Genomic DNA, 115,343 nt, shown 5'->3' on the forward strand with positions numbered 1-115,343 from the left:
CATCGTCAGTGAGTTCAGTACGCGCCATACCAGATTCCTACCCGCCGCGAACGATCAACGGAAGAGGCATCTCACGCCTTGATCACGACTCAGGACAGGCCCTAACGCTTCCTCATCGGAGAACGCACAGATCCAGTCCAGGCCCCCGAACTCGGCAGTCCACAGCCCATCTCGCTCCTCCAGCGGCACCAGCACCACGCGGCTACGGGAGTCCGCGAGCCGCTCCCGTACCGCCTCCCGAGCCTGTTCCACGGGATCGACCTCTGCTGGAAGCACACGCGCAACCGGCGGCACCGTCGGCGTTGAAGCCGCTCGTTTGACAGCCTCGGCCTTCAGATGAGCCCACTCCTCGTCAAACCCCACCCAGAACCTCCGTCGGCTCGCTGGTCAGCTCCAGAATGCCAGCTCGTCACCCCCGGCTGTTCGAGCCGAAGCACCTCGGACTCATCAGGATCCGGCCACAACGAGGCGTCGGCTGTCCGCTGAACGGACGTAGGCTCGGGGGTATGAGCCTGCGCCTGAGCACCGTGATCCTGCCCGTCGACCGCTGGCACGAGGCCGGCCGTGCCACGTGGCAGCGCGCCGAGGAACTCGGCTTCCACGCGGCGTACACCTATGACCACCTGTCCTGGCGGTCCTTCCGGGACGGCCCGTGGTTCGGTGCGGTGCCCACCCTCACCGCCGCCGCGGCGGCCACCGAGCGGCTTCGCCTCGGCACGCTCGTCACCTCGCCCAACTTCAGGCATCCGGTGACCCTGGCCAAGGAGCTGATCTCGCTCGACGACATCTCCGGCGGCCGGATCACGCTCGGCATCGGGGCGGGAGGCAGCGGCTTCGACGCCACCGCACTCGGGCAGGAGGCATGGACGCCGAAGGAGCGCGCGGACCGGTTCGGCGAGTTCCTCCCTCTGCTCGACCGGCTGCTCACCGAGGACGCGGTCACCCACCAGGGCACGCACTACTCCGCGCACGAGGCCCGCACCATCCCCGGCTGCGTCCAGCGCCCCCGGCTCCCGTTCGCGGTCGCCGCGACCGGGCCGCGCGGGCTGAGGCTCGCGGCGCGGTACGGCCAGGCGTGGGTGACGACCGGCGATCCGAAGCTGTACGAGGAGGGCACCCCGGAGCAGTCGGTGGACGCCCTGCGCATGCAGGCCGAGAAGCTGGGCAAGGCGTGCGCGGAGGTCGGCCGGGACGTGGCCGAGCTCGACCAAGTCCTGCTGACCGGCTTCACCCCGGACCGGGGCCGCCCGCTGGAGTCCGTGGACGCCTTCGTGGACTTCGCGGGACGCCACCGCGACCTCGGCTTCACCGAGATCGTGATCCACTGGCCGATTCCCGACTCCGACTTCGCCGCGGACGAGAAGGTCTTCGAGCGCATCGCCACCGAGGGCGTGGCGCAGCTCGGCTGATCTGCGCTTCGTCGCCGGCCCTTACGTCGCCGAACGGCGGGGACGAACGGCAGTGCGCGCACTCGTCCGCCCCGCTCCGGGGACGGTTTCCCGACGTCTCCGGGGCCCGTGTTCCTCGTCGTCCGGCCCCGCACGACCCGGGCGACGCCCCGCGGGTTCAGCCACGCAGGCGCAGGAACGAGGGCGGCACGGCGGCGGTGAGCCAGACGCCGTTGGCGCTGACGTAGAAGGTGTGGCCCGCACGGTGCATCGCGCCGGCGTCCACCGACAGGACGACCGGACGGCCGCGACGTGCTCCGACCCTGGTCGCCGTCTCGCGGTCGGGCGAGAGATGGACGTGTGTGCGGTCCATGGGGCGCAGGCCCTCGCTGCGGATCGCGTCCAGCACACGGCCCACGGTGCCGTGGTAGAGGTACGCGGGCGGATCGCACGGCGGCAGGCCGAGGTCCACGGGGACGGTGTGGCCCTGGCTGGCGCGGATGCGACCGTTCTCGACGGCGAAGCGCTGCTTGTCGTTGACGGCCACGACATGGTCGAGCTCGGCACGGGTGAGGGAGAAGCCGTGGCGCGCCGTGGCGCGCAGCAGCTCGTCGATCGGCACCCATCCATGGGCGTCGAGCGCGATTCCGATTCGCTCCGGTCGATGTCGCAGGTGTTTCGAGAGGTATTTGGACACCTTCACGGTGCGTTTTTCGTCCATGTCCTCAGCCTGCCGGGGCTGTTTCCGGTGCGCATCCGCATTTCATAGTGATTCACTGAAGCAATTTTATTTGCTTCGATAATTTTTTCCATCCAGGTTTGGTCCACAGCCAACTCGACTTATCCACAGGCACGTTGATCATTCTGTGGACAAGCCGCCTGTAGGGTCAGGTGATTTGGTCAACAGGTGCTGTTTTGGAATCGGATGAGGCAAGTGCATCCAATGTTCTTGCCTGCACCTCTCGTTCGGCAGCTGCCGTCACGAATGCGGAGACGTTGTCCGTACCAACAAGCCGCCGAACACGGCCAATTGTCTCCCTGGGGACGGATACCGGCGTCGTTTCGGGGGCCGAGGAGCCGGGGGCGGGAGCCGTGTGCGTGCTCAGGTGATGACGCAGGTGGAGCGTGGCGAACGTCCTCATGGCCCGGGCGAGTTCCGCGTCCACCGTCTGTTGGGCGAGCGGGCGCAGTCTGCGCACCATGGCGGCGGCATCTACCGCATCCGCGTCCGTGGGCGGATGCTGGCCCAGGTAGCGCGCGAAGACGTGTTCGTCGGTGAACTCCAGGAAACGAGCCGCTATTTCCTCCACCTGTCCTCGAAGTTCTCTCAGGTGTGCGGAGATCGCGCGCAGTGGAACACCGGCGGCGTGCAATTCCACCGCCACGGCGAGCTCCTGTGGACTGGGGACCAGGAATTCGTCGTCCCGTCCCGGGACGCGTTCCAGCACGCCGAGGTCCACCGCCTCGGCGACCGCCTCGTCGTCCGGGCTGCCGCCGAGCCGGGCGTTCAGCTCGGCCCGCGTGATCCGGCCGGCCCGCTCGTCCGTCCAGGGGCCGTGCACCTCGGCGACGAGACCTAGCACCCCGCCCAGACCGCGGCCGGCGTCCCAGGCGTCCAGCAGCTCCTTGATGCTGGCCAGGGTGTAACCGCGATCCAGCAGGTCCGCGATCTGCCGGAGCCGGGCCAGGTGGCTGTCCCGGTACACATTGGCCCGGCCGCGCCGCTCCGGCGTCGGCAGCAGTCCGCGGTCCTGGTAGGCGCGGATCGTGCGGACCGTGGTTCCGCTGGCATGGGCCAGGTCCTCGATCCGGTACTCGGCGGCGGACCGCTCCGCCGCCGCGGACGGCGACTGCCCGGCGCCGGTCACAGCGGCGGCTTCAGACGGGCGATCCCGCGCAGCGCGCCGGGACTGAAGCGGGCCAGGAGCCGGGCGCCGCGGGCCTCCGGCGTCACCGGCACGACGGCCTGGTTGCGCACCACGGCCTTGAGGACGGCGTCGGCGACCCGCTCCGGGGGATAGTTGCGCAGCCCGTACAGCCGGACGGCCCGCTTGCGCAGCCGTGCCTCCTCCGTGGTGTCGGCACCGGCGAAGCGCGCGGTGGCGGTGATGCCGGTGTTGACGATGCCGGGGCAGATAGCGCTGACCCCGATCGACCGGTCGGCGAACTCGGCCCGCAGGCATTCGCTGAGCATCAGCACGGCTGCCTTGGAGGTGCTGTACGCGGGCAGGGCGCGGGAGGGCTGATAGGCGGCGGCAGAGGCGGTGTTGACGATGTGGCCGCCCTGGCCGCGCTCGGCCATCTGCCTGCCGAAGATCCGACAGCCGTGGATGACGCCCCACAGATTGACGTCGAGGACGTTCCTCCAGTCCTCGCTCGTGGTCTCCAGGAAGGATCCGGACAGGCCGATCCCGGCGTTGTTGACCAGGACGTCGACGATGCCGTACTCGGCGGCGACCTTGTCGGCGAGCTTCTCCATCGCCTGCTCGTCGCTGACGTCGACCACTTCGCCCCAGGCGGCGGGGGACCCGATCAGCCGGGCCATCTCGGCCGTCCTGGCAGCGCCCTCCGCGTTCCGGTCCACAGCCACCACTCGGGCACCCGCCTCGGCGAAGGCGAACGCGGTGGCCCGGCCGATGCCACCGGCCGCGCCCGTCACCAGGACCAGCTGCCCGGCGAACCGGTCCGCGTACGCCCCGGTCGGCCCGGTGTCCCGCACCGGCCGGCCGCTCTCCTGCGACGCCTCGTTGGCGGCGACGAACTCGCTGATCCAGGAGGCGAGACGGTCCGGCCGGGTGCGCGGCACCCAGTGCTTGGCCGGCAGCGTGCGGCGCAGCGACTGCGGTGCCCACAGCTCCAGTCGGTCGTACAGCTTCTCCGAGAGGAAGACGTCACCGGTCGGCGTGATCAACTGGACCGGCGCGTGCGCGTAGGCGTCGGTGCGGGGCCGGCGCAGCCGGGCCCGCACGTTGTCGCGGTAGAGCCAGGCGCCGTGCGCCGCGTCATTGGGCAGGGAGGGCGTCGGGTAGTCGTCCGTGGGCACCTTCTCCAGCCGTCGCAGGACTTCCGGCCACCGTTTGCCGAGCGGACCGCGCCAGGCGAGCTCGGGCAGGACCGGGGTGTGCAGCAGGTAGACGTACCAGGACTTGGCTCCCTGGCCGAGCAGCTGTCCCACCCGGCGCGGGGTGGGCCGCGTCATCCGCTGTTTGATCCAGTGCCCGAAGTGGTCCAGCGAGGGCCCGGACATCGAGGTGAACGAGGCGATCCGGCCCTCGGTGCGCTCGACCGTGACGAACTCCCAGGACTGGACCGAACCCCAGTCGTGCCCGACCAGATGGACCGGACGGTCCGGGCTCACCGCGTCGACGACGGCCAGGAAGTCGTCGGTCAGCTTCTCCAGGGTGAAGCCGCCGCGCAGCGGCCTGGGCGCGGTGGACCGGCCGTGACCGCGCACGTCGTACAGCACCACGTGCCACTGTTCGGCCAGCTGCCGTGCCACATCCGCCCAGACCTCCTTGCTGTCCGGATAGCCGTGGACGAGGACGATCGTCGGCCGCTTCTCGTCGCCCAACTCGGCCACGCACAGCTCGATTTCACCCGTGCGGACCCGGCGCTCCCGCGCCCCCGTCAGACCCTGCGGACTCATGCCGCCACCCTCTCCTCGGCCCAGCGCCGCACATGCGGCAGATCGTCGTCCAGCCAGAAGGCGCTCTGTTCGGGATCCTTGGAGTCGGTGACCACCAGGATCTCCTCGAACTTGGCGCCCGTACCCCGGAATCCGAGGTGGGGCTCGACCGCCCACAGCCCCGGCCGCGGCGGGTGGTCGGAGAAGCGGTACGGGCTCCACAGCGGCGACCAGCCCTCCCGGTGGCCGTGCAGCGCGTCGCTCAGCAGCCCCTTGAGGGACTGGGCGCCGAAGCCGAACACATGCGGGGACCAACGGCGTTCGGGAACGCGGTCGATCTTGTGGGCGATGACGCCGAAGGGATACGCGCGATGCCGGTTGGCGTACCCCTGCTCGACCATCAGCCGGTCGACGTCCTCGTAGATCTCGCGCAGCGGGCGTCGCTCCCGCACCTCGCGCAGGATCAGCTCGCGGTGCGCCTCCAGATCGGCGAGGAGCTTGTCGTGCAGGGGGTTGGGCCCGAGACAGCCGGAATACCCGATGTCCGCCGTGAACCCCTTGTACACCGGGGCCATGTCGAGAATGAACGGCATCCCCGGCTCCAGCCGCCGGTCGGTCGGGAAGAATTGCAGGGGCACCTTGAAACCGGCGAACGCCGTCCGGTCCCCGAACCAGGCGAACGGGAGGTGGAACCAGTCCCGGACCCCGCGCTCGCGCAGCCAGTCGCGCTGCATCCTGGCCGCCTCGCGCTCGGTCACCCCCGGCACGAGCCGTCCGGCGACCGCCTCGGCGCAGGCGTACGCGAGACGCTGCACCTCCGCGAACCCCCGCAGCTCCGGGGCTCGTTCGTCCTTCACTGCCGAAGCCATGCCACCGTCCGTTCCCTGCTGTGTGCGGTACGTGTCCGTAACGTGACACTGATGAATGTGACAATGTCCCGCGGCTACGTCAAGGGGTGTGTGGAGACCTGTGGAAAACCGCGGATGCCCGTCACGGCCCCGGATCCCCCTCCGGGTGGTGGTCCCCCTACGGGCCCGTACACCTGGAGGCTGAGGTGCTGTCCAACCCCAGGGCTGATGTGCTGTGTGGCCCGCGCCACTACCGTCGGAGCCGTGACTGTCATCGCGACCGAAAGCCTGAGCAAGCGGTTCCCACGGGTGACCGCGCTCGACCGGCTCTCCCTGGACATCGGACCCGGCGTGACCGGCCTGGTGGGTTCCAACGGAGCCGGTAAATCCACATTGATCAAGATCCTGCTGGGTCTGTCCCCCGCCACCGAGGGCCGGGCCACGGTGCTCGGTCTCGATGTCGCCACCGACGGCGCCGCCATCCGGGAGCGGGTCGGGTACATGCCCGAGCACGACTGCCTGCCGCCGGACGTCTCGGCCACCGAGTTCGTCGTCCACATGGCGCGGATGTCCGGTCTGCCGCCCACCGCCGCGCGTGAGCGCACGGCGGACACCCTGCGCCACGTCGGCCTGTACGAGGAGCGCTACCGCCCCATCGGCGGCTACTCGACGGGCATGAAGCAGCGAGTGAAGCTGGCCCAGGCACTCGTGCACGACCCGCGGCTGGTTCTGCTCGACGAGCCCACCAACGGTCTGGACCCGGTCGGCCGTGACGAGATGCTCGGGCTGATCCGCCGCGTCCACACCGATTTCGGCATCTCGGTCCTGGTCACCTCGCACCTCCTGGGCGAGCTGGAACGCACCTGTGACCACGTCGTCGTCATCGACGGCGGCTCCCTGCTGCGGTCCAGCTCCACCAGCGACTTCACCCAGACCACCACGACCCTCGCGGTCGAGGTCACCGACAGCGACACCCATCCGGACGGCACGGCCGCGCTGCGCCGGGCCCTCGTCCGGGCCGGCGTCGGTCTCGTGGGCCAGGACGGTCTGGACGGACAGGGGCTGCCCGGCGCGGGCCACATCCTGCTGGTCGAGGCCACTGGCGAGGAGACGTACGACATCGTGCGCGACAGCGTCGCCGCGCTCGGGCTCGGCCTCGTACGGATGGAACAGCGGCGCCACCACATCGCCGAGGTCTTCCGCACCGAGGAGGAGCCCAGGGCCGGCGCCGCGGGAGGTACCGCGGCCGTGCCGGCGCCCGCCGAGCCCGCGTCCGGGCCCGCCGAGGCCGCCGACCGGAAGGGCCTTGCAGCAGAGGGGGATCGGCCGTGACGAGCACACAGACCGGAGCCGTGAGCGGGAGCGACACCTCCCGTATCCACAACATCGGGTACCGCTCCTACGACGGTCCCCGGCTCGGCCGCGGCTATGCGCGCCGTTCGCTGTACTCGCAGTCCCTGCGGGGCGCCTTCGGACTGGGACGTTCCGCCAAGTCCAAGGTGCTGCCGATGCTTCTCCTCGGCGTGATGTGCATGGTCGCGGCGATCATCGTCGCCGTCTCCATCTCCATTCCGGGCAGCACGGCCCTGCAGATCAAGTACACGTCCTTCGCGATCTACATGCAGGCCGTCATCGGCCTGTTCGTCGCCGCCCAGGCGCCGCAGTCGGTTTCCAGAGATCTGCGTTTCAGAAGCGTTCCGCTGTACTTCTCCCGACCGATCGAGCGCGTCGACTACGTCGTGGCCAAACTGGCTGCCATGGCGTCCGCGCTGCTCATCCTCACCGGGGCGCCACTCGTGATCCTTTATGCGGGCGCGCTGCTGGGGAAGTTCGACTTCGTCGAGCAGACCAAGGGATTCGGACAAGGGATGCTGTCGGTGACGCTGCTCTCTGTACTCTTCGCCGGACTGGGGCTGGTGATGGCGGCACTGACGCCGCGCCGCGGCTTCGGTGTCGCCGCGGTGATCGCCGTGCTGACCATCTCCTACGGCGCGGTCTCCACGGTGCAGGCCATCGCCTGGCAGACGGGTTCCGAGGGCGCCGTCGAGTGGCTGGGGCTGTTCTCCCCGATCACGCTGATCGGGGGCGTGCAGGCCGCGTTCCTCGGCGCCAGTTCGCCCTTCCCCGGCGGGGCGGTCCCCGGGGTCGGGGTCGGTGCGGTCTATCTGTTCGCTGTTCTCGCGCTCGTCGCCGGCTCGTACGCCGTACTGATGCGCCGCTACCGGAGGGTCGGACTGTGACCACCATCGAGATCGACCACACCTCGCGCTGGTTCGGCAACGTGGTCGCCGTCAACGACGTGAGCATGACGGTGGGGCCGGGCGTCACCGGGCTGCTCGGGCCCAATGGCGCGGGCAAGTCCACGCTGATCAACATGATGGCCGGCTTCCTCGCCCCGTCCACGGGCACCGTCACGCTCGACGGACGGGCGATCTGGCGGAACGAGGCGGTGTACAAGGAGATCGGCATCGTCCCGGAGCGGGAGGCGATGTACGACTTCCTGACCGGCCGCGAGTTCGTCGTCGCCAACGCGGAGCTCCAGGGTCTCGGCGACGCGGAGGCGCGTCGGGCGCTGGCCACGGTCGAGATGGAGTACGCGCAGGATCGGAAGATCTCCACGTACAGCAAAGGCATGCGCCAACGCGTGAAGATGGCGTCCGCCCTGGTCCACGAGCCGTCGGTGCTGCTCCTCGACGAACCGTTCAACGGGATGGACCCGCGTCAGCGGATGCAGCTCATGGAGCTGCTGCGGTTGATGGGGGCGGAGGGACGTACCGTGCTCTTCTCGTCCCACATCCTCGAAGAGGTCGAGCAACTCGCCTCGCACATCGAGGTGATCGTGGCAGGACGGCACGCGGCATCCGGTGACTTCCGGAAGATCCGCAGGCTGATGACGGACCGCCCCCACCGCTACCTCGTCCGCTCCAGCGACGACCGCGCCCTCGCCGCCGCGCTCATCGCCGACCCGTCGACGGCCGGTATCGAGGTGGACCTGGGCGAGCGGGCCCTGCGCATCCAGGCGGTCGACTTCGGGCGCTTCACCGAACTGCTGCCGAAGGTGGCACGCGAGCACGGAATCCGTCTGCTGACCGTCTCGCCGTCCGACGAGTCCCTCGAATCGGTCTTCTCCTATCTCGTAGCGGCCTGAGTAGTGGCCTGAAAGGAGCTGTGAATCGTCATGTACGACCCCACAGTCGCCCGGCTCACCTACCGGGCCCTGCTCGGCCGACGCCGGGCCGCCATCCTCTTCGTCCTGCCGGTGCTGCTGGTGGCCATCGCCGTGGCGGTACGGATGTTCGCCGGAGCCGACGACCAGATCGCGTCGGACGTGCTGGGAGGCTTCGCCATCGCCACGATGGTGCCGCTGATCGGCGTGATCGCCGGAACCGGGGCCATCGGTCCCGAGATCGACGACGGATCGATCGTCTACCTGCTGGCCAAGCCGGTGAAGCGGCCGACGATCATCTCCACCAAGCTGATCGTGTCCATTGCCGTCACCATGGTCTTCTCCGCGCTGCCCACACTGATCGCCGGCCTGATCCTCAATGGCAACGGCCAGCAGATCGCGGTGGCGTACACCATCGCGGCACTGGTCGCCTCGATCGCGTACAGCTCGCTGTTCCTGCTGCTGGGCACGGTCAGCCGGCACGCGGTGGTCTTCGGCCTCGTCTACGCGCTGGTGTGGGAGGCATTGTTCGGCTCGCTGGTGCCGGGGGCGCGCACGCTCAGCGTGCAGCAGTGGTCCCTCGCGGTGGCCGAGAAGGTCGGCGGCGACGGTGCGATCACTTCCGACGTCGGGCTGCCGGTCGCGACCGTCCTGCTGGTCGCGGTCACGGTGGCGGCGACCTGGTACGCCGGTCAGAAGCTGCGCACGCTGAAGCTGGCCGGGGAGGAGTGAGCTCGGTCGGGGAGAAGCGGGCGTGGGCCCCACGAAGGGCCGAGGCTGCCCGGTGAGCGGGGGCCGCGGCGGTTGGGGTCGCCCGGTCGGTGAGGGCGGTGGTGCGTGGAGTCGACCCGGTGCATGTGGGTCGGGCCACGGCACGCAGGCTGCGCCGTGAGGCCGTGAGGCCGTGAGGAGAGGGCGTTCGGTGCGTCCGGGCTCTGTGAGTGCCGGGAGCCCGTGAACGCGGCCTGAGCCGGGCGCCTTTCCGCCTTCCTTCTCGTGGTGCCCCGCCCCTCTGCCGTCCTTGTCAACCCTCGCCCGGTGGGCGGGGGTTGATGCGTTGTGCGAGGTGCGTGAAGGCAACTGGGATCCGTGGCGTCGCAGCGTTCGTGAATCGGGTATGGCCGATGCCGGTGGGGGAGTGCTCGCCGGGTCGGTCGTCGAGTGAGTGGCAACCGTGAGCGTCCTCCGCCTTTAGGCCCGGGGCAGGGCTGTCCATCACCGGCTCGACAGCCTCGACCGGAGACTGGACCTCACCCATCGGGCCGTCGGCGCCATGAGCGTGCGGCTGGGGCGTCTGTCCCAGGACGTCGTGCGGATCGACGGCAGGATGGACGATCTCGCCCGCCGTCCGAAGGGGTTGAACCGCAGGGGCAGGCAGCGCCGACCTGCGGGCCGTTCACGGCCCTTCGGCGTTGCCCGAAATCGAGTGGCGCTCAAGGACCTCCCCCGGCACAGTGGTTGGTGCAACACGTGCCGGACCGGGCCCTGCGGGCCCGAGCCCAGCGACAGCCGTACGCCCGCGTGTACGCCACAGACCGGGAGAGGAGCGCGACGATGACCGACAGTCCGAGTCCGTCGAGTTCCCATCAGGGCGGCCCCGAGACGGCGCCGGAGTAGTCACCGACGACTCCGCCGTGCCGATCGGGGCAGGATGCCTGGGGCGGCTTCTTCGCGCCTTCGCGCGCGGCCGCCCTCCCGGAGGATTGGCCGAGTGGTAAGGCAGCGGCTTGCTAAGCCGTCGTCGGGGCCGTGAAACCCCGCGCGCGTTCGATCCGCGCATCCTCCGCCGAGCTTGTCCGCGGTGTGGACACCCGTGCGACTTGCGGCAGATGTTGCCCGCTGCTCGCGGCCGTGCCGGTTCGTGTCCGGCTTCTGTACGCGTACCGTCCTCGCACGGGAGCGGCGGTGTACGACCGGACGCGGGAGCGATACACGTACGACCGGCTCACCCGTGCCCGGCCCCGTACGACGAGCGGCCCCGTGCTGACGCCCGGGGCCGAACACCGCCTGTTCGAGAACCCGGCCTAGAGCAGGCGCTCCAGGACCACGGCGATGCCGTCGTCCTCGTTGGACGCCGTGATCTCCTGGGCCACGGCCTTCAGGTCCTCGTGCGCGTTGGCCATGGCCACACCGTGCCGTGCCCAGGCGAACATCGGGATGTCGTTCGGCATGTCGCCGAAGGCCAGCGTGTCCGTGGCCTTCACGCCCAGGCGGCGTGCGGCGAGCGAGAGCCCGGTCGCCTTGCTCAGCCCCAGCGGGAGGATCTCCACCGTGCCCGGACCGGCCATGACCACGTCCACCAGATTGCCGACGGCCGCTCGCGCGGCCTTCGTCAGCGCGTCGTCGTCCAGCTCCGGGTGCTGGATGTAGACCTTGTTCAGCGGGGCGGCCCACAGCTCGGCCGGGTCCTGCGCCACGACGGACGGCAGCGGCCCGTCCTGGACGCGGTAGCCGGGGCCGATCACCACCTCGCCGTCGAGTCCGTCGCGGCTCGCCGCCAGCGCCAGCGGGCCGACCTCGGCCTCGACCTTGGACAGCGCGAGCCCGGCGAGCTGCCGGTCCAGCGTCAACGAGGTCAGCAGCCTGTGCTCGCCCGCGTGGTAGACCTGCGCTCCCTGGCCGCAGACCGCGAGGCCCTCGTAGCCGAGGGCGTCCAGGATGTGCCGGGTCCACGGCACACCGCGGCCGGTGACGATGATGTGTGCGGCACCTGCCGCGGCGGCCCCGGTCAGTGCCGCACGGGTGCGTTCGGAGACCGTCTCGTCGTTGCGCAGCAGTGTGCCGTCGAGGTCGGTCGCGACCAGTTTGTACGGAAAGGTCACTTGGCGACCGGTTCCAGCACCTCGCGCCCGCCCAGGTACGGCCGGAGGACCTCGGGGACCCGTACCGAACCGTCGGCCAGCTGGTGGTTCTCCAGGAGCGCCACGATCGTGCGTGGCACGGCGCAGAGCGTGCCGTTCAGCGTGGCCAGCGGCTGGAGGACCTTCTTGCCGTCGCGGGTGTCGCGCATCCGGACGGACAGACGGCGCGCCTGGAAGCTGTTGCAGTTCGACGCGGACGTCAGCTCGCGGTACTTGCCCTGGGTCGGGATCCACGCCTCGCAGTCGAACTTGCGGGTGGCCGAGGCGCCCAGATCGCCGGAGGCGACGTCGATCACCTGGAACGGCAGCTCAAGGGCGGTGAGCCACTGCTTCTCCCAGTCGAGAAGCCTGCGGTGCTCGGCCTCGGCGTCCGCGGGGTCGACGTACGAGAACATCTCCACCTTGTCGAACTGGTGGACGCGGAAGATGCCGCGGGTGTCCTTGCCGTACGTGCCGGCCTCGCGGCGGTAGCACGGCGAGAAGCCCGCGTACCGCAGCGGCAGCTTGTCGGCCTCGATGATCTCGTCCATGTGGTACGCGGCGAGCGGGACCTCGGAGGTGCCGACCAGGTAGAAGTCGTCCTTCTCCAGGTGGTACACGTTCTCCGCGGCCTGGCCGAGGAAGCCGGTGCCCTCCATGGCGCGCGGGCGGACCAGCGCGGGTGTCAGCATCGGGACGAAGCCGGCCTCGGTGGCCCGCGCGATCGCCGCGTTGACGAGGGCGAGCTCCAGCAGCGCGCCGATGCCCGTCAGGTAGTAGAAGCGCGATCCCGAGACCTTGGCGCCGCGCTCCATGTCGATGGCGCCCAGCATCTCGCCGAGCTCCAGGTGGTCCCTGGCCTCGAAGCCCTCGGCCCCGAAGTCACGGATCGTGCCGTGGGTCTCCAGGACGACGAAGTCCTCCTCGCCGCCGACCGGCACGTCCTCGTGAACGATGTTGCCGAGCTTGAGCATCAGGCTCCTGGCCTCGGCGTCCGCCTCGTCCTGTGCCGCGTCGGCCGCCTTGACGTCGGCCTTCAGCTGCTCGGCACGCTTGAGCAGCTCGGCGCGCTCCTCGGGCTTCGCCTTGGGGATGAGCTTGCCGAGCGACTTCTGCTCGGAACGGAGTTCGTCGAAGCGGACGCCGGACGACCTGCGCCGCTCGTCGGCGGAGAGAAGGGCGTCGACGAGGTCGACGTCCTCTCCACGGGCGCGCTGGGAGGCGCGAACACGGTCGGGGTCCTCACGGAGCAGGCGAAGGTCAATCACCCCTCCAGGCTACCGGTGCGCGCTTCCGCAGCTCGAACCGATATCACCGCGCGTGTCATTTTGCCCGAATTGTTAGAATTGATAAATAGCGGGGGTATTGTGCATTCGGCGTCGGGCCCGATTGTGTTCGCTGTCGGATCCGGCCGGTCAACGAAATGAGTTTACTCCCCCAAAGGGGGCGGATGGTGCTGGCTTCCTTGACACACCTGCCCCGTGAAGGGCGGGAGTTGAGGTCTCCTTGTCCACAGGTGTCGCCCCCTGCGCGAGTTATCCACAGGCTGTGAGGAAGGTCTGTGGATGGTGGAGGGGCGCGCTCCGAAAGTGATGCCGTGTCGCACAAAATCTCCTCCCAAACCTGCCGAGGGCGCCCGTTCGGGTGGGGATTCCTTGTTCTGCAGGGCTGATCGCCGGAATCGGGGCGGTGGTGGGCGACCCGGCCGGGCCGGGTGGCTGTGGATGCATCCGAGTCGATCGGGGCGATATGTCGACCATGCCGCATTTCGATATCGACTTGTCCCCAGGTCGAGAACTGCCCCTGTGGATAACTCCTGGATGGTGCGGGGGTGCCGAAGATCGGCTGGTGATATCGGCCTGGCCCGGCTCATGACCTGGCCCTGTCTTCCGGTCCCGCCCCCGCTTCCCGGCCTGGCCCGGCTCCCGGCTTCGCTCTCGGCCCCGGCCCCACTCTTGTGGTCCGGGTCCCGCTCCGTCCGGAGGCTGTCGTGGAGCGGTGTCAGACCCGGCCGTCCAGATTCCGGGCCAGCCAGTCGGCGGCCTCGGTGAACTCCGCGTCCGACGTGCCGGGCCGCAGCGGCCGTACGTCCTTCGGCTCCACCCCGGCCCGCGGATACGACCCGAGGAACCGCACGTTCGGACAGATCCGCTTCAGGCCCATCAAGGCCTCGCCGACCCGCCGGTCCGCGATGTGACCCTCGGCGTCCACCGCGAAGCAGTAGTTGCCGATGCCCGCGCCCGTCGGCCGCGACTGGATCAGCATCAGGTTCACCCCGCGTACCGCGAACTCCTGGAGCAGTTCGAGCAACGCACCGGGCTGGTCCTCGCCCAGCCAGATGACCACCGACGTCTTGTCCGCACCCGTCGGCGCGGCGGGCCGTGCCGGGCGGCCCACCAGGACGAAGCGGGTCTGCGCGTTCTCCGCGTCGTGGATCTCGGTGACCAGCGGCTCCAAGCCGTACGTCGCCGCCGCGAACTCGCCGGCGAAGGCGGCGTCGTACCGCCCCTCCTGCACCAGCCGGGCGCCGTCCGCGTTGGACGCCGCGGATTCCCACATGGCGTCCGGGAGATGGGCGGCCATCCAGTTGCGCACCTGCGGCTGCGCGGCCGGATGCGCGGTGACCGACTTGATGTCGGACAGCTGGGTCCCAGGCCGCACCAGCAGCGCGAAGCTGATGGAGAGCAGCACCTCGCGGTAGATCATCAGCGGCTCGCCGGTGGCCAGCTCGTCGAGCGTCGTGGTGATGCCGCCCTCGACCGAGTTCTCGATCGGCACGAGCGCCGCGGCGGCGGATCCGCTGCGCACCGCGTCCAGGGCCGCCGGGACGGAGACCATCGGTACGAGTTCGCGGGTGGCGGCTTCCGGGAGCGTACGGAGGGCGACCTCGGTGAAGGTGCCTTCGGGGCCGAGATAGGCGTAGCGCGTGGCGGACATACCGTCACCCTAGTGCCCCTCCCGGCGACGTCCGTCCCCGTCGTACCGCCCGGACCCGCAGGCTCGACGGCGTCGGCCACGAGCTCCCGCGGGGGCGGCGACAAGCCCTCGTGGAGTCGGCCCGAGGGCTTCCGGCGGCCTCGTGCCGAGGTTTCAGGAATCCAGAAGCCGCTGCCCCACGTACTCGCCGTCCGCCGCCCCGCCCGGTACCGCGAACAGACCGCTGGCCTCGTGCCGGATGAAGGGCGACAGGGCGTCTCCCCGGTCCAGCTTGCGCTGCACCGGCACGAACCCGCGCAGTGGATCCGCCTGCCAGCAGATGAACAGCAGTCCGGCGTCCGGAGTCCCGTCCGCCGCGATGCCGTCGTGGTAGGAGAACGGGCGCCTCAGCATGGCCGCGCCACTGTTCTTCTGCGGGGAGGAGATCCGGGAGTGCGCGTTGTCCGGAATCAAGAGCCTGCCGTCCGGACCGGCCTTGTCGAGGTTCATGGGCGTGGTCTCGGAGCCGCCGCTGAGCGGGGAGCCGTCCGTCTTGCGCCGCCCTATGACCCGTTCCTGCCGTTCCACCGAGAGTTTCTCCCAGTCGTCGAGCAGCATCCTGATCCGGCGCACGACCGCGTACGAACCGCCTGCCAGCCAGTCGTGCCGGGCGTCCGTCCCCGTCGCCGGGAGGAAGACGCGCTGGTCGAAGTCGTCGTCGGCGGGCTTGGGATTGCCGGTGCCGTCGATCTGGCCCATCAGGTTGCGGGCGGTCATCGGCCGTGCGGTGGCACCCGGAGTGCGGTTGAAGCCGTTCATCTGCCAGCGGAGCCGGGTGGATCCGGCGGCCTCCTTCTGCACGGCGCGCAGTGCGTGGAAGGCGACGAGCGCGTCGTCGGCCCCGATCTGCACCCAGAGGTCGCCCTCGGACTGCTTGGGGTCGATGCGGTCGTTGGAGAACGGCGGCAGCGGGTCGAGCCCCGGCGGGCGACGGTCGACCAGGCCGGTGCGGTCGAAGAAGGTGCGCCCGAAGCCGAAGGTGATGGTCAGCGACGACGGCCCGGCGTCCAGGGAGATTCCGGTGTCGTGGGCCGTGCCGTCCGCCGCACCGCCGTCCGCCGGTTCACCGGCCATGAGGCGTCGAGCCACACCCGACCAGCGGCGCATCAGGGCGGCGGCTTCCTTGCGGCCCGTACCGGGTGCCAGGTCGAAGGCGAGGAGATGGCCGCATGCCTGAAGCGGAGTGGTGATCCCCGGTTGGTGTTTCCCGTGAAACATCACCTGTGTGGATCCGACCGCGGTCAGGGCTGTCGGCGCGTCGGGCCGGGTGGCGGCATAGCCAGTCGCACCACCGGCCGCCCCCAGCACCAGGCCGGCGGCACCGGTCGCGCCCACGCCGCCCAGCAGTTGCCGCCGGGAGAGGCCGCCGTGGCCACCGCTCTCGCCGTTCCCGCCGGTAGTGATGCTCCCGTCGTTGCTGTTGTTCCTGCTCTTGCCGTTGATTCCGCCGTTGTCTCTGTCGTTCTTGCCGGTCTTGCCGCCGTTGTCGCTCTTGTTGTTCACGCTCACGATTCCGCTCAGCCGATCTTCATGTTCTTGTCGACGGTCGTCTGGTCGATGTCCGAGGTACGCACGGTCACCGCGACCTTCCAGTCGCCCGCTATCGGGACCTGGACACCGCTCGCGGTCCAGTGGCCCTCGGCGAACCGGGTGGGGACGGCGGGAAGCGGGCCGATGCCCTTGGACTCCAAGGTGAAGGCGACCTTCAGCTCGGGGACGTCCATGGCCTTGCCCCCGGGGTCCTCGACCCAGATGTGGAGTTCGTTGGTGCCGGTACGACCGGGGTCGATGTCCATGCGCACCGTTCCCTTGCCGTTCTCGCCGCCCGTGTCGAACGGCAGCTTCACGGTGAGCGGGCCCTCGGCCGCCGAGACGGCCGCCGTCGTGGAGCCGCGGGCCTCCTCCTCGGTTCGCCCCGGCTCGGTCGAGGTCAGCACGGTCGTCACGGCCAGGAGCGCGACGGCGACACCGACCTCCGTCAGGACCGAACGGCGCAGTCCCGAACGGTCGGGGTCGGCGTCGCGGAGCCGCTTCTTGGCGGCGGTGGCCATGGCGGCCCTCTGCCGGGCGAGCTGTGCGGTCCGCGCAGGGTCCTCGGCCGCCGGTACCGACGTCGACGTGGACGCCGAGGAGTCCACGTCGGTGGTGCCGGTGCCTGCAGCGGTATCGGGTCCCGCACCGCTGTCCGTCACGGCGGCCCTGGTGTCTGTGACGGCGGCTCCGGTGCCGTCGTCGTCCCGCTGCCCCTCCGTACCGGCCTCGGCGCTCTCGCCGTCGCGTCGTTCCGCACCGGCATGAGCACCGGCACCGCCCAGGACCAGCCGCGCGGTCCAGCGGCGCGAGCCCCAGGCGATCGCGACCATGACGGCGACGAGCCCGACCTTCACGAGCAGCAGCTGTCCGTAGTCCGTGCCGGTGAGCGCGGACCAGCTGCCGACCTGGCGCCAGGACTGGTAGATCCCGGTGGCGGTGAGCACCAGCACGCTGCCGAACGCGATACGGGAGAAGCGCGCCACCGCCGCCGCATCGATGTCCGGAGTCCGGTAGAGCGCGACGAGCAGTGCCGCCAGCCCGCCCAGCCAGGCGGCGACGGCCAGCAGATGGAGCAGGTCGACCGGCATGGCGATGCCGGGCTGGAGGCCCGCCGAGGCGTGCTCGGCGAGCGACCAGGTACCGGCGATCCCCGCGGCGATCACCACCCCGCCCGCGGCCAGTCCGAACGTGAGGTCCTTCCGCTCGTGCTCGTCCGCGCGCCTCGCCTGTGTCCGTGCGTACGCCCCGAACAGTACGGCGATGAAGAGGGCGGACGCGCCGAGCAGCAGCAGCCGGGAGACGAGCGCCGCCCCGGGCTTCGTGTCGAGCACGGCCTTCAGACCGTCGAGGTCGAAGACGTCCGCGAGCTTCCCCGAGCCGGTGTAGGGGCTGCGCAGCATCAGCATGACCAGGGTGGCGACGGTGAGTGTCATCCAGCCCCGTACGACCAGGCGCTGCAGGGGTCGCGCGCCCGCACCGCGCGGCCAGCAGGCCAGCACGAAGGCGGAGCCGCCGACCAGCAGGATGAAACCGGCGTACGCGACATAGCGCGCGATGTCGTAGAGGGCGCCTACGAGGCCGCCGCCCGCCTCCTTCGAGGGGAGGGCGACGGTGGTCTTCGAGGGGGCTCCGACGGAGAACGTGAAGGCGCCCGAGATGGGGTGGCTGTCCGCCGACACGGCCTGCCAGGCGACGGTGTACGTACCGTTGGGCAACCCGGAGCGCAGCGGGACGCTGTACTCCATGGTGGAGCCGCACATCAGATCACGTGGTGCGGTGCCGGTGTCGGCGCGTTTGCCGCTGGGGTCCAGGACCCTGATGGAGTCGTCGCCGAGTGCGACGGACTCGGAGAAGCTGAGCTTGATGTCCTGGGGAGCGGTGTCGACCACCGCCCCGTCCTGCGGATCGCTCCCGGTGAGCGCGGCGTGCGCGGACGCGGTGCCCGCGCCGCCCAGCAGCAGGCCGAACACCATGCTGACAAGGGCGGCGAGGAGCGCGGCCGCGGCCAGGGGGCGGCGCATCGCGGAAAGGGACGGGGACGGTCCGAAGTGCGGGGCGGTGGCTGTCATGACGTGTCAGTCCCTCACTGTTTCTTCGGGTTGTAGGTGCTCTCCTTCACGGGAAGGTCGACCTTGATCGTGTCGGCCTTCTCGAAGTGCAGCTCGACGGACACCTTGTCACCCTGTTTGGGCTGTTCCTTGAGCTTCATGAACATGAGGTGGTTTCCGCCGCGTTCCAGATCCAGCCGGCCGCCCGCGGGCACCTCGAAGGACTTCACCATGCGCATCGCCCCGTTCTTCGTCTCGTGCATCGAGACGTCGTCCGAGAGGGGGCTGGTGACCGAGGTGAGCCGGTCGGACGTGCCGCCGCTGTTCTTCACGACGAGGAAGCCCGCCGCCATGTCGTCGACCGGCTGCGGCATGAACGCGCCGGTCACCTTCAGTTCGGGCTCGTCGTTCCCGGACGAGCATCCCGTCAGTGTCAGTGCCAGCCCGGTGGCGAGGGCGGCGGCTCCGGCGAGGGCGGTACGGCGGTTCACGGGTTCTCTCCCTTGACTATCTTCGGCAGGTCTTTGGTGTAGTCCTCGGGCGAGGTGTCCTCGCTGTAGAGCAGGTAGCCCTTGTCGGTCTTCGGGGAGAACGCCATGACCTGGGAGCCGTGCATCGAGACGACCGTGCCGTCCTTCTCCTTCTTCGGCGCGGCGATGCCGATGCCGATCTGACGTGCACCCGCCTGGATGGCCGGGAAGTCGCCGGTGAGGCCGATGAAGGAGGGGTCCTGGGACTTGAGCCAGACGCCCAGCGAGGAGGGGGTGTCCCGCTCCGGGTCGGTGGTCACGAAGACGACCCGGAGGTTGTCCTGGTCCCCCTTGGGGAGGGACTTCTTGGCGATGGAGATGTTGCTCATGATGAGCGGGCAGACGTCGGGGCAGTTGGTGTAGCCGAAGTAGATCAGCGTCGGCTTGCCCTTCGTCTGCTCCCGGAGGTCGTACTTCTTGCCGTGGGTGTCGGTGAGGACGAGGTCGGGCTTGGTGAACGGCTGGTCGAGCACCGTCGCGGCCTTGGTCTTGGCCGGGGCGGAGACATCGGCCACGGGCTGCTTGGCGGCGGTGCCGTCGTCGCCGCAGGCGGACAGGGTGAGCGCCGCCGCGGCGGCGAACGCCGCGGCCAGCACTGGTTTCTTACGCATGGAGCACTGAATCCTGGTGGGTCGATGGGGTTGGTGGGTCGAGGGGACTGGTGGATCGGGGGGACTGGTGGACGGAGGAGGCGCCACGGAGCCTTGGCCCGGACACCGCGTCAGCGCGGGACCCGGGCGGGCGTCGCGGCACCGTGGACCGGGGGCCCCGGGCGCAGCGGCACCCGGGAACCGTGGGAACCGGCACCGGACGGTCTGCCCGGTCAGGCGTTGCGGCGACGGCCCGCGAGGACACCGAAGGCCACCCCCGCGGCACCGACGACGATCCCGACGATGCCGAGGACGCGGGCCGTGGTGTCGCTGTTCGACGCGTCGGACGCCTCGGCGGAGGCCGTCGTGTGCTCGTCCGACTCGTGCGCGGACCCGGCACTGTTCTTGTCGTCGGCGCCCGCGCCGTGGCCGTCGCCGGTCGACGCCGTCAGCTTGAGGACCGGTGCCGGACTCTCCGGCTCGGCGGCGCCGTCCTTCTGCTCCTCGATCCAGCGGACGACTTCCTTGTTGTCGTACGTCTGGACGGCCTTGAACACGAGCTGATCGGCGTCCTCGGGGAGCTGGCCGATGGACAGCGGGAACTGCTGGAAGTAGCCCGGGCGGATACCGGCCTCGTCCTTGTCGCCCTTGGCGGTCCAGGTGACCTTGGAGACGGCCTCGTCGATCTTCTTGCCGTGCATGTCGAGCGGCTTGGCCAGCTTGCTCTTGGTGACCTCGATGTCCCAGCCCGGCACGGCCTGCGGCGTGACCGAGGCCAGCGGGTGGTCGGTCGGGAAGCTGACTTCGAGCTTGACCGTCGAGGCGTTGTCGCGCTCGTTGGGGACCTTGATGTTGACCGACGCGTAGCCGCCTTTGGCGGCCTCGCCCAGCGGCTGCACGGACACGTGCGCGGAGGCGGTGCCTGCGAGAAGCAGGACGGTGGACGCGGCGATGCCGCCTGTCAGGGCGATGCGGGAAACATTCATGACGGGAATCACTCCACGGAAGCACAGAGGAAGGGTGGCGCGGTACGCGGTCGCGCACCGGTGTCGCGACACCTCTTCCCATTCGCGGCGCGCATACGTCGGCGATACGGAACCGGGGGTCCGTATGCCGGGTGTGCGTGCGCCGAGTGACCGGGGCGGCCCGGTGACCCAGGGGGCGGGCGGGGCCGCATGGCTGGGTGGCCGGCCGGGGTGTCGCGTCAGGCTGCGAGTGCGTACGCGGGTGGCGGCCCACGCCTGATCACCGTGTGCTGCAACGCGTCCCCGAGAGCGGGGAGCGGAGTGTCGTCCTCGGTACGGGGGGTGCGAGGCCCGGACGTCGGGGAGCCCGGCAGTCCGGCGCGCAGGGCGGCCACGAGCGCGAGCGCCGCGCGCAGGGCGCGCAGCCGGGCCCCGGCCGCGACCTGCTGCGCGCCGTGTGCGGAGAGCCGGGCCAGCCCGGACAGCGCGATCTCGCCGCGCCGCAGCAGCCAGCCGGTCGCCACGGCGGCCAGCAGGTGGCCGAGCAGCATGGGCAGACCGGGCAGCAGCCCGACGAGCCCGTCCTGGTGCGAGCCGAGCGCGGGGGTCAGGTGCTGGTGCCCGACGGTCACCGACGCCGGGTCGAGGCCCGCGGTGGTGACGATGCGGCGGGCCTCGGCGGCGTTCAGCCGGGCCGGACCCGCGCCGCACACGATGTTCGCCGCGAACCGGATCAGCGAGTCGTCCCCGGCCGAGGCGACCGGATGCGCGGCGGGTGCGCCCACGCTGAAGAGGGAGTGCAGGGCGATCTGTCCGCCGGCCAGCGCGGCGGCGATGGTCGGCAGCGAGCGCTCGCGCCCGGCGAGCGGCGCGACCACCGCGAAGATCCCCAGGAAACCGGCGAGCAGCGTCCACCAGGGGACGGTGGCGCAGGATGCCAGGGCATGTCCTGCCGCGGACAGCGCGACGCAGACCGCGGTGAACACCGTGGCCCTCAGGAGCCGTACACCGGCCCCGGCGCGTGCGACAGGAATGGACATGGCGGGGCCCATCATCGCACCGCGCCCCGCGTCCGGGAACGGCAGGTCCGGAACAGTACCGGCCATCCGACACGTGTGACGGACCCCGCCGTGCCCGGCTTCGAGCGACCGGCCGGAAGCGGGCCGGGCCATGGAGCGGCCCGCCGTCCCGGGGCCCGGTGGCGGACACGGGACGGGGAACGCGCGGCCACGGCCTCGGCCGCGCGGCGGCGGGACCAACGGCCGGTCCTCCGGGGCCGGTTCGGCATACACGGATGGGTGGGGTGCTGGTATCCGCCGAATGAGCGGTCTCACATCCGGGATGCGCTTACGAACGGTTCGGCAGGGCAATACGTACCGGTGGTATGTCGAGCCGCAGCCAGGAGGCTGGAGCATGAGCATCTGGTGGTCCCTCCATCTGCGGCGCGAGGCTGCGAGCGTTCCGCTCGCCCGCCGCTTCCTGCTGGGCACGATGGAGACGGCGGGCGTGGACCCGGAGATCTCGTTCGACCTGTCGGTCGCGCTCACCGAGGCGTGTGCGAACGCCGTCGAGCACGGTGGCGACCACCGCCCCCGGGAGGACCGGCCCCCATACGAGCGGTGGGCACGGGAACAGCACGCTCCGGGGGGAGAAGAGGACGAACGCGAAGAGCGCGGAGAACGGCGGGAGGAACGGCGCGGGGAGCGGGACGCGCGCCGGGGCCCGCGGGACCCGAGGGACGAGCGGCCCGGGGAGGCTCCCGGTCAGTACCGGGTCACCGCGTATCTGGACGGTGAGAAGTGCCGTATCGAGGTCACCGACTCGGGACCCGGCTTCCCCTCCCGCCGCGCGCCGCGGTCGTCGGGGCAGCAGTACGGGGGCCGGTCGTACCCCTCGCTCAGCGCCGAGGACGGCCGGGGGCTCTGTCTGATCGAGCAGCTCGCCGACCACGTCCACTTCGGCAACCGCCCCGGCCGCGGCGCCGTGGTGAGCTTCGACAAGGTCCTCAAATGGCGGGAGGGCGCCCTGCTCATGGTGTCCTGAGCCGGGCGGCCCTCCAGCACGCGTACGTCAGTCCTCGAAGCGGGACGTCAGCCCTCGCCCCTTGGGGCGGGACATCAGCCCTTGAGGCGGGCCATCCACGCCTCGACCTCGTCGGACCGGCGCGGCAGCTTGTCGGAGAGGTTCCGGTTGCCGTCCTCGGTGACGAGGATGTCGTCCTCGATGCGGACGCCGATGCCCCGGTACTCCTCGGGGACGGTCAGGTCGTCGGCCTGGAAGTACAGGCCGGGCTCGACCGTGAGGCACATGCCCGGCTCCAGCGTCCCGTTCACGTACGTCTCGGTGCGCGCGGCGGCGCAGTCGTGGACGTCCATGCCGAGCATGTGGCCGGTGCCGTGCAGGGTCCAGCGGCGCTGGAGGCCCAGCTCCAGCACCTGGTCCGCGGTCAGATCGCCCAGCAGGCCCCACTCGACGAGCTTCTCGGTGAGCACGCGCTGCGCGGCGTCGTGGAAGTCGCGGTACGCGGCCCCCGGCTTGACGGCCGCGATGCCGGCCTCCTGGGCCTCGTACACCGCGTCGTAGATCTTCCGCTGGAGCGGTGTGAACGTGCCGTTGATCGGGAGGGTGCGCGTCACATCGGCGGTGTAGAGGTCGTTGGTCTCCACCCCGGCGTCGAGGAGCAGCAGCTCACCGGAGCGCACCGGACCGTCGTTGCGCACCCAGTGCAGGGTGGTCGCGTGGGCACCGGCCGCGCAGATCGAGCCGTAGCCGATGTCGTTGCCCTCGACGCGGGCGCGCAGGAAGAACGTTCCCTCGATGTAGCGCTCGCTGGTCGCCTCGGCCTTGTCGAGGACCTTCACGACGTCCTCGAAGCCGCGCGCGGTGGCGTCGCAGGCCCTCTGCAGCTCGGCGATCTCGAAGGCGTCCTTGACCAGCCGGGCCTCGGAGAGGAAGACGCGCAGTTCCTCGTCGCGCTCCGCGGTGACCTTGTCGGTCAGGGCGGCCTCGATGCCGGCGTCGTGGCCGCGTACGGCGCGGACCGGTCCGGCGGCCTCGGCGAGCGCGGCCGTGAGTTCGCGGACGTCCTTCGCCGGGATGCCCAGCAGCTGTTCGGCCTCGGCGAGGGAGTGGCGGCGGCCGACCCACAGCTCGCCCTGGCCGTCGAGCCAGAACTCGCCGTTCTCGCGGTTGGAGCGCGGCAGCAGGTGGACGGTCGCCTCGTGGCCGTCCTCGGTCGGCTCCAGGACGAGGACACCGTCCTGCGTCTGGTCACCGGTGAGGTACGCGTACTCGGTGGAGGCGCGGAAGGAGTACTCGGTGTCGTTGGAACGGGTCTTCAGGTTGCCCGCGGGGATGACCAGCCGCTCACCCGGGAAGCGCGCGGAGAGCGCGGCGCGGCGGGCGGCGGTGTGCGCGGCCTGGGGGATCGGTTCGAGGCCGTGCAGCTCGGTGTCGGCCCAGCCGGACTTCATGTTCGCGGCGAGCTCGTCGGAGACGCCCGGGTACAGACCGTTCTTCCGCTGCTCGATCGTTTCCTCTGCTTCGGTCTCCGGGGTCTCCGGGTTCTCCTGGGTGAGCTCCTCAGCCACGACTTGTCTCTCCTTGATACGACATTGGACCCCGTCCATCGTACGGGCGTACGGATACGGGGTGCAGGGCCGGAGGGCCTGTTACACGGCCTGACCGGACCGTATAGGTCCCGCGCGCGTTCGCCCGGCCGCATGCGTGTCCCGAGCCGTGTACGTCCTGTACGCCACCATCGTGGCGTATGCGTTTTGGACGCGTCCGGAACGGTGCGGCTCGGCCGGAACGCCAGGGTCCGTCCGGCTCAGTCGAAGCGTGCGGCGAGGACCACGACGTCCTCCGAGCCGCCGCCCTGGTCGAGTCCGTCCGGCAGCATGGTGCGCAGTACGTGGTCGGCGACGGCCGAGGCGTCGTCGCGCAGCGCCTTCGGTACACGCGCCGCCGCCGAGTGCAGCCGGGCGAACGCCCGGTCCGTGGAGTCGCCGGTGCGGCGCAGCAGTCCGTCGGTGTAGAGGAGCACGGTCTCGCCCGGTGCCGGGGCGATCTCCACGCTGGGCGCCTCCCAGCAGGCGAGCATGCCCAGCGGTGCGGAGACCGAGGTCTCGACGAACTCGGTGTGCCCGTCGCCGATCAGGAGCGGCGGGGTGTGGCCCGCACCGGCCAGCAGGATCTTGCGGCAGGACGGTTCGCAGTAGGCGAAGAGGGCGGTCGCGGAGCGGGCGGGTTCGGTGAGCCGCAGCAGCAGTTCCAGGTCGGAGAGCACGGCGACCGGGTCCTCGCCCTCCATGACGGCGTACGCCCGCAGTCCGGCGCGCAGCCGCCCCATGGCGGCCAGGGCGCTCGGTCCGGAGCCGTCCACCGAGCCCACGGCGAGTCCGAGGGCGCCCTCCGGCAGCGCCAGCGCGTCGTACCAGTCGCCGCCGCCCTCCGGCGCCGCGCGGTGACGGGCCGCCAGCTGTACGCCGGTGACCTTGGGCAGACGGGTGGGCAGCAGTTCCTCCGCGACGGTGGCGACGTCGGCCCTGGCGCGTTCCAGTTCCAGCAGCCTGGCGAGGTGTTCACCGGCGTATCCGGCGTAGAGGGTGACGAGATGGCGCTGGCGTTCCAGCGGTTCGGCGGGTTCGTCGTACAGCCAGACGGCGGCGCCGAGCCTGCCGGTCGCCTCGGCGGCGATCGGCACGGCGTAGCTGGCGGCGTATCCGAGTCGGGCGGCCACCTCGCGGCGCCGGGGGTCCAGGGTGGTGTCGCCGAGCAGATCGGGGGTGGTCCGCGTTCCTTCGGCGTCGGGGACCCCTTCCAGGATCCGGCCGTAGGAGGTGGCGCTGCGCGGCACGGTCTCGATGTGCCCGAGTTCGGCGTGCGCGAGGCCCAGACCGACGGTGCTGACCGGGCCGCGGTGGTCGGACGGTTCGAAGACGACCAGACCGCGGCGGGCGCCGACCAGAGCGGCACCGGCGTCCAGGAGTTCGCGCAGGGCGTCGTCGAGCGTGCTGGTCCTGGCCAGTCGTTCGGTGAGTTCGTGCAGTGTGGTGAGGTCGGAGACCCAGCCGGCCAGCCGGTCCTGGACGAATGCTCCGGGGGCGGCCGGTACTCCGGGGAGAGAACCGGCAGTGTGCGTTGAAACAGGAACCGTGGGATCGATTCCAGCCACTTTCGGCAGGTGCGGGGCGCTCATGGCAGAAGGCTTTCCCACCGGTGCGTTTCTTGGAATAGCATCGCAAACCCCCATGTCATTCTGCGCCGCTATCAGTGCATCTACAGGTACACGTAGCATCCACATGTACACGCACAAGTAAGGCGATGTCCAGCATTGTCCCTACGGGTTTTGTGGTGTCCGGCCAGCTGTTAAGTTGGCTGAAAAATGCACCTGGTGGCGGCTAATTGCGGTCGACTGAGGGTGCTCGACGGGGGTGTTCTCGGGGTGAAGTCCCGGGAGAAGTCCCGCAGGGAGCGTCATTTCGGGCATGCTGGGTACGTAATCGATGTTGGCCAGGGGCAGTTCCGATCGCCCCGGGAACCCGGCAGCCGACCCGGACGTCCTCTCTTGTGACGGCCACGCCCCCACCCCCCGAGTGGCGGGGTTTGCACCATGGGACGACACGCGCGATGTATATGCGCTTCTCCTCGCCATGTTTGTGTCCGGCTCGTCTCACCCCCCTTGCTCGACCTGGCTCAGCGCACGCTCGGTACGACGAACCACCCGTACGACACGTCGCACGGGCGTGCACGCACGGCGAAGTGATGCACACGCGATGTGAGGTACGCGTGGTGTGATGTGGACCCTCGGCGTTCAACGGAAAGGAACGAGCGCTCATGCGCGAGATCCTCGGAAGGCGACGCAGGCTCCGGCGCAGGGCAAGGCCCGCCCAGCTCGACGCGGTCCTGATCTGTGCCACCGCGTGGCAGTGGCCCGTGCTCCCCGGAGTGGGGGCGGCGGCGGGCGACGGACGCGGCGGCCGTGACGGCCGTGACCGTGGGTGCGCCTGCCCCGATCCCGAGTGCGCCGTACCCGGCGCGCACCCCTTCGATCCCGGTCTTCTGGCGGCGACGACCGACGAGCGCATGGTGCGTTGGTGGTGGACCAACCGGCCCACCGCGCCGATCGTGCTGGCCACCGGTGGCCGTGCCCCCTGCGCACTGAGCCTGCCCGCCGTGGCTGCCGCGCGGGCACTGGTCGAACTGGACCGGATGGGTACCCGGCTCGGCCCCGTGGTGGCGACGCCGACCCGGTGGTCGCTGCTGGTCGCCCCGTACACCCTCGAACGGCTCGGCGAGTTGCTGTACGTCCAGGACGGGGTGCCCAGTTCGCTGCGCTTCCACGGCGAGGGCGGCTATCTGGTTCTTCCGCCGTCGGCGACGGGAACGGGACAGGTGCGCTGGGAGCGGGCTCCCGCCCCCAGCCCTCTGCCGGGTACGAACGGCCGCCGCGCCGGCCGCGAAGCCGGGACCGGGGGCAGGGGCGGAGACGCGACCGGGGCCGCGGCGCCGTGGTTGCCGGATGTGGAGACGGTGCTCGACGCGCTGGTCGAGGCGAGCAACAGCGCCCCCGACGGAGGCAGTCGACTCGCGTACTGACGGCTCGCGCGTTGACGACTTGTGTACCGACGGGGCGATGGCGTCAGGTGCTTCGCATGTCTCGGGATCCGGCGTGTTCGAACCCTGGGCATCGGGGCGTCAGGGTGTGGGGCGGGGCCCCGGGGTCTCGGTGCTTCCGGGGCCCGGGCCCGGCCTCGTGGTGTGCGGGCTCCGCGTGTGCCTGCCTCGCGAGGGCCGGGACCGGGGCGGGGTGGGGCGGGGCCTCGGCGCTCGGGAAATGGTCACCGGTAGTGGGCGGGCGTATGCCGTGATGCCGACGTGGAATCGTCGTCCGGTATATGCGTCGAACTGTTCGAAATTCGGGTGAATTTCGGGCGAAGTTCGCACGCCTCGATCTATCACCTCATTGTGCGTCATCACTCTCTCCGTCGTCCCTGGCTGTCGCCCGTCGCCTTCGCCCTCCCTCGGCGTCCTCGTCGACCGCCGATGTTCGCCCCATGCGATTCCCGACGGTGATCTCCGATTGATCGGTACGGGAATCCCCGGACCGTCGTGTCCCGATGATGTCTCGTGCCGGTTCCGTGCCCGCTCGTGCAAAGTCTGCCGCTGCAAAGTACGGAGAGAGTTGGTTTTCTGACGGGCCTTCCGTGGCTATTTCGCGGAAATTCGAAGGCGTATTCGATTGGCCTCGTAAGGGGCGCGTAAAGGGGCCGGGAAGGGGTCCGGGATCCTTCTCCGTCCGAGAGCGACCGACTCGGCGGAGGGTGCGGCGGGCCCGGGGCGAAGGAGCGGGGCCGACCGGGGGCGGGAGGCCAAAGCGGGCTCTGTCGTGGCGGGTTGGCGATGATGTGCGGTGGTGGGAAGCCCGGACCGGGTGTGGGCGGAGGGCCCGACGGGCGGGCGGCGAACGGCGGGGGCGCGCTGCGGGGCCGTACTGACGGCGGGTCGTGCGCGGGCTCACGCGCCGGGGCGTGCTGTGCGCCGTCAGGAAATGAGAATGCCCGATCGCTGGCGACGGGGGATGCACCAGCGACCGGGCTTCTAGAACCGTAACAAGAGATCTGCCGTTCGCAAATTCGATCTCGCGTATTCGGACAGGGATTTACCTGCCGGTACGGGCGGTTGTGACGCGAGTCACCGAGCCCGCCCGACGGTCGTCACTGTCAGCTGAGCGTCACTTGGCGGTTGGTGAGCCCGCCGCGGGCCCGGCGCTCCTCGGCGGTGAGCGGCGCGTCCGAGGCGAGCGCGTCGGCCAGCCGCTCCGCGAACTCCGCCGCGGGCTTCTCGCACTCCGCCGCGCCCATCGTGCTCGGCAGATCCCAGACCGGGACCATCAGTCCGTGCGCCCGGAAGGAACCGACCAGCCGTGTCCCCTCGCCCAGCGAAGAGGCACCGGCGGCGTGCAGCCGGGCGAGCGCGTCGAGAAGCTGCTCCTCGGGGTGCGGCATGACCCAGCGCAGGTGGTTCTTCTCCGGGGTCTCGCACCAGTACGCGGCGTCCACGCCGGAGAGCCGCGCCGTGGGGATCGCCGCCTCGTTCGCGCGCTCCAGGGAGGCGGACACCTCCGGCGCGGCGTTCTCGGCGTCCGGAACCCAGAACTCGAAGCCCGGGTGGACGGCGGGCTCGAACGCCGCGTCGGGGTCGAGCATGTCCTGAAGCCGAGGTCCGTCGGCCGGGGCGCGCCGCGCGGTCACGGGCGAGCCGGGCTCGGCGGCGAGCGCCTGCCGGAGCGTGTCCGCGAGGTCGCGGCTGAGGTCGCCCGACGGGGTGTCGTTCTGCAGCCCCAGCAGGACCGAGCCGTCGTCGCGGCGGAGGGCCGGCCACGCCATCGGCAGGACGGTCGCGAGGGTCACGGAGGGTACGCCGTCGGGGAGCCCGCCCTTGAGCGTCAGCTCGACCGTGGCGGCCGGCACCAGTTCGCGCAGCGCGACCCAGTCGCACTCACCGGCCAGGCCCTCGAAGGGGCGGTGGACCAGTTCGGCCACGGCCTGGGCGGCGGCGCGGCCGTGGCACGCCTTGTAGCGTCGGGCCGAACCGCACGGGCAGGGCTCACGAGCCCCGACCACCGGGACCTCGCCGTCCTTGAGTTGCTGCTTCCCGGCCTTGGTCTGGGGGCGCTTCTTGGCCATGGTGGGCTTTCTCCCGGTTGCGACAGTGCGGTCTGGGCCGCGAGCCTAGCGGCCCGCGTCACGTCCGGGACACACGCGCCCGCGTACCCGCCCCGTGTGCCCGGTCCGGGGCCCGTCCCACGCGCCCGGTCCGGGCCTTTTCCCCCGAACCTGGTACGGGCTGTGCGTCGAAACCAGGGGTGCGGCCCGGGCGTGCCCGCGATACGTGGCCGGGCCCGGGGCCGCCGCCCGGCGCGCCTCGTCGCTGTCGGGCTCCGGTTCCGCCCGTACGTCGAGCGCGGACCTCAGCCGACATCGTCGAGGGAGCCCGTGAACCCCAGGCGGTCCAGCGCGGCCGGACTCGGCATGCCCGTTGCGCGGCGGATGCCCGACACTCTCGATGACCCCGGGGCGCCTGTGGCTCCGGGCGTCCGCCCGTGCCCCTTGTTCCCGCGCCCTTCGGCACCGCGCGCTTCGTTCCCGTTCGCTTTCGCGCGCCCGTTCGGGTGCTCGTCGTCCCGGCGTCTCTCGTCGTGGTGTCCCTCGTGGACGAGGACCCAGACGGTGACCTCGCCCGAGGAGTCGTCACGTACGCCCCACTCCTCGGCGAGCGCGCTGATGATGTTGAGACCGCGACCGCCGCGCGCCGTCACCGAGGGCGTGGCCGGAACCGGCCGGGTCGGGCCGCCACCATCCGTCACCTCGACGGTCAGTCCTCCCGTTCTGTCCACGCGCCAGGCCGCGCGGATGTCGCCCTCGCCCACATCCGTGTGCCGGCCCAGCGGCCTGCCGTGCCGGCAGGCGTTGCTGAGCAGTTCGGAAAGAATCAACACGGCATCGTCGACGACCGAATCCGGCATCCCGTGGCTGCGCAACTGCTCACGCATCCGGTGCCGCGCCTGCCCCACGCCCGCAGGGCCATGGGGTACGGCCATGCTCGACGACGTGGGCACTTCCTGTGCCACCACCAACGCCACCCCCGAGACCTCCTTTGCCCCACGCCACGAAGTGGATGCCCCCCTGGGCTGGACCGGAAACCGACCGTTCGCCCACAGGTGACGCACTCGTGACGATCGAGTACGGTTCGAATGCGCCGTTGCACTCCGTGTAACGGATGTTAAAGGCGTCCCAGTTGTGACAGAACCTGTTTGGGGCGATTCGTGATGATTGCGTCCACGCCGAGGTTGACGCAGAGTTCGACGTCCTCCGGTTCGTCGACCGTCCAGACGTGGACGCGGTGGCCCGCGCGGTGCAGGCGTTCGACGTAGCCGGGGTGACCGCGGACGATCCGCATCCCGGGCCCGGCGATCCGGGCCCCGGCGGGCAGCCGTCCGTCGCGCAGCCGTGGCGAGAAGAACTGCATCAGGTAGACGGTGGGCAGGGTGGGCGAGGCGGCCTGGACGCGGTGCAGGGAGCGCGCCGAGAAGCTCATGATCCGTACCGGCGAGGGCCCGTCGGCCGGTGGGACGTCGAGCGCGAAACGCTTCAGCAGATGCAGCAGCCGCTCCTCGACCTGGCCCGCCCAGCGAGTGGGGTGCTTGGTCTCGATGGCGAGCTCTACCGGGCGTCCGGCCGCCCGTGTCTCGGCGACCAGTTCGAGGAGTCGTTCCAGGGTGAGCACCGAGGTGAGTTCTCCCGGCACCGGGTCCCAGTCCGGGGACTCCGAGTCCTCGTGGTTCTTCCAGGAGCCGAAGTCGAGGGCGGCGAGCGCGGACAGCTCCAGGGCGGAGACCGCGCCGCGACCGTTGGACGTGCGATTCACCCGGCGGTCGTGCACGCACACGAGATGCCCGTCGGCGGTCAGTCGTACATCGCACTCCAGTGCGTCGGCGCCGTCCTCGATCGCCTTCCGGTACGCGGCCAGGGTGTGCTCGGGGGCGTCGTCGGACGCGCCCCGGTGGGCGATGACCTGGATGGAAGGGTGCGTGGAGGGCTGCCGTGCTTGCGTCACCGCGTCATCGTGTCACCGAGGAGCGGGTGCTGTGTACAGCTCGCGTCCGAGGCGTCCGCGCGACGCGCGGCGCGCGCGCCGGGTGGTGCGTCGTAGGGGCCACGGGTGCGCGTCCTTTTTGTCGGATGTAAGGATGGCTTCGAGGATGCACAGGTCCTGCTTACAGTGGCCTGACGGGTCTTGGGAAAGGCTGTCCCAGGACACGTACACAGCGGATCTCTTGCCGACAATCGTGTGGAATCGAGGAGTAAAGAGCTGTGAGCACAGAGAACGAGGGCAGCGAGGGCACTGCGGGCGAGGCCGTTCCGCCGGTTCCGTCCGTACCTCCCGTGCCGTCGGCCGACGCTCCCCAGGGGCCTTCCGCTTCCACGCCGGCTCCGGGGCAGCCGCAGCCGCCGGAGGGCGAGGCCACGACCACTTCCATGGGCCCCGTTCCGGCCTCGGCTCCTCCCGGCTTCCAGTCGGCCGCCGGGGCGAACTGGCCCCCGCCGCCCCCTCCCGTCGCGCCCACGTACGCGCACCACGGTGCCGACGGCGGGGCGCCGGTCTGGGGCGCCCCGGAGCAGTTCTCCGACCAGAAGAGCCCGCGGAAGCGGGGGATGGGCGGGCTGGTGGCCGCCGTGGCGGCGGCTGCGCTGATCGCGGGCGGTATCGGCGGGGCCTTCGGCTACTGGGCGGCCGACCGGAACAGCGCGTCCAGCGGTTCGACCACGGTCTCGGCCGACGCACAGGGTTTCAAGCGCGACCCCGGCACGGTCGCGGGCGTGGCTGCCAGGGCACTGCCCAGCGTGGTCACCATCGACGCGCAGGGCGGTGACGGTGAAGGCGGTACGGGCACCGGCTTCGTGTACGACAAGCAGGGCCACATCCTCACCAACAACCACGTGGTGGCCTCCGCGGCGGACAGCGGCCAGCTCACCGCCACGTTCTCCAACGGCAAGGAGTACGACGCCGAGGTGGTCGGCCGGGCGCAGGGCTACGACGTGGCGGTGCTGAAGCTGAAGAACCCGCCGCCGGGACTCGCCCCGCTGCCCCTCGGCAACTCGGACCATGTCGCGGTCGGCGATTCGACGATCGCGATCGGTGCCCCGTTCGGGCTGTCCAACACGGTGACCACGGGGATCATCAGCGCCAAGAACCGCCCGGTCGCCTCCGGGGACGGGGCCGGCGGCAGCAACTCGTACATGAGCGCCCTGCAGACCGACGCGTCGATCAACCCGGGCAACTCCGGCGGCCCGCTGCTCGACGCGCGCGGCGCGGTCATCGGCATCAACTCGGCCATCCAGTCGACCGGCAGCGGCCTCGGCCAGACCCAGGCCGGTTCCATCGGTCTCGGCTTCGCGATCCCGATCAACCAGGCGACGAACGTCGCCCAGCAGCTGATCAAGACCGGTCGACCCGTCTACCCGGTGATCGGTGCCACGGTCAGGATGGACGAGAGGTCCGGCGGGGCCGTCATCTCCGACCGGGGCGCGGGCGCCGACGCGGACGCCGTGGTGCGGGGCGGACCTGCGGACAAGGCCGGTCTCCGGCCGGGTGATGTGATCACGAAGTTCGGCGACACCGCGATCGACAGCGGCCCGAGCCTGATCGGCGAGATCTGGACGCACAAGCCCGGCGACCGTGTGACGCTGACCTACCAGCGCGACGGCAGGACGGCCACGACCGAAGTCACCCTGGGGGAGCGCAAGGGCGACAACTGACCGGCTAGGCTGTCCTCGCGTCAACCCCGGTCCGTGAACCGGTGGCGCGGGGTGGGTTGCCCGAGCGGCCTAAGGGAACGGTCTTGAAAACCGTCGTGGCGCGAGTCACCGTGGGTTCAAATCCCACACCCACCGCACAGCTGAGCGGCCCCTGACCAGGCAAGACGGTCGGGGGCCGTTGTGCTGCCCGGTGTCCGCCAGTCACCGTGTCTCCCCCTGGTTTCCCGCCCGATCGGGCACGGAAGGGGCACGCGCGGGGCACGCGCTGAACACGGCATGAGGAGAGATCCACGGGGCGGCGGACGCCCGTCAGTTACCGCGGTTACCGGTTGATCGGGATCTCATAGACGATCTCGCAGTGAGCGACGGGCACCACGATGTCGGCCGTCTCCACGGGCCGCCCCTGATCGCTGTAGTACGTCCGGCGGATGTGCGTGACGAAAGCAGCCTTCTGGATGCCCAGAAGCGATGCTTCCTCGGCGGTCGCCTGCCGCGGCTCCGGCTGCTCCACGGCGTGGCTGACGGTGATGCCGATCGCGGCCATCCGGTTCACGACTCCGGCCCCGGCGTGCGGCCCTCCCTCGGGGAGAACGACGAGAGTGCCGGCGGTGAGGTCGTACGGCTCCCAACTCGTCGACAACTGCACCGGCCTGCCGTCGGCCAGGAACTCGTACGTCGTGCGGACGCACAGATCGCCCTCGGCGATACCCAGGCGGGCCGCGATCTCCGCAGGGGCGGGGACCTTGGCGTCGGTCAGGCTTTCCCAATCGCCCTGCTTGCCCATGGCCTTCATGTCCGCACGGAACGGCGAAGCGTCGGGCTGCTCGCGTGCCGTTGAACGGACGACCCGCACTCGCTGCCGCGGCTGGGCGACGTAGGTTCCCGACCCGGCTCGGCCTTCCAACACGCCCTGGGAGATCAGCAGCTCCTGTGCCCGGCGGACCACGTTCTCGCCCACGCCGTACTCCTGGCCGATCTGAGCGCGGGAGGGGAGACGGTCGCCCGGCTCCCATACGTGCTCCGCGATCCGCTGCCGGAGTTCGTCGGCGATGCGGAGATAAGGCGGCTGCTCAGGCATATGGAAAATCTAGTCCACTAGCTCTAACCTAGTTAACTAGCTTCACTGAAAGTGATCGCCGGTGACGGAGGCTGCCCTGTGCCCGCTTCAGGAGTAAGCGCGGCGGCCATCGCCGCCCGGCTGTCGTCCGTCGGGCTCCCTGCGCGGGTGGAGGAGCACGCCGGATACACGGCGGTCGAAACGGAGGTACCGGAATCGCTCCCCGCCGAGTCATGGCGGGAGGTTCTGGAAGCGGTGGCCGAAGCCGATCGGTTCGGGCTCCTGGCCACCAGCCTGAACGGCCGCACCCTCTGGGCGGTCGTAGACAAAGCGGTCCCCTCGACGGGCGATGTCGGGGGACCGAGCCATCAGCGATAGGAGCTGAGTAGCGTGTTCAACCGTATCCGCCGTGCCGTCTCACTTACCAGAGAGCGGTACTTCCACAAGGGCAGGCACCGCCGCCCCTTAACGCTCTCCCGGCCGATGGCTGCCTTCGTGCCCCCTGCGCCCATCGACAGGTCGACGGCCGGCCGGGGACGGGTCTCGGACTGCGTAGACCACGCGGACTCGCTCGCGGGTGAGGACATCGCGCTCGTCCGTCCATACGTGTTGGCCTGGGAGAAGCACGTACGGCAGCGCTCGATGGTCCTGGCTCCCCACCTGTCGACTGAGGCCTGGTCGGCTCTTGCGGGGGCCCGTTGATGCCTCCTCGCCAACAGTCCGGAGCCACGCCCGCTGCGGCGGCCTCTTACCGATCGATCGCTTGCCGGATCGGTACGCACCACGCCTGCACGGAATTCCTCCCGCCCTCGGTGCCGACTGGCGTCCGGGTGGTCTACGAGGTGTGCGACTGCCCCTGTCACTCGACGTCCAACCAGCCCGCGCCCGGGGAGGTGCAGCGATGAGGGGACGGGCGCCCAGCGCTGCGCTGCCATCCACCATCGAGATCACCTCGACCACCGTGCGGCGCGGCGACGCTATCCAAGTCGGCGGCCGGGCATGTCGGGTGAGTGACCTGTGCCAACTGCCGCACGGCGCCAAGCAGCTGCTGTTCGAGACAGGTGAGCTGTTGACCATTCATGGGCGAACTCGGCTTGTCGCCATGCGAATGCTGAGAAGGGGGTGACCGAGCCGTGTCCTCTCGCCGTTACGGCATCGCCGGTGACCTCCGGCACCAGATCACGACCGGCCGCATCAAGGCCGGCGAACGCCTGCCGTCGGAGGCCGACTTGGCACGTCAGTACATGGTCAGCACGCCGACGTTGAGGAGTGCTCTCGCAGTGCTTGAGAGGGAAGGGCTCGTCGAGAAGATCCACGGCAAGGGGAACTTCGTTCTTCGCCCCCGCCGCAAGATCACGTATGTCGGCGGATGGGGAACGCTGGATCCGTCGACTGCTGCGGACGCGGCTCTGCGCGTCACTGTCCGCAGAACCGAGATCCGGGCGCACGGACGCCTGACAACCCTGTTGAGGGTGCCGAGCGGCAGCCCGTTGACTGAGTACTTCTGCCTCAGCCATGAGGGGGAGTCGCCGCACAGCCTGGCCCACATCTATGTCCCGGGCGACCTGACGTTGACCCCAGCGTGCGGAGACGGATCCTCATGCGAGCGGATGGCTATGGGCTTTGCCGTACCGAGCCCTCCGCCAGCCGAGGTCCGGGAGACGGTGTGTGCCCGGCTCGCGACGCCGGACGAAGCTTCGCTCCTTCAAATCAGCTCCGCCGTGGCCGTTCTCGCGATCACGCGCGTTGCCGCAGACAGCGCCGGGCGCGTCATCGAAGTCGCGCATCTGGTGTTTCCAGGGAGTCGCGCCGATGCGGTCTTCACCACCCACCACGTGATCAACAAGAGGCGAACGCAAGGATGACAACCCGAAACGAACTGCGGCTTCTCCCGTGGCCGGGGCCGGAAGACAAGCCCTGTTACCTCAGCACCGATGACAGAGACGGACACGTGTCCCGCCTGGCGGACAACATCGAGGCGGTGCAACTCGGCATGGCGGCCGAACTGCTGGAGCAGGCGTCAGAAACTCTCGGCGACGAGGACGCGGGCCTGGAGGATATGCGGCTGCTCGTGAAGGAACTGTCCGGGGCCCTGCGAGACGTGCTCCGGGTAGCGACCAGCCGGGGTCACCTCCTGGCGGTGAGTGAACCTCACCGCTCCTGAAGGACGAGTGGAAGCCTACCTCGTAGGTATACGGCCCCTGACCAGGTGAAACGGTCAGGGGCCGTTGTGTTGCATGATGCCTGCCAATTACCGCGGATCTCTGAACGGGGCATGGGCACCTTCTGATCCGTAGCTCTATGCAGGCCGGTCGCTAGAGGTCGTACCAGCTGGTTCAACCGACCACAGGGGCAGAAAAGGTTGGCAGCGGTTGCCGTAGTTGCGGTACTTCGTTGCTGTACTGCGCTGGTGACCGACAGCCAGTCGGTACGGACAGCACTCGCATGACATCGAAGCGGCTTGGGAAGTAAATAACCCAAATACCGATAACGGCAGCAGATGAAACGAAAGGAACACCATGGCCCACCCTCCCCTTGACGGCTACAAAAGACTCCAGGAAATAGCCGGTCACGCCCCCGCAGAGCTCTCTATTTGGAATTCCGGAACAACAGCGCTACACGCATTGCTGGCCTCAGTCTCCGTTCGATACCTGCGAGAAGCGCAAAAGGGGTCCCCCGGCGCACGAGACAGGGAAGATGGCGAGCCAGGCGGAGAAACTCGCGACTGGGCAAACATGACAGCCCACCTAATAAAGTGGGCTTTCCTGTATGGCGATTCATCAATCTCCGGCGAGCCCACCTTGCAGCAAATAAACGAGGCGCTCGATCTAGCCCAAAAGTGGAGCGTAATTGAAATCGGCCTGGAAGGCGGGAAGTCGGGCCGCATCCGAGTGGAGCAGAAAGGAAAGGAGCTACTGATAGACCCAATCGCCAACCCATCCGTCGAGGTCCTCGATATGCTCCTCGAAGAGATAGATACAAAGAATGTAGACGAAAACACGGTTGGCCCAAGCTTGGAACCAGCCTACGCCTTCTTTCGCTCCCAACAAGGGCGCCGGGGCGTATACAGGAACCTACCAACCTGGATTGGCGGACTCTATATTCAGCACATGAAGAACTATGTTTCGAATAAACCATGGGAGATGCCTCTGGATACCGATCTAGGGGGGTTGACGCTCAGAGAAGCTATTCCCCTCATGGGCACCCTCAAAGGAATGTCATTTCTTCAATTGACACTCTTTCGTGGCGAGCCAAACTTGGAAACTGCCTACCTGGCGATGCGTCCAGAGGCGCTCACGCGGTGGTTGAAGAGGTATAACCCCAAGAGTACCGTCATAGACAAGTTCATCGATCTATTCACCTATAGGGGTCCAGGCGGAAAGACACCTTACTCCGCTCCCATCATCCCGTGGGGCGACCAACTAGTAATGCCTTTCGCCTTGCTTGGAGACGGCCTTGAGGAGCGAATGATCCTTCGAGCCGCCGCATCGAATCCCAGCGCTTCCGGAAAGCTCGGAACTTCCCTTGGGCGCTTGTGCAACAAATGGGCATCGCGGCTAGGTGAGATACCGGGCGTCAAGGTCGCAACGGAAGTGAAGGTACTGGCGCACAATCGCCGGAAAATTGGGGACCTAGACATCGTCGCTCTCGATCCCGACCGGAAGAGCGGGTTGATAGTTGAGGCAAAGTGGCCTATCGATGCGCGCGTCCTCGCGGATGCATGGAAACAAGAATCCGCAATAGATAAAGGGCGAGAACAGATTGAACGCCTCAAGAGTGAGATATCAGACGGCGCAATTGTGAGACTTCCGCAAGGCTGGCCGCAATTTTCCGATGTCGAGTGGACATGGATAGTCGGCACTGCTCGGTATTTGGATCCGCGTAGATCCTCTGATGGGCCGCCAGTCACTTGTCTTAGGTTGATCGAACAGCTGCTGCCAGCTACCTCTGTACTCGACTTGTTGCAGAGGCTCAAAGATTTTCCGTACCCGCAGGAGGGAAGGGAGTTTGCACTTTCTTGGAAGCGGGTGGTCGTAGGCGGAGTAACAGTGAAAGCGAGAATGATTGAGCTTCTTGCCACTACGCCAAGGGTGCCAACAGACAGGAGGCGTTCACGCGGCTGGACGTGAGGAGCGGACACGTCCCACTCGCGACGAACGCAACCTCAGCTCCCATCCCGTCCGCCGTCGACCCACACGCAGTGGAGCAGGCGTGGCCCCTGGTGTCCAGGTGGAGCGCGCCACTGCACGAACGACCTGGACACCAGGGGCCACGCCTGCTCGGCTTTGCCTGGGTCGACGGTGGACGGGATGGGAGCTCCCCGCAACCACCCACGGATCCGCACCCGGCAGCGTTTCCCCCCGGCTCCCGGTGCCGGCCGATCCCCCGCCGGAGGCATCGTCTTTGACGGCGAGTTGAGCAGTGCGGTTGCCCCCTTCACAGCCCCGGCCCCAACCACATGGGCGCGCGTCGGCGGCGGCAGCGCCGAGCGGGCCGGAGGCATGAGCGCGGGCGCAGCCAGAGCCGGGAAGCGCGCCCGGCGGAGCGGAGCGCAGCCGGGTGCCTTGATGAAGTAGAGAAGGTTTTATCCCGCTGGGATGAGGTGCCTGCCGTCGTGGCTCCGTACGTGGGGGCCGTTGCAGTCCAGGGCGTCCAGGAGCCTGATCGCGTAGACCTCGGACATGCGCTCGCTGACCTCGTCGGGTGTGAGCCATGAGACAGCCGTGGATTCGCTGGAGGTGCGTTCGGTGCCACCGGAGGGCTTGCAGCGGAAGACCAGGGCCACAATGCCTCGGGTCAAGTTCTTGTAGACACCGGTGAGTTCGTCTACCTCGACGTGGATGCCCGTCTCCTCCAGGACCTCGCGGGCCACGCCGGCCTCGGGGGTCTCGTCGAGTTCGAGGATGCCGCCGGGGAGTTCCCAGGTGCCGTTGTCGGCCCGGCGGATCGCAAGAAGGCGCCCGTCCTCGCGCACCACTACTCCAGCCACGGACACGGAGTGCAGGGGGGACGGTGTCGCTTCCTGTGATTGACTCATGTAGAGGAGCATAGGAGGCAGAGAAAGACTATGGGAACTGCGGCAGGCAGGGGCGGGGCCGGCCCTCGATACGTGCAGATCGCGGACGAGATCGTGCAGCAGATTCGGGCGGGTGTCCTGAAGTCTGGTGACATGGTGCCGAGTGAATCTGAGCTGGTGGATCGCTATGGCGTGTCCGGTGGCACCATCCGCAAGGCCATGGTCGAAGTGCGGGCGAGCGGGCTCGTCGAGACCCGGCACGGCAAGGGCTCGATCGTGAAGAACCGGCCGCCGGTGCGGCACCGCTCCTCCGATCGGTTCCGGCGCTCGCTCCGGCAGGGAGGTCAGGCCGCGTACCTTGCGGAGTCCGCACAGTCCGGTGCTTCCGCCAAGGTCAGCGTCCTCTACATCGGGCCCATGGAGGCGCCCGAGGATGCTGCCCGACGACTGGGCGTCCCTGCCGGCACGCAGGTGCTGGCCCGTCGGCGTCTCTACTTCCGCAACGGCACCCCCGTCGAGACCGCCACGTCCTACCTTCCCTGGGACGTGGTGAAGGAGATCCCGGAGCTGTTCGCCGAGAACCCCGGCGGCGGTGGCATCTACGCCCGGCTCGAAGACCACGGGCATGAGTTCGCGGAGTTCGTCGAGACGTTGCAGGCGCGTCCGGCCTCGAAGGGGGAGGCTTCGGAACTGGCGCTGAGCCCGGGTGCGCCGGTGGTTCATCTGATCCGGGAGGCTCGGACGACCGCGGGTCTCGTGGTCGAGGTGTGCGACACGCTCATGGCCGCTGACCAGTTCGTTTTCGAGTACCGGATCCCTGCCGCCGACTGATACCCGCTCAACTCCTCGCAGCCCGTCACGAGTTCTTCATCGTGGCGGGTTGACTCATGTACAGGAGTGATGCACTCTTCTTCATGTCACTCATATACATGAGTGACGGAGTTCGGCATCTATAGAGGAGAGATCTGCTGTGCGTCAGATTCCCGTCGACACCTCCGCCGCGACCGTGATGGTCGCCAAGACCCCGCAGCCCAAGATCAAGGACCGTCGCACCGGCGAGATCGCCACCGACGTCGAGACCGGCGCGACGCTGATGACGGTCGACGTGATGTTCGCGGCGAACGAGGAAGTGGAGATCCTGTCGATCACCGTCCCGGCGCCCGGGGTCACCGGCGAACTGTCCATGGGCACGCCGGTGGCGCTCACCGGCCTGATCGCCCGCCCCTGGGAGAACGACTTCAACGGCCAGAAGCGGCACGGCATCGCGTTCCGCGCGGTCGCGGTCACCTCGCTCGCCGACGCCGCGGCAAGGCCGAAGGCAGCCTGACCATGACCGGCTTCGTGGTCGCTCTGGTGCTGGTCGTCGTCGTCGCGGGTCTCCTGCGGTGGCGGCGCCCCGCCTGGTACTGGTTGACCTTCGGGGTCACGCTGGCGGTGGCGCGGGTCCTGGTCCGGTACAGCTCCGTCATGGACGCGTGCGGGCTGACCGTTCCACCCGCCCGGTGGCGTCTCGCCCTGGCCCGAGCTGCCAACCGGCCGATACCGGAGCCCCGTCCACCGCGGATCCTGCGGCTGCGGCCGACCCGCACCGGTCTGGCTCTGCGGCTCAAGCTCCGCCCCGGACAGGATGCTTTCGACGTCGCCGCCGCTTCGGACCGGCTCCGGCACTCGTTCTCGATGCACGGTGTGACCTCGCGCGAGTTGTCCTCCGGTGTCGTGGAGGTGCGGATGACCGGCTACGACGTGCTCAAGAGGGTGCAGATGCCGGTCGAGACCGATAGTCGGCTGATGCGGGTGCCGGTGGCCCTGCGGGAGGACGGCTCGGTGCACTACCGCGACTACCGGGCGATACCTCATGCCCTCACCCTCGGCGCCACGGAGTCCGGCAAGTCCGTCTACCAACGCAACCTGGTCGCCGGACTTGCCCGGATGGACGTCGCCCTCGTCGGTATCGACTGCAAGAAAGGGGTCGAGCTGTTTCCGCTGGCCCGCCGGTTCTCCGCGCTGGCCGACAACCCGGACACCGCCGCCGAACTGCTCGACGCGCTCGTGGCCCGGATGGAAGGCGTGTACCAACTCATTCGTGCGGAGCAGCGGATCACCGCTGATGTGCCGGACGCAGAGATTGCCGCCGATATCTGGGACCTGCCCGAACATCTGCGTCCGATCCCGGTCGTCGTCCTGGTCGACGAGGTCGCCGAACTGGCCCTGTACGCCAACAAGGAGGAGGAGAAGCGGCGGGACCGTGTCATCACCGCCTTGGTCCGACTCGCCCAACTCGGCCGTGCGGCCGGCATCTACCTCGAAATCTGCGGGCAGCGCTTCGGCTCTGAACTCGGCAAGGGCATCACCATGCTTCGCGCCCAGCTCACCGGCCGTACCGCCCACCGTGTCAACGACGAGACATCCGCCAACATGGCCTTCGGCGACATCTCACCGGACGCAGTCCTCGCCGCTATCCAGATCCCGGCCGAGACGCGCGGGGTCGCCATCGCGGGCGACTCATCCGGGGGATGGCACCGCATCCGCGCCCCGCACACCTCGCTGCGCCAAGCCGTGAATCTCTGCAACCGGTACGCCGAGCGGACGCCGGATCTGCCTGAGCTGGCCCCGTTCCGGCCCGTCTTGCCCGGCAACGCCGACAGTCCCACATCGGCGGCCAAGCCTATTCCGGCCTCCGCCTGATCTCTGCTCTTTCCGATTTCACCGGTCGGCGTGACCGCCTTCGCGCCAGGTCCCTACCCCCGCCATGCCTGATGAAGGGAGAAACCGCCATGTGCCCGAACTTCGAAGACATCGCCCGCACCGTGCTCCTGCTCGGCCAACTCGCCGTGTACGCCGACATGGACGGTGCCGACCTCGATTTCGTGGAAGCTGTCGGCCCGTCCCTGGCCATCTCGCTGTCTGAGCCGCCGCCCGGCATGTTCCCGTCCGGTCCCGACCCCGACGGCGGTCCCATCCACCCCGGCGAGAACCCCTGATGCGCGTCGGCCACGGGCTCCGCGTCGATGCCGTCCTGGTTCAGGCCGTCATCGCCGGTGCCTTGTCCTTCGCTCACCTGCACGACCTCGCCGCCGCTGCCGGACAGGACGGCTGGAAGGCATGGGCCTACCCGATCAGTGTCGACCTGCTCCTGGTCGCCTCCTGGCGGCGCCTGCGGAGTGCGGGCCCGACCCGGCTGGCCTGGTGCTGGTTCCTCGTCGCCCTGTTCGCTTCGCTCGGCGCCAACGTCGCCACCGCCGGGTTCCTCGACATGGCGGACCCGCCCGCCCTGCTCCGCCTCGGCATCGCCGGATGGCCGGCGCTCGCCTTCCTCGGCGGAACCCTTCTCGCTCACTCGCCCGCGGCGCCGAAGCCGATTCCGTCGGCATCCGTCGACGCCACGGAGGAAGCAGAGTCCACGGTCGAGCTGGTACCGGTCGCCGAGCGCGAGTTGGCAACGGAAGTCGTGTCCGAGCCTGATGCCTCACCCGCTCCGGTCGAGAAAGCTCCAGCTTCCCCGGCACCTGCTCCTCCGGTTCCCGCCGTACTGATCGACCACGCCCGCAAGATCGCCGACGAGTACCGCGCCCGTACCGGATCCCCGATCGACACCGCCACCCTGCGCTCCCGCCTCGGCGTCCCTCCCCACCTCGCCGACGCCATCGCCGCCCACCTCACCTGACCAAGCAAGAGAGGCAGAACGATGACCCGTGACCCGGCCGATCTGACCGTCTCCGACTACCTCGACGGCGCCCGCGAGATGACCGCCGCCAACCGGCCCTTCCTCGCTCACCTGCTTGCCGAGGAAGCCGCCCGGCGCACCGCCGACCCGGCCACCGCCGCCGGTATCCGCGCCTGCTTCCCCGCCCCTACCAGGGCCCGAGAGAAGACCGACTGATATGCCTGCCCGCGACAACTTCCACTCCCTGATGCGGATCGGCCCCGTGCAGATCGGCACCCACCGCGACCGCAACGGCCGGACCAAGCACACCGCCGTCTGCACTGCTGACCGCTGCGGCTGGTCCACCGACTACTCCAGCCGGACCGCCGCCCAGCTCGCCGCCCGCACCCACCGCTGCACCGCCCGCTAGGAGGCACCGCCCATGGACGTCCCCCTCTGGTTCGCCCTGCTGGCCGTCGGCTACCTCGGCATCAAGCTCATCCGCCCGCCCTGGTGGCTCGTCGCCCTGCTCCTCCTCGGTGGATACCTCCTCGCCGACAGCGTCTTGGCCCCCGTCATCGACACCGCCGTCAAGTAACCCACGAAAGGAGAACCGCCCGTGCTCCGGCCCAAGCTCCCGGTCATGCCGCAGCCCACCGGCCTGGCCACCCCGCCCGCCGTCGTCGAGCCGACCGCCCTCACCCCCGGCTCCCCAGTACCGCCGCCGGCACCCGTCGCCCCGGCGTCGTCCCGCCCGGTCGTCCAGCTCACCCCGGTCGTCCAGCTCACCCCGGGCACCGCGCTCGCCCTCGTCGGTGGCGGCACAGCCGTCGTCCTGGTCCTCGGCGCCGTCCTGGTCTCCCTGCTCCTGGCGGTCGCCATCACCGGCGCCTCGGTCGCCGTCTGCGCGGTCGTCCTGCGCTCTCTGCTCGCCTCCGACGCCAAGCGTCGCTGACCGGCCCCCGGGCGGCCTCGATACCGCCAAGCATCCGCCGCCCGGGCGCCGTCCCTGTCCGATCTCGCAACCGGAAGGAAACACCCAGCATGGCCCACCGCGCCTCACCCGCGACACCTCGGGCGCCCATACCGGACACACGGCTCGACCCGATCACCCTCGGGGATGTGCTCCGGGTGGCCTCGGCCTCCGACTACAACCGTTGGGAAGACCAGATCCGCCGTACCGGCGGCTGCTCCGACCCGATTCACCTCACCGGCTGGGTCCTTCACAAGGACAAGACCACCGGCGAGACCCTGCACCACTACTCCACCGAGAACGAGCCTGGCGGACGCCTCCGCCTCGCCTGCGGGAACCGCCGCGTCTCCCGCTGCCCCTCCTGCGCATGGACCTACGCGGGCGACACCTACCACCTGATCCGCGTCGGCCTGGCCGGGGACGATCGCCGCGACGTCCCCGCCACCGTCCGCGATCACCCGCGCGTCTTCGCCACCCTCACGGCCCCCTCGTTCGGTCCGGTCCACAACCGGCCCGATCACGGAGCCTGCCGCTGTGGCACCCGGCACGCTCCTGACGCTCCGGAACTGGGCTCCGCTCTCGACCCGGCCACCTACGACTACGTGGGCGCCGTGCTGTTCAACAATCACGCTGGCCAGCTCTGGCAGCGCTTCACCACTCGGCTCCGCCGCGAACTCGCCGCGCGTGCCGGTCTGCCCCGTCGAGAACTCGCCGAACACCTCCGCGTCTCGTACGGCAAGGTGGCCGAGTTCCAGAAGCGTGGGGCCCTGCACTTCCACGCCGTCATACGCCTCGACGGCCCGGACGGACCCGGCACCCTGCCGCCCGCCTGGGCCACGGTCGGCCTCCTCACCGACGCGATACATGCCGCCGCCGCGCACTCGTACACGTCCGTCTCCGTCCCGGCCGCAGTCGACCAACCCGCCCGTACGTTCCGCTGGGGAAAGCAACTCGACGTCCGCCCGGTCAAGGCCTTCGGCGACGGCTCCGACATCACCGAACAGGCCGTCGCCTCCTACGTGGCCAAGTACGCCACCAAAGCAGCCGAGAACACGGGCACCTTGGACCGCCGCATCGGCGAACTCTCCGAACTTGATCGCCACCAGGTCCCCGACCACACCCGCCGACTCATCGAAGCGTGCAAGAACCTCGATCCGCTCTACCCGGACCGACGCCTCTGGGCCTGGGCGCACATGCTCGGCTTCCGCGGCCACTTCTCGTCCAAGTCGCGCAGCTACTCCACGACCCTGGGCGCCCTCCGCCAGGAACGCGCCGACTACCGCGCCGCCCAAGAAGCCTCCGCTCTCGGCTTCGACGACCGCGAGCCGGACACCGTCCTCGTCCTGGCTGACTGGCAGTACGCCGGCCACGGCCACACCCCGGGTGAAGCCGCCCTTGCCGCGACCATCGCCCGCGGCCTCCAGACCAACCGCGAGACCGCGCGCGAGGCGTTGAACGGGCTTGCCACCGACGAAGGGGAGTGGTGACCGTGGACCGACTTCTCACCGTGGACCAGGTCGCAGACCGTCTGGGCACCGGGCTCCGCTTCCCGCGTCGGCTCATCGAGGAACGCCGCATTACCTTCGTCAAGGTCGGCCGACACGTCCGCATCCCGGAGAGCGCCGTGGACGAGTACGTCAGCGCTCACACGGTGGAGCCGATCGTCCTGCGGCGCTCCTCGGCGTACCGGAGGGCTGCCTGATGGCCGGAAAGCGCAAGTCCCGCCGTAACTTCGGTCGCATCCGAAAGCTGCCGTCCGGCCGGTTCCAGGCGAGGTATCCGGGGCCTGATGGTGTACTCCGCCCAGCCGATCAGACGTTCGCTACCACGACGGACGCTGACCGCTGGCTGGCGCGGAAGCGCATCGAGATCGAAGAAGGGCGCTGGCTCGATCCGGCCGAGGGACAGACCACCGTTCGAGAGTGGGCAGCACGCTGGCTCGCGGCCGTCTCCCCGCAGCTCAAGCACAAGACACAGGCCTCGTACCGATCCCTGATCAACTCGCTGATCGTCCCGACGCTCGGTGATCGCGAGATGTCCAGCCTCCGGCCGATCACGATCGCCGAGTGGGTCGGCGGAATGAAGACCAGGGGCCTCAGCGCGTCGCGGATCAGACAGGCCTACCGGGTGCTGTCACAGATCATGCGGTCGGCCGTCGAAAACGAGATGATCCCGCAGACCCCGTGCCGGGGCGTGAAGCTGCCCCGGATGCCTCAGACCGAGCCGCACATCCTCACCCCGCTGGAAGCCTCGCGGATCGTCCGGAACGCGACCAAGCCGCATGACCTGCTGATCGCCCTTCTCGCGTACGGGGGTCTGCGGATCGGTGAGGCGTTCGCGCTGCGGCGTGCGGATATCGACGTATGCGGCGGCCTGGTCGTGGTCGACGAGAACCTGGCCGAAGCGAACGGCGCCCTGGTCTTCGACACTCCGAAGTCCCATCAGAAGCGAGTCCTGAGGATCGGCCCTTCGCTGGCGAAGCGGCTCGGCCGACACCTGGAGACGCTGTCGGGCGGGGACGATGCCCTTCTGTTCGTGACGCCCGGCGGCAAGCCCCTGCGCTACAACCAGTGGCGCAAGGCGTACTTCGACCCCGCCGTGGCGACAGCTGGGCTGACCGACGTCACCCCACACGATCTCCGTGCCTCGCATGGCACGTGGGTCGCCGACCGGTACGGCGTGATGACCGCCGCGCACCGCCTCGGGCACTCGAACGCGAGCGTCACCACCCGGCACTACGCCCGACCCGTTGCCGGTCGAGACGACCAGGTGGCGGAAGCGGCGGACTCCTGGCTCAGCGGGCACGACCATGAGCATGGGGCACGTAGCGGGCACGACGACGATGACGACGGCTCCGCAGGGGTGCCCGCACCCGTCTGACCTGTGGCGGAGCGCCCCAACCTCAATATCCGCGAGAGATCTTGAAAACCGTCGTGGCGCGAGTCACCGTGGGTTCAAATCCCACACCCACCGCAGCAGGTCAGACGACGCGCTGATCAGAAGGGGTGCCCCTGTCCGGGGGCACCCCTTCGTCGTGTGGTTCGTCTTTCTGCTGTGACCGTGGGCGCCGTCGGTGCGGCGGTGCCGGGCCAGGTGATTCCGGCCCGGCCCTGGTCGCGGCGTCGGCGTCGGGTGCCGGTGGTCAGCGGATCGATTCGTCCATGAGCAGGTAGAGCAGGCCGACGAGGGAGCCACTGCTGACGATCTCGCGGCGGTCGATCATGCCGCGGATGTCGGCGAGCGGGATCCACTCGATCCGGTCGGATTCGTTCTTCTCGGTCGGCGGGCCCACGTACGTCGCTCCGTCGGCCCGGAAGAGGTGGTGCTGGGAGTCGGTGATGCCGTTGGCCGGTTCGGCGTAGATCAGTGGTTTCACCGGGCCGGGGCGGTAGCCGGTCTCCTCCAGGACCTCGCGGGCCGCCGCGTTGGCCGGGGTCTCGTCCTCCTCGACCAGGCCCATGGGCAGTTCCCACGCCCAGGTGTCCGTGATGAAGCGGTGCCGCCACATCATCAGGACCTCGCGCCGTTCGTTGACCACCGCGGCGACGGCCAGGTGGCGCAGCTTGACGACGTGGTGTTCCCAGCGGCTTCCGTCCGGTGTCTCGATGTCGGTGAGCCACAGGTTCACCCACTCGTTCTCGTAGATCGGACGTTCCCCGTGGATCTTCCACTGCATCGCTGCGGCCCCTCTCGATCGGCCTCCAGCATCGCAGAGCATCCATGGCGAGGTGCCGGGTTACGGGATTTCGTCAGGTCAGAGGGGGCCGGAGGACCGGAAGGGCCGGAAGGGCCGGAAGGGCCGCTCGTGGCGGCGCCCTACCGGATTCCCAGCAGCCCCAGGATCTTGTCGACCGCGTCGGCGACCGGCTGGCCGAGCGCTCCGACGGTCGAGGCGATGGTGGCCACGGCGATCAGGGCGCGATGCCGTTCCTGTGGGGCGCTCGTGGCGGAGGTGATCGCGGGCAGGGAGTCGTCGATGACCCGCGCGCTCGCGGGTGCCAACTCGCCGCGCAATTCCTGGAGGAGGCGGACCAGTTCGCCGATCGCCTCCGGCACGGCCGGGGCCTGCTGCTTGACGATGCCCGTGTTGCCCGTACCGCCGTACATGTTGACGTTGTCGCCATTGATGTTGTTGCCGTGGTGGATGTTGTCGCCGTAGTGGTAGGAACTCCCGTTGCTCACTTGCTCACCCCCGTGTTGAACATTCCTCCGTACATGTTCACGTTGTCACCGAAGTGGTAGTTCTTCGGATTGACCAGCACCCGCTCCACGCGCACGTGGAACTCGGCCTCCGGATTCTCTATGGCGTTGACGAGGTGGTGGACCAGGCGGCGGAGCCGGTTCGGGTCGGGCAGGGTGACCAGCGCGCTGGAGCCGCTGGCGGTCTCGATGGCCAGCACGTACTCGGACTGTGCCGCCAGATCCTTCACCAGACGCACGACCAGGCCGATCGCGATCCCTATGGCGAGCACCCACAGCACGTCGGCCGATTCGTTCGGGTCCTCGTAGCCGGACGACCCGTTCTCGTTGGCCAGTTGGAGCAGGACGAAGGCCAAGAACGTGGCCGCGAGCCATTTCAAGAAGCTCAGGAACGCTTCCATGCGCTTGGGCCGGAGTTCGAAGGTGTGGACCCGGGTGATGTTGTGTACCGGATAGGCCGCCTCTCCCACCCACAGCAGCCGTTTGCCCACCCTCAGGTCGACGCCGCTCGCGGGCGGGGGTGGGGGCGGTGGCAAGGGCGGCGGTGGCGGCGTGGGCGGTGGGGTTCCCGAAGTCCCCGTGTTGTCCATGAGCTCCCCGAGTCTGCTGGTCTTCCGAGTGGGCTGGGTTTCCTCGGCTTCCTGAGTGCGTGAGCGGCCGAGTGCGTGAGCGGTCGAGTGCGTGTGTGGCTGAGTGCGTGTGTGGCTGAGTGTCTGAGCGTTGAGGGCTGAGTTTCTAGTGCGCGTGGGGCTTCTGGTGTGGTGCTCGCCGCGCCCGTACGCGCGCGGCGAGCACGTCCCCGTGCGCGGCTCCACGCCCGCGCGGGAACTCATAGGTACGCGGCTCCACGCCCGCGGCGAGAGACCAAATACAGCCAATCTCGGTGCGCGTGCTGCCGAGGCGGCGGCGGTGGAGGTGCGGTCAGGGCGTCGTCCACCTTGACAGCCCTCATGTATCTGACGGACAGTCAGAAACTGAGCTCGTGAACACAGACATGGACCTGGACCTCGGCCCCCGGATCTGAACCCGGACCCGAACCCGAACGCGGACCCCGGACCCCGGTCTGTGCCCCCGTACCCGACCCCGATCCGTACCCCCCGTGCCCGGGAGGCAGCCGTCGTGCACCTCGCCCCGACGGAGCGGCAGCGGCAGTTGCGCGCCGAACTCCGTGCCTATTTCGCCAGGTTGATGCCGCGCGAGGACACCTCGACGGGGCCCGGCGTCGACGACCCCGGCGAACAGCGGCGGTTGCTGCGGCGGATCGGCGCGGACGGCATGCTCGGGCTGGGCTGGCCCGTCGAGTACGGCGGACAGGGGCGCGGACCCGACGAGCAGTTCGTCTTCTTCGACGAGGCCTACCGGGCCGGGGCGCCCGTCTCGATGGTCACCCTCAACACCGTCGGCCCGACGCTGATGAAGTACGGCACCGAGGAGCAGAAGGCGTACTTCCTGCCCCGGATCCTCAGCGGCGAGCTCGTCTTCGCCATCGGCTACAGCGAGCCGGAGGCCGGTACGGATCTCGCGGCCCTGCGCACCCGGGCCGTACGGGACGGCGACTCCTGGGTGATCGACGGGCAGAAGATCTTCACCAGCAACGCGCAGAACGCGGACTGGATCTGGCTGGCCTGCCGTACCGACCCGGAGGCGCCGAAGCACCGGGGCATCTCGATCATCCTGGTGCCGACGGACGCCCCGGGCTTCTCCTGGACGCCGATCGAGACCGTGGGCGGGCTGACCACGACGGCCACCTACTACGACGGGATACGGGTGCCCGCCGGGCATCTGGTCGGTGCGGAGAACGGCGGCTGGGGACTGATCACCAACCAGCTGAACCATGAACGAGTGGCTCTCGCCGCGATCGGGATGCAGGCCGAGGACTTCTACGACGAGGCCCTCGCCCTGGCCCGTACCCCCGATCCGGTGACGGGCCGGCGCCCGGCCGACGAGCCGTGGGTGCGGGCCCGGCTGGCCGAGGCGTACGCGCGGCTGGCGGCGACCCGGCTGCTCAACTGGCGGCTGGTGGGGGATGTCGGCGCGGGTTCGCTGGCGCCCGGTGAGGCGAGCGGCGTGAAGTTCGCGGGGACCGAGAGCGCCGTCGAGTTGTACCGGATCTGCCAGGAGGCCGTCGGGGAGGCCGGCACCCTGCGGGGCGGGTCGCCCGGCTGCCTCGGGGACGGGGAACTGGAGCGGATGAACAGGGCCGCGCAGATCAACACCTTCGGGGGCGGGGTGAGCGAGGTTCAGCGGGAGATCGTCGCGACCATGCGGCTCGGCATGAAGAGGGGCAAGCGGTGACCCGTACGCGGCAGGAGAAGCAGGGGCCGGAGGAAGAGGACGCGTTGTGCACGCGGCTCAAGGAGTACGAGGGGCGACCCGCCGCGACGGCGGCCATCGGCAAGGATCCGGTCAACGAACCGATGATCAGGCACTGGTGCGAGGCGATGGGCGACACCAACCCCGCCTACACCGGCCCGGAGGCGATCGCCCCGCCGACCATGCTCCAGGCATGGACGATGGGCGGCCTGTCGGGGCACACCAGCCGTTCCACTGCGTACGAGGAACTGCTCGGCCTGCTCGACAGCGCGGGGTACACCTCCGTGGTCGCGACCGATTGCGAGCAGGAGTACCTGCGGCCGCTCCGGCCCGGTGACCGGATTACCTTCGACGCGCTGATCGAGTCGGTCTCGGAACGGAAGACGACCCGGTTGGGGACGGGCCACTTCGTGACGACGCGGATGGACGTACGCGTACGGGGAGAGCTGGCCGGGACGCACCGGTTCCGGATCCTGAAGTACGCACCGGCGGCGGTGGGGCGGCCCACGGCGGAGCGGCGGACGGGGCAACGGGAACCCGGGGAACGGGGACGTAAAGAACGGGAGCTGGCGGAACAGGCGGAACAGGAGCGGCTGCGAAAGCAGGAGCAGAAGCAGGAACGGGAGCAGGAGCAGGGGCAGGGGCGAGAGCAGGCGCGGGAACAGGGGCGGGAGCGAGTGGGCGGGGCGGGGGCGGACCTCGGTGGTCGGCGTCCGCGTCCGAGGCCGGTGGTCAACCGCGACAACGCCGGGTTCTGGCAGGGCGTCGCCGAGCACAAGCTGCTGATCCAGCGGTGCGCCGGGTGCCGGAAGCCACGCTTCCCCTGGCTGCCCGGCTGCAACGCCTGCGGCTGCCAGGAATGGGACACGGTCGAGGCGGTCGGCGAGGGCACCGTCTTCAGCCATGTGGTGATGCACCACCCGCCCTTCCCCGCCTTCAGCGCCTCCGGGGAGGGCGGGCCGTACGCGGTGGCGCTGATCGAACTCGCGGAGGGGGTGCGGATGGTCGGCAACGTGGTCGGCGTGCCGTACGACAAGGTACGGATCGGAATGCCGGTGCGGCTCGAATTCCTTCGTACGGACCCCGAGTTGGTGCTGCCGGTCTTTCGTGGAGGTGAGGGCTGACATGGACTTCACCCCCACGGAGGAGCAGACGGCGGCGCAGGGGCTGGCGGCGCGGATCTTCCGGGACCTGTCGACGCACGAACGCCTGGTCGCGGCCGGTACGGGCAGCGACACCGAGCTGTGGAAGGAACTGTGCGCCGCCGGACTGACCGCGGCGGTGGAGGAGATCGGGCTGCTGGGCCTGGTGCTCCTGCTGGAGGAACAGGGCCGGGTGACCGCTCAGGTGCCGTTCGCGTCGAGCTGTGTGTACGGGCTGCTCGCCGTCGCCGAGCACGGCACGGACGAACAGCGGGAGCGGCTGTTGCCCGCGCTGCGGGACGGTACGGAGGTCGCGGCCGGGGCGTTTCCCGCGCGCGGCGGGATCCGGGCGGACGGCGAGGGTCGGCTGAGCGGCTCGGTGCCGTACGTGCCGTGGCTGCGGGACGCGTCCCTGGTCCTGGTCGCGGACGCGGAGCACGGGCTGTGGATCGTACGGACCGACGGGCCGGGTGTGAGGACGGAGCCCGTGGAGACCACGGCGCCGTGGTCGGCGGCGCGGCTCGTCCTGGACGGGGCGCCCGGGGAGCGACTCGGTGGCACGGGGGCGCACGAGGAAGGACGGGCGGAAGCGACCCCGGCGCACGAGGAAGGACGGGCGTACGAGGACAGGCGGGCGCGTGAGGACGTGCGGGCGCGTGAGGATGCGCGGGCGTACGAGAGGGTCCTGGCCGTGAGCCGGATCGCGTTCGCCGGGCTGCAGGCCGGCGTGTGCGCCGGTTCGCTGGCCCTGGCCGTCGCCCACACGAACACCCGCGAGCAGTTCGGGCGCCCGCTCTCCACCAAGCAGGCGGTGCTGATGCGTGCCGCCGACGCCCACATGGACACCGAGGCGATACGGGTCACGGCGTACGAGGCCGCGTGGCGTCGCGACACGGGCCTGCCGTACCGGCGCCAGGCGCTCACCGCAGCGTGGTGGGCGTCGGAGGCGGGCAAACGGGTGGTGCACGCCGGACAGCATCTGCACGGCGGGACGGGGGCCGACCTCGACCATCCCGTGCACCGGCACTTCCTCTGGGGCCGGCAGCTCGACGCCCATCTGGGCTGCGGCAGCGAGGTGCTTCAGGAGCTCGGTGAACTGCTGGCGTCGGTGGAGGAACCGGTACGCGCGGCAGCGACGGAGGAGGGGGCGGAGTGAGAAGCGGCGAAGGGATGAAAGCCGGTGAGGAGACGAAGGCCGGTGGAGAGGCGAAGGCGAGCGAAGGGATGAAGGCGGGCGGAGGGGCGAAGGACGGTGGAGCGGTGAAGGCCGGGGGAGGGATGAAGGCCGGTGACGTACTGGAGCCGCTGGAGATCGAGGTGACCCGCACCCTGATCGTGGCGGGCGCCATCGCTTCCCGCGACTACCAGGACGTGCACCACGACGCGGAGCTCGCCCGGGAGAAGGGGTCCCCGGACATCTTCATGAACATCCTGACGACCAACGGCCTGGTCGGCAGGTACGTCACCGACCGCCTCGGCCCGTCCACCGTGCTGCGCAAGGTCGCCATCAGGCTGGGCGCGCCCAACTACCCCGGGGACACCATGATGCTCGGCGGCACGGTCACCGCGGTCGGCGACGACGGGACGGCCGAGGTGTCGATCGTCGGTACCAACGCCCTCGGCAGGCACGTCACCGGAACCGTGGCTGTGACCGTCGGCGGGGCGCGGACCCCGGCCGCAGGGGGTCTTCCTTCGGCACCGGAGGGGGCGGCATGAGTCTGCGGAGGGCCGACTCGCTCGGCGGCAGGGCGGCGATCGTAGGCATCGGGGCGACCGAGTTCTCCAAGGATTCCGGGCGCAGCGAACTCAAGCTGGCCGTCGAGGCGGTTCGGTCCGCGCTCGACGACGCCGGACTGACGCCCGCCGATGTGGACGGCCTGGTCACCTTCACCATGGACACCAGCCCGGAGATCACCGTCGCCCAGGCGGCCGGGATCGGTGAGCTGTCCTTCTTCTCCCGCGTGCACTACGGGGGCGGGGCCGCCTGTGCCACCGTCCAGCAGGCGGCGATGGCCGTAGCGAGCGGGGTGGCCGAGGTCGTGGTCTGCTACCGGGCGTTCAACGAGCGCTCAGGGCGCAGATTCGGTTCCGGGGTGCAGCAGCGCGAGCCCACCGCGGAGGGTGCCGCGCTCGGCTGGAACCTCCCGTTCGGGCTGCTCACGCCCGCCTCCTGGGTCGCCATGGCAGCCCAGCGCTATCTGCACGCCTACGGGCTGACGCCGGACGTCTTCGGCCATGTCGCGGTCACCGACCGGCGCCACGCCGCCCGCAACCCGGCCGCGTACTTCTACGGAAAACCGATCAACCTGGCCGATCACGCCGCGTCGCGCTGGATCGTCGAACCCCTGCGGCTGCTCGACTGCTGTCAGGAGACCGACGGCGGGCAGGCGATCGTGGTCACCAGCGCGGAGCGCGCGCGGGACCTGCCCCGGCCCCCTGCCCTGATCGCCGCAGCGGCCCAGGGGGCGGGCCGGGCACAGGAGCAGATGACCAGCTTCTACCGCGACGACCTGACCGGGCTGCCCGAGACGGCGGTGGTCGCCCAGCAGCTCTGGCGGAACTCCGGGCTCTCCCCGGCCGACATCGACGTGGGCATCCTCTACGACCACTTCACGCCGTTCGTGCTGATGCAGCTGGAGGAGTTCGGGTTCTGCGGACCGGGCGAGGCCGCCGACTTCGTCGCCGCCGACACGCTGCCACTGAACACGCACGGTGGCCAGCTCGGGGAGGCGTATCTGCACGGGATGAACGGCATCGCCGAGGCGGTCCGGCAGATCCGCGGCTCGTCGGTGAACCAGGTCCCCGGCGCGGCCACCGCCCTGGTCACGGCGGGCACCGGCGTACCCACCTCGGGACTCGTCCTGAGCGCCGACGGATGAGCCCCGAGGATTCACGACCGCCGGGCGGGCCACCGGGCGAATCTTCGAGCGGACCACGCGACGGACCGCATGACGGACCACCGGGCGGGCTCGGCAGGGCCGTGTTCGCCCGGCCGGCGACTCGTGCCCGTATGACCTCATGCGTCCGGTTGATCATTCGCACTCTGCCGAGGCTGACGGCGACCCTGAGCCCCCATGACGTCCGCTCCACCTACAGGAGGTGGAGCGAGCCCCACCCCTACACCCTGAGGGGGACGCTCTTTCGGGACCTGGGGCCGATCCCCGGAACGGCACCCGCTTCTAGCGTGGAGCCATGACCACGTCAGTCCGCACGGGCACCTCCGGGGGAAGCGCCGCCACGGGACACGTCCCGCACGGCTCATGCGCCGCGTACACGTCGCGCGCCGCGCACGCACCACACGCCTCGCGGGCCCAGTACGCGCCGTATCCGTCGTTCTCCTCGTTCGTACAGGCGCGGGGGCCCGTACTGCTGCGCGCCGCCCGCTCGCTCACCGCGAACCCGAGCGATGCCGAGGATCTGCTGCAGACCGCGCTCACCAAGACCTATGTCGCGTGGGAGCGGATCGAGGACCACCGGGCGCTCGACGGCTACGTCCGCCGGGCCCTTCTCAACACCCGTACTTCGCAGTGGCGCAAGCGCAAGGTCGAGGAGTTCGCCTGCGACGAGCTGCCCGAGCAGGAGGCCCCGGGCACTCCCGACCCGGCGGAGCACCAGACGCTGCACGACGCGATGTGGCGCGCGGTGCTGAAGCTCCCGGACCGGCAGCGGGCCATGGTCGTCCTGCGGTACTACGAGGACCTGAGCGAGGCCCAGACGGCCGAGGTGCTCGGAGTGTCCGTCGGCACGGTGAAGAGCGCGGTGTCACGGGCGCTCGGCAAGCTCAGGGAGGACCCGGAGCTGACCCCGGTCCGTCCGCCCAGGTCTGCTGCCCTCGCCCCGGTGACCCAGGTCCGCTGACCTCGGTCCGATGAGTCCGGTCCGCCGGCCTCGGTCCGTACGCCGACCCCGCCCCGGCGATCCAGGTCCGCAGACCCCCGGTCCGTCCGCCGGCCCCGGTGTGGTGGCGCAGGCCCGCCGCCCCGGTGCGGCGAGTGAGAAAGCTCCAGTCGTAGAACCCCCAAGCTCCGGCCATAAAACTCGTGACCTTGGGACTAGTGACATACCAGCCGGTATGCGCGCAGAATCAGCGGAACCCTACTGCCGCGTAGCGCCCACCGGGAGGACGCCGTGCTGAGCACCATGCAGGACGTACCGCTGACTGTGACCCGCATCCTCGAACACGGGATGACCATTCATGGGAAGTCCCAGGTCACGACCTGGACCGGGGAGCCCGAGCCACAGCGGCGCAGTTTCGCCGAGATCGGCCGACGGGCCGCACAGCTCGCGAACGCCCTGCGCGACGAACTCGGTGTCGAGGGCGACCAGCGCATAGCAAGCCTCATGTGGAACAACGCGGAGCATGTCGAGGCGTATCTCGCGGTCCCCTCGATGGGTGCGGTCCTCCACACGCTCAACCTCCGGCTCCCCGCCGAGCAGCTCGTCTGGATCGTCGAGCACGCCGACGACAAGGTCGTCATCGTCAACGGCTCCCTGCTGCCGCTGCTCGCTCCGGTCCTCCCGCGCCTGGCGTCGGTCGAGCACGTGATCGTCTCCGGTCCGGGCGACCGTTCCGCCCTCGACGGCGCGCGGCCCCGGGTGCACGAGTACGAGGAGCTGATCGCCGGCCGTCCGACCACCTACGACTGGCCCGAGATCGACGAACGCCAGGCCGCGGCCATGTGCTACACCTCCGGCACCACCGGTGACCCCAAGGGCGTCGTCTACTCCCACCGATCCGTCTACCTGCACTCCATGCAGGTCAACATGGCCGAGTCGATGGGGCTGACCGACAAGGACACCACATTGGTCGTGGTCCCGCAGTTCCACGTACTGGCCTGGGGGCTGCCGCACGCGACGTTCATGTCCGGCATCAACATGCTCATGCCGGACCGGTTCCTGCAGCCCGCTCCGCTCGCCGACATGATCGAGCGCGAGCGGCCGACGCACGCCGCCGCCGTCCCCACGATCTGGCAGGGGCTGCTCGCCGAGGTCACCGCCAACCCCCGCGACCTCACCTCCATGGCCAGCGTCACCATCGGCGGTGCCGCCTGTCCGCCGTCCCTCATGGAGGCGTACGACAAGATCGGCGTCCGACTCTGCCACGCCTGGGGCATGACGGAGACCTCGCCGCTCGGCACCATGGCCATCCCGCCCGCCGGCCTGGCCGAGGAGCAGGAGTGGGCCTACCGCGTCACCCAGGGCCGCTTCCCGGCCGGTGTCGAGGCGCGCCTGGTCGGCCCCGGCGGTGAGCACCTGCCGTGGGACAACACGTCGGCCGGCGAGCTGGAGGTACGCGGCCCGTGGATCGCCGGTGCGTACTACGGGGGCGCGGACGGCGAGGACCTGCGCCCCGAGGACAAGTTCAGCGAGGACGGCTGGCTGAAGACCGGCGATGTCGGCGTGATCAGCCCGGACGGCTTCCTCACCCTCACCGACCGGGCCAAGGACGTCATCAAGTCCGGCGGCGAGTGGATTTCGAGCGTCTCGCTGGAGAACGTCCTCATGGCGCACCCGGACGTGGCCGAGGCGGCGGTCGTCGCCGTCCCGGACGACAAGTGGGGCGAGCGCCCGCTCGCGACGGTCGTGCTCAAGGACGGCGCCGACGCCGACTACGAGGCATTGCGGGCCTTCCTCACCAAGTCGGGCATCGCCAAGTGGCAGTTGCCGGAGCGCTGGACGGTCATTCATGCGGTGCCGAAGACCAGCGTCGGGAAGTTCGACAAGAAGGTGATCCGCAAGCGGTACGCGGAGGGCGAGCTGGACATCACCCACCTCTGATCCGACTGTTCGGTGGTCGACTGGCCGGTGGCCGGTGGTCGGCGGGGAGCGAGGCGGAAGGGGTGGTACGGAAGTTTCCGTACCACCCCTTCGTGCTGCGGGCCGTCACCGTGGTGACGCCGGTCGGTCGGTGACGAAGCGACGCCGGACGTCGGTCAGTTGGTGCCGATCTTGGCGAGCAGGTCGACGATCCGTGCCTGCACCTCGTCGCTCGTGGAGCGCTCGGCCAGGAAGAGGACGGTCTCGCCCGTGCTGAGCTTCGGCAGGTCCGGACCCGCCATGTCGGCGGAGGTGTAGACGACCAACGGGGTGCGGTTCAACTGGCCGTTGGCGCGCAGCCAGTCGATGATCCCGGCCCGGCGGCGGCGCACCTGCATCAGGTCCATCACCACCAGATTGGGTCGCATCCGGGTGGCGAGCGTCACCGCCTCGTTGTCCGTGGCGGCCCGTCCCACCTGCATGCCGCGCCGCTCCAGCGTCTCCGTCAACGCCAGCGCGATCTCCTCGTGCTCCTCGATCAGCAGCACCCGCGGCGGATGCTGCTCGCTGTCGCGCGGGGCGAGCGCCTTGAGGAGCACGGCCGGGTCGGCACCGTACGCCGCTTCCCGCGACGCCTGGCCCAGGCCCGCCGTCACCAGCACCGGGACCTCGGCCGCCACCGCGGCCTGGCGCAGCGACTGGAGCGCCTTGCGGGTGATCGGCCCGGTGAGCGGGTCCACGAACAGCGCGGCCGGGAACGCGGCGATCTGGGCGTCGACCTCCTCGCGCGAGTGCACGATCACCGGCCGGTAGCCGCGGTCGCTCAGGGCCTGCTGGGTGGCGACGTCGGGGGCGGGCCAGACGAGCAGGCGGCGCGGGTTGTCCAGCGGCTCCGGGGGCAGCTCGTCGTCGACCGGCGGTGGCGTCGGACGGTTGGAGACCTCCACCGCGCCACCCGGCCCGTCCAGCGGTTCCGGTCCTTCGGCGCCCTCGTCGGGCGCCCCTATGGCGTACGCGCGCCCCTCGGCCTCCGGGGCCGCGAGCAGCTGACCGTGCCCCCCGTGAGCCGCGTGGGCGCCGTGGCCCTGCTGCGGCTGGCCCTGGGATGGCTGCCCCGGGGAAGGCCGGCCCTGGGGCGGCGCGGCGACCGGGCCCTGCGCGGCGCCGGGCCGGCCGGACACGGATCTCGGCGCCGAGGGCGGCGGGGTGTGCTCCTCCTCCGGCTCCGGAGGGGCGGCGAGCTTACGGCGCCGTCCGGCGCCACCGGGCGCCGGATGCGACTGGTGGGCGATGTGCTGGGCGAACGGCACCCCCTGACCGAGCGTCCGCACGCTGAAGGCACGCCCTTGCGTGTCCGACGCATGCGGGTCCGAGGCGTACGTGTCCGGCGAGCCGTCGTCGGCCGTCGGCGCCTCCTCGGGCAGCGGCTGCCTCGGCGCGTCCGGTCCGGGCGCGCTGTCGTGCGGCCGACCCGGCACCGCTCCGGCGGCATCGGGGGAGCCTGCCACGGCCGTGGAGCCGGTGCCGTGCGTGGTGTGGCCGGCCGAGGGCAGGTCCGGGGCGTCGCCGGGCCGGAGGCCGGGCTGACCGGCGGACGGCTCGCCGGGGGCCACCGGCCCGGCCGGGTTCCGTCCCGGGACACCGCTCCCCGGCAGGTCCCCGGGCCGCGCCGGTTGCCGTACGGGCACCTCACCGGTGTCCGGAACGCCGTGGGCGTCCTCCTGGCCGGGCTGCTGGTGGGTGTCGGCGTGACGCGCCCGGCGCCGGCCGGTGGGCAGGGGATGCGCCTGGGGCGGTGTGTGGTCGTCGTCCGGCGCGAGGCGCGCGGCGTCATGGCGTCCGGGCAGCGAAGCGTCCGCCCCGGCGGCCTGGGGCGCGTCCCGGTCCGCGTCGGCCGGGGGGAGGGCGAACGCGGTGCGGGGGCCCGTCGGCTCGGCCTGCGTGGCCCGCTCCTGCGCGGCGGCCAGGGTCCGCCGGGCCCGCCGTCCGGTCGGCTTCGGAACGGGCACGGCACCTTCGCCGACGGCCGGTGAGTCCGCGCCCGGTGCCTCGCCGACGGCGGGGACGGCAACGGCCTGAGCGGCAGCGGCAGCGGCCTCGGAGGAGGACGGGGACGGAGACGCCGACGAGGCCAGGGCCAGCTGGTTCTCGCCGCCCGGGCGGGCCCGGTGCGTACCCGCGGGGGGCACCGGCACCGGGGCCTCCGGCGGAACACCCTGGGGCGGCACGGTCCGGCCGAGCTGCGGACGGTCGCCGCCGCCCTGCGCGCCCCGGCCCGCCGCCCCGGCGCCCTCGGCCGGAGCCGACGCCGCGGGCAGTGCCAACGCCTGCCCCGGTCCCTGCGGACCGCCGACGGGCTCCCGGCGCCCCTGCTCCGGCCCCTGCTCGGTACCCCGGTCCCCCGGGACCTGCTGGGGGAGAGGCGGCAGCGGAGGCAGCGGCGGCATGGGGGGCATCTGTGCGGGCAGCGGGTACTGGCCGGACTCTGCCGGGCTCGGCCGCCCGCGCCTGCGCCCGGACCCCTCGGCCTGCTGGGTGGGAATCATGTCGTGCGGACCGGCGTGACCGCCCTGACCGCCGTGCGCCTCCTGCGCGCCCTCGGCCGTCGGCTCACGGCGAGCGCGGCGCCGCCCGGTCGGTGCGGGCGCCGCGGTGTCCCCCGACGCGTCGGCGGAACCGGGAGCGGCACCGGAACCGGCGCCCGTGTCGGCGTCCGGCCCCGAACCGCCCACCGGGCTCTCCAGGAACGCGTCCGTGGACGCCCGGCGCGCCCGGCGCCGCCCGCTGCCCGGCGCTCCCTGAGCGGTCCCCGTCCCCGGGCCCGACTCTGCGGCCCCCGGCCCCGACGCCGGTACCGGGTCCGTGCCGGACTCCGCCTCCAACTCCGTCCCCGCCGTCGGCGCGGGCGGCGGCCCGGCCGCGGGCTCCGCCTCGGGCGACTGCTGCACCACCGTTCCCGAGCCGGTGCCCAGCGGCACTTCGAGCACGTACGCGCTGCCGCTCATCCCCGGCACCTCGTGCGTCTGCAGCACGCCGCCGTGCGCCTCCACGATCCCGCGCACGATCGGTTCGTGCACCGGGTCGCCTCCGGCGTACGGGCCGCGCACCTCGATCCGTACGACCTCACCGCGCTGTGCTGCGGCGACGACGACCGTCGAGTCGACGTAGCCGCTGCCCTGCACCAGGCGGGCCTTGCCCGTCGAGTCGACCCCGGCGACGTCCGCGACCAGGTGGGCGAGCGCGGTCACCAGCCGGGCCGCGTCCACCTCCGCCTCGATCGGCGGCGCGTGCACCGCGAACTGGGCGCGTCCGGGGCCGATCAGCTCGACGGCCGCGTCGATACCGGCGGTCACGACCGAATCGAGCAGCACGTTCGTCTTGGACAGCTGCTCCTCACCGGCGTCCAGACGCTGATAGCCGAGCACGTTGTCGACGAGCGTGGTCATACGGGCGTAGCCCGCGGCCAGGTGATGCAGGATCTGGTTGGCCTCCGGCCACAGCTGGCCCGCCGGGTCGGCTGCGAGCGTGGAGAGTTCGCCGCGCAGTTCCTCCAACGGCCCGCGCAGCGCCCCGTCGAGCACGGCGGTGAGCTGGGAATGCCGGGCGGTCAGCGCCGCCAGGTGTTCGGCCTGCTGTTCCAGTTCGGTCGTGTACCGCTCGGCCCGGTCGGCCAGTTCCGCTTCGTGCCGTTCCGTCAGTTCGGCGACCTCGGCCGTGTGGTTCTCGGTGAGCCCGGTGACCTCGGTGGTGTGGCGCGAGGTCAGCTCGGCGACCTCGGCCTCGTGCCGTTCGGTGAGTTCGTCGAAGGGCCTGCGGTCGGTGAACGTCATGACCGCGCCGACCAGCTGGTCCCCGTCCCGGACCGGCGCGGTGGTCAGGTCGACCGGGACCCGCGCCCCGCTCTTGGACCACAGGACCTGCCCGCGCACCCGGTGCTTGCGCCCCGAGCGGAGGGTGTCGGCGAGCGGCGACTCGTCGTACGGGAACGGCTCCCCGTCCGCCCGCGAGTGCAGCACCAGCGTGTGCAGCTCCCGGCCGCCCAGGTCGCTGGCGCGGAAGCCCAGGATCTGCGCGGCGGCGGGGTTGACCAGGACGACCCGGCCGTCCGTGTCCGTGCCGACGACGCCCTCGGCCGCCGCCCGCAGGATCATCTCCGTCTGTCGCTGCGAACGGGCCAGTTCGGCCTCGGTGTCGACGGTCCCCGACAGGTCCCGCACGACGATCATCAGCAGCTCGTCACCGGTGTAGCCGCCGCCGTAACCGCCCTGCAGGTCGTTGTACGCGGCGTTCCCGTCCTCCAGCCCGGCGCTGGTGACCTCGACGGGGTACTCGGCACGGTCCGTCCGGCGCGCGGTCATCCGAGTCGGCTTCGTACGGCCGCGGTCGTCGGCGACGGATTCGGGCCGGCGCATCGAACCGGGGATGAGGCGGGAGTCGAACTCCGGCAGCAGGTCGAGGAGTCCGCGCCCGACGAGCGCGGTGCCCGGGGTCTCGAACATCTCCAGGGCGATCGTGTTCGCGTTGACGACCGTGCCGTTGCAGTTGACGAGCAGCAGCCCGTCGGGGAGGGCATCGAGTATGGCTGCGAGGCGAGCAGTGCCTCGGGACGGCCTGCTGCTCACGAGACGCTTCCTCCCTGATTACCGCACCTTGCCGACAGCGGGCCCCATCTTGCCCCTCGGGCCGCGTGCTGTCACGGAAGGAGTCTAAGGGCAGGGGAGGAGCGCGGGGCGGCGGATGAGGAGGAGCTCTCACCAAGGTTTGGTGGACACGGCGTGCCGCGCCCACCTGTCGACACCGTGCGGGGCACCCGGCAGGGAACGGTCCGGCTGCCCCGCACCGGACGCCGCACAGGACGGTCACCACCGCTTCGCGGACGTCGGCCGGCCGGACGGTCGCCACCGCTGCCCGGGCGTCGTCGGCCGGGCGCCGGACCGGATCGGACGCCGTTCACCGGGCGTCGTTCACCGGGCGTCGTCTCACCGGACCCCGGGAAGCACCGGCCGCAGGTTGTTCCAGCGCGAGATCTCGCAGCCGTCGGCCCGGCTGAACACGGCGTCGATGTGCCGCCCCTGCCAGGTCCCGGTGATCCGGGCGGTGGCCGGACCGCCGAACTGCTGGGTGCACATCGCGCCCCGGGGCACCGGTGCGAACGGATCCGTGCCCTCGTCCGCCAGTTCCGCCAGCCGGTCGCAGGCCGGCTCCGCCGCCGGGTGGTCGCCGCCCACGGGAGCGCATTCCAGTTCGAAGACTCCCTCGGCCGAGGGATCCCCCGCCTTCGAGACCGTCACCGTCAGCCGGGCGCGGGCGTCGTCCTCGCCCTGGGGCAGGGGCAGCGGCAGGGGCAAGGGCAGGGGCGATGGCAGCGGAAGGGGGCCGGACGCCGCCGCGGCACCCGGCGCGGCGGCGGACAGTACGGCGAGGGACACGACGGCGGTGAGAGCGAGGCGGCGCAGCATGACGGACTCCTGTGCTCGGGCCCTCCGGGAACGCGCACTTTCTCGCGAATCTTCGAAGGGCGGCCTGACGAACGGAAGAACGGGGAACAGGAGGCCGGTGCCTCCCTCCCCACTAACGCTCCTCGCGCCACGACGTTGCGCACCCGCGGCGCTTTGCCCTCGCACCCGACTGCCTAGTACCGTAGGCAGCGATTGGTGACACGACGCTTGGCTGTGTCATCATCTGCACACACCACTCGCGCTCGCGCGGGGTGTGCTGGAGGCGTCGCCTAGTCCGGTCTATGGCGCCGCACTGCTAATGCGGTTTGGGTCTTAAAACCCATCGAGGGTTCAAATCCCTCCGCCTCCGCTTTCACCGAAGCCCCGTGCCACCGGCACGGGGCTTCGGCCGTCTTCCGGGACCTCGGCGTTCTCGGCGGTCTTTGTGCCCCGAACGCTCGCGACGGCCGCCTCGATCGCCACTCGGCCGTTCCGACTGTTCTCGGACGTTCCCGGCCGTCCTCGGCCCTCAGCCTTCGGTCGCCCTTGGTCGCCCTTGGTCGCCCTCGGGCAACCTCGGTCGTTCTCGCGCGGCCTCTGTCGTTCTCGTACGGCCCGGCGAGTGGTTCGGTGAGCCGCCCGGGAGCGGCTGAATCCGCGATCTGCCGTGATCACGCACAGGTGCGGTGTGCGCGCCGGGCGTCGCCAAACAGGGCGTTTCCGCAGGTCAGAGGCGGTACAGCTAATGGATTTCGCGCTACGGCGCAGGTCATGTAATGTTGTTCCCGCAACGCCGACCGGGAAGAAAAAAACCGGGAAGCACAAGCACTCGTAGCTTAACGGATAGAGCATCTGACTACGGATCAGAAGGTTGCAGGTTCGAATCCTGCCGAGTGCACAGCAAGCCAGAGGCCCCGGAGAAATCCGGGGCCTTTTGCGTGGGCGCCGCGTACCCGGGTAAGGGTACCCTTACCCGGGTAGGCGTGATCGTTTCCTCGTGAACCCGGGGTGAGGCATGGCGGGCCGGTTTTCGGTTACTTCCGCGCGGGGGTTCGCGGACCTGGAGCGGCAGTACCGCGAGTTCTACGCGGCCATCGCGGTGCGGCGGGAGCTCGGGGGCGGGGCGGTGGTGCACGAGGTGCGGCCCGAGGCGGGGGAGGGGCGCATCACGGTGTACGAGTTGCTCGAAGGTGTCACGCTCACCCTGTACGACGTGATGTTCCACGACGAACTGGTCCTCGACTTCGACCTCGGCGGTGAGTACTTCGAGCTGGAGTACTGCGCCGACGGTCTGATGCTGCTCGAAGAGGCGGGTGCGGGGGCGTCGGTCTTCGGGGCGGGGCAGCTGTCCATCTCGCGCTCCCAGGCCTCGGCCGGGCGGCTGACGCGGCCGGCCGGGCAGCGCTACCGGGGGGTGTCGGTCACGGCCGAGCGATCGGCGACCACCGCGTTCTTCGGGAGCGTCGGGGCCGGGGCCTGGCAGGAGAGCGTCGAGGGGATGCCGGTCGACGAGCGGGACGCGCACTACCTCGGCCGTCAGGCCCCGCCCGAACTGGCCGCCGCCTTCGGGGACCTGTTCCTGTGCACGCTGCCCGTCCGTTTCCGGGCGCTCTACTTCGAGGCGAAGGTCATGGAGATCCTCGCCCGGATCGTCTCCCGCGACGACGTTCCGCGCGAACCGGCCCAACTGCCACTCGCCGAGTACGAGATCGAGCGCATCCGGACGGTTCCGGCGCTGTTGATGGAGAACCTGCACGAACAGCACACCGGTGAATCCCTCGCCCGTGCCCTGCGGATGAACCCCAAGCGGCTCAGCCACGGGTTCAAGCAGCTCTACGGCGACACGATCTTCAGCCATCACCGCAACGAGTGCCTGCGCCGGGCCTCGCTGCTGCTCGTGGAAACCGATCTGAGCGTGGCCGCGATCGCGCTCCGGGTCGGCTACTCCAGCCCCAGCAACTTCTGCTACGCCTTCAAGAAGCGGTTCGGGCGGACCCCGCGGCAGTACCGCGTGGGGCGGGGCCGGGCGGCTGCCCGGGGAGCGGACGCGGCGTAGCGCGCACACGGGCGGCCCCGGCCCGCCATGGGCGCCGTGGATGTAACGGGCGCCGCAGGTGTTCGCTCCACATTTCGGGGGACCGCGCTCCGTACGGATTTCGCTTTCGTCCGTTTCAGCATGGGCCTGTGGCCGTCGCCACGCCCGGCTCGAAAGGACATCGTGAACGTCTCCCCGATACGCGCCCGCACCGCGCTCGCCATCGGTGCGGCCGTGTTGCTCAGCGGCTGTGCGGCACCGGCGGAACCCGCCGCCGGGCGCACCGGCGCGGCGGCGCCATCCGGTCACTACCCCGTCACCCTCGACGTCGTCGACGACGCGGGCGGGAAACTCACCCAGACCGTCGAGAAGCGCCCGGGGCGGGTGGTGGTCATCGGGCAGGCGCTCGCCGAGCTGATGATCGAGTTCGGTCTGGAGGACCGGATCGTGGGCGTCGGCTATCTCGACAACTCCTACTCGGCCTATGCGGACCGGATCGAGAAGCTGCCGAAGATCTCCGATCAGCTGCCCTCCAAGGAGGCGATCCTCGAACGCCGTCCCGACCTCGTGCTGACCATGTCGTTCGCGCTGAAGCCCGACAAGATCGGCGAGGTCCCGTTCTGGAACGCCCGGGGCGTGAGGGTGCTGCCCTCCGTCAACTACACCGTGGGCCGGGACCTGGACAGCTACTACGAGGACGTGCGCCACGTCGGGGAGGTCTTCGGGGTGACGAGGCGGACCGGGGCCTACATCGAGGAGCAGAGGGCCAGGATCGCCGCCGTCGCGCAGACGGCGAGGAAGGCCGGGGACGCGCCCACGGTGCTGCTGGTCGCCAGTGGCGGGCGGGACACGTACGACTACTACTCCCCCTCGCTCGGGCTCGTGGACGAGATGGTGAACGGGGCGGGGGGCACGTACATGGAGCTGACCCGGGACACGTACGCGCAGCTCTCGCTCGAATCGATCGTCGCGGCGAACCCGGACAAGATCGTCGTGACGGAGTTCCAGAAGTCCGACGCGGAGAAGTCCCGGAACCGGCTCCTGCGCGACCCCCGGCTCAAGAGCGTCACCGCGATCAGGAACGGCGACGTGATGACCGCCGACTACACGACCTCGATCCGCGGTTCGCTGGCGCTCGCGGATCTCTGCGAGAAGATCGCGGCGTTCGTGCATCCCGACCTCTTCCCCGCGTCGTGAGCGGGCCCGGTACGCGCGAGTCCGGCCGTGAGTCCGCCGTGGTGACCGGTGCCGCCGCGGCACGAAAGCGGCGGCGCGCCGGACTCCGGGGGGTGCCGCTTCCCGTCCTGCTGGTCGTTCTGGGGCTCGCGCTGGGGGTCTCGGTCGTGGTCTCGGTCTCGATCGGGCAGGTCGGCATCCCGCTGGGGGAGTCGTTCCGGATCCTGTCCGGCAAGCTGACCGGGATCGGCGCCGGCGCCGATCCGATGGCCGTGGACGTGGTCTGGAACATCCGTCTCCCGCGGGTGCTGCTGGCCGCCGTGGTCGGGACCGGGCTCGCGCTCTGCGGCACGGTCATGCAGGCGGCGTTGCAGAACCCGCTCGCGGACCCGTTCGTCCTCGGCATCTCCTCCGGTGCCTCGCTCGGTGCCACCTTCGCCCTTCTCGTGGGGTTCGGGGCGGCCGGGGCGCTCGGTGGGACCGGCGGGTTCGGTGTTCCGTTCTGGGCGTTTCTCGGGGCGCTCGGGGCGGCGGCGCTCGTGCTCGGCGCCGGGAGCATCGGTTCGCGTACGTCGCCGGTCAAGCTCATCCTCGCCGGGACCGCGGTCAACGCCCTGTGCGGTGCCGCCTCCAGCGGGCTCGTCTACTTCGCCAACAGCGCCGAGGGCATCCGTTCGGTCACCTTCTGGACCATGGGCAGCCTCGCCTCCGCCGCGTGGGACTCCCTGCCGGTCGTCTCCGGGGTCGTCCTGGTCGCCACCGCATTCTTCCTCTTCCAGGGCCGGGTTATGAACTCGATGCTGCTCGGGGACGAGGCCGCCGTCACGCTGGGGATCAGCACCGGACTGTTCCGGCGGGTGTATCTGGTCGTTGCCGCTCTGGCCACGGGCGTGCTCGTCGCCTGCTGCGGAATCATCGGCTTCGTGGGCCTGATCGTGCCGCACATCGCGCGCAGTGCCGTCGGCCCCGATCACCGCAGGCTGCTGCCGGTCACCGTGCTGTGCGGAGCTCTGTTCCTCGTCTGGGCGGACGTCGTCGCCCGGGTCGCCGTCCCGAACGCCGAACTGCCGATCGGCATCGTCACCTCCGTCCTCGGCGCCCCCCTGTTCATGTACATGCTCATCCGGAAGGAGTACGGCTTTGGTGGCGCGTGACGCGGGGGCGAGCGCCGCCCCGGGGCAGGGTGCCGGACTGCGCGCGGAGCACGTGTCGGTGCGGCTCGGCGGGACCCCGGTCGTCCACGACCTGTCCCTGCGGGTCGCCGCCGGTGCCTTCGTGGGGGTCGTCGGTCCGAACGGCTGTGGCAAGTCCACGTTCCTCAGAAGCGTCTACAAGGCCGTCCGGCCGCACTCCGGGACGGTGAAGCTGGGGGAGCTGGACGTCCTGGCGAGCCGGCCGAGCGAGGTCTTCACCGAACTTGCCGTCGTCGCCCAGTTCAATGAGCTGAGCTTCGACTTCACCGTTGCCGAGATGGTCGCGATGGGGCGCACTCCGCACAAACGCCCGTTGGAGGCCACCGGCTCGCACGACCGCGCGATCGTCGCGGACGCGCTGCGCCGGGTCCGGATGGACGGGTACGCCGACCGCACCTACCAGTCGCTCTCCGGCGGCGAGAAGCAGCGTGTCGTCCTCGCGCGGGCCCTCGCCCAGGAGCCCGGCTTCCTCATTCTCGACGAGCCGACCAACCACCTGGACATCAAGTACCAGTTGCAGATCCTCTCCCTCGTCGGGCAGCTCGGCATCGGGGTGCTCGCGGCCCTGCACGACCTGACGATGGCGGCCCGCTACTGCGACGAGCTGTACGTCCTCAAGGACGGTTCCGTGGTGACCCACGGGCCGCCCGGGGAGATCCTCACGCCCGAACTCGTCCGCGAGGTCTACGAGGTCGAGTGCGAGACGTACCGGAACCCCGTGACGGGGGAACTCGCCCTCGCCTACCTCGACAGCCCGCGGCGCCGACAGCCCCCTCGCGAGGGTCCCCCGCGCGAGGGGCCCCCGCGCGAGGGGCCCCCGACCGAGGGGCCCTCGACCGAGGAGCTGCCGACCGAGGGGCTCCTGTCCGAGGACGTGCCGTGCATGGACATTCCGCGCAAGGAGCACACGTGAAGCCGCGTCACCGGATGCCCCTCGTCATCTCCTGTCTCGCCACCTTCCTGCTGCTCGCGTACACCACAATCGTGACGGTGGCCATCCCCGCCGTCGCCGAGGGGCTGCACACCGACTTCGCCGCCCTTCAATGGGTCGTCGACGTGTACACCCTGGCGCTCGCCGCGCTCCTCGTCGTGGCCGGCGCGGTCGGGGACGTCATGGGGCGGCGCCGGGTCTTCGTCGGCGGGTTCGTCCTCTTCACCCTCTCCTCGCTGGCCTGCGGACTCGCTCCGGACGTCGTCGCTCTGACCGTCTTCCGCGGTGCGCAGGGAGTGGGCGGGGCGGCGATGTTCGCGACCACGCTCCCGCTCATCCGGGCCTCCTACAGCGGACGGGAGCAGCAACGGGCCTTCGCGGTCTGGGGCGCGGTGGCCGGGCTCGCGGCGGCCGTCGGCAATGTGTCGGGCGGGCTGCTGGCCGAGGCGCTGGGGTGGCGGTCGATCTTTCTCCTGGCCGTTGTGCCGGGCGCGCTCGGCGTGGGCCTGGCCGTGCGCTTCCTCGCCCGCGACCCGGAACGCGACGGCCGCCGCGTGGACATCGCGGGCGCCGTGCTGCTCGGTGTCGGGCTCGCTGCCCTGGTGGTCGCCGCGCTGCTGTTCGGCGAGCACGGGGCGGGCCCGGGACCGTCGGTGGCGGCGCTGGTCGCCTGCGCGTGCGGTGTCGGCTTCGTCGTGTGCGAACGCCGCGCCCCCGACCCGCTCGTCGACCTGGCGCTGTTCCGCCACCCCCGGTTCCTCGCCGTGGTCGCGGTGGCTTTCGGCTACTACTTCGCCGCGTTCGGACCCCTGACCGTGCTGTCGTCCTGGTTCCAGGACGCCGCCGGGCTCGGCGCGGTACGGACGGCCCTGCTGCTCTCCGTGCAGCCCGTCGTCTTCTTCGCCGTCTCGGCGCTGTGCGGAGCCGCGCTCCAACGTGCCCCGCTGTGGTTGCCGCTCGGCGTCGGCACCGCGCTCTGCGCCGTCGGCTGCCTGAGTTTCCTCTTGCTCGGTCTCGTGTACGGGCCGGCGGCACTGGTGCCGTCGCTGGTGCTGACCGGGGTGGGGGCGGGCATGGTCTCCCCGGTGCTGGCGTCGGCCGCCATGCGGGACGCCGATCCGTCCCGGGCGGGAGTGGCGTCCGCCGTGGCCAACACCGCCCGGCAGGTGGGCCTGGCGGTGGGGGTCGCGGTGTGCGGGGGGCTGTTCGTCGGGCTCGCGGACCCGGGCCGGGCCGCGTACACACGGACGCTCGGCGAGGTCGCCGCGGTCGCGGCGTCGGTGGGCCTCGCCACCGCGGCTCTCGCGGTCGTGTTGCTGCGGCAGCAGCGCGTCCGGGCGCGAACGGCTGAAGCCGGGGCTGCTGTGTTCGTCGAAGCCGCCGGGCCCCTGTCCGCCGGGTCTGCCAGGACCGCCGGGTCTGCCGGGGGTGCCGGGGGTGCCGGGGGTGCCGGGACTGCGGCGTCCAGCGAGTTCGGTGGGGCCACAGGGATGGAAGAGATGGACAGGACGGACGGGATGGACGGGACGGACGGGACGGACGGGACGGAGTAGAGCGGAAGGAGAAAAGGAGAACCAGACGGCTTCCCCATCCCGGAAACAGCTAAGCCGGCGCGTCACTGGTCCACTGCGTCGAAGGGCTTGTCGTGCCAGCGCCAGCCGGCGGTGCCGTCGTCGTGGATGTGCAGCATGAACTCGGCGACCGGGCTGCCGTCGGGGAACGTCATGGTGAGCGCATGGCGGATCCGGGTGTAGCAGGCGTCGGCCTGCTCCCAGTCCTCCTCGTCGACAGCCCGCTCCTGCTCGGCGAAGAGGGGACGGAACTCTTCGAAGCCAGGAAGTGTTTCGACTTCGGCGTGGGTCCAGGGCATGTCGGCGCCGGTCACGGTCAGGCGGGCAATCTCCTGGCCGTCGTGGTGGAGCCGCCAGATACTGCTGGTGGTCAGGTGCGGGTTGGCCATGTCCCCATGATGGCGATCAACACTGACAGCCGGGACGCGAGATCACGGCACCCTCTCGATCACGGCACCCTCTCGATCAGGTGACCGGGCCCGAACGTGCCTCGGACGGGACCCAGGGTGCAGGCTGTCGCATCGACCGCTCGGACTCCGGTGGGAATGCTCAGCCTTCGCTGCGGCAGGTCACCGGTTCATGGCGTCCATCCCTATCCATCCCCGTCTGTCCCTGTTCGTTACCATCCATCCCTGTCCGTCCACGTCCGTCCCCGGCCGTCCTTCCCCGGCTTTCCCCCGACTTCCACTCGGCTCCCGTCGCCCGTCGCCCGGTAGCATCGCGGGTCTCTCATCGTCCACGAGCGTCCGGAGTTCACCCATGGGCTGGCAGTGCACGGGGCTGCGATGGCCGACGGGCGACGGCGGGCCCTCGCTCGGCTGGCGGCGGGCCGCGACGGTGCGGGCGAGCGCGCTCGCGTACGGGACGGAACTCGGGTTCCGGGCCGTGGGGCTGCGGCGGTGCACCGGGGCGCGCGGGCACGCGTGCCCCGTGGGGGCCGTGGTGCCGGGGCGGAGCACGGGGGCGCGGTGCCCGGAGTGCGCGCGGCTGGACCGGGCGCACTCGGTGGCCGCCGACACGATCGCCGACGACCCCCGGACGTACCGCGTGTACCTCGCCTGGTTCGGGCCGGGGATGGTGAAGGCCGGGATCACGGCCGAGGAGCGCGGGGCGGCGCGGCTGCGGGAGCAGGGGGCCGTGGTGTTCAGCTGGCTGGGACGCGGGCCGTTGATGGCGGCGCGACGGACCGAGGAACTGCTGCGGTCGGCGCTCGGGGTGCCGGACCGGATCCCGTACACCTCTAAACGCGCCGTGCGCGCGGTGCTGCCGGGGGAGGGGGAGCGACGGTCCGAGGTGGCGGAGCTGTACGGGCGGGCCGTGGCGCTGGAGGGGGCGGGGTGGCCGGAGACGCTGGAGCGGCTGCCGTTCGAGGCGGTCGACCACGCCGGGCTGTTCGGGCTGGACGGCGCGGTCGAAGTGACGTGCGCGGTCACCGAGCTGGTGGATGGGGGCGCGGTCGCGGGGCGGCTGGTGGCGGCGGCCGGTCCGGACCTGCACCTGGAGACGGTGGCGGACGGGGTCGTGGTGCTGGACACCCGGCTGATGACCGGGTGGGAGCTGACGGACGCCGACGCGCGAACGGGGGTGGGCGTGCCGGTGGCCGGCATCGGGGGCGGTGGAGTGCAGGACGGGCTGTTCTGAGATCGTCGGCTCCAGGCACGACCGGCAGGTCCAGGAACGTCCGGCAGGTCCGGGCAGGTCCGGGCAGGTCCGGCAGGACCGGCTGGGCCGACATGGGTCGGGCCTGTCCGGACGGAAGCCGCATGGGTCCGCATGGGTCCGCATGGGGCCGCACAGGGCCACATGGGTCGTACGAGTCCACACGGGCCGCATGGGCCCCACGGGGTCCGGGTGGGGCCGAGTGGTCCGAGCACGGAGGGAAGGGGAGCGCTGTGAACGGTGAGGCCGACGACGTCGTTCGGTTCTGGGAGCGGCTGGGGCTGCCCGGGATCATCGATGTGCACACGCACTTCATGCCGGAGCGGGTGCTGCGCAAGGTCTGGGCGTACTTCGACTCGGCCGGTCCGCTGACCGGCATGGAGTGGCCGATCGCCTACCGGCACGAGGAGGACGAACGACTCGCGCTGCTGCGCTCGTTCGGAGTGCGGCGGTTCACCTCGATGCTCTACCCGCACAAGGCCGGGATGGCCGCCTGGCTGAACGAGTGGGCGGCCGGTTTCGCGAGCCGGGTGCCGGACTGTCTGCACACCGCGACCTTCTTCCCGGAGAAGGGCGCGGAACGGTACGTGCGCGAGGCGGTGGAGGCGGGGGCCAGGGTCTTCAAGGCACATGTCCAGGTCGGCGCGTACGACCCCGGCGACCCCTTGCTGGACCCGGTGTGGGGGCTGCTCGCCGATGCGGGCATCCCGGTGGTGACGCACTGTGGCTCCGGACCGGCGCCGGGCCGGCACACCGGGCCCGCGCCGATCGCCGGGCTGCTCGCCCGGCACCCGCGGCTGCGGCTGGTCGTGGCGCACATGGGGATGCCGGAGTACGCGGAGTTCCTGGCGCTGGCCGAGACGTACTCGGAGGTGCGGCTGGACACGACGATGGTGTTCACGGACTTCGTACAGGAGCTGAGTCCGTTCCCGGTGGCCGAACGGGGGCGGCTCGCCGCGCTCGGGGACCGGATCCTGCTGGGTACGGACTTCCCCAACATCCCGTATCCGTACGCGCATCAACTGCACGCGCTGGAACGGCTGGAGCTGGGCGACGACTGGCTGCGGGCGGTCTGCCACGAGAACGCGAGGGCGCTGTTCGGCGTGGCGTGAGGTGCCCGGCCGGTCGCGCACGCCGGGACGGTCGCGCACGCGCGGGCGGGGAAGTGGGGTGTGGACAGGAGGGGGAGGAGGACCGTTTCTCAGGGAATTCACAGATTCGGGAAAGAAGCCTCTCAGAGGAGTCTCACAGGGTTGAGACATGACGACGACGACCTCGCCCCTGAGGCGTACCGAACTGTCCCGGGAACGCGACGAACCGCTGAGGCCCGACCGCCGCACCCCCGTCCGCGTGCTCGTCGTGGACGACGAGGCCGCTCTCACCGAGCTGCTCTCCATGGCGCTGCGCTACGAGGGCTGGGAGGTGCGCAGCGCCGGTGACGCGGCCGGGGCCGTGCGGATGGCGCGGGACTTCCGGCCCGATGCGGTGATCCTCGACGTAACGCTGCCGGGCGCGGACGGATCCGCCGTGCTCGGCGGGCTGCGGCGGGAGCTGTCCGGGGTGCCCGTGCTGTTCCTGACCGCGCGCGACGCGGTGGAGGACCGGATCGCCGGGCTCACCGCCGGTGGCGACGACTTCGTCATCAAGCCGTTCGGCCTGGAGGAGGTCGTGGCCCGGTTGCGCGGGCTGATCCGGCGTTCCGGTGCGGCCGCGGCCGTACGCGCCGACTCGTCGCTCGTCGTCGGCGACCTGGTCCTCGACGAGGACAGCCGCGAGGTGAGCCGGGGCGGGACGTCCATCCACCTCACGGCCACCGAGTTCGAGCTGTTGCGCTTCCTGATGCGCAACCCGCGACGGGTGCTGAGCAAGGCTCAGATACTCGACCGGGTGTGGAACTACGACTTCGGCGGGCAGGCGAACGTCGTCGAGCTGTACATCTCGTACCTGCGCAAGAAGATCGACGCCGGTCGCACACCGATGATCCATACCCGGCGCGGGGCGGGATACCTCATCAAACCGGGGGAGTAGGGCCCGAAGGACCGCCGCCCGGCCGGTCGGCGGCGCGGCGGAGCGCGGTCGTCGCCCGGGTCGCCTCCCGGGCCGATTCGGGGTGGCCGAGGACGTCGGTGCTGTCGACGAACTGGTCCACGGCGCCGATCGGCGGCAGCCCGCGCACCACCGGATCGGTGATGCGGTCGAGCAGCGCGGCGGCGAAGCGTTCGGCGTGCAGCACCCGGAACGGTCTGCTGTGGTACGGGCGCGTCGCGGGATCGACCGGTTCGGTGAGCCCGAGTCGGTTGTGGGCGGTCGCGACGGTCTCGTAGGCGCGGGCCAGGTGGTGTTCGCGGGTGTTCCGGTCGGTGGCGGCGAGGGCCGCGGTGAGCACGGGTGTGAGGGCGGGGGCCTGGGGCGTGCGGGCGAAGGCGCTGCCGAGCCACTTGGCGTAGGGCGGGTACCGGCGGTCCATCAGCAGGCACAGCCGCATCAGATCGCGTACCAGGCGTGCGCACACGACGGCGGAGCCGAGTTCGTCGCCCACCTCGCCGCAACGGCCGACGAAGGCTTCCTCCTGGGAGACGCGCCGCCACTGACAGGCGAGCAGGTGGAGCCAGAGGTCGTGGTCGTACCAGTCCAGCTTCGCCCGCGCGGGAGCGAGCTCACCGAGGCCGTCGTGGAAGACGGCCCCGGCAGTGACCTCGGCGAGCCGCTGGGTGGGGGTGGCCAGCCAGTCCGTCAGGGCGACCTCCTGGCGGGGGTCGAAGCCCAGCCGCTCGGTGAACCAGGTGCCCGGGTCCGTGATGTCGACCCCGTGGTGAACCGGCCCGTCGGTCGCCCGCATCACCCGGATTCCCGCCTCGGAGGTGGCGGCGAAGTGGGTCGGGTAGCCGTGGAAGCGCTTCGGCAGACGTTCGGAGAGCAGCTTCGAGAGCACCGCGCCGTGGCGGGCGACGTCCCGGGGGTGCAGGAAGATCTGCAGACGTGGTCCCCACTCGTGGTCGAGGGAGCGGGCGGTGTCGAATCCCAGGACCTCCGAGCCGCTGCCGAGAAGGGCGGCCGAGTACGGGATGCCGGGAGCGGCCTCCTCCAGCAGGGGGCGCACGGCTTCGAGGTGGAAGCGGCGGGACAGTTCCAGACCGGGGACGGAGGGCGGTGTCGTCATGCCGGGGAGGCTGCCGGATCGGTGAGCGGTCCGTCGAAGGCTTTTCCCGATCCCGTCTGATTCCTGATCCCCTGATCTCCTGATCTCCTGTCGATCCCCGATTCCCGATTCCCGGTTCAGGCCCCGGCCCCGGCTCCTGGTCGGTGACCGGTCACCGGTCACCGACCGTCGGCCGGTCGGCCGTTGGTTCTCGGTTCCGTACGGCGGCTGCCGTGCTGTCCGTTTCGGCGCCAGGCAAATCACTTGTACACCGTACGAGGACGGCTATACGGTGTATGGCAACCTCTCCCGTACACCGTATAAGGCCTCTGGAGTCCGCATGACGGCGACCGCCGCCGAGCAGAACCATCTCTCGCCGCCCAGTCATCCGCAGCGCTGGCTGATCCTCGGCGTCATCTGTCTCGCCCAGCTCACGGTGCTGCTCGACAACACCGTGCTCAATGTTGCGATCCCCTCCCTCACCCGGGAGCTGGACGCGTCCACCGCCGAAGTGCAGTGGATGATCACCGCCTACTCGCTCGTCCAGTCGGGTCTGCTGCTCACGGCCGGCAGCTCCGCCGACCGCTACGGCCGCAAGAAGATGCTGATCGCCGGACTCGCCGTGTTCGGCATCGGCTCGCTGACGGCCGGACTGGCACAGTCGTCCGCGCAGCTGATCGCCGCGCGGGCGGGCATGGGCATCGGCGGTGCGCTGCTGCTGACCACGACCCTCGCCGTCGTCGTCCAGATCTTCGACGAGACCGAGCGGGTCAGGGCGATCGGCATCTGGGCGACCGTCGGCTCGCTCGGCGTCGCCGTCGGTCCGCTGATCGGCGGGGTGATGCTCGACCATTTCTGGTGGGGCGCGATCTTCCTGATCAACATCCCCGTCGCCGTTCTCGGCCTGATCGCCGTGGCCTGGCTCGTCCCGGAGTCCGGGAACGCCGGCGACGGCCGCCCCGACCTGCTCGGCGCGTTGCTCTCCACGATCGGTATGGCATCCGTCGTGTACGCGATCATCTCTGGCCCCGAGCACGGCTGGACGTCGGGGCAGGTCCTGCTGACGGCCGTCGTCGGGGTCGTCGTCCTCGCCGGGTTCGTGCTGTGGGAGCTGCGCATTCCGCACCCCATGCTGGACATGCACTTCTTCCGGAACCAGAAGTTCGTCGGGGCCGTCGGCGGCTCGATCCTGGTCGCCTTCGGGATGGGGGGCTCGCTCTTCCTGCTCACCCAGCAGCTCCAGTTCGTGCTCGGCTACGGGCCGCTGGAGGCCGGTCTGCGCACCGCACCGCTGGCGCTGAGCGTCGTCGTGCTCAACCTCTTCGGACTGGGCGCCAGGCTGGTGCCGAAGCTGGGCACGCCGCTCACCATCGCGGCCGGGATGACTCTGCTGGCCGCGGGGCTCGCCGCCGTCGCGCTGCTCGGCGGCGACGGTTACAGCGGCATGCTGCTCGGCCTGGTGGTGATGGGCGCGGGCATCGCGCTCGCCACGCCCGCCATGGCCAACGCGATCATGAGCGCCATTCCGCCGGAGAAGGCGGGCGTGGGCGCCGGGGTCAACGGCACGCTCGCCGAATTCGGCAACGGCCTGGGCGTCGCAGTCCTCGGCGCGGTGCTCAACTCGCGCTTCGCGTCGCTCGTGCCCGCGACGGTGGGCGCCGCCTCGCTGCCCGTCGCGCTTGCCGCGGCCGCCGACGACGGCGAACGGGCGCGGATCAGCGACGCCTTCGTCTCGGGCCTGGAGACCAGTCAGCTGGCCGGAGCGGTGGCGGTGCTGGCCGGTGGCCTGCTGGCCGCGGTGCTCCTGCGCCGTGCGGAGCGCGCCGAGTCCCTCCGCGCGGAGTCCGTCGAGGCCGGGGCCGAGGCCGCGGCATAGCATCGGGACGGGGCGCATCGGACCGTACGCATCCGCTTCGCGTACGCATCCGCCTCGCGCGTACACGCACACGTACGCGCAGGTGCGGGTGTGCGCGTACGGGACGGTTCGCCCCGCCGGCAAGACGAGGAGAGTGCGCCATGGTGTCCGCGGCCGACCGTGTGAAGAACCCCGCCAGGACCAGCGTGTGGCTGGCCCAGCGCGCACCGTCGCGCACCCGCAGAACGGACCAGCCGGCCGGTCTCGACCGGGAGAGGATCGTCGCGGCCTCGGTACGGTTGCTGGACGCCGAGGGTCTCGACAAGTTCTCCATGCGCCGCCTCGCCGCCGAGCTGGGTGTCACCGCCATGTCCCTCTACTGGTACGTGGACACCAAGGACGATCTGCTGGAACTGGCCCTGGACTCCGTCCACAGCGAGATCCGCCCCCCGCACGAGGACGCGCACTGGCACGACCGGTTGCGCGAACTCGCCACGCAGTACCGGACGCTGATCGTCCGTCATGTCTGGGCCGCGCACCTCGCCGGGCACTTCCTCAACATCGGTCCGCATGCGAGGGCGATGTCGAACGCAGTCATGGACGTGATCCGGGCGACCGGCCTGCCGCTGGAACGCCAGGCCGGGGCGCTCGCCGCGGTCTTCCAGTTCGTGTACGGATTCGGCACCATCGAGGGCCACTACGCGCAGCGCAGCGCGAACGCGGGGATGACCCAGGAGGAGTACTACCAGCAGTCCATGAGCGAGGTCCGCGGCCAACCGAGTTTCGACCAGATGATCGAATCCTCGGAGAAGCTGAGGGATGCCCGCGGCGGCGACACGGTCGAGGAGATGCGCGACCGGGACTTCACCTACGCCCTGGACCTGCTGATCGCCGGCATCGAAGCGATCCGGGAACAGGACCGCGAGCGGTAGCGGCGGGCCGAGGGACGGGGACGACGGACGGGGATACGAGGGACCGCCTCGTTCATCGGCCCCCGTCCCTAGCCCCGGTTCCTGCCCCGCCCATCCGCCCTGTCCCTGTACCTGTACCCGTCCCTTGTTCCTCCCGTCGCCCCCGTCCCGCCCGGTGGTTACGACGGCAGCGACTCGCCCTGCACGGCCTGGATGTCGAGTTCCACCCGCAGCGTCGTACCGATCGCCGAGATGCCCGCCTGCAGCACCTGGTTGTAGTTCATGGCGAAGTCGTCGCGCCGCAGCTCCGCCGTGGCGCTGAACGCCGCGCGCACCCCGCCCCACGGGTCGGGGCCCGTACCGAGGTAGCTCAGGTCCAGATCGACCGGCCGGTCGACGCCGCGCATGGACAGCACGCCGTGGACGGTCCAGCGGTCGGGGCCGGTCGGGGTCAGCCCGTCGGAGCGGTAGGTGATCTCCGGGAAGCAGTCGGTGTCCAGGAAGTCGGGCGAGCGCAGGTGCTTGTCCCGCATGCCGTTGCCGGTGTCGATGCTGGCCGCGGTGATGACGGCGTCGACCCGGGACCGGTGGACCTCGTCCGCGATCTCGATCCGGCCGCTGAACTCGGTGAACCGGCCCCGCACGCTGGAGATGCCCAGGTGCTGCGCGACCGCGGCGACCGAGGAGTGCGCCGGGTCCAGCGACCAGGCGCCCGGTGGCGGCAGCTCGACCCCGCCCTGCCGGGCCAGCACCACCGTGCCGGCCTCTACGCGCCCGCTCGCCGTGACGAGCGCGGTGGATGCGGCCGGGGCGTACCCGACCGCGGTGACGATCACCGTGTACGCGCCGGCCGGCAGGGGGGTGTCCGTCCGCACCGTCCCGTCCTCGTCGGCGGTGGCCCGCAGCACCTGCGCGCCGGTCATGTCGGTGACCGTCACGACCGCGTGCTGGACCGCCCAGCCGTCCCGCGTCCGTACCTGTGCGCGAAGTCCCATCCCGTTCTCTCTCCTTGCTCAAGGACTCAGTGAATCAGTGACCCAGTGGCTGGGACCCGGTGGCCCGGACCGGTGCTCGGAACCGGGGGACCCGGTGACCCGCGGACCGGACCCGGTGACTCCGAAGCAGCGACCCCGGTGACTCGGTGAGTCCGAGTCGCTCAATGAGTCGGGCCCCGGGGCGGGACCGGCCGGCCGTCCCCTGCCTGCCGTCCCCGCCACCGGGGCCCATTTCCACCGGCCGGTACAGCGTCTCCGCTCGGGACGCCGACCCGCCAGGGGTCTGTGGTGAAAGGTCCGGCGGCAGGCCCCGCTGTCGCGGGCCGCCGCCGGGCCTCCTCACTCGCCGGGGTGGGCGAGTTCGACGTCGTGGCCGTCGACGCCGGGACCGGTCACGGTCAGCGCGCCGGCCACCGGCGGGTAGCCGGTCGCGATGACCGTGTAATCGCCCGCGTCCAGGTCGGTGAAGGCGTACGCCCCGTCCTCCCCGGTCGTCGAGGTGGCGACCACGTTGCCCGCCGCGTCGACCAGGGTGACCCGGGCGTCGGCCAGCGGACGCCGGGCGGAACCGGCCCGTACGACACCGCGCACCAGGGCGCCGGACTGCAGCGCGGCCTCGACGCGGGTGACGCCCTGGCCGCCGATCTCCACCGGCAGGGCCAGCGGGCGGAATCCGGCGGCGTTCACCGCGACGGTCACCGGGCCGGGGACCAGCTCGCCGAACGTGAACTCGCCGGTCTCCCCGGAAATGCCGGTCGCCAGCACGTCGCCGCGCACATCGGTCACGACGACCATGGCGCCCTCGATCGGCGCTGCGGTCTCGGCGGCCCGGACGGTTCCGGTGAGGCCGCTCGTACCGGAGAGCAGGATGTCGTACGACAGCGGCTCCTCACCGACGACCACGGTCGACGCCTGCGGCTGGAAACCGTCGGCGGACGCGATCAGCACGTAGCTGCCGGTGCCCGGGGCGTCCAGCGCGTAGCTGCCGTCGGCCTGGGCGACGGAGCGCCCCAGCTGGCGGCCGGCCAGCGAGATCAGCGTGACGGCGGCCCGGGGGACGGGCGCACCTTCCGCGCCACGCACCACACCGTGCACGGCCGTGCCCTGAACGGAGGCGACCAGGGGCTCCGGAGCGGCGGCCGGGGCTGCGGCCGGGGCCGGGGCCGGAGCGGTCTGCGCCGCGTCCGCGGACGTGGCCGCGACGGCGGCGGGGACCGGCACCGGGGCCTCGGCCCGCTCGGCGGCACCGGCCTGCTCGACGGCCGGGGTCCCGTCCGTGACCGGTGCGGCCTCGGCGGCGTTCGACTTCAGCGCGACCTCCTTGATGAAGATCGTGATCAGGAAGGCGAGCAGCGCGGCCGGCGCGGCGTACAGGAAGACGTCGGCGACACCGTGCCCGTAGGCGCTCTCCATGACCTCGCGGAACGGCGCGGGCAGCTTGTCCAGATCGGGGATGCCCCCGCCGCCCGTACCGCCGTGTCCCAGGGCGGCACCCTCGGGACCGAGGGCCTTGAGGCCGTCCTGGACGTAGTGGGTGACGCGGTTGCCCAGCACGGCGCCCAGCGCCGAGACGCCGACCGCACCACCGAGGGAACGGAAGAAGGTGACGACGGAACTGGCCGAACCGAGGTCCGACGGCGCGACCTGGTTCTGCGTGGCGAGCACCAGGTTCTGCATCATCATGCCGATGCCGAGGCCCATCACGGCCATGTAGATCGCGATGTGCCAGTACGCCGTGTCGTACCGGATGGTGCCCAGCAGCCCGAGCCCCGCGGTGACCAGGGCGCCACCGCTGACCAGCCACGCCTTCCAACGGCCGGTCCTGGTGATGATCTGGCCGGAGACCGTCGAGGAGATGAACAGGCCACCGATCATCGGGATCGTCATGACACCGGACATCGTCGGCGACTTGCCGCGCGCCAGCTGGAAGTACTGGCTGAAGAACACCGTGCCGGCGAACATCGCGATACCGACGAACAGCGAGGCCAGCGACGCCAGCGTGATGGTGCGGTTGCGGAAGAGGCGCAGCGGGATGATCGGCTCGGCGGCCCGGGTCTCGACGACGACGAAGATCGCGCCGAGCAGCACGGAGCCGATGACCATCACCGCGGTCTGCCAGGACAGCCAGTCGTACTTGTCGCCCGCGAAGGTCACCCAGACGAGCAGCAGCGACACGGCGGCGCTGATGAAGAACGCGCCCCACCAGTCGACCTTGACCTCACGCTTCACGACCGGGAGCTTCAGCGTCTTCTGGAGCACGATCAGCGCGATGACGGCGAACGGCACACCGACGTAGAAGCACCAGCGCCAGCCCATCCAGCTGGTGTCGGTGATGACACCGCCGAGCAGCGGACCACCGACGGTGGCGACGGCGAACACCGCACCGATGTATCCGCTGTAACGGCCGCGCTCACGCGGGGCGATCATCGCCGCCATCACGATCTGTGCGAGGGCGGAGAGACCGCCGGTCCCTATGCCCTGGACGACACGGCAGGCGATCAGCATGCCGCTGCTGGTCGAGAGACCTGCGACGACGGAGCCCGCGACGTAGATGACGAGGGATATCTGGACCAGCAGCTTCTTGCTGAACAGGTCCGCGAGCTTGCCCCACAGGGGAGTGGTCGCGGTCATCGACAGCAGCGAGGCCGTGACGACCCAGGTGTAGGCGCTCTGGCCGCCGCCGAGGTCGGAAATGATCTGCGGAAGGGCGTTGGAGACGACCGTCGACGACAGGATCGCGACAAACATGCCGAGCATCAGCCCGGCCAGTGCTTCCATGATCTGCCGGTGTGTCATCGGCGCGCCGGACGAGGGATCGGGCGACCCCCCGCGCTTGGCGTGGCCGCCCCGCACACCGGTCGGTGTGGTCGTAGCCATAGAGTTCCTTGTCTTTGCTTCTGTTACACGGGTGTACGGGTGTGCGCGTCGGCGCCGTCGTCGGAAGGCCGTGAGCGGCACTCGCCGCTGTGCGTTCCGGGGACGCAATCGCCGAAACCGCGGCAGGCGAAACTGTCGCGCAGCCGGGCCAGGAGCTGGTTGAGCCGGCCGATCTCGTCGTCCGACCAGTCGGAGAGGTTGTGGGCGAACATCTCGGTGACACGACGGTTCATGTCACCGAGCAGGTCGCGTCCGGCCGGGGTCAGCCGCAGGATGCGGGACCGCTTGTCGGTCGGGTCCGAGGACCGTTCGATCCAGCCGTGCTCCGCTACATGGGCGACATGTCTGCTCGTAACAGACATGTCGACGTCCAGCAGCTCGGCCAGTCTGCTGATCCGCATCTCGCCGTGGTGCCTGAGCAGCGCGAGTACGGCGGCGGAACCGGACGGGCATTCGGCGGGGAGGACGCGGGCGACACCTCGCTTGACGGCTCCGACCGCGCTGAGATGCCGGGCCAGCTCTTCGTACTGACTCCGTGCGGCCATGAGCCCCCCAGACGATTTCACCGGTGCATCTTGTTGCTTAGGGCAACCATAGAAGCCGTTGGTTGCTGCAGGCAAACGAAAGTGAGCTTGCAGAAGTAAAGGAACGCAAAAGGCTGTGTAGGGTGCCGGTCAAAGTGCCAGCGTGTGGGGTGCGGCCCGGGACTGGTGTGTCTCCTGCCACAGTCGGGGCGATGTCCGGTCGGGATCGCGACCGGTTTCCACGGCCTCGTGAACGCTTTCCGTCGGGGGCGTGACCGTCTTCCGTCGGGGGCGCGAACGCTGTCCGCCGGTGCGCGAACGAGCCCGAGCCGGGGCCCCGCCCGTCCTGCGCCGGGCCGTGCCCGTTCCGCGCCCGCTCTGGGGCGGGGTACGACCGTCCTCCATGGTGGCCGGCCCCGGCGGATGTCCGTTCCGGGGCGGGTTGTGCGGTGTGTTCCGTGGCGACGGCGGGACGCCCGGCGCTCCGTCCGGTACGACACCGCCGATCGTCAGCTCGCTTCGGTGCCCCGGGGGTTGGGCCGTAACGGCGAGTTCGCTAGGGTCCTTCCCCATGGCACACAACCCCCACGCCCCCCAGGGCCCCGAGGGCAACCACGACCCGGCCGGCAGCACCCAGATGTTCCGCGCCTTCGTCGACGATGGCGAGCCGCAGCGCCGACAGCAGGCTGCCGCCCCGTCCGGACCGAAGACCGGGATGATCGTCACCATCGTCGCGGTGGTCGTCGTCCTCGCGGCGGTCGCCTGGCTCGCGCTCGGCTGACCGGCTCGACGGTTCCCTCATACCTCGTACCTCGTAACCTCCGGCTCCCACCTCTTCACCCGTCACGCCTTCGGTATGGCGGGTGCGTCATTCCGGTACGCGGCGGTGACGCCGCCCCGGCACGGCGGTGGCGTCACTTCAGTACGGCGGTGACCTCGCGGGTCTCCACATGCATTCCCAGCGGCACCCGCCAGGCGTCCACGCAGACGGTGTACGTCCTCGTCCGCGCCGCTCCCGCGTCGATCGGTGTCGGCAGTGGTGCGGACGACTCGACGGTCGCCCAGTCGACGCCCAGGCCGCCGATGATGTGTGTGGCGAAGGTGACGGTTCCCGCGCGGGCCGGTGATCCCCCAGTGTTGCGGAACTCCACGGTCACCTTCTCGCACCAGCGCTCCTCGGCGGCCGCCCGCTCGGGGGCGCCGACCACCAGAACGGCCGGGCCGCCCGGTGCCGAGGGGCCGGGGTCCGTCGGCACCGACGGGTCCGTGGACCCACCGCCCGTGCCGCCGCCGGATCCGCCCGTACCGTCACCGGGGCCGTCCGGGCCGTTCGACCCACCAGGACCGCCCGTACCGCCGGGCCCACCCGGGCCGTCCGAACCGTCCGGACCATCCGGACGGGAGGCACCGCCTGGCGTCCCCCCGGCGCTTTTGGGCCCTTCGGCTTCCCCGGGACCTCGCGAGTCGCCCCCGTCCTCCCTCGAACTCCCGTTCCCCGACTCGTGCCCGCCGCCGGATCCGCCCGGCGAGGCCCCGTCGGCGCCACCGGCCCCGTCCAGTGGTACCAGCGTCACCTTCCCCGACGGCGCCACCGCCCCGGACGGTGTCCGCTCGCCCCCGGGCCCCGCCGCGCCCACCGCCACGTAACCGTCGGCCGCCGCACCGTCACCGCAGGCGGTCAGCGCACCGCCCAGACACAGCACGGCCGCCGAGGCGGCGATCACGGTGCCCCGGCGGCCGGTCGAGTGGAGCATCTGACGTCGCATCGCGCCAGTGTGGCTGACGGTCCGTCAAATCGGAACCCCTGCGCCGCGCGGTGCGGCGGTCCATGGCGGTCAGTCGGCGATGAGCCCTTCCCTGAGCTGGGCGAGCGTGCGGGTCAGCAGGCGCGAGACGTGCATCTGCGAGATGCCGACCTCCTCGCCGATCTGCGACTGGGTCATGTTGGCGAAGAACCGCAGCATGATGATCTGCCGTTCGCGCGGCGGGAGTTTGGCCAGCAGCGGCTTGAGCGACTCGCGGTACTCGACACCTTCCAGCGCCGAGTCCTCGTACCCGAGCCGGTCCGCGAGGGAGCCCTCGCCGCCGTCGTCCTCGGGCGAGGGCGAGTCCAGCGAGGACGCGGTGTACGCGTTGCCGACGGCCAGGCCGTCGACCACGTCCTCCTCCGAGACCCCGAGCGCCTTGGCCAGCTCCGGCACGGTCGGCGAACGGTCCAGCTTCTGGGCGAGTTCGTCGCTGGCCTTGGTCAGCGCGAGCCGCAGCTCCTGGAGGCGGCGCGGCACCCGCACCGACCACGAGGTGTCGCGGAAGAACCGCTTGATCTCGCCGACGACGGTCGGCATCGCGAACGTGGGGAATTCCACGCCCCGTTCGCAGTCGAACCGGTCGATCGCCTTGATCAGCCCGATCGTGCCGACCTGGACGATGTCCTCCATCGGCTCGTTGCGACTGCGGAACCGCGCGGCGGCGTACCGCACCAGCGGGAGGTTGAGCTCGATCAGCGTGTCCCGTACGTAGGCGCGCTCCGGGCTGTCCGTTCCGTCGGGACCGGGAGCCAGGGCGGCGAGCCGCAGGAACAGGGAGCGGGACAGCGTGCGGGTGTCGATGGCTTCCGGCGAGCTGACGGGCGCAACAGGTGCGGGTACGGCCTTGGTGAGCGTGAGCACCTTCGAGCTGCCCTGTTCTTCGGACATGCCACCCCCTTGAGGTCGCGGACGGTCGCGTCGAGCCGCGACCATCGGAGGAACGCAGCTCCCACCTGAATACCGGAGGCGAGGCCGCGGCAAACGCGGTTTCCGCAGAATGTCACATGTCGGCAACACGCTGTAGCGACATGTCGACAAGTCTTTGTGGCGTCTGCCCAGTTGGCGGGGGTGCTCGGCAAGTCGGTCCGTCCGAACCGGACTTCGAGTGCTTTACCCGATCCGGTTAGGCATCGATCCTGTTTGCGGATCGGAGACGGGCGAAGCTGCGTGCCAGAAGCCTTGACACATGCATCTGGGAGACACCCAGCTCGGCGCTGATCTGTGACTGCGTCAGGTTGTTGTAGTAGCGCAGCAGCAGAATGCGCTGCTCGCGCTCGGGCAGCTGCACGAGCAGATGACGGACCAGATCGCGGTGCTCGACCCCCGCGAGGGCCGGGTCCTCGTACCCGAGCCGGTCCAGCAGGCCGGGTAGTCCGTCGCCCTCCTGGGCGGCCTCCAGGGAGGTCGCGTGGTAGGAGCGGCCCGCCTCGATGCAGGCCAGTACCTCGTCCTCGGAGATCCTCAGTCGTTCGGCGATCTCCGCGGTGGTCGGCGACCTGCCGTGAGCGGTCGTCAGGTCCTCGGTGGCGCCGGTGACCTGCACCCACAGCTCGTGCAGCCGGCGGGGAACGTGGACGGTGCGCACATTGTCGCGGAAGTATCGTTTGATCTCGCCGACGACGGTCGGCATCGCGAAGGTCGGGAACTGCACCCCGCGCTCGGGGTCGAACCGGTCGATGGCGTTGATCAGCCCGATCGTGCCGACCTGGACGACGTCCTCCATCGGCTCGTTGCGGCTGCGGAAGCGTGCCGCCGCGTACCGGACCAGGGGGAGGTTCGCCTCGATCAGTGCCGCCCGCACCCGGCTGTGTTCCGGTGTGCCCGGTTCCAGCCCCTTGAGCTGCCCGAAGAGCACCTGGGTGAGCGCCCTGGTGTCCGCGCCCCTGCTCCTGGCGGGCGCCGCCGAGCCGTCGGGTTCCCCGTCCGGCCGCACGGCCCCGACGGCCGCCTGCGCCGCGCCCTGCGCGGACTGGCCGCTCGGGGGGCTCGGGGCGCTGCGGGCGTTCGGGGCGCCCTGGGCGGCCCCGGTGGAGGCTTGGGAGGGCCGTCCGCTCTGGGCGCCCCGTCCGACCTGGAGGGCCTGGTCGGCCTGGACGGTCTGGGGAGGCACTTGAGGCGCTGTACTGGCCGGCACGGTGGGGCCACCCCTTTGCGGTCAACTGCGGTCAACTCATCCGTCAAAAGCGGTCATAGCATCACAAGACATGCCCACTGTGTGCAAGCACCGTATAACGTCGTGTTGGGTTCAACTTGGTTTAAACACCGAAAAGGCCCCTCGCCGCAGTGGCGAGGGGCCCGGATGACCGTATGGATCGGCTGGAACGGACGGATCAGAACGGGTAGTCGGCGATCACCCACGTGGCGAACTCCCGCCACTGACCGGCGGCGGCCTGATGGGCCGGATGCTCGATGTAGCGCTTCAGGGCGGCCTCGTCGGCGACGGCGGAGTTGATGGCGAAGTCGTACGCGATCGGCCGGTCGGTGATGTTCCAGGCGCACTCCCAGAACTCCAGCTCCGGAACCTGCCCGTCCAGGTCCTGGAACGCCTTCGCCCCGGCGACGACCCGTGGGTCGTCCCGCTCGACGCCGTCGTTCAGCTTGAACAGGACCAGATGGCGGATCATGGCGTGGTACTCCTAAGGGCTGTCCCGTAATCCCTGGCGGGCGCCCGACGACGGCCGCGGCACCTCGCCGCGTTGTCGGAACGACCGCAGGCGTTCAGTATGCGGGCGCCCCTCCGCCTCGCGATGCACCACATCCGACGCCGTGCGCCGATCCGCCACAGATTACCCGGCAGCCCTTAGTTCACGAGCTCGGACATGAAGTCGCCGACGCCCCGCGCGGCACTCGAAACGCCCTCGAACCCTATCTGCACGAGATCCGCCGCCCGGGCCGGGGACGTGATGATCGTGTACAGCACGAAGACGACTATCACGAAGAGAGCTATCTTCTTCGCTTGCACCATCAGCCCCTGCCTCCCCTTCGATCCCCTGTGCAGTCGGGCGATTGTATCCGCACGAATGGTCGCATCCGTCTGAATCCCTGCCTCGCCCCACACGGCCTTCAGCCGGCCTTCAGCGGGTCCTCGACCGGCCCTCGACCGGCCTTCGAGTGATCTTCGGGCAGCCTTTCAGGGACCAAGGACCCGTCGATCGAGGCCCTTCGTCGGCCCACGGAACCGCTCCCACGACGCAGGATGGGTGTTGTAGCCCCCGGGGAAAAGTCAGGAACCCGAGGGGCGAGGAACAGGCCCCCACTGTGGGGTCCGCGCCGCGCGCTTCCCCCAGACCGCGGCGCGGACCTGAGGGGCCGTTCTCACCGGGGGAAGCGGCTTGTCCCCCCGATGCCGCTTCCCCCGACCCGCGTCGATACGGGGCCGTCGCCCCGCGAGCGGGGACCACAGGGGCGATGTGCGCGCAGGAACTGTCGACCTCCCAGCACGCGCGCGTCCAGGCGGTCCGGTCCGCACCGGACCGCCTATCGGCCGCCGAATCTTCTTCGCCTGGACGCCTTGCTCCAGCCCTGGCGTGGGACGTCCGCGGCCTCTGTGCGGCGCGTGGCGCGCGGGTACCCGGTCCCAGCAGCAGTGTGCCGATGGTGGCGGACGGGAGATGCGTCACGCCGTTCGCGTCCTCCGCCGTGATCGCATTGGAGTCCCGGTGGACGGTGCAGCGCTCCAGGTAGACGAAGGAGAGACGTTCCCCGATCCGGGTGAGTTCGTGCGGTGAGGAGGCCCCTCTGCGGCTGACCGTGCTCATGCCCCCTCCCGTACCGGGGCCAGCGTCATCAGGCCGCAGCCGTACGCCTTCGCCTTGCCCAGGCCATGGGTGAGCGTGCGGCGGAACAGGGCCGCGTCAGTGACGCGCAGGCGGCCGTCGAAGGTGACCCGTGTGATCTGCACGTCCTCCCGGCTCGTCCTTGCGGGCGGGCGGTGGAACCGCAACGGAACCTGGTCGCGGACGATCAGCTCGTACTCGTCGCCCTCGTGCGGAAGCCGACGTCCCGCCGGCTTCCGCACGATCTCGAATCCGGCCTGTTCCTGCCGCTTCAGCAGCCAGGCCATCTGGTGGCGAGGGGTCTTGTGCGCGGCCCGCTTCGTCGGGTCCCCGTCCTTGAGGTACTCGTGACGAATGTTGTGCACGGGGTTGGCGGTGAGTCTGAATCCCCAGGTGTCACCCGCGTGGAGCGCGGTGAGGAAGTCCTCGTACGCGAAAGTCGTCCAGCCCGGTTCGTCCGAAGCCGGCCAGCCCGCCTGCTCGACCAGGTGGGTCAGGTCGGGACGGGTGGGGCTCACGACGTACAACAACGTCTCGGACGGGGTGTTGCGGTCCACCCGCCACAGCACCCGGGGGCCCGATCCGTCGCGGGCGGGCGGAATGGGGAAGGATCCGTTCACCGCGCCGTGCACGCGGTGCGGCGAGCCGAGCAACCGCCGGGCGTCGGATCGTCCGGTGTTCACACGGAAGCGGGTGAGGTACATCAGTCGGTCCTCGATGTGACGGGCGTGAGCAGGGCTGTGGGTTCGTGGTGCGGCGGTGCTTCGGCCGTTGGTGAGCCGGCCGCGCCGGGGACCGGGATCCTCAGGGTCCGGACACCGCGGAGCCCATACCGCCGGTGGCGCGGATCGAAGCTCACCGGAAGATCGCGCAACGTCATGTGCGCCCCCTCGGAGCTGTCGCCCGGTCGCGCGCAGTCCAGCAGCAGGTCCAGACACATGTCGGACAGCGGACGCCCCGCGCGCCGATAGGACGCTCTGCAGCGCGCCCGGTACCGCTCGGAGGCCTCCCACGTGGCTTCGCGCAGCGCCCGCTCAAGGTCCGTCTCCTCGCCCACCAGCGGTTCACCGATCGTGATCGGCTCCGATGGCGGGCAGGAGCGACGCCCCAGGTACGGAAGGAAGACCGGCTCCAACAGAGCCTCGTACAGTCGCTGCACAAGAGCGGGCTCGCCCCGCACCCCCGCCACGAACACGGCGTCCGCCAGGTAGAAGCGCTCCGACAACGGCATGGCCTTGTCCGTGTCCCCGTGGTGCGCCGTCTGGAAGTCACGCAGTCGAGTGCCGGGCTGATCGACGCGGACGCCGAACTCCAGCTCCGCCAGGTCGGAGAGACCGGCCTCCCGTCCGCGCCCCTGCGCCGCGGCGAGCAGCCCGAGTACTCCGCTCTTCGTGGGTGCGTTCTCCGTGGTGCGGCGCACGAAGCGGGCCGCGGACCCCCAGGACTGCAGGGGGCCCGTCAGCCGCATCAGCAGCACGCTCATGCCCGCGTCTCCGCAGCGTTTCCCTCGTCGTCGGCAGCGGCCTTCTTCGGCGCCAGCCGGGCGGCCACGGTGTCTCCGACGGCGGTCAGCAGTCGGGAGAGGTTCACCTCGTCCCCCAGCCCGCTGAGGCTGTCCGTCTCGGAACCCACCCGCAGCACCCAGCCCTGGTCGTTCCCGGCGAGCCCGTACCGGTCCTCAAGATCCGGCACGAACGTGGCGAGCTTTTCGCAGGCGTTCTGGAGGTAGCCTCCGTCCTCGCCCATCCGGACCGGCTGTTCGAAGGCCCCGACGTAGCTGACCGGGCGCCGGGAACGGACCTTGACGATCACGGCGGCCGGGAGCGTCTGATTGCCGAAGGTGTTGATCTTCCCGGTCGGGAGCGAGGCGATGAAACCTTCGAGGAACGCGGTGACGGCTCGCCGTGTGGCGTCCACCGGTCGCTTCTTGTCGTTCCCGCCGATCCCCAGGTTCTCGTGGAGCCGGTTCACGTCGACCGCCGCGTACCGGTAGAGGGTCGCGGAGTTGAAGTCGACGGTGCCGATCATTCCGGCGCCCGGCTCGGCGGCCGTGTTCTTGTCGTCGACCGCTGTGTAGTAGTCCGACTCGACTTCCACCGGGTGCACGCTCAGCGCGTGCGCGACCTGTACGGACGCGTCCACGTTGAGATCGGCCGAGTCCGCGACCATGCGGCCGAACAACGCGATGTCAATGGAGTGTTCGGTGTCCGCGGCCTGCTTGGCCCGCTGCTTGTTCGCTCTGTCCTTGAGGAACTCCTTGAGCGCCTTGACGTCACCGCCCTTGCCGCCCTCCGCCGCGAGCGCGGCGAGGGCGCTGAACTGCCGCTCGCTCAGGAACATCAGATAGGGGGATTCGGCGGCGGCCTCCTCGTCCTCCTTGCTCTTGCGCTTGGGCACGGCGACCTTCAATCCGGTGGCCGCCTCGATCACCACAGCCGCCAGCTCCAGCGCCACGGCGCGCTCCAGTGACGAATCGAGCGCCTGCACGCGTCCAGCGATCTCCTCCGCGACCTTCTTGGTCCGGATGCCCAGTTCGGATGTGTCCAGCAGCTCGTCGAACGCCTTCCGCGTGGCCCGCTTCCATGCCTGGCTGGATACCCGGGAGCGTCGCACGCCTCCGTACGTCGCGGACTTGGGCGACCCCGTGTCGTCACGGTTCAGATTGCTGGGCGGAACGGTCTGGAGGATATGGATGTCAAGGATCGTCCTGGTCACGTGTGCTCAAATCCTCTGCTGAGAAAGATGGTTCATGAAGTGGAAGGGCGCGGGAAGAGATGGCCGAAGCGAGCCGGGGACGACTACCAAGCGCGCCGGAGGTACGCGTCACTCCCCGGCGGCATAGCCGCCGTAGGTCCCCTCTTCGTCCGCGGACAGCGTCCGGTCGATCGCGTCACCTGCCCCTGTTCCGCTGTCCACGGCCTTTCGCCTCTTGGCGGGGGGCACGGCGGCCAGGTGGAACTCACGACCCCACTCGCGCTGAACACCGGGGCGATCACGCCGGTTCTGCCAGCGGTAGAGCTGACCGGCCAGGCGTGCGTAGTCGAGCGGCTCCGATGCGGTGCGCAGCAGCAGCACGATCTCCCTGAGCCGCACAGCGACGGAATCGAGCGACCCGGCGGTACCGACCCGGACCAGACGTGTGCGCAGCGGTGATCCCTCTTCGTCCGCGCTCGGCGTGGCGCTTCGTTGGATCAGTGCCCGGACCGCGCCGCCGAGGTGTCGTCCGTCGGCGTGCATCTTGTCTTCACGGCGGGACTGCTGATGCAGCGCCCACAGCGTCGAGGCGAGGAAGACCGCCTCCTCGGCCTTCTCGGCGTCCCTCTGGGGAGGGGGGTCGGCCTGCTCCACCATCAGCTCGGCGAGGTTGTCGAGAGCATCGATCCCCCACAGATCCTGGACCTCGTGCGCCCTTTTCCCCGCGCCGCGCCGCAACCGCGCGATCTTCGCCACGGCCGCCGGATCGTCGTTGAGATAACGGGCCTGGAGCGAAGCGATGGACGAACGTGTTGCCTGTTCGACCAGGGTGCGGATCGAGGGCTCCTCCGCCCGGGCAGCCGATGAGCTGTACGGGCGCCCGCCCGGCCGTCCGGCTGCCGAACCGTCCGCCGGTGCGGGCCGCCGGGCGGCCTCGTCGGCGTTGCCGCCGTCGTCGGATGTCGTCGAGGCTGTCATGCGGTTCCCCCCGAAGGGTCGTCGTCGGTATGAGGAGCGGTGGTGGACGGCGTCGGCGGAACGGGCGGATGCGGCGACGAGCCGGGTGCCGGTTCGGCCTGCCCGTCCGGCCTGCTGCGTCCGTCGTCTCGTTCCGCCGGTTTTGGCGGCTTCGGCAGCACCTTGTTGATCCGGGTCCGGAACCACAGGTCGGCACGTGAGCTGTCGATCCAGCGCGTGCCGACCCCCGGCAGCTCGACCACCCGGCCCTCCACCGCCGCCTGCCCCGCGCCGTCGAGCAGTTCGTGGCCGAGTCCGAGGACGATCCGCCGGACCTCGGCCTGCCATTCGGCGCGCGCGGCATCCGGATCCGCCGCCCCCGCGAGATCCACCAGCCAACGTCTGTACGGCCCGTCGAGCGCTCCGAAACCCAGGTCACGAGCGGTGTTCGTGGCAGGGCCGGGCGGCGAGCCCGTCGCGCGGGCGAGGTTTCCGGCCAGATGCCCCAGCGCCGAGGCGGCCCGCTCGGCGTCCGCGACCGCGTCCACCGCTACCGTGCCGTGCAACGGTCGCTTTTCGTGGAGCAGGATGATGGGCAGAGTGACACCGTCGTCGACGACCTCGTCCACCACGGACTGCTGCGTGCCGTACACCGCGCCGACGAGCCGGGTCCGGACCAGCGATCTCTCGGGCAGAACACTCTCGTTGGAGAGCAGCGTCAGCCACTTCACCACCCCGGACGGCTTGCTCTCGTCCGTGCCCCGGCCCGTCGTGCCGTCGTCCGACCGCTGCGCGTACAGCAGGCTCGCCAGGCCGCGCCAGGCGGCCCGGCTCGGATCGTGCTGACGCGGCAGGTAGACCAGCGCACGACCCAGCTTCTTCTCCTGCGTCCGGCTGCGCCGCCAGCCCGTCATGGGTTCGGACTTCCACCGGTTGACGGGTGTGAGCGGGTCGCCGTAGCCGAGAACGACGCCGGTGATGTCCGCGCCGTCGGTGTGCAGGAGCAGTCGGCGGGACTGCCAGGTGTAGAGGTCCCGTGGGCCTGCGGGACGAGGTACGGACGGATCTTCCTCCAGCACCCCGGGCCCGGGCGGTGTCTCACGGCGCCAGACCGGCAGGTCGTCCTTCGGGTCCGCCGTCGTGTCGAAAATGGGTTCCTTCGTCGGAATCAGGTTCAGCAACAGCGTCTCGCGCAGAGTGTGCCCCTCGGCATGCACACCGCCGAGCGCCCCCGCCCATCCCACGCCCTGGGGATAGACCTTTCCGTTCCTAGCCCGGTCATCGCCCACCATTCCGGTCTTGATGCCGGACGAGTCATAGGCGTGGGTGTGGACCAGCCAGCGGGCCGCCTCGGCAAGGCTCAGCCTGCCCACCTCGGGTCGGCGCATCGAGAAGAACGCCTCCCCGTTCGGCACATCAGCCACGATCCGGTTCAGCGAGGCGACCTCGTGCTTCGCCGTGTGCAGGCCGGCGACCTGGAAGAACGGGCGCTCGGGGTGGAGCAGGTCGAAGGACTCCCGATGACGGCCGAGATAGTCCACGACAACGGCCAGGGATTCCTCGTCCTGCCATAGTTCCTCCCAGTCCTCCAGCTCCGCCGGCGCACCGGGTCTGCCGCCCTCCGCCTCCGCGAGCGCGTCGTAGAGGATCGCCAGCAGCAGCCGCAGCAGGGCGAACTCCTGGGTGGGCAGATCGCCCACCAGCCGCCGCAGACTCCCGGCCTGCGCGAAGACGTCCGCCAGCGAAAGCTCGTCCGTCGTACCGTCGTCGCGCTGCACGGGCAGCCATGGCCGGGAGACCAGGTCGAAGGAGGGCGTCATCCGTTTCGGCCCCTTTGCTCTGGGCGTGCCGATGGAACCCACTCGGAGCCCGTCATCGACGCTGTAATGGATTTCCGAGCCTGACAGACGGGTCTGACAACGCTCGTCGAGCACGAGCAGCAACTCGCCCGCGAGCCAGGGGCATTCCTTCACCTGCCAGGCCGGAACGACGAATCTCTCCAGTTCCGCGATGGTCCGGTCGATCACGCCCGGGTGCGTCAGGGACCGGGGCAGCGTCAACGCACTCGCGGCCACGGCTTCGGCGGCCCGACGTACCGGAGGAGCGTGCTCCGGAAGGTCCAGCCCGCCGCGTCCGCCGTCGAGCCAGTCCACCGTGGTCAGTCGGCCGTCCTGCCGGCGCTGTACGACGAGCACTTCCAGGGACTCGTCGCTGTCCCGCACCTGTGCCCGCCCGGCGCGGCTGTCGTCGGCGTCCCCGGCGTTCCCGTCCAGCCAGCCGATGACCGGCCGCCCCGCCCGCCGTACCGGATCGAGCCGGAAGGCGTTCGCGCGTTCGCGCTTCTCCGTCAGACGCTTCAGGTACTCGCGCCGGGCCTCGGCCAGGGCGGGGGCCCAGCGCTCGGGGCCGACCGCCCGGTCGTCGTACGCGGCCTGCACCAACGGGCTGATGTGGTCGGGCAGCACCAGCGGAGCGCCTTCGAGATGCGGCGCGAGCACGGCGAGCGCCCTGAGCAGGGTGTGCCGCCCCTGGTAGACGGCCACCGAGCCCTTCACCGGTTGGGGGGGATCGACGGTCCAGTCCTCCACACCGGTCACCAGGCACCGCGCCTCGGCCAGGCGCGGCGGGCGCGTCCGAGGGTGGCGGTGCAGCCGCCCCATGCGCTGGAGCATCAGGTCCACGGGTGCCAGATCGGTCACCAGCAGATCGAAGTCGATGTCGAGCGACTGCTCGACGACCTGGCTGGCCACGACGATGTGCGGTCCGGCGGGCCGCCGGTCGCCGCCGGGCCCGAACCGTTCCCGCAGGTCCCTGTCCTTGCGCGCCCGGTCGGCGGCGAGGAACCGTGAGTGGGCGACGGTCACCGCCTCCGTACCGAAACGCTCCCGCAGGTGCTCGGCGGCCTCCAGCACCCGGTCCACGGTGTTGCGCACGACCAGCACGCACCCCCCGTCCCGCAGTTCGCGACCGAGCCGGTCCGCGAGTACGGACAGATCGTCGTCGAGCCGTTCCACCGTCACCTCGGTACGGCGGCCCGACGCAGCCGCGGGGCGTGCGGTCAGCACGGCACCGCCGGAGGCCACGGTGGTGATCAACGGGTAGGCGTCATCGGGGAGATGCAGCGTCTCCGCCAGCTCCGGTGTCTCCTCCCCGGCGTACGCGGCGGCCAACTGCCGCCGTCGGCCGGCCGGCAGGGTCGCGGAGAGCATCACCACCGGTACGCGGTAGGCGGCAAGCCATTCCAGTACGCGATCGAGGTAGGCGTTCATATACGCGTCGTAGGCGTGGACTTCGTCGATCACGACGACTTTGCCCGCGACGGCCAGATGCCGCAGAGCCAAGTGACGGCTCTTGAGCCCGGCGAAGAGCACCTGGTCGATGGTGCCCACCGCGAAGGAGGCGAGCAACGACTTCTTCCGGCCCCGGAGCCACTGATGCGCGTGCAGTCCCGCAGGGCGAGCCGAGTCGGCCTCTCCGGGCGTGGACAGCCTCTCGTCACCGTCCAGTTCGACGGCGGCGATGGTCCGGGTTCCGGCCTTCGTCATCCCGGACCAGACCTCGTTGAGCGCGGCCTTGGCATGCGCGAGGACCACCGAGCGGGGGCCGTCCGCGGGAAGACGTTCCAGCCAGCTGAGCAGCCGGGGAAACATGGCGTCGCCGGTGGCCCGGGTCGGCAGGGCGACCAGACAGCCCCCGGCGCCGGTACGGGCCGCCAGGATCTCCGCCGCCGCGAACGCCGCCTCAGTCTTCCCCTCGCCCATCGGCGCTTCGATGATCAGCATGCCGGCGGCGGGCATGGCACGGGCCATCCGTACGGCTTCTTCCTGTACGGGCCTGATCGCGGCGCCGTCCGGCAGGTCGAAGCGGTACCGGAACAAGTCGGCCGCGTTCTGCTCCGGCTCCTCGGGCCGCCACGGTCCCGGCAGGTCCAGCCCGGCCCAGGCGGCGCGGAGACGCCGGTTCTCTCCCTCTTCCACCTTCCCCGTTCGCTCGGTGCTCGACGGCGCCCAGGACGAGGGGTCGTACGGGAACAGATCGGAGGAACTGGCGATCCAGTCGGACACGATCACGATCGCGGTCAACGCCACCTGGACGGGTTGGGGCAGACGGACGGACTGCCACTCCTCGAACCGTCCCTCCACCCCGGCCCGCCGCGCGCACGCGTCCAGCAACTCGTACTGCACCGAGCGCCAGACGGCCTCGCTCGCCCCGCGCGTACGCAGCAGCCGGGGGCGGGACCGGAGATCGTGGATCTGCTGGTGATCGGGCGGCGTGCCGTGATGCCCGCCGGCCACGATGGCGAACTGCCCGGACGCCCGGCTGCTCCATCCGTGGCGCTCGGTCAGCCACTCCTGTATGAGGAACTGCCCGGCCAGCCCGTGCGGAGCCATGCGACGGTCTAAACCGAACTGCTTCTGGTCCGGCATGTCGAGACCGGCCCTCCGCATCCGGTGAGCAAGCCCGTCTACTTGGCAGGCGAATGCGGGCGTGGCCTTGCCGATGTCGTGCACGCACGCGAGGTAGACGGCGAGGTGACGGGCATCTACCAAGGCTTGAGGGAGTGGGCCCGCGACGAGTTCTTTTACGTTCTCGGGGATCCACTCGTCCCACAGCCGTCCGGCTACGGCGGCACTGTCCGCCATGTGCCGCCACAGAGGGAGCCACTCCTCGGTTGCCCGGTCATGCTTGCCCCAGGCGGTCCGGGCTGCGGGGGACAACTTGGCGTAAGCCGAGAAGACTTCGGGGTGATCTTGGCTCATGGGGATATTTGACATGAGTATGTGGCGATCAGGTGTTGGATTTCGAAATAGCTCTGAAGTGGGCGAACTTGATCAAAGCGTGAACGATTGGTTGCTGGTCGGAGCACCCCTGCGTGTGCGGTAGGGCTGCGGAGTCTTGATGGCCAGGAACCCCGCAGCCGACTCGTCAGCGGGGGGCTGTCCCTATGTGGGAAGAGGTATGCGGGACGAGCGTGGCGGCCGAGTCCCGGGGACCACCCCCGCGTGCGCGGGGACCACGGCTTTTGCGTCGGACAGCATGGCAATGCGCAGGGACAACCCCCGCGTGCGCGGGGACCACATGAAGATCCTGGCCGAGCGGGCCGACAGCGAGGGACCACCCCCGGCGTGCGCGGGGACCACCACCGGTCCGGGTCACCGGGGCGCGGCTCGTAAGGACCACCCCCGCGTGCGCGGGGACCACCTGTCCCACCACCCCTTCCCGTCCTTGCCTCAGGGACCACCCCCGCGTGCGCGGGGACCACACCATGCACTTGGTCTTCGCGGACTTCCCGCAGGGACCACCCCCGCGTGCGCGGGGACCACCCGAGCAGTCGAAACCGCGAATATTCGCCCCCGGGACCACCCCCGCGTGCGCGGGGACCACGATGTGCCGCTCGTCATGCCATCGGTACCCGGGGGACCACCCCCGCGTGCGCGGGGACCACAGCGAGGTGAACCCGGGCATGGTCCAGGACCTGGGACCACCCCCGCGTGCGCGGGGACCACTCTCGCAGGTCACCGGCCTGGGTAGATGCAAGGGGACCACCCCCGCGTGCGCGGGGACCACACGACCTTCTGAAACCCAGCGACGAAGGCGAAGGGACCACCCCCGCGTGCGCGGGGACCATCCGGGGTCGCCGAGCACGGGGAGCGCTCGCCTGGGACCACCCCCGCGTGCGCGGGGACCATCCGGGGTCGCCGAGCACGGGGAGCGCTCGCCTGGGACCACCCCCGCGTGCGCGGGGACCATCCGCAACCCTGCTCTGACCTGCGGAGTTGCGGGGGACCACCACTCGGGACCAACCCCCGCGTGCGCGGGGACCATATCGGACCCATGGGAAGCGGGAAGACGTTCAGGGGACCACCCCCGCGTGCGCGGGGACCATAGCGCCGACAGGTTGCACGAGACCGGACCGTTGGGACCACCCCCGCGTGCGCGGGGACCATCCCGGTTCACCCTTGCGCACAACACCCGGCCAGGGACCACCCCCGCGTGCGCGGGGACCATGCGGCGAGTGACTACCGCCAGGAAGCAGCGAAGGGACCACCCCCGCGTGTGCGGGGACCATGGCCAGCGGCTTCCGGGTCAGGCACAGCCACGGGGACCACCCCCGCGTGCGCGGGGACCACTACACGTCATAGCCGTTGACGGGGCCGATGACGGGACCACCCCCGCGTGCGCGGGGACCACCGTACAGGCGCGTTCTAGGCGGCGAATCCGATGGGACCACCCCCGCGTGCGCGGGGACCACAAGGTCCTTGGGTCGGGCCTGGATGACGCCGAGGGACCACCCCCGCGTGCGCGGGGACCACTCGATGCCGCGGCAGTGTTCCTGGCGGATCCGGGGACCACCCCCGCGTGCGCGGGGACCACGACCGCCTCGAGGAAGAGCTTCAAGCAGTCGAGGGACCACCCCCGCGTGCGCGGGGACCACAGGTCGGCCGGGGTCCGGATCGAGGACGGGCCGGGACCACCCCCGCGTGCGCGGGGACCACCAGGGGGCGTGTCGAGCATGTGTGCTCCTGAGGGGACCACCCCCGCGTGCGCGGGGACCACCTGGACGAATCCGAAGATCTTCATGAGGAGGTGGGACCACCCCCGCGTGCGCGGGGACCACCAACCGCAAGGGAAAGCGTAGTGGTGCTCTTGGGGACCACCCCCGCGTGCGCGGGGACCACCGTAAATGACGGGCACCGCCACGAGGCCGATCGGGACCACCCCCGCGTGCGCGGGGACCACAGCACGGCGACGTGCAGGTGCGGGTGCCACCCGGGACCACCCCCGCGTGCGCGGGGACCACATAATTGCGGGCGCCGTCGGACTGACGGCCCAGGGACCACCCCCGCGTGCGCGGGGACCACAGTTCCTGACCTGCTGGTTTATGCGAGGCAGAGCCTGTTTTTACCCACTTCTTGAGATTCGGACATATCGCCTCGTCTTGGTGGTGTGGTGTCAACGTATGCGCGGTCAGGGGTCGCCGCTTACCCGGTGGTGCTGTCTCGGCAACGCGAACGCCCTCCCGTTCTGTGTTTCCACAGGCCGGGAGGGCGTCGATGGCGGTAGCGGAGGGATTTGAACCCTCGGTGAGTTTCCCCACACTCGCTTTCGAGGCGAGCTCCTTCGGCCGCTCGGACACGCTACCGAGAGAGAGCTTAGACCATGCCGGGCCGTGGAAAGAAATCGGTTCTCAGGGGGTGCGGAAGAAGGCCGTCAGCCGCTCCGCGCACTCCGGTTCCAGGACGCCCTGGATGACCTCCGGGCGGTGGTTGAGGCGGCGGTCGCGGACGACGTCCCAGAGGGAACCGGCGGCGCCCGCCTTCTCGTCGCGCGCCCCGTAGACGACCCGGTCCACGCGGGACTGCACCAGTGCGCCCGCGCACATCGTGCACGGCTCCAGGGTGACCACCAGGGTGCAGCCGGACAGGCGCCACTCGCCCAGCGCGGCGGCCGCGCGGCGGAGGGCGAGGATTTCGGCGTGGGCGGTCGGGTCGCCCGTCGCCTCACGTTCGTTGTGGCCGACGGCCAGCAGCGTGCCGTCGGGGCTGAGAACGACGGCGCCGACCGGCACGTCGCCGGCCGCCGCCGCCAGCTCGGCCTCGGCCAGGGCGTGGCGCATGTGCGCACGCCATGGGTCTCGTACGGGATCGTGCGGTGCTTCCACCGGGTGGTGCGGTTCCGGTGGGCCCTGCGGGCGGGGTGGTTCGGTCACCCGCGGACCCTAGCGGACGGTCTCCAGGACCTCGGCCGCGCCCAGCGCGTCCGCGATCTCGCCCAGCGCGTCCGTGCGCAGCATCAGCAGTTCGGCCTCGGGGAGACCGAGGTCGGCCAGGATGGCGGTGTCCCCGAGCGGCCCCGCCGGTACGGCGTCGGCGTCGAGTACGTCGTCATCATCGTTGTCGTTGTCGTCGTGGTCGTTGTCGGGGGTGGTGTCCGGTTCGCCGTCCTCCGTACCGTCGAGGCCGACGAGTTCTTCGAGGGCGGCAATGGCGTCGTCGGCCCCGGGTTCGCGGCCGAGCAGTTCGTCGGTGAGCAGGATCTCTCCGTACGAGGACCGGGCGGCGGCGGTGGCGTCCGAGACGAAGATACGGGGGTCGTCCTCACCGTCCACCCGGACGATGCCGAACCAGGCCTCCTCCTGTTCGATGAAGACGAGCACCGTGTCCTCGTCCGCCGAGGCCTCACGGGCCAGATCCGTCAGGTCGGACAGGGTCTCCACATCGTCGAGTTCCGTATCGCTCGCTTCCCACCCGTCTTCGGTGCGCGCGAGCAGTGCGGCGAAATACACCGTGACTCTCCCACTGGTCATAGGGGTGTCGGTCCGGCGGGAGGGCAGTCGGTGGCCCGGCTGTCCTGCGTCCCGCCCATCGGAATCGTGGCAGAAACAAGTGCTTCGCGAGAGGAGTTCGGCCGTTGCGTCGGCCATCAGTTCTCCCGGACGGGGCCAGCAGGGGGACGCGGGACCGCCGTACGACCTACCAGCGGAAGGTCCGCATCCTCATGGCCTGGCGCATCCGGGCGGCCCGGGCCCGGCGCGGCTGGACGCGGTCGCGGAGGGCCTTGGCCTCATGGAGCTCGCGCAGGAACTGGGCGCGTCGCCTGCGACGGGCGGCCTCGGCCTCCTCAGGATCCGGCGAGGCTGCGGTATCTGGGGTGTCCAGGGGACCTGCTTGCGCAGTCCCGGCGCTCCGGCGGGAAGAGACGCCCGGCGCGTTCGGCGCATTCGGTGTGCGCTGTGCGTCCGGGCGGCCCGGATTCGGCTGGTCCCGTTTGCGCTGTTCCGCGTCCGGCATCGGCTCATCACCCCAAGGCTGGGTCCGTGTGCAACCACCTTCCCCCCGAACGTGTGATTGATGCCAGCGCAGGCGTGCTGCGGGCCCGGTTACTGTTGAACCCATGCGGATCCACGTCGTCGACCATCCACTGGTCGCGCACAAACTCACCACCCTGCGCGACAAGCGCACCGATTCCCCGACCTTCCGGCGCCTCGCCGACGAGCTGGTCACCCTGCTCGCCTACGAGGCCACCCGGGACGTGCGCACCGAGCAGGTCGACATCGAGACCCCGGTCACGCGGACGACCGGCGTGAAGCTGTCGCACCCGCGGCCACTGGTCGTGCCGATCCTGCGGGCCGGTCTCGGCATGCTCGACGGCATGGTCCGCCTGCTGCCGACCGCCGAGGTGGGCTTCCTGGGCATGATCCGCAACGAGGAGACGCTCCAGGCGTCCACGTACGCGACGCGCATGCCGGAGGACCTCTCGGGCCGCCAGGTGTACGTACTCGACCCGATGCTGGCGACGGGCGGCACGCTCGTCGCGGCCATCAAGGAACTGATCAAGCGTGGGGCGGACGACGTCACCGCGGTCGTGCTGCTCGCGGCGCCGGAGGGCGTCGAGGTGATGGAGCGCGAGCTGGCCGGTACGCCGGTGAGGGTCGTCACGGCCTCGGTCGACGAGCAGCTCAACGAGAACGGTTACATCGTCCCGGGCCTCGGCGACGCGGGCGACCGGATGTACGGCACGGTCGACTAGGGCGTGTTGCGAAAGTAGCGTCGTCCGCCCGAAGGGCGGGGCCTGCGGCGTCTGGTGCGGTGCATCGCAAGGCGGAGGGTCGTCCTCGTACTGGGCGTACGTGGACGATCCCGACAACGTGGCGAGGCGCCGTGCCAGACGCCGCAGGCCAGACGGGACTTTCGCAACATGCCCTGGGACCGACCGCAGCGGTCGTCCCGACCGGGTTCGGTTTCGGCTCCGACACGCGGTCCCGGTTCCACGGCACGCGGTCCCGGGGCCCGAGACAGGGCCCCGGATTCAGGTACTCCGGTTCCCGCGCACGGCCCCGGACCCGGGCCGAAGGGCGCGGGACGCCGGGGTCGCCGGTACGAGGCACCGGGTCCCGGCACTCCGGGCGGCCCCGACCGCCGTCAGCAGGAAGGCGCGGGGGACGGCTTCGTCAGGGCGGCGAGTGCCGCCGCTGCCGAGTTGGGCGTGTTGAACGCCGTGAACTTCGTACCGAGAATCAGATCGACGTCCGCGGTCCTGCGGGCGTCGGTCTTCGGAACGGCCCCGTTCAACTGGGTGCCGAGCACCTGGAGCGGGCCGTTCGTCGCCGACGGGGCTCCCAGCAGCACTCCCGGTACTGCGACCTTCTTGTCGTACTCCGGCGAGGCGTTTCCCACCTTGCCGATGGCGAACCCACGCTTCTTCAACTCGTCGGCCGCCTGTTTGGCGAGGCCGCTGCGTGGTGTCGCGTTGTAGACGTTGACCGTGATCTTCGCGGGCGCGGGCAGCGCCTTTGCGGGTGCGGACGGCGCGGCCGACGGGCAGTCCTTCTTGTGGTCGGCGGCGTCGGCGGTCCTGCTGCCGCCCGTGAAGACGTCGATGAGCTGCATCGTGCCCCATCCGGCCAGCCCGAGGGCGACCACGGAGGCGGTGGCAGCGAGGATCAATTTGCCGCGACGCCGGGGGCGGCGCATACGCGGGTACTTGTCGCCCGTGATGCGGTACTTTCCGCCCATGCCGGGGGGAGTGAGCATGCTCATGGGCGCAGCGTAGTGCGGCCCGATGGTGATGCCTACTAAATGATCAACCGATCGCATCCGTCCGTGTGCGAATGCACCCGAACGAGCGCGGACATGCGTCCGAACGCATTCGGAGGTTGTGGGCGCGTTGCCGCGCATGGTCGGTATGTACCGGGAAGTGGCCGACGGGCCGGGTGGGACCGCGGTGCGATACCGCCGCGACATGACACCACTGCGGAGCGGTGCCATTGCGACGTCACGTCACATCACGTCATGGCGCCGCGACGGTCGCGCGGTCGCGCGGGCGTGGGGCCGTCGCGGGCGAACTCGCCGAGCCCATGACGAGCGGGTCGGCGGAGCCCGTGACGGGCCGGCCCGCGGGGCTCGCGGCCGTGGGGCGTGCGCCTCGATCTCAGCCGAGTTCGAGCACCCGGGCGTGCAGCACCTGGCGCTGTTGCAGCGCGGCGCGGACTGCGCGGTGCAGTCCGTCCTCCAGATAGAGGTCGCCCTGCCACTTCACGACGTGCGCGAACAGGTCGCCGTAGAACGTCGAGTCCTCGGCGAGGAGGGTTTCGAGGTCCAGGTTGCCCTTGGTGGTCACCAACTGATCGAGGCGGACCGGGCGCGGCGCGACGTCCGCCCACTGCCGGGTGCTTTCCCGGCCGTGGTCGGGATATGGCCGCCCATTTCCGATGCGCTTGAAGATCACACGGAAAGCCTACCGGGCAAGAGCCTCCGGGCGCAGCCACGGGGCCGGAGTGCGACGCTTACGAGGTATCACAAATGCGGTCATTCCGGAATTGGTGCTGTGATGAACGACAGCGACAGTACGGGCCAGGACGCGGGTTCGGGCACCCGAGGCGGTCGGGACACGGGTGTCCACCCGGGAACGGGTGGTGGAGCGGGCGCGGACTTGACGCCGTGGAGGACGCGGCGTCGGAACAGAGCCGGGCGCCGGGCGAACTGAGTGACCGTTCGGTCTGAACTTCCATGACAAGGGCGCCACGGGCCTGGAACTGATCGACCTCAAGGACCTGCGGGCCGTCGTCGCGCTCCTCGTCCGGACACGGGGCCGGCCGAACTCGACGAGATCGGCGGGCCGTCCACGGCCACGGCCCGTGCGATCCAGCGGGTGGTCACCGCGTTCGATCTCCAGTACGGCTCGCCGCAGGCGGCAGGCCGGTCGGGCGCGGCCGTCTCCTGGCCCGTTCGTCTCGGGGGCTGCTTCTCGACGGATGCTTCCCGGCCGGCTCTCCGTGGCTGTTTCTCGGGGGAGTCACTTCTCGGCCGCGCGTTTCGCGGCCCTGGCCGCCTGTTTTGCCTGCTGCTTGAACGCCCGGACCTCGGCGAGGGATTCGGGGCCGGTGATGTCGGCGACCGACCGGTGCGAACCCGTCTCGCCGTACGGCCCGGCCGCTTCCCGCCAGCCCGTCGGCCGGACCCCGAAGCGCTTGCCGAGCAACGCCAGGAAGATCTGGGCCTTCTGGGCGCCGAAACCCGGCAGCGCGTTCAGCCGTTTCAGCAGCTCGGTCCCGGTGGTGGCATCGCTCCACACCGCGCTCGCGTCGCCCTCGTACTCGTCCACCAGGTACTGGCACAACTGCTGGACCCGCTTGGCCATGGAACCCGGGTAGCGGTGCAGGGCCGGCTTGGCGGTGAAGAGTTCGACGAACGCCTCCGGGGCGTACGCGGCGATCTCATGGGCGTCCAGGTCGTCACCGCCCATCCGCACGGCCAGGGTGTACGGGCCGGTGAAGGCCCATTCCATCGGCACCTGCTGGTCCAGCAGCATGCCGACCAGGATGGCGAGCGGACTGCGCGCGAGAAGGCCGTCGGCTTCGGGGTCCTGGGCGATCCGCACCGTGACGGTCCCGGCGGCCTGGTCCTTCTTGCTCTTGGTCATGTCTCCGATCATCCCGACGGCCTCCTGCCCCGGCCACTCCACCGACCGCCGATGCGGCCGTTCGGCACGGATTCGCGTACTGCGCACTGTCGGCCGGGGAGGTACGAGCGGCATGGCTGCCCGAAGGGGCAGGGGCAGGTGCCCTTCGTCGGCGGGGCCCGGTCTGGACGAGGCGATGACACGTCGTGAAGGTGGAGAGGTGGGGCCATCACGACGTGCCCGCGGCCCGGGTGCGGCGCAGCCGGGACGTGGTCCGGCCGAGACGCGGTGCAGGAGTGACGCGGCGCAGAAGAGACGCGGCGCAGAAGAGACGCGGCGCAGGGGAGCTGACGATGCACGCACAGGAATGGGACCGGGAGCACGACCCCGAGCGCGAAGGACACGCGCTCCGGCAGGACCACGACGAGGCCGCGCCCGTGGCGAGGGTGCCCGAGGGGGCGGACACGGCCGACGCCTCGCGTGTCTTCCACGCGGCGGCGACCGGACGGGCCGATGTGGTCGGGACCCGTGGCATGGGCGCGCTCCAGCGGGCGGTCGGAAACAGCGCCGTGGGGGCAGTGCTTCAGCGCCAGGTACTCCAGCGGCAGGAGTCCCGGGGCGAGGAGCTTCAGCGCCAGGAGGAGGCAGAACGTTCCCCCGTGCACGACGTGATCTCGTCCGGCGGCGGGCAGCCCCTGGACACCGACACCCGCACGGACATGGAACGGCGTATGGGCGCGGACTTCTCCGACGTACGCGTTCACACCGACTCCGCCGCCCACGAGTCGGCGAAGGGCGTGGGGGCTCACGCGTACACGGTCGGCAGCGACGTGGTGTTCCAGCGGGACGCGTACGATCCGTCCTCGCCACAGGGCCGGACCACGCTGGCCCATGAGCTCACCCACGTCATCCAGCAGCGCAACGGACCGGTGGAGGGCACGGCGGCGCCGGGAGGGATCCGGGTGAGCGATCCGTCCGACCGGTTCGAGCGGGAGGCCGTCGCGAATGCCGACCGGGTGCTGGCGGACCCGGCACCGGCACCGGCTCCGGAATCGGCGCCGGCCACGGACACGGCTTCGACGCCGGCACCGGTAGCGGCACCGGCGTCGGCCTCGCAGCCCGCCGTGCAGCGGGCGGCGACGGAGGACGAGGACGAGGAACCCGCCGACGTACAGGGCTCCTTCGTCCAGCGGGCGGCGGAGGAAGGGAGCGAGAAGGAAAAGGAGAAGGAGGAGGACGAGGAGGCGTCGTCCGCCTGACCGGTTTCCCGGCTTCGTGCCGGCCATGGCCGTAGTCGTAGCTGCGTCGGCCGTGGCCGCCGTGGCCGTTCGTCCGGCCGTCCTCGTCCGCCCGGACGTCAGCCCGTGGCGTTCGTGCGCATCGTGCCGCCGAGGAACAGCGATTCCGCGCACCGGGAGGGGGTCGGCGCGTTCACCGGCTTTCCCACCTTCCGGCAGTCGACGGTCATGGTGACCTTGCCGCGCGCGGGCACCAGGATCGGTGTGACGAAGTGGTAGTCGGAGTCGCGGAAGTTCTCCAGCGCGAGCCGGAGCACGGGAGTGTCCCGGCCGGAGGAGACCACGAGCGTTCCCGCGTCGCCCTGCGGGTTCTGGACCACGATGTCCGTGAGCTGGAAGGTGTGCCCGGCGGGCACCTGGAGGGCCGTCGACGTGGTGGACCCGCCGCCCACCGAGTCCCTGACCTGCACCTGCGCACTGGTCGGGGCCGCGGCCCCCGCGCCGTCCGACGAACCCGCGGACGTACCGTCGCCCGGTGAGGGACTCGGCTTCGCCGCGCCCCCGTTCGCACCGTTGCTCGTACCCGTGGAGGAGCCGTCCGCGCCCGGCCCCGTTCCGGCCGAGGTGCCCTGGTCCGGCTCCTGCGTCCTGCTCTTGTCGGCCGCGGCGGCGGACCGGACCGCCTCCGGCGTGATCGCCTCCCGGGCCGCCGACTTCACCGCAGGGCGCAGCAGCGCGTACCAGAGGCCGACCAGTGCGATCAGCAGCACGGCCGCGGTGATCAGCGCCCGTGGCAGCCAGCGCGGAAGAATCGGATCCTGCTGGTACGAGCCGTCCAGGACCACCGGGGCGGCCGGGTCCTGTCCCTCCGCCACCTCCGGGGTGGCGACGACCTGGAAGGGGTGCGTGATCGGCGCACCCCGCCACATGCGCTTCGCGGGCCGGACCCGCACCTTCCCGAACTCGGCCCGGCCGGGTTCGATGCGCAGGGTGTCCGAACCGAAGGAGACCCGGGCCCGGTCCGTCCCGGACCGTGTCTCCAGCCGTACCGTGGCCGGGGCGTTCCCCCGGTTGTCGACGGCGAGTTGGTGCCTGCCGCGCCATGCGCCGTTCGAACCGCGCGGCACCAGCTCGGCGGTCGTCTCGGTGAAGGGCAGTACCGTCACCCGTCCCTCGGGCACCACCGTCCGGCCCTGCTCGCTGGTGGGCACCACCCGGATCCCGAAGTGCGTCTCCCCGGCGAGTACGGTGGAGTCCCGCGGCGGGCGGAGCACCAGCGAGACCGTTCGGGAGTCGCCCGGGTACAGGGACAGGGCCGCAGGTTCCACCGTCGACCAGGCGGCACACGCACCGACCACCTCGAAGCGGTACTCCTCGACGGTGCTGCCGGAGTTGAGGATTCGCAGGGGGACGGCCGTTTCCTCGCCCGGTGCGGCAGTGACGGACGAATCGTCGAGGCTTGCCGTGAGACTCATAGGGCGAACGGTAGGAGCGGCCCCGAACACGGGCACCGGCCGTTGAGGAACACTTCCGGGCAGATTCCGTGCCCGCGGACGGCCCATTTGTTTCCCTGTACGCAATCGGGGGAATCGTCTGACAGCTTCAAGACGAGCGAGCCAGGCGTGCAAGCGATTCAGCACTCAGCGATTCTGCGGTTCGAGCGAGTTCAGCGGTTCGAGCGATACGAGCGATACGAGCGAGTTGAGCGGTTCAAGCGAGTCCAGCGATCCAGCGAGTCCAGCGATCCAGCGAGTTCAGCGAGTCATACGAAACAGCCGTGATGGTTGTGTTCGCCGTGGTGCCATCGGCTGTTGCTCAGGGGGGAGCATTGCCATGGAGCGAACCACTGTCGCGTTAAGCGCCCAGGACCCGATCTCGCAGGCGGGCGTGGCGAGTCAGTTGCGGGCCCGACCCGAGGTCAGCGTGACGGAGTGGGCGGAGGGAGACCCCTCGCCCCAGATCGTGGTCGTCGTCGTGGACGCAGTCGACGACGAGGTGCTCACGATGCTGCGGCACATCCAGCGCACCAGCACCGCGCGGGCCGTCCTCGTCACCACGGACATCGACGAGCAGAAGCTGGTGAGCGCGGCCGAATGCGGCGTCGCCGGTGTGGTCCGGCGGGCCGAGGCGACCCCGGAACACCTGGTGCAGGTCATCGGAACGGTGGCGCGTGGCGAGGGCCATCTCCCCTCCGACCTGCTGGGACGCCTTCTTGAAGAGGTCGGTCGCCTCCAGGGACAGGTGCTCGGACCGCGCGGCCTGCACTTCACCGGCCTCGCGGCCCGGGAGGTGGACGTGCTGCGACTGGTCGCGGAGGGGTACGACACCGCGGACATCGCGACGAAGCTGGCCTATTCCGAGCGCACGATCAAGAACGTGCTGCATTCGGTGATGACCCGGCTGCAGCTGCGGAACCGGTCCCACGCGGTCGCGTACGCGATGCGGCAAGGGCTGATCTGAGCCGTCCGGTACGGATCCCGGGGTCGGTCCGCGGGCCGGGCCCGCGGGGCTGGGTGCATGGGGCTGGGTGCATGGGTACGGTGCTCGGCTTTCGGGTACGGGGCTCGGCCTTCCGGTGCGGGGATCGGCATTCAGGTGCGGGCTCGGTGGCTGCCCGAAAGGGCAGCGGGGGCTTCCCGCAGATGTGGCTGGCGTACCGCTGCGGGCCGGGTGCCCGTACGGGACCGTGGCGTCCGGACGCCGATCGGCCGGACGGTGGGGGAGGGCTTTCGTGCGCTGGTTCCAGCCGCCGCGGAGGGCGACGCGGTCGCGGTCATGGCCGTGGTCGCGGACGCACCGGTCGGCCCGGCCCCTGCCCCGGCCTGCCGCTTCGCGCAGGGCTCTGGCCGTGCTGCGCTTCCCGGCGTTGGCCCTGCTCCTCGTGGCAGCCGGCATGACGCCCGGTTCGGCCGTGACTTCAGGGGCGCCGACTGCGGCGGTGCCCGAGCCCTGGGTCACCCCCGCCGAGTTCACCGACGCGGTTGATCCCGGCGGCTCCACGGGCGTGGCCAAGCAGGTGCGTACGCCCGCGATCCCGCCACGCCCCGATGTGATCCTGCTGGTGGACGGTACGGGGAGCATGGAGACCCCCATCAGTGATGTGCAGACGGGCCTGAAGTCCATTACGACGAAGGTCCGTGAACAGCAGCCGGATTCCCGCTTCGCGGTGGCCACCTATGGCGACGAGAAGGACGATCCGACAGCGGAGTTCGCAGTCCTCCAAGGTCTGACGACCAACCTCGACGACGTCCAGAAGCAGGGCGTCGACAGGCTGGACACCTCACGTGGCTACAGGAGCAACGGCCCGTCCGAGGACTGGATCTACGCGCTGTGGAAGGTGGCCGACGGCGCGGACGGCGGTACGGTCTTCCGCGAGGGCGCCAGCCCGGTCGTGGTCCTGGTGGGCGATGCGTCGAGCCACAACCCCAGCAACGACATCTCTTATGACGACGCGGTGTTCGCGCTCCAGGACAAGGGTGTTCGCGTCATCGCCGTCGATGTGACGACCGAGAACGGTGACGGGCTCAACGGCGACGGATACAAGAGCCCCACCTACCAGGACCCGTACCACGAGCCCGATCAGGCCAAGCGGATCGCAGAGGCCACCAACGGTCGCATGCTCAGCGGAATTCCCGGCGACGGCGTCACCGACGCCATCATCGAGGGGTTCAACAACCTCCCCACCAACGTCAGCTATCGCCTGGACGACTGCGACCCGCATCTCTCCGTCAGCCTCGAACCACCCACCCAGAGGCTCACCAGCGGGGAGACCGCGCACTTCGAGGAGAACATCGATGTCTCCGCCGACGCGCCCCAGGGCTCTCGACTGAGCTGCACCGTGCAGTTTCTGATGGGGACCCAGGTGCCCGGAACGGACACGATCGGCCCGGCCGCGGCGGCGGACCCGGACTTCACGGAGCAGATCGACATCGACGTGAACGACATCGACGCCCCCGTCGTCACCGTGGACGATCTGATTGTCCGGGCCAAGGAGAAGGAAGGGGCGAGGGTCACGTACAGGGCCACCGCCCAGGACGCCACCGACGGCGCGCTGCCGGTGACCTGCGACCCGCCCTCGGGCTCGCTCTTCCCGGTCGGTGTCACGACGGTGACGTGTTCGGCCACCGACTCCGCGGGCAACACGGGGACGGACACGGCGCGGATCGAGGTTCTGGAGGCCCCCGTGCCGCCCTCGGCGGACGTGGCGGTGAAGGTCGACGTCAGTCCCGACCGCACGTACACCGGACGTCCCGCACGCGCCCGCTTCACCGTCACCAACGCCGGTCCGGACGCGGCGACCGGGGTGGTACTCGGCTCGTCCTGGCCGAAGCCGTCCAAGGCGAAGGACCGCAGTCTGCCCGCCCTGTCCCGCTGCACTGCCGCCAAGCCGTGCACCATCCCGGCCGGGGGTCGCATCGAGGTGACGCAGACCGCGACGTACCGTGCGCCGGTCACCGGTGACGTACGGGCCACCGTGCGCGGCACGTTGCCCGACCGCCGGAAGACCGACAACCAGGCCACCGACCGGCTGCGCATCCTGAAGCCCTCGCTGACCGTCACTCCGCAGGTCGCCAAGCCGGGCCAGGTGGTGCTGGCGCGGGGCAAGGACTATCCGCCGGGGCAGACCCTACGTTTCACGTGGAACATCGGGATCAACGCGGAGATGTCCGTCGTGACCGTGGGCCGCGACGGCACCTTCGAGGTCCAGATCCCGGTGCTGCGCAAGGACAAGCTGGGCCCGCGCAAGCTGCGTGTGGACACCCGCGACATCGACCGGCTGCAGAAACCGGTCCTCGTGGTCCAACGGAATCTTCAGCCACCGGACTTCGCGGGGCGTGCGTGAGCGCGGACAAGCGTGCGGAGGCGAGCGGGTGACTCGGGGCGACGGCGGCTTGGGAACTCCGGACGAGCAGGGGCGATGGTGCGCGGGCGGCCGAGTGAGCAGGGCCGACCGGCGCGGAGCCGGCCGAGTGGGCGGGGCCGACCGGCGCGGAGGCGACCGAATGAGCAGGGTCGACGGCACGGAGGCGATCGGGTGATCCACGAGGTCGACGACGTACTGCGGTCCCTGATCAGGGCGGAGGTGCTCGAAGGCGGCCAGATCGCGGTGGTCTTCGACGCCCCGACCCGGGAGTGGGCGGCGAAGGTCAACGCGCCCATGGTCAACCTCTACCTCTACGATATCCGCGAGGACATGCGCAGACGCGAGCGCGGGCTGCACAACGAGTACGACGAGCGCGGCACGATCATCGCGCGCCGTCGACCGCCCCGCTTCTTCAAGCTGTCGTACCTGATCACGGCATGGACGAAGCGCCCTGAGGACGAACACCGGCTGCTCGCCTCCCTGCTGGGCTGTCTGCTCCGTTACGAGGCGCTGCCCCCGGAACGGCTGGCGGGCACGCTGGCCGAGATCGGGGCCGCCGTACCGATGTCGATCGCCCTGCCGCCTCCCGAGGACCGCTCGTTCGCCGATGTGTGGAGCGCGCTGGGCGGTGAGTTGAAGCCCTCGTTGGACCTGGTGGTCAGTGTGCCGGTGACGGCGTCGCCGAGCTATGCGGCCGGTCCGCCGGTGGGAGACGAGGGGGTGCAGGCCCGGTTCGGGGACATGCCGGAACGGGACGAGCCGCCCTCGGAACCGATGCCGGGGCGTGGCCGGCTCCCGGTGTACGGGGGCCGCCCGGGCAGGCCCGTACGACCGGTACCGGACGACGAGCGGGCCGGATCGGACTCCGACGGGACCCGGCTGGACGGCGCTCCGGGCCGGGCGGACGGTGATCCGGCCAGGTCGGACGGTGCCCCGGGGCGGTCGGACGGCGCCCCGGGGCGGTCGGACGGTGATCCGGCCAGGTCGGACGGCGCTCCGGGCCGGTCGGACGGGCGGCGGAACTCCGGTACAGGGCGTCGGCGTGGTCTTTCGCTCCGCATCACCGAGAACCGGGGGAACGGCGCGACGGGCGGTGCGGTCGGCACGGAGAACGGCGTGCAGAAGGGTGCGGGGGACGGGATGGAGAAGGGCGCGGGGGACGGGATGGAGAAGGATGCGGAGGACGGCGCTTCATGACGACCGAGGATGACGCGAACCTGCGCCATCTCCTTGCCCGCGCGACAGCGGTGGAGCAGCGCGTCCGGCGAGCGGTGGAGGCCAGGCAGGCCACCGACCCGGACCCGGACGACGCCTTCCGCGGCCTCTACCTCACGGACGACACCGTCACGCGTCTGCTGGATTCGGAGGAGGCGCGCGCCTTCCCGTCCCCCGTTCCGTACGACGAAGAGGCTCCGGCCGAGCCGACCCGGCTCACCGCCCTGGCGGACGAGTTCGGGCTGACCGCTCTCGACGTGGAGATCCTCCTCATCACCCTCGTCCCCGATCTGGACGACCGCTTCGAGGCGTTCTACGGCTACCTCAACGACGACGTCACCCGCCGCCGCCCGTCGATCGGTCTGGCCCTGGGCCTGTGCGGGCTGTCCCCCGCCGACCAGGCGGCGCGCGGTCGGCTCTCGGCCTGTTCGCCCCTCCGGGAGGGGCGCCTGCTGCTGGTCGAGGACATGGACCGCCCGTTCCTGAACCGTGCGCTCCGCGTACCCGACCGGGTCGCCGCGCACCTCCTCGGCGACGACACCCCCGATCCCCGGCTGGCGGATCTCCTCGCCCCGTGGCACGCCGTACCGGGCGTCGGCGACCCCGTCCCACTGGCCCGGGCCTTCGCCCATGACATCGCGTTGGTCCACCTCCGTGAGGACCAGGGTGGCGCGGGCACCGCTTTCGCCGCCTCCGCCCTGACCCGGGCGGGCCACCGGGTACTGGGTCTCGACCTGGCGAGGCTGGCCGAGGATCCGGCTCCCGCAGAGGCGGTCCGTTCCCTGGTGCGGGAGGCCCGGCTGACCGGCGCCGGGCTGGTCTGTGCCCCGCTCGACGCGGTCTCCCGCGACCATCCGGGGCTTCTCCGGCTGCTCACCGGTACGCCGGTCCCCACGGTCCTGGTGGGCCGGGCCCCTTGGGACGCGGCCTGGTCCGCCGTGCCACCGCTCCTGCTGCACGCTCCCCGTGTCGATCCCTCGACCCGGGCCGCCCTCTGGGCCGACGCGTACGACGACGCGTACGGGGCTCCTACCCCCGGCGCTGCCCCGGCCTCCGGCGCTGCCCCGGCCTCCGGCGCTGCCCCGGTCCCTGCCACTGCCCCGGTCCCCGACATGGTCGATGTCGACCGGCTGCTCTCGCCGTTTCTCCTCACCCCGGAGCAGATCACCCGCGCCGCCCGGAGCGCGGCCCAGGCCACCCACCTGGAAGGCGGCACCCTCACCCCCGACCACGTCCGTCATGGCGCCCGCGCCCAGAACGCGGCCGGCCTGGACCGGCTGGCCCGCCGCATCGAACCCTCCGTCACCTGGGACGACCTCGTTCTCCCCCCGGACACCCACGCCCAGCTCCGCGAACTCACCGCCCGCGCCCGCCATCGCGACCGGGTGCTGGGGGAGTGGGGCATGCGCCCCGGCGGCGGCAGGGGCCGGGGCGTGTCCGCCCTCTTCGCGGGCGACTCGGGCACCGGGAAGACGATGTCGGCGGAGGTGATCGCCGCCGATCTGGGGCTCGACCTGTACACCGTCGACCTGGCCACGGTGATCGACAAATACGTGGGCGAGACGGAGAAGAACCTGGAACGGATCTTCTCCGAGGCCGCGGGCGTGAACGGGGTTCTTCTCTTCGACGAGGCCGACGCGATCTTCGGCAAACGCTCGGACGTGAAGGACGCCCACGACCGCTACGCGAATGTCGAGAGCGCGTATCTGCTCCAGCGCATGGAGTCCTTCGACGGTCTGGCCATCCTCGCCACCAACCTCCGGGCCAACCTCGACGACGCCTTCACCCGCCGCCTCGACCTGGTCGTCGACTTCCCGGTCCCGGACCCCGGGCAGCGCCTCGTTCTCTGGGAACGCTGCCTGGGACCTGCACTTCCACGCGGCAGCGACCTCGATCTCGCCTTCTGTGCCGAGAGCTTCGAGCTGGCGGGCGGCAACATCCGCTCCATCGCTGTGACGGCCGCCTACCTGGCGGCGGACACGGGCGAACCCGTGACCATGCCGACGCTCATCCACGCGATCCAGCGCGAGTACCAGAAACTGGGCCGTCTGACGCTGGCATCGGAATTCGGGCCGTACCTGAAGCTGCTGGGGTGAGCGAGCGACCGCGGCGAGACGGTGTCATGGCGACGGTGATGGTGTGGTGGTGCAGTGGTGCGGCCGTACGCGCACTCTTGCGCACGACGACGCCTGCCGCCACCGTGGTCGGGCCGACCGGTGATCGACCGGCCGGCTCCGTACGGTGACGGGAGTCCGCGTGACCGCAACGTTTGACCTGCCCCACGAACTGCACGGCGACGGTCCGCACAAGGTGATCGCCGTGCACGGCTGGCTCGCCGACCGCTCCGCCTACGCCCCGGTGCTGCCGGACCTCGACCTCGGTTCGTTCCAGTACGCGGTGGTGGACCTGCGCGGATACGGCGGCGCCAGGGACGTGGACGGTGCGTACACCACGGCCGAGGGAGCCGCGGACGTGCTCGCGCTGGCCGACCGGCTCGGCTGGGAACGGTTCTCGCTGATCGGCCACTCGATGGGCGGATCGGTCGCCCAGCGGGTGCTGGCCGCAGCACCGCACCGGGTGCGACGGCTCGTCGGGGTCTCGCCCGTCCCCGCGTCCGGCGTACCGTTCCCGCCCGATCAGTGGGAACTCTTCTCCGGTGCGGCGCATGCCCCGGAGAACCGTCGCACCATCCTCGACATCACCACGGGGGGCCGCCGACCGGCAGCCTGGCTGGACCGCATGGTGCGCCGTTCGCTCGAACGCAGCGACGAGAAGGCGTTCCGGACGTGGCTGGACTCCTGGGCGTGCGAGGACTTCCACGAGCGGATCGAGGGTTCGTCCGTACCGGCCCTGGCCGTCGTCGGCGCGCTGGACCCGGCGCTGTCGGCCGAGGTGCAGCGCGCCACCTGGATGCGGTGGTACCCGCACGCCGAGCTGGTGGAACTGCCCTCCTGCGGGCACTACGCGATGGACGAGGCCCCGCTCGACCTGATCCGTGTGGTGGAGGACTTCCTGCGGGACGACGAGCGGGACGACGAGGGGGCCGGCGTGTGGGACGGTGCGCGGGTCGAGGCAGGGGACGGCGAGCGGGACGGCGGGGCGTCGGCGTGAACGGCGCCGTGCCGGAAAAGCCCGTGCCGGAGGGGCTCGTGCCGGATCAGGCTGTACCGGACGGACCCGCCTCGGTCGCCGGCACGCCCGACGGGCCCACGCCCATCGCGTACACGCCGGAACCGTCCGTACCGGACGTCTTCGACCCCCGGCTGTACGCGCAGGGCATCCCGCACAACCGCTACCGCCGGCTGCGCGACCACCACCCGGTGGCGTGGCAGGAGGAACCGGAGGTCCTCGGCTGGCCGGCGGGCCCCGGTTTCTGGGCCGTCACCCGGTACGAGGACGTCGTCCGGGTCCTCAAGGACGCGTCGACGTACTCCTCGTACCTCGGCGCCACCCAGATCCGCGACCCGGACCCCGACGATCTGCCGTTCATCCGCCGGATGATGCTCAATCAGGACCCGCCGCACCACCGTCGGCTGCGTACACTCATCAGCCGCGCCTTCACGCCCCGGCGTGTGGAGCGCTTCGGGACGACCGTCCGCGAGCGGGCGCACTCCCTGTTCACCGCGGCGGTCACCGAGGCCCGCGCCACCGACGGGACCTGTGACCTGGTCGCCCGGGTCACCGACGACTACGCCCTTCTCAATCTCACCGATCTGCTCGGCGTGCCGGACAGCGACCGGGAGCTCCTCCTGCACTGGACCCGGCGCGTCATCGGCTACCAGGACCCCGACGAGGCCGGGCCGTCCTCACCGGGCCCGGACGGCAAACCCCTCAACCCCCGTTCCCCGGCGGCACTGGGCGACATGTTCGACTACGCGCAGGCGCTCGCCGCCCACAAGCGCCAAAACCCCGCCGACGACGTCATGACGTCCCTGGCCACCGACCCTGAACTCACGGGCCCCGAACTGGAGATGTTCTTCTTCCTGCTGGTGGTCGCGGGCAACGACACCGTACGCAGTGCGGCCCCGGGCGGCCTGCATCTCCTGGCCCGACACCCTGACGCGTACGCACGGTTGCGTGCAGGAGACGTGCAACTCACCACCGCCGTCGACGAACTCCTGCGCCGCCACCCGCCGGTCCTGTCCTTCCGTCGTACCGCCAACCGCGACACCGACCTGGCGGGCACCCGCATCAGGCGAGGCGACAAGGTGGTCGTCTTCCACGCCTCGGCCAACCACGACGAACGCGTCTTCCCCGACCCGTTCACCCTGGACCTGGCCCGAACCCCCAACCCCCACATCTCCTTCGGCGACGGCCCCCACGTCTGCCTCGGCGCCCACTTCGCCCGGCTGCAATTGCGGGCCCTGTACGAGGAGGCCTGCCGCGCCCTGCCGCCCGGCCCCCTCCGACTCGCCGGTCCGCCGAGCCGCCTGGTGTCGAACTTCATCAACGGGATGAAGTCGCTCCGGGTGCGGGTGGCCGACGCCTGAGGGCCGGGCATCGGCGCGCCGAAAGCCGACCGGGCTGACGCGTTCCTTCTCCATCCTGCACAGGGGGCCTGCGGCGGTTTCGCGACGGGAGGCGAGGGAGGCAGAGGCGAGCGTGGGAAGACCAGGCATGTCCGGAGCGGTCGCCGCTGCGCCTACGACTCCTTGACCACGACCCGCGCGCGCTCTTCCCACCTGAGCCAGAGACCCGCCAAGTCGTCACCGCCGAATTCGCGGGCGAGGAAGTTGAGCCCATCGCGCAGGTAGGGAAGTGAAACGCGCATGCCGTAGTTGTCCGGATCCGGCTCCGCGAAGAGGTACTGCCAGTCGTAGAGGCCCTTGGTAAGCAACATGACGTCGAGGTAGTCGCCGTAGCTGATGTGGAGACGGGAGGGCCCCTGCCTGAGGTCGAAGTACCAGAGTTCCGGCTCCTGGTTCGGGGTGAGTCTCAGTGCGGAGTATGTGCCGGTCCCGCCCACAGGGTGTGTCTCGAAGATCCTGAACTCATTGACCATTCGCTCCAGTTCGGAGTCCGTCGTGGCGGTCGTATCTTTCCGGGCTCCGCGAATCAGCGCCTCACCGATGTGCACGAGATGGAATTCCCCGGCGATCGCCTGGAAGGGTTCCAGGGCTCGCCAGGCGAAGAAGAGGCTGGAATGACGGT

99 protein-coding genes, 5 tRNA genes, 2 pseudogenes and 1 CRISPR repeat array (1 of these 107 running past the window's edge) are annotated in these 115,343 nt (G+C 70.5%); of the genes and pseudogenes, 56 read left to right on the forward strand and 50 right to left on the reverse strand.

The features are described 5' to 3' along the window. Positions 1-506: 506 nt before the first annotated feature. Positions 507-1,409 carry an LLM class flavin-dependent oxidoreductase gene (locus AMK22_RS18565; RefSeq protein ID WP_073786446.1) on the forward strand — a complete coding sequence of 301 codons (903 nt, stop codon included), beginning with the start codon at positions 507-509 and terminating at the stop codon, positions 1,407-1,409. A gap of 157 nt (positions 1,410-1,566) precedes the next feature. Here AMK22_RS18565 and AMK22_RS18570 read toward each other — a convergent pair whose 3' ends face one another. From AMK22_RS18570 to AMK22_RS18585, 4 genes are all read right to left on the reverse strand, one after another. After that, positions 1,567-2,109, reverse strand: a complete 543-nt coding sequence (locus AMK22_RS18570; protein ID WP_073786447.1) for an RNA 2'-phosphotransferase — start codon at positions 2,107-2,109, stop codon at positions 1,567-1,569. A 166-nt stretch (positions 2,110-2,275) separates the two neighbouring features. Then, positions 2,276-3,256 (reverse strand): MerR family transcriptional regulator, encoded by a 981-nt coding sequence (locus AMK22_RS18575; RefSeq protein ID WP_073786449.1) that lies wholly within the window; start codon positions 3,254-3,256, stop codon positions 2,276-2,278. Further along, a complete protein-coding gene (locus AMK22_RS18580; protein ID WP_073786450.1) occupies positions 3,253-5,034 on the reverse strand; it encodes an SDR family oxidoreductase in 1,782 nt (593 codons plus the stop codon). Before AMK22_RS18580 ends, AMK22_RS18575 begins: the two co-directional genes overlap by 4 nt. Continuing rightward, entirely contained in the window at positions 5,031-5,882 is an 852-nt protein-coding gene (locus tag AMK22_RS18585) for a M24 family metallopeptidase (protein WP_073786452.1), read from the reverse strand. Before AMK22_RS18585 ends, AMK22_RS18580 begins: the two co-directional genes overlap by 4 nt. 207 nt (positions 5,883-6,089) lie before the next feature. Here AMK22_RS18585 and AMK22_RS18590 point away from each other — a divergent pair, with 207 nt between their 5' ends. The 6 genes from AMK22_RS18590 to AMK22_RS41815 all read left to right on the forward strand — a co-directional run bounded on the left by AMK22_RS18590 (position 6,090) and on the right by AMK22_RS41815 (position 11,055). Continuing rightward, positions 6,090-7,193: an ABC transporter ATP-binding protein gene (locus tag AMK22_RS18590; protein ID WP_443333301.1), complete on the forward strand. Its 1,104-nt coding sequence runs from the start codon at positions 6,090-6,092 to the stop codon at positions 7,191-7,193. Continuing rightward, on the forward strand, positions 7,190-8,101 hold the full coding sequence (locus AMK22_RS18595; RefSeq protein WP_073786453.1) for a hypothetical protein: 912 nt from the start codon (positions 7,190-7,192) through the stop codon (positions 8,099-8,101). The genes AMK22_RS18590 and AMK22_RS18595 overlap by 4 nt, the downstream gene beginning before the upstream one ends. After that, positions 8,098-9,009 carry an ABC transporter ATP-binding protein gene (locus AMK22_RS18600; RefSeq protein WP_073786455.1) on the forward strand — a complete coding sequence of 304 codons (912 nt, stop codon included), beginning with the start codon at positions 8,098-8,100 and terminating at the stop codon, positions 9,007-9,009. The genes AMK22_RS18595 and AMK22_RS18600 overlap by 4 nt, the downstream gene beginning before the upstream one ends. 30 nt (positions 9,010-9,039) lie before the next feature. Further along, positions 9,040-9,759, forward strand: a complete 720-nt coding sequence (locus AMK22_RS18605) for an ABC transporter permease (protein WP_073786456.1) — start codon at positions 9,040-9,042, stop codon at positions 9,757-9,759. A gap of 965 nt (positions 9,760-10,724) precedes the next feature. Beyond that, a tRNA-Ser gene (locus AMK22_RS18610) sits at positions 10,725-10,813 on the forward strand. Positions 10,814-10,932: 119 nt separating this feature from the next. After that, a complete protein-coding gene (locus AMK22_RS41815) occupies positions 10,933-11,055 on the forward strand; it encodes a hypothetical protein (protein ID WP_274535429.1) in 123 nt (40 codons plus the stop codon). On the opposite strand, the gene AMK22_RS18615 is transcribed toward AMK22_RS41815, so the two are convergent. From AMK22_RS18615 to AMK22_RS18655, 9 genes are all read right to left on the reverse strand, one after another. Further along, on the reverse strand, positions 11,052-11,849 hold the full coding sequence (locus tag AMK22_RS18615) for an HAD family hydrolase (RefSeq protein WP_073786458.1): 798 nt from the start codon (positions 11,847-11,849) through the stop codon (positions 11,052-11,054). The genes AMK22_RS41815 and AMK22_RS18615 overlap by 4 nt on opposite strands. Beyond that, positions 11,846-13,135 carry a serine--tRNA ligase gene (gene serS, locus AMK22_RS18620; RefSeq protein WP_073786459.1) on the reverse strand — a complete coding sequence of 430 codons (1,290 nt, stop codon included), beginning with the start codon at positions 13,133-13,135 and terminating at the stop codon, positions 11,846-11,848. Before serS ends, AMK22_RS18615 begins: the two co-directional genes overlap by 4 nt. Before the next feature lie 733 nt (positions 13,136-13,868). Beyond that, complete coding sequence (pheA, locus tag AMK22_RS18625) at positions 13,869-14,804, reverse strand: prephenate dehydratase (protein WP_073786461.1); 936 nt, start codon at positions 14,802-14,804, stop codon at positions 13,869-13,871. 153 nt (positions 14,805-14,957) lie between these two features. Next, positions 14,958-16,247: an iron uptake transporter deferrochelatase/peroxidase subunit gene (gene efeB, locus AMK22_RS18630; protein ID WP_107430595.1), complete on the reverse strand. Its 1,290-nt coding sequence runs from the start codon at positions 16,245-16,247 to the stop codon at positions 14,958-14,960. Positions 16,248-16,360: 113 nt separating this feature from the next. Continuing rightward, positions 16,361-18,445, reverse strand: a complete 2,085-nt coding sequence (locus AMK22_RS18635; protein WP_073786462.1) for a copper resistance protein CopC — start codon at positions 18,443-18,445, stop codon at positions 16,361-16,363. Positions 18,446-18,459: 14 nt separating this feature from the next. Further along, entirely contained in the window at positions 18,460-18,915 is a 456-nt protein-coding gene (locus tag AMK22_RS18640) for a copper chaperone PCu(A)C (protein ID WP_073786464.1), read from the reverse strand. Further along, positions 18,912-19,565 carry an SCO family protein gene (locus AMK22_RS18645; RefSeq protein ID WP_073786465.1) on the reverse strand — a complete coding sequence of 218 codons (654 nt, stop codon included), beginning with the start codon at positions 19,563-19,565 and terminating at the stop codon, positions 18,912-18,914. Before AMK22_RS18645 ends, AMK22_RS18640 begins: the two co-directional genes overlap by 4 nt. 212 nt (positions 19,566-19,777) lie before the next feature. After that, positions 19,778-20,530 (reverse strand): YcnI family copper-binding membrane protein, encoded by a 753-nt coding sequence (locus AMK22_RS18650; RefSeq protein ID WP_073786467.1) that lies wholly within the window; start codon positions 20,528-20,530, stop codon positions 19,778-19,780. A 218-nt stretch (positions 20,531-20,748) separates the two neighbouring features. Continuing rightward, a complete protein-coding gene (locus AMK22_RS18655; RefSeq protein WP_199883265.1) occupies positions 20,749-21,549 on the reverse strand; it encodes a hypothetical protein in 801 nt (266 codons plus the stop codon). A 373-nt stretch (positions 21,550-21,922) separates the two neighbouring features. Here AMK22_RS18655 and AMK22_RS18660 point away from each other — a divergent pair, with 373 nt between their 5' ends. After that, the gene (locus tag AMK22_RS18660) at positions 21,923-22,552 is read left to right on the forward strand and encodes an ATP-binding protein (protein WP_073786468.1); all 630 of its coding nucleotides are present in this window, start codon (positions 21,923-21,925) and stop codon (positions 22,550-22,552) included. A gap of 74 nt (positions 22,553-22,626) precedes the next feature. On the opposite strand, the gene AMK22_RS18665 is transcribed toward AMK22_RS18660, so the two are convergent. Together AMK22_RS18665 and AMK22_RS18670 are read right to left on the reverse strand one after the other, a co-directional pair. Further along, on the reverse strand, positions 22,627-24,099 hold the full coding sequence (locus AMK22_RS18665; RefSeq protein ID WP_073786470.1) for an aminopeptidase P family protein: 1,473 nt from the start codon (positions 24,097-24,099) through the stop codon (positions 22,627-22,629). Positions 24,100-24,338: 239 nt separating this feature from the next. Beyond that, the gene (locus tag AMK22_RS18670) at positions 24,339-25,709 is read right to left on the reverse strand and encodes a PP2C family protein-serine/threonine phosphatase (protein ID WP_242434038.1); all 1,371 of its coding nucleotides are present in this window, start codon (positions 25,707-25,709) and stop codon (positions 24,339-24,341) included. Positions 25,710-26,347: 638 nt separating this feature from the next. Between AMK22_RS18670 and AMK22_RS18675 the strand changes: the two genes are divergently transcribed. After that, positions 26,348-27,109, forward strand: coding sequence for a bifunctional DNA primase/polymerase (locus tag AMK22_RS18675; protein WP_073786473.1), 762 nt, complete (start codon positions 26,348-26,350; stop codon positions 27,107-27,109). Positions 27,110-28,233: 1,124 nt separating this feature from the next. On the opposite strand, the gene AMK22_RS18680 is transcribed toward AMK22_RS18675, so the two are convergent. The 3 genes from AMK22_RS18680 to AMK22_RS18690 all read right to left on the reverse strand — a co-directional run bounded on the left by AMK22_RS18680 (position 28,234) and on the right by AMK22_RS18690 (position 31,129). Beyond that, entirely contained in the window at positions 28,234-29,199 is a 966-nt protein-coding gene (locus tag AMK22_RS18680; protein ID WP_073786474.1) for a DUF5926 family protein, read from the reverse strand. Between the two features lie 284 nt (positions 29,200-29,483). Continuing rightward, positions 29,484-30,065, reverse strand: coding sequence for an ATP-binding protein (locus tag AMK22_RS41020; RefSeq protein ID WP_338014177.1), 582 nt, complete (start codon positions 30,063-30,065; stop codon positions 29,484-29,486). 230 nt (positions 30,066-30,295) lie between these two features. Then, complete coding sequence (locus tag AMK22_RS18690) at positions 30,296-31,129, reverse strand: glycerophosphodiester phosphodiesterase (protein ID WP_073786477.1); 834 nt, start codon at positions 31,127-31,129, stop codon at positions 30,296-30,298. A 257-nt stretch (positions 31,130-31,386) separates the two neighbouring features. Between AMK22_RS18690 and AMK22_RS18695 the strand changes: the two genes are divergently transcribed. Next, a complete protein-coding gene (locus AMK22_RS18695) occupies positions 31,387-32,832 on the forward strand; it encodes a S1C family serine protease (RefSeq protein WP_073786479.1) in 1,446 nt (481 codons plus the stop codon). Between the two features lie 50 nt (positions 32,833-32,882). After that, positions 32,883-32,967: transfer RNA gene (locus AMK22_RS18700), tRNA-Ser, on the forward strand. A 187-nt stretch (positions 32,968-33,154) separates the two neighbouring features. Here the strand turns inward: AMK22_RS18700 and AMK22_RS18705 are convergent. Continuing rightward, positions 33,155-33,910 carry a GntR family transcriptional regulator gene (locus tag AMK22_RS18705; protein ID WP_073786480.1) on the reverse strand — a complete coding sequence of 252 codons (756 nt, stop codon included), beginning with the start codon at positions 33,908-33,910 and terminating at the stop codon, positions 33,155-33,157. Between the two features lie 78 nt (positions 33,911-33,988). On the opposite strand from AMK22_RS18705, the gene AMK22_RS41025 reads away from it, so the two are divergent. From AMK22_RS41025 to AMK22_RS39190, 5 genes are all read left to right on the forward strand, one after another. Further along, a complete protein-coding gene (locus tag AMK22_RS41025; RefSeq protein WP_073786482.1) occupies positions 33,989-34,267 on the forward strand; it encodes a hypothetical protein in 279 nt (92 codons plus the stop codon). Positions 34,268-34,790: 523 nt separating this feature from the next. Continuing rightward, on the forward strand, positions 34,791-35,015 hold the full coding sequence (locus tag AMK22_RS41030; protein ID WP_073786486.1) for a hypothetical protein: 225 nt from the start codon (positions 34,791-34,793) through the stop codon (positions 35,013-35,015). A gap of 7 nt (positions 35,016-35,022) precedes the next feature. Further along, the gene (locus AMK22_RS18730; RefSeq protein WP_073786488.1) at positions 35,023-35,754 is read left to right on the forward strand and encodes a GntR family transcriptional regulator; all 732 of its coding nucleotides are present in this window, start codon (positions 35,023-35,025) and stop codon (positions 35,752-35,754) included. Continuing rightward, the gene (locus AMK22_RS18735) at positions 35,751-36,053 is read left to right on the forward strand and encodes a hypothetical protein (protein ID WP_073786489.1); all 303 of its coding nucleotides are present in this window, start codon (positions 35,751-35,753) and stop codon (positions 36,051-36,053) included. The genes AMK22_RS18730 and AMK22_RS18735 overlap by 4 nt, the downstream gene beginning before the upstream one ends. 355 nt (positions 36,054-36,408) lie before the next feature. After that, the gene (locus tag AMK22_RS39190) at positions 36,409-38,019 is read left to right on the forward strand and encodes a hypothetical protein (RefSeq protein ID WP_143203584.1); all 1,611 of its coding nucleotides are present in this window, start codon (positions 36,409-36,411) and stop codon (positions 38,017-38,019) included. 455 nt (positions 38,020-38,474) lie between these two features. Here AMK22_RS39190 and AMK22_RS18740 read toward each other — a convergent pair whose 3' ends face one another. Beyond that, entirely contained in the window at positions 38,475-38,939 is a 465-nt protein-coding gene (locus AMK22_RS18740) for an NUDIX hydrolase (RefSeq protein ID WP_073786491.1), read from the reverse strand. An 18-nt stretch (positions 38,940-38,957) separates the two neighbouring features. Here AMK22_RS18740 and AMK22_RS18745 point away from each other — a divergent pair, with 18 nt between their 5' ends. The 12 genes from AMK22_RS18745 (at position 38,958) to AMK22_RS18795 (ending at position 46,402) form a co-directional block, all read left to right on the forward strand. Beyond that, positions 38,958-39,737, forward strand: a complete 780-nt coding sequence (locus AMK22_RS18745; protein ID WP_073786493.1) for a GntR family transcriptional regulator — start codon at positions 38,958-38,960, stop codon at positions 39,735-39,737. A 139-nt stretch (positions 39,738-39,876) separates the two neighbouring features. Further along, positions 39,877-40,233, forward strand: a complete 357-nt coding sequence (locus AMK22_RS18750; RefSeq protein WP_073786495.1) for an SCO3933 family regulatory protein — start codon at positions 39,877-39,879, stop codon at positions 40,231-40,233. A 2-nt stretch (positions 40,234-40,235) separates the two neighbouring features. Further along, the gene (locus AMK22_RS18755) at positions 40,236-41,591 is read left to right on the forward strand and encodes an FtsK/SpoIIIE domain-containing protein (protein ID WP_073786497.1); all 1,356 of its coding nucleotides are present in this window, start codon (positions 40,236-40,238) and stop codon (positions 41,589-41,591) included. 89 nt (positions 41,592-41,680) lie between these two features. Continuing rightward, positions 41,681-41,887: a hypothetical protein gene (locus tag AMK22_RS18760; protein ID WP_073786499.1), complete on the forward strand. Its 207-nt coding sequence runs from the start codon at positions 41,681-41,683 to the stop codon at positions 41,885-41,887. After that, on the forward strand, positions 41,887-42,570 hold the full coding sequence (locus AMK22_RS18765) for a DUF2637 domain-containing protein (RefSeq protein ID WP_073786501.1): 684 nt from the start codon (positions 41,887-41,889) through the stop codon (positions 42,568-42,570). The genes AMK22_RS18760 and AMK22_RS18765 overlap by 1 nt, the downstream gene beginning before the upstream one ends. Before the next feature lie 21 nt (positions 42,571-42,591). Next, the gene (locus tag AMK22_RS18770; RefSeq protein ID WP_073786503.1) at positions 42,592-42,786 is read left to right on the forward strand and encodes a hypothetical protein; all 195 of its coding nucleotides are present in this window, start codon (positions 42,592-42,594) and stop codon (positions 42,784-42,786) included. 1 nt (position 42,787) lies between these two features. Beyond that, positions 42,788-42,979 (forward strand): mobile element transfer protein, encoded by a 192-nt coding sequence (locus tag AMK22_RS18775; RefSeq protein WP_073786505.1) that lies wholly within the window; start codon positions 42,788-42,790, stop codon positions 42,977-42,979. Between the two features lie 12 nt (positions 42,980-42,991). After that, complete coding sequence (locus AMK22_RS38485; protein ID WP_107430590.1) at positions 42,992-43,147, forward strand: hypothetical protein; 156 nt, start codon at positions 42,992-42,994, stop codon at positions 43,145-43,147. A gap of 21 nt (positions 43,148-43,168) precedes the next feature. Then, complete coding sequence (locus tag AMK22_RS18780) at positions 43,169-43,504, forward strand: SpdD-like protein (RefSeq protein ID WP_073786507.1); 336 nt, start codon at positions 43,169-43,171, stop codon at positions 43,502-43,504. Positions 43,505-43,632: 128 nt separating this feature from the next. Next, positions 43,633-45,009: a replication initiator protein RepSA gene (gene repSA / locus AMK22_RS18785; RefSeq protein ID WP_199883270.1), complete on the forward strand. Its 1,377-nt coding sequence runs from the start codon at positions 43,633-43,635 to the stop codon at positions 45,007-45,009. Then, positions 45,003-45,224 (forward strand): helix-turn-helix domain-containing protein, encoded by a 222-nt coding sequence (locus AMK22_RS18790; protein ID WP_073786511.1) that lies wholly within the window; start codon positions 45,003-45,005, stop codon positions 45,222-45,224. Before repSA ends, AMK22_RS18790 begins: the two co-directional genes overlap by 7 nt. Further along, positions 45,224-46,402: a tyrosine-type recombinase/integrase gene (locus AMK22_RS18795; protein ID WP_073786513.1), complete on the forward strand. Its 1,179-nt coding sequence runs from the start codon at positions 45,224-45,226 to the stop codon at positions 46,400-46,402. Before AMK22_RS18790 ends, AMK22_RS18795 begins: the two co-directional genes overlap by 1 nt. Positions 46,403-46,664: 262 nt before the next feature. Here AMK22_RS18795 and AMK22_RS18800 read toward each other — a convergent pair whose 3' ends face one another. From AMK22_RS18800 to AMK22_RS18810, 3 genes are all read right to left on the reverse strand, one after another. Next, positions 46,665-47,198, reverse strand: a complete 534-nt coding sequence (locus AMK22_RS18800; RefSeq protein ID WP_073786515.1) for an NUDIX hydrolase — start codon at positions 47,196-47,198, stop codon at positions 46,665-46,667. 140 nt (positions 47,199-47,338) lie between these two features. Continuing rightward, positions 47,339-47,704 (reverse strand): hypothetical protein, encoded by a 366-nt coding sequence (locus tag AMK22_RS18805; protein WP_242434039.1) that lies wholly within the window; start codon positions 47,702-47,704, stop codon positions 47,339-47,341. Beyond that, on the reverse strand, positions 47,701-48,258 hold the full coding sequence (locus AMK22_RS18810) for a DUF6232 family protein (protein ID WP_242434040.1): 558 nt from the start codon (positions 48,256-48,258) through the stop codon (positions 47,701-47,703). Before AMK22_RS18810 ends, AMK22_RS18805 begins: the two co-directional genes overlap by 4 nt. 583 nt (positions 48,259-48,841) lie before the next feature. Between AMK22_RS18810 and AMK22_RS18815 the strand changes: the two genes are divergently transcribed. The 7 genes from AMK22_RS18815 to AMK22_RS18850 all read left to right on the forward strand — a co-directional run bounded on the left by AMK22_RS18815 (position 48,842) and on the right by AMK22_RS18850 (position 56,955). Further along, positions 48,842-50,017: an acyl-CoA dehydrogenase family protein gene (locus AMK22_RS18815; protein WP_073786691.1), complete on the forward strand. Its 1,176-nt coding sequence runs from the start codon at positions 48,842-48,844 to the stop codon at positions 50,015-50,017. Further along, positions 50,014-51,159 carry a bifunctional MaoC family dehydratase N-terminal/OB-fold nucleic acid binding domain-containing protein gene (locus AMK22_RS37610; protein ID WP_079186260.1) on the forward strand — a complete coding sequence of 382 codons (1,146 nt, stop codon included), beginning with the start codon at positions 50,014-50,016 and terminating at the stop codon, positions 51,157-51,159. The genes AMK22_RS18815 and AMK22_RS37610 overlap by 4 nt, the downstream gene beginning before the upstream one ends. 1 nt (position 51,160) lies before the next feature. Beyond that, the gene (locus AMK22_RS18830; RefSeq protein ID WP_073786519.1) at positions 51,161-52,333 is read left to right on the forward strand and encodes an acyl-CoA dehydrogenase family protein; all 1,173 of its coding nucleotides are present in this window, start codon (positions 51,161-51,163) and stop codon (positions 52,331-52,333) included. Between the two features lie 122 nt (positions 52,334-52,455). Further along, entirely contained in the window at positions 52,456-52,893 is a 438-nt protein-coding gene (locus AMK22_RS18835) for a MaoC family dehydratase (RefSeq protein WP_073786693.1), read from the forward strand. Next, positions 52,890-54,056: a lipid-transfer protein gene (locus AMK22_RS18840; protein WP_073786521.1), complete on the forward strand. Its 1,167-nt coding sequence runs from the start codon at positions 52,890-52,892 to the stop codon at positions 54,054-54,056. Before AMK22_RS18835 ends, AMK22_RS18840 begins: the two co-directional genes overlap by 4 nt. A 313-nt stretch (positions 54,057-54,369) precedes the next feature. Next, complete coding sequence (locus AMK22_RS18845) at positions 54,370-55,035, forward strand: SigE family RNA polymerase sigma factor (protein WP_073786523.1); 666 nt, start codon at positions 54,370-54,372, stop codon at positions 55,033-55,035. Positions 55,036-55,305: 270 nt separating this feature from the next. Further along, positions 55,306-56,955, forward strand: coding sequence for a long-chain fatty acid--CoA ligase (locus AMK22_RS18850; protein WP_073786525.1), 1,650 nt, complete (start codon positions 55,306-55,308; stop codon positions 56,953-56,955). 155 nt (positions 56,956-57,110) lie between these two features. Here the strand turns inward: AMK22_RS18850 and AMK22_RS18855 are convergent, their stop codons facing one another. Both AMK22_RS18855 and AMK22_RS18860 read right to left on the reverse strand, forming a co-directional pair. Next, positions 57,111-61,556 (reverse strand): PAS domain-containing protein, encoded by a 4,446-nt coding sequence (locus AMK22_RS18855; protein WP_073786527.1) that lies wholly within the window; start codon positions 61,554-61,556, stop codon positions 57,111-57,113. A gap of 357 nt (positions 61,557-61,913) precedes the next feature. Continuing rightward, positions 61,914-62,393: an SSI family serine proteinase inhibitor gene (locus tag AMK22_RS18860; RefSeq protein WP_073786529.1), complete on the reverse strand. Its 480-nt coding sequence runs from the start codon at positions 62,391-62,393 to the stop codon at positions 61,914-61,916. Positions 62,394-62,651: 258 nt separating this feature from the next. On the opposite strand from AMK22_RS18860, the gene AMK22_RS18865 reads away from it, so the two are divergent. The 7 genes from AMK22_RS18865 to AMK22_RS18895 all read left to right on the forward strand — a co-directional run bounded on the left by AMK22_RS18865 (position 62,652) and on the right by AMK22_RS18895 (position 69,260). Next, positions 62,652-62,742: transfer RNA gene (locus AMK22_RS18865), tRNA-Ser, on the forward strand. A gap of 455 nt (positions 62,743-63,197) precedes the next feature. Continuing rightward, positions 63,198-63,270 (forward strand) — tRNA-Arg (locus tag AMK22_RS18870). A gap of 117 nt (positions 63,271-63,387) precedes the next feature. Then, positions 63,388-64,428, forward strand: coding sequence for a helix-turn-helix transcriptional regulator (locus AMK22_RS18875; RefSeq protein ID WP_073786531.1), 1,041 nt, complete (start codon positions 63,388-63,390; stop codon positions 64,426-64,428). 162 nt (positions 64,429-64,590) lie between these two features. Continuing rightward, positions 64,591-65,604: an ABC transporter substrate-binding protein gene (locus AMK22_RS18880; RefSeq protein WP_073786533.1), complete on the forward strand. Its 1,014-nt coding sequence runs from the start codon at positions 64,591-64,593 to the stop codon at positions 65,602-65,604. A 92-nt stretch (positions 65,605-65,696) separates the two neighbouring features. Then, the gene (locus AMK22_RS18885; RefSeq protein ID WP_073786695.1) at positions 65,697-66,737 is read left to right on the forward strand and encodes a FecCD family ABC transporter permease; all 1,041 of its coding nucleotides are present in this window, start codon (positions 65,697-65,699) and stop codon (positions 66,735-66,737) included. Continuing rightward, complete coding sequence (locus tag AMK22_RS18890) at positions 66,727-67,689, forward strand: ABC transporter ATP-binding protein (protein ID WP_073786535.1); 963 nt, start codon at positions 66,727-66,729, stop codon at positions 67,687-67,689. The genes AMK22_RS18885 and AMK22_RS18890 overlap by 11 nt, the downstream gene beginning before the upstream one ends. Continuing rightward, positions 67,686-69,260, forward strand: coding sequence for an MFS transporter (locus AMK22_RS18895; protein WP_073786537.1), 1,575 nt, complete (start codon positions 67,686-67,688; stop codon positions 69,258-69,260). Before AMK22_RS18890 ends, AMK22_RS18895 begins: the two co-directional genes overlap by 4 nt. Before the next feature lie 62 nt (positions 69,261-69,322). Here AMK22_RS18895 and AMK22_RS18900 read toward each other — a convergent pair whose 3' ends face one another. Beyond that, on the reverse strand, positions 69,323-69,667 hold the full coding sequence (locus AMK22_RS18900; RefSeq protein WP_073786539.1) for a hypothetical protein: 345 nt from the start codon (positions 69,665-69,667) through the stop codon (positions 69,323-69,325). Between the two features lie 370 nt (positions 69,668-70,037). Between AMK22_RS18900 and AMK22_RS18905 the strand changes: the two genes are divergently transcribed. From AMK22_RS18905 to AMK22_RS18915, 3 genes are all read left to right on the forward strand, one after another. Beyond that, the gene (locus AMK22_RS18905; RefSeq protein WP_073786540.1) at positions 70,038-70,919 is read left to right on the forward strand and encodes a DUF2797 domain-containing protein; all 882 of its coding nucleotides are present in this window, start codon (positions 70,038-70,040) and stop codon (positions 70,917-70,919) included. A 251-nt stretch (positions 70,920-71,170) separates the two neighbouring features. Then, positions 71,171-72,049, forward strand: a complete 879-nt coding sequence (locus AMK22_RS18910) for an amidohydrolase family protein (RefSeq protein WP_073786541.1) — start codon at positions 71,171-71,173, stop codon at positions 72,047-72,049. 148 nt (positions 72,050-72,197) lie between these two features. Further along, positions 72,198-72,965, forward strand: a complete 768-nt coding sequence (locus AMK22_RS18915) for a response regulator transcription factor (protein ID WP_073786542.1) — start codon at positions 72,198-72,200, stop codon at positions 72,963-72,965. Here the strand turns inward: AMK22_RS18915 and AMK22_RS18920 are convergent. Beyond that, entirely contained in the window at positions 72,949-74,097 is a 1,149-nt protein-coding gene (locus AMK22_RS18920) for a DUF4037 domain-containing protein (RefSeq protein ID WP_073786543.1), read from the reverse strand. The genes AMK22_RS18915 and AMK22_RS18920 overlap by 17 nt on opposite strands. Positions 74,098-74,416: 319 nt before the next feature. Between AMK22_RS18920 and AMK22_RS18925 the strand changes: the two genes are divergently transcribed. After that, positions 74,417-75,952: an MFS transporter gene (locus AMK22_RS18925; protein ID WP_073786544.1), complete on the forward strand. Its 1,536-nt coding sequence runs from the start codon at positions 74,417-74,419 to the stop codon at positions 75,950-75,952. Positions 75,953-76,092: 140 nt separating this feature from the next. Further along, positions 76,093-76,863 carry a TetR/AcrR family transcriptional regulator gene (locus tag AMK22_RS18930; RefSeq protein WP_073786545.1) on the forward strand — a complete coding sequence of 257 codons (771 nt, stop codon included), beginning with the start codon at positions 76,093-76,095 and terminating at the stop codon, positions 76,861-76,863. A gap of 158 nt (positions 76,864-77,021) precedes the next feature. On the opposite strand, the gene AMK22_RS18935 is transcribed toward AMK22_RS18930, so the two are convergent. From AMK22_RS18935 to AMK22_RS18945, 3 genes are all read right to left on the reverse strand, one after another. Beyond that, positions 77,022-77,837 carry a YceI family protein gene (locus AMK22_RS18935; protein WP_073786546.1) on the reverse strand — a complete coding sequence of 272 codons (816 nt, stop codon included), beginning with the start codon at positions 77,835-77,837 and terminating at the stop codon, positions 77,022-77,024. Between the two features lie 339 nt (positions 77,838-78,176). Further along, complete coding sequence (locus AMK22_RS18940) at positions 78,177-80,714, reverse strand: MFS transporter (protein ID WP_073786547.1); 2,538 nt, start codon at positions 80,712-80,714, stop codon at positions 78,177-78,179. A 23-nt stretch (positions 80,715-80,737) separates the two neighbouring features. Further along, on the reverse strand, positions 80,738-81,259 hold the full coding sequence (locus AMK22_RS18945; protein WP_073786548.1) for a MarR family winged helix-turn-helix transcriptional regulator: 522 nt from the start codon (positions 81,257-81,259) through the stop codon (positions 80,738-80,740). 550 nt (positions 81,260-81,809) lie between these two features. On the opposite strand from AMK22_RS18945, the gene AMK22_RS18950 reads away from it, so the two are divergent. Continuing rightward, a complete protein-coding gene (locus AMK22_RS18950; protein ID WP_073786549.1) occupies positions 81,810-82,019 on the forward strand; it encodes a hypothetical protein in 210 nt (69 codons plus the stop codon). 133 nt (positions 82,020-82,152) lie between these two features. On the opposite strand, the gene AMK22_RS39545 is transcribed toward AMK22_RS18950, so the two are convergent. The 15 genes and pseudogenes from AMK22_RS39545 to AMK22_RS41040 all read right to left on the reverse strand — a co-directional run bounded on the left by AMK22_RS39545 (position 82,153) and on the right by AMK22_RS41040 (position 99,133). Further along, the gene (locus tag AMK22_RS39545; protein WP_073786550.1) at positions 82,153-83,004 is read right to left on the reverse strand and encodes a hypothetical protein; all 852 of its coding nucleotides are present in this window, start codon (positions 83,002-83,004) and stop codon (positions 82,153-82,155) included. Positions 83,005-83,073: 69 nt separating this feature from the next. After that, on the reverse strand, positions 83,074-83,934 hold the full coding sequence (locus AMK22_RS18960) for an RNA polymerase sigma factor SigF (RefSeq protein WP_073786551.1): 861 nt from the start codon (positions 83,932-83,934) through the stop codon (positions 83,074-83,076). Between the two features lie 235 nt (positions 83,935-84,169). Then, positions 84,170-84,979: an RNA polymerase sigma factor SigF gene (locus AMK22_RS18965; RefSeq protein ID WP_073786697.1), complete on the reverse strand. Its 810-nt coding sequence runs from the start codon at positions 84,977-84,979 to the stop codon at positions 84,170-84,172. A gap of 397 nt (positions 84,980-85,376) precedes the next feature. Further along, positions 85,377-85,670, reverse strand: coding sequence for a Dabb family protein (locus tag AMK22_RS18970; RefSeq protein ID WP_073786552.1), 294 nt, complete (start codon positions 85,668-85,670; stop codon positions 85,377-85,379). 176 nt (positions 85,671-85,846) lie between these two features. Next, positions 85,847-86,011, reverse strand: coding sequence for a hypothetical protein (locus AMK22_RS40125; protein ID WP_199883267.1), 165 nt, complete (start codon positions 86,009-86,011; stop codon positions 85,847-85,849). Between the two features lie 583 nt (positions 86,012-86,594). After that, positions 86,595-86,804, reverse strand: a pseudogene (locus AMK22_RS41035) (type I-E CRISPR-associated endonuclease Cas1e); the annotation flags it as partial. After that, positions 86,801-87,526, reverse strand: a complete 726-nt coding sequence (gene cas6e / locus AMK22_RS18985; RefSeq protein ID WP_073786556.1) for a type I-E CRISPR-associated protein Cas6/Cse3/CasE — start codon at positions 87,524-87,526, stop codon at positions 86,801-86,803. The gene cas6e and the pseudogene AMK22_RS41035, both read right to left, overlap by 4 nt. After that, positions 87,526-88,305 carry a type I-E CRISPR-associated protein Cas5/CasD gene (gene cas5e, locus AMK22_RS18990; protein ID WP_073786558.1) on the reverse strand — a complete coding sequence of 260 codons (780 nt, stop codon included), beginning with the start codon at positions 88,303-88,305 and terminating at the stop codon, positions 87,526-87,528. The genes cas6e and cas5e overlap by 1 nt, the downstream gene beginning before the upstream one ends. Further along, a complete protein-coding gene (cas7e, locus tag AMK22_RS18995; RefSeq protein WP_073786560.1) occupies positions 88,302-89,537 on the reverse strand; it encodes a type I-E CRISPR-associated protein Cas7/Cse4/CasC in 1,236 nt (411 codons plus the stop codon). Before cas7e ends, cas5e begins: the two co-directional genes overlap by 4 nt. A gap of 108 nt (positions 89,538-89,645) precedes the next feature. Continuing rightward, a complete protein-coding gene (casB, locus tag AMK22_RS19000) occupies positions 89,646-90,494 on the reverse strand; it encodes a type I-E CRISPR-associated protein Cse2/CasB (RefSeq protein ID WP_073786562.1) in 849 nt (282 codons plus the stop codon). Then, complete coding sequence (gene casA / locus AMK22_RS19005; protein ID WP_079186265.1) at positions 90,491-95,233, reverse strand: type I-E CRISPR-associated protein Cse1/CasA; 4,743 nt, start codon at positions 95,231-95,233, stop codon at positions 90,491-90,493. The genes casB and casA overlap by 4 nt, the downstream gene beginning before the upstream one ends. Positions 95,234-95,462: 229 nt before the next feature. Then, positions 95,463-97,336: direct repeats of the CRISPR family, unit length 29 nt; unit sequence GGGACCACCCCCGCGTGCGCGGGGACCAC. Between the two features lie 193 nt (positions 97,337-97,529). Then, positions 97,530-97,617: transfer RNA gene (locus AMK22_RS19010), tRNA-Ser, on the reverse strand. Positions 97,618-97,662: 45 nt separating this feature from the next. After that, positions 97,663-98,091, reverse strand: coding sequence for a tRNA adenosine(34) deaminase TadA (gene tadA, locus AMK22_RS19015; protein ID WP_079186266.1), 429 nt, complete (start codon positions 98,089-98,091; stop codon positions 97,663-97,665). 102 nt (positions 98,092-98,193) lie between these two features. Then, positions 98,194-98,760, reverse strand: coding sequence for a tRNA adenosine deaminase-associated protein (locus AMK22_RS19020; RefSeq protein ID WP_073786566.1), 567 nt, complete (start codon positions 98,758-98,760; stop codon positions 98,194-98,196). Between the two features lie 187 nt (positions 98,761-98,947). Next, positions 98,948-99,133 carry a hypothetical protein gene (locus AMK22_RS41040; protein ID WP_242434052.1) on the reverse strand — a complete coding sequence of 62 codons (186 nt, stop codon included), beginning with the start codon at positions 99,131-99,133 and terminating at the stop codon, positions 98,948-98,950. 235 nt (positions 99,134-99,368) lie between these two features. On the opposite strand from AMK22_RS41040, the gene upp reads away from it, so the two are divergent. Continuing rightward, a complete protein-coding gene (upp, locus tag AMK22_RS19030; protein ID WP_073786568.1) occupies positions 99,369-100,004 on the forward strand; it encodes a uracil phosphoribosyltransferase in 636 nt (211 codons plus the stop codon). Between the two features lie 392 nt (positions 100,005-100,396). On the opposite strand, the gene AMK22_RS19040 is transcribed toward upp, so the two are convergent. From AMK22_RS19040 to AMK22_RS19050, 3 genes are all read right to left on the reverse strand, one after another. Next, on the reverse strand, positions 100,397-100,990 hold the full coding sequence (locus AMK22_RS19040; protein WP_073786569.1) for a LytR C-terminal domain-containing protein: 594 nt from the start codon (positions 100,988-100,990) through the stop codon (positions 100,397-100,399). 415 nt (positions 100,991-101,405) lie between these two features. Then, positions 101,406-101,702, reverse strand: coding sequence for a type II toxin-antitoxin system VapB family antitoxin (locus AMK22_RS19045; RefSeq protein ID WP_072488263.1), 297 nt, complete (start codon positions 101,700-101,702; stop codon positions 101,406-101,408). A 567-nt stretch (positions 101,703-102,269) separates the two neighbouring features. Then, positions 102,270-102,896, reverse strand: a complete 627-nt coding sequence (locus tag AMK22_RS19050; protein ID WP_073786699.1) for an HhH-GPD-type base excision DNA repair protein — start codon at positions 102,894-102,896, stop codon at positions 102,270-102,272. A gap of 332 nt (positions 102,897-103,228) precedes the next feature. Between AMK22_RS19050 and AMK22_RS19055 the strand changes: the two genes are divergently transcribed. Continuing rightward, a complete protein-coding gene (locus AMK22_RS19055) occupies positions 103,229-104,134 on the forward strand; it encodes an eCIS core domain-containing protein (protein WP_079186267.1) in 906 nt (301 codons plus the stop codon). A 98-nt stretch (positions 104,135-104,232) separates the two neighbouring features. Here the strand turns inward: AMK22_RS19055 and AMK22_RS19060 are convergent, their stop codons facing one another. After that, positions 104,233-105,588: a COG1470 family protein gene (locus tag AMK22_RS19060; RefSeq protein WP_079186268.1), complete on the reverse strand. Its 1,356-nt coding sequence runs from the start codon at positions 105,586-105,588 to the stop codon at positions 104,233-104,235. A 358-nt stretch (positions 105,589-105,946) separates the two neighbouring features. Here AMK22_RS19060 and AMK22_RS19065 point away from each other — a divergent pair, with 358 nt between their 5' ends. The 6 genes and pseudogenes from AMK22_RS19065 (at position 105,947) to AMK22_RS19090 (ending at position 114,682) form a co-directional block, all read left to right on the forward strand. Next, positions 105,947-106,573, forward strand: coding sequence for a response regulator transcription factor (locus AMK22_RS19065; protein WP_073786570.1), 627 nt, complete (start codon positions 105,947-105,949; stop codon positions 106,571-106,573). A 478-nt stretch (positions 106,574-107,051) separates the two neighbouring features. Then, on the forward strand, positions 107,052-108,956 hold the full coding sequence (locus AMK22_RS19070; RefSeq protein WP_242434041.1) for a VWA domain-containing protein: 1,905 nt from the start codon (positions 107,052-107,054) through the stop codon (positions 108,954-108,956). Between the two features lie 192 nt (positions 108,957-109,148). Beyond that, positions 109,149-109,817 (forward strand): annotated as a pseudogene (locus AMK22_RS19075) (DUF4255 domain-containing protein); the annotation flags it as partial. A 353-nt stretch (positions 109,818-110,170) separates the two neighbouring features. After that, positions 110,171-112,288, forward strand: coding sequence for an ATP-binding protein (locus AMK22_RS19080; protein WP_073786571.1), 2,118 nt, complete (start codon positions 110,171-110,173; stop codon positions 112,286-112,288). 160 nt (positions 112,289-112,448) lie between these two features. Then, complete coding sequence (locus tag AMK22_RS19085; RefSeq protein ID WP_073786572.1) at positions 112,449-113,303, forward strand: alpha/beta fold hydrolase; 855 nt, start codon at positions 112,449-112,451, stop codon at positions 113,301-113,303. A 104-nt stretch (positions 113,304-113,407) separates the two neighbouring features. After that, a complete protein-coding gene (locus tag AMK22_RS19090; protein ID WP_073786707.1) occupies positions 113,408-114,682 on the forward strand; it encodes a cytochrome P450 in 1,275 nt (424 codons plus the stop codon). Between the two features lie 152 nt (positions 114,683-114,834). Here the strand turns inward: AMK22_RS19090 and AMK22_RS19095 are convergent, their stop codons facing one another. Next, a protein-coding gene (locus tag AMK22_RS19095) for a hypothetical protein (RefSeq protein ID WP_143203586.1) crosses the window boundary here: on the reverse strand, positions 114,835-115,343 show its 3' portion. Its footprint extends 187 nt past the window's final position; the window shows 509 of its 696 coding nt (coding positions 188-696); its start codon lies off the right edge, out of view; the stop codon is at positions 114,835-114,837.

Origin of the sequence: Streptomyces sp. CB01580 (assembly GCF_001905795.1) — a bacterium.
GTDB lineage: Bacteria > Actinomycetota > Actinomycetes > Streptomycetales > Streptomycetaceae > Streptomyces.

Coding starts and splice junctions, on each gene's coding strand:
- AMK22_RS18845 (WP_073786523.1), top strand. CDS start 54,370: ATGACCACGTCAGTCCGCACGGGCACCTCCGGGGGAAGCGCCGCCACG.
- pheA (WP_073786461.1), bottom strand. CDS start 14,804: ATGTCCGCCACGCGCTACGCCTATCTCGGCCCCGAAGGCACCTTCACC.
- AMK22_RS18935 (WP_073786546.1), bottom strand. CDS start 77,837: ATGGGACTTCGCGCACAGGTACGGACGCGGGACGGCTGGGCGGTCCAG.
- AMK22_RS18930 (WP_073786545.1), top strand. CDS start 76,093: ATGGTGTCCGCGGCCGACCGTGTGAAGAACCCCGCCAGGACCAGCGTG.
- AMK22_RS18675 (WP_073786473.1), top strand. CDS start 26,348: ATGCGCGAGATCCTCGGAAGGCGACGCAGGCTCCGGCGCAGGGCAAGG.
- AMK22_RS18660 (WP_073786468.1), top strand. CDS start 21,923: ATGAGCATCTGGTGGTCCCTCCATCTGCGGCGCGAGGCTGCGAGCGTT.
- AMK22_RS18635 (WP_073786462.1), bottom strand. CDS start 18,445: ATGACAGCCACCGCCCCGCACTTCGGACCGTCCCCGTCCCTTTCCGCG.
- AMK22_RS19060 (WP_079186268.1), bottom strand. CDS start 105,588: ATGAGTCTCACGGCAAGCCTCGACGATTCGTCCGTCACTGCCGCACCG.
- AMK22_RS18860 (WP_073786529.1), bottom strand. CDS start 62,393: ATGCTGCGCCGCCTCGCTCTCACCGCCGTCGTGTCCCTCGCCGTACTG.
- AMK22_RS18900 (WP_073786539.1), bottom strand. CDS start 69,667: ATGGCCAACCCGCACCTGACCACCAGCAGTATCTGGCGGCTCCACCAC.
- AMK22_RS39190 (WP_143203584.1), top strand. CDS start 36,409: ATGGCCCACCCTCCCCTTGACGGCTACAAAAGACTCCAGGAAATAGCC.
- AMK22_RS19050 (WP_073786699.1), bottom strand. CDS start 102,896: ATGACCAAGAGCAAGAAGGACCAGGCCGCCGGGACCGTCACGGTGCGG.
- upp (WP_073786568.1), top strand. CDS start 99,369: ATGCGGATCCACGTCGTCGACCATCCACTGGTCGCGCACAAACTCACC.
- AMK22_RS41020 (WP_338014177.1), bottom strand. CDS start 30,065: ATGCGTGAGCAGTTGCGCAGCCACGGGATGCCGGATTCGGTCGTCGAC.
- AMK22_RS18835 (WP_073786693.1), top strand. CDS start 52,456: ATGAAGGCCGGTGACGTACTGGAGCCGCTGGAGATCGAGGTGACCCGC.
- AMK22_RS18970 (WP_073786552.1), bottom strand. CDS start 85,670: ATGATCCGCCATCTGGTCCTGTTCAAGCTGAACGACGGCGTCGAGCGG.
- AMK22_RS41030 (WP_073786486.1), top strand. CDS start 34,791: ATGAGGGGACGGGCGCCCAGCGCTGCGCTGCCATCCACCATCGAGATC.
- AMK22_RS18960 (WP_073786551.1), bottom strand. CDS start 83,934: ATGTCCGAAGAACAGGGCAGCTCGAAGGTGCTCACGCTCACCAAGGCC.
- AMK22_RS18830 (WP_073786519.1), top strand. CDS start 51,161: ATGGACTTCACCCCCACGGAGGAGCAGACGGCGGCGCAGGGGCTGGCG.
- AMK22_RS18680 (WP_073786474.1), bottom strand. CDS start 29,199: ATGGCCAAGAAGCGCCCCCAGACCAAGGCCGGGAAGCAGCAACTCAAG.
- AMK22_RS18950 (WP_073786549.1), top strand. CDS start 81,810: ATGGCACACAACCCCCACGCCCCCCAGGGCCCCGAGGGCAACCACGAC.
- AMK22_RS18580 (WP_073786450.1), bottom strand. CDS start 5,034: ATGAGTCCGCAGGGTCTGACGGGGGCGCGGGAGCGCCGGGTCCGCACG.
- AMK22_RS18670 (WP_242434038.1), bottom strand. CDS start 25,709: ATGAGCGCCCCGCACCTGCCGAAAGTGGCTGGAATCGATCCCACGGTT.
- AMK22_RS18655 (WP_199883265.1), bottom strand. CDS start 21,549: ATGTCCATTCCTGTCGCACGCGCCGGGGCCGGTGTACGGCTCCTGAGG.
- AMK22_RS18795 (WP_073786513.1), top strand. CDS start 45,224: ATGGCCGGAAAGCGCAAGTCCCGCCGTAACTTCGGTCGCATCCGAAAG.
- AMK22_RS18745 (WP_073786493.1), top strand. CDS start 38,958: ATGGGAACTGCGGCAGGCAGGGGCGGGGCCGGCCCTCGATACGTGCAG.
- casB (WP_073786562.1), bottom strand. CDS start 90,494: ATGACAGCCTCGACGACATCCGACGACGGCGGCAACGCCGACGAGGCC.
- AMK22_RS40125 (WP_199883267.1), bottom strand. CDS start 86,011: ATGGTGCAAGCGAAGAAGATAGCTCTCTTCGTGATAGTCGTCTTCGTG.
- AMK22_RS18875 (WP_073786531.1), top strand. CDS start 63,388: ATGGCGGGCCGGTTTTCGGTTACTTCCGCGCGGGGGTTCGCGGACCTG.
- AMK22_RS18940 (WP_073786547.1), bottom strand. CDS start 80,714: ATGGCTACGACCACACCGACCGGTGTGCGGGGCGGCCACGCCAAGCGC.
- AMK22_RS19055 (WP_079186267.1), top strand. CDS start 103,229: ATGCACGCACAGGAATGGGACCGGGAGCACGACCCCGAGCGCGAAGGA.
- AMK22_RS18800 (WP_073786515.1), bottom strand. CDS start 47,198: ATGCAGTGGAAGATCCACGGGGAACGTCCGATCTACGAGAACGAGTGG.
- AMK22_RS18770 (WP_073786503.1), top strand. CDS start 42,592: ATGACCCGTGACCCGGCCGATCTGACCGTCTCCGACTACCTCGACGGC.
- AMK22_RS18605 (WP_073786456.1), top strand. CDS start 9,040: ATGTACGACCCCACAGTCGCCCGGCTCACCTACCGGGCCCTGCTCGGC.
- AMK22_RS18570 (WP_073786447.1), bottom strand. CDS start 2,109: ATGGACGAAAAACGCACCGTGAAGGTGTCCAAATACCTCTCGAAACAC.
- AMK22_RS18735 (WP_073786489.1), top strand. CDS start 35,751: ATGACAACCCGAAACGAACTGCGGCTTCTCCCGTGGCCGGGGCCGGAA.
- AMK22_RS18565 (WP_073786446.1), top strand. CDS start 507: ATGAGCCTGCGCCTGAGCACCGTGATCCTGCCCGTCGACCGCTGGCAC.
- AMK22_RS18755 (WP_073786497.1), top strand. CDS start 40,236: ATGACCGGCTTCGTGGTCGCTCTGGTGCTGGTCGTCGTCGTCGCGGGT.
- AMK22_RS18585 (WP_073786452.1), bottom strand. CDS start 5,882: ATGGCTTCGGCAGTGAAGGACGAACGAGCCCCGGAGCTGCGGGGGTTC.
- tadA (WP_079186266.1), bottom strand. CDS start 98,091: ATGCGCCACGCCCTGGCCGAGGCCGAGCTGGCGGCGGCGGCCGGCGAC.
- AMK22_RS18740 (WP_073786491.1), bottom strand. CDS start 38,939: ATGCTCCTCTACATGAGTCAATCACAGGAAGCGACACCGTCCCCCCTG.
- AMK22_RS18765 (WP_073786501.1), top strand. CDS start 41,887: ATGCGCGTCGGCCACGGGCTCCGCGTCGATGCCGTCCTGGTTCAGGCC.
- casA (WP_079186265.1), bottom strand. CDS start 95,233: ATGAGCCAAGATCACCCCGAAGTCTTCTCGGCTTACGCCAAGTTGTCC.
- cas6e (WP_073786556.1), bottom strand. CDS start 87,526: ATGTACCTCACCCGCTTCCGTGTGAACACCGGACGATCCGACGCCCGG.
- AMK22_RS18775 (WP_073786505.1), top strand. CDS start 42,788: ATGCCTGCCCGCGACAACTTCCACTCCCTGATGCGGATCGGCCCCGTG.
- AMK22_RS38485 (WP_107430590.1), top strand. CDS start 42,992: ATGGACGTCCCCCTCTGGTTCGCCCTGCTGGCCGTCGGCTACCTCGGC.
- AMK22_RS18945 (WP_073786548.1), bottom strand. CDS start 81,259: ATGGCCGCACGGAGTCAGTACGAAGAGCTGGCCCGGCATCTCAGCGCG.
- AMK22_RS18760 (WP_073786499.1), top strand. CDS start 41,681: ATGTGCCCGAACTTCGAAGACATCGCCCGCACCGTGCTCCTGCTCGGC.
- AMK22_RS18705 (WP_073786480.1), bottom strand. CDS start 33,910: ATGCCTGAGCAGCCGCCTTATCTCCGCATCGCCGACGAACTCCGGCAG.
- AMK22_RS18645 (WP_073786465.1), bottom strand. CDS start 19,565: ATGCGTAAGAAACCAGTGCTGGCCGCGGCGTTCGCCGCCGCGGCGGCG.
- AMK22_RS18920 (WP_073786543.1), bottom strand. CDS start 74,097: ATGACGACACCGCCCTCCGTCCCCGGTCTGGAACTGTCCCGCCGCTTC.
- AMK22_RS39545 (WP_073786550.1), bottom strand. CDS start 83,004: ATGCGACGTCAGATGCTCCACTCGACCGGCCGCCGGGGCACCGTGATC.
- AMK22_RS18925 (WP_073786544.1), top strand. CDS start 74,417: ATGACGGCGACCGCCGCCGAGCAGAACCATCTCTCGCCGCCCAGTCAT.
- AMK22_RS19040 (WP_073786569.1), bottom strand. CDS start 100,990: ATGGGCGGAAAGTACCGCATCACGGGCGACAAGTACCCGCGTATGCGC.
- AMK22_RS18905 (WP_073786540.1), top strand. CDS start 70,038: ATGGGCTGGCAGTGCACGGGGCTGCGATGGCCGACGGGCGACGGCGGG.
- AMK22_RS18650 (WP_073786467.1), bottom strand. CDS start 20,530: ATGAATGTTTCCCGCATCGCCCTGACAGGCGGCATCGCCGCGTCCACC.
- AMK22_RS18840 (WP_073786521.1), top strand. CDS start 52,890: ATGAGTCTGCGGAGGGCCGACTCGCTCGGCGGCAGGGCGGCGATCGTA.
- AMK22_RS19080 (WP_073786571.1), top strand. CDS start 110,171: ATGACGACCGAGGATGACGCGAACCTGCGCCATCTCCTTGCCCGCGCG.
- AMK22_RS18590 (WP_443333301.1), top strand. CDS start 6,090: ATGTGCTGTGTGGCCCGCGCCACTACCGTCGGAGCCGTGACTGTCATC.
- cas5e (WP_073786558.1), bottom strand. CDS start 88,305: ATGAGCGTGCTGCTGATGCGGCTGACGGGCCCCCTGCAGTCCTGGGGG.
- AMK22_RS19065 (WP_073786570.1), top strand. CDS start 105,947: ATGGAGCGAACCACTGTCGCGTTAAGCGCCCAGGACCCGATCTCGCAG.
- AMK22_RS18915 (WP_073786542.1), top strand. CDS start 72,198: ATGACGACGACGACCTCGCCCCTGAGGCGTACCGAACTGTCCCGGGAA.